Source organism: Clostridium chrysemydis, assembly GCF_015234215.1.
GTDB classification, from domain to species: domain Bacteria; phylum Bacillota; class Clostridia; order Clostridiales; family Clostridiaceae; genus Clostridium; species Clostridium chrysemydis.
In genome coordinates, this window is record NZ_JADEKP010000002.1 from 57,672 (window position 1) to 173,014 (window position 115,343).

Genomic DNA, 115,343 nt, shown 5'->3' on the forward strand with positions numbered 1-115,343 from the left:
TTAGCTGTAAACATAAGAATAAGTAGAGAAGTAAATAAGGAGGAATAATAATGAAAGGTATAATTTTAGCAGGAGGATCAGGAACTAGACTTTATCCTGTGACGAAAGCGATGTCAAAACAAATGGTTCCTATATATGATAAACCGATGATATATTATCCAATGTCTGTTTTAATGCTTGCGGGAATCAGAGATATTTTAATAATATCAACGCCTAGAGATATAGTTAACTTTAAAGAGTTATTTAAGGATGGATCAGAATTTGGTCTTAATATAGAATATAAAGTTCAAGAAAGTCCAAACGGACTTGCAGAAGCATTTATAATCGGAGAAGACTTTATAGGTGATGATAGCGTAGCTATGGTTTTAGGAGATAATATCTTCTACGGTCAAAGTTTCTCAAGCCATTTAGAAAAGGCAGCTAGTCTTAAAAAAGGAGCGGAAGTTTTCGGATACTATGTTCAAAATCCAAAAGCTTTTGGAGTAGTTGAGTTTAATGAAAACGGCAAGGTAATATCTTTAGAAGAAAAGCCAGAAAAACCAAAATCAAAGTATGCAGTGCCAGGACTTTATTTCTATGACAATAAAGTAGTAAATTACGCTAAAAATTTAAAACCTTCAGATAGAGGGGAGCTTGAAATAACAGATTTAAATAGAATTTATATGGAAAGTGGAGAATTAAGTGTAAATCTTTTAGGAAGAGGGATGGCTTGGCTTGATACTGGAACACACGCTTCAATGCTTCAAGCTTCAAATTTTGTAGAAGCAGTTCAAAACACTCAAGGTACATATATAGCTTGCCTTGAAGAAATTGCATACAGAAAAGGCTGGATTTCTAAAGAAAAAGTTTTAGAACTTGCAAAACCTTTAATGAAAACAGGGTACGGTAAATACCTAGTTGATATTATAGAAGAGGAATAGAGGAGAAAAACATGAATATATTGCACTATACATTAGGGCTACCACCATATAGAACAGGTGGTCTTACTAAATATAGTATTGATTTAATGAAAGAACAAACAAAATTAAATAAAGTATTCATGTGTTTTCCAGGAAAGAATACTTTAACTAAAAAATTCAAAATTAAAAAATATAAAGTATTTAATGGAATAGAAAGTTTTGAACTAATAAATACTTTACCAGTACCTTTGTTAGGAGGAGTTTCTGAAATAGGAGCTTTTATTAAGGATATTCCAGAATCAAACGAAGAAATTGAGCAATTTTTACGTGATATTAAACCAGATATTATTCATATACATACTCTAATGGGACTCCCTAAAGAGTTTATTATGACTTCAAAAAAACTTAACATAAAAACTGTATTTACAACTCACGATTATTATGGACTTTGTCCAAAAGTTAATTTTATTAATTGCGATGGGAATTTAGAAAAATGTGAGAGTTGTAATAAAGATGCTTATAGCTTGAAGATGATTAATATTATGCAGTCCTCACTATATAGAAATCTTAAAGAAACTAAAGTATTAAAAGTTTTAAGAAAAAATACTAAGAAAAAAGTAACTATTACAGAAAAAGAAATAATTAAAACTAAAGAGAGTTTTGAAAAGTATGCGGATTTTAGAAAATATTATACAGAAATTCTTGAAAATATTAGCAGTATACACTTTAATAGTAGTGTTTCAAAAAAAGTGTTTGAAAAATACTGCAAAATTGAAAGCGGAGATATACTAAGTATAACTCACGGAAGCGTACAAGATAATAGAATGAAAAAAACATTTGACTCTGAAAAACTTAAGATTGTTTTTCTTGGGCCTTTAGAGAGTTATAAAGGATTTGGATTACTTTTAGATGTTTTAAAGGAAGTAGATTTTAATCTTTGGGAGCTGCAAGTATATGGAAATAGTTACGAAGTAGATTGCGAAGAAGGAATGAATGTAACCTTTAATGGAAGATATGATTATTCAGAAGTTCCTAATATTATGAAAAAAAATGATGTTTTAATTGCACCTAGTGTTTGGAATGAAACCTTTGGTTTTATAATTTTAGAGGCAATTAGTTATGGAATGCCGATTATAACAAATCAAAATGTAGGTGCGTGTGACATAATAAAAGATAATGTTACAGGTTTAATTAGTGATGGGACTAAGGAAAATCTTAGAGATATAATAGGAAAAGTTATAAAAGACCGAGAAATGTTAGTAAATATAAATAAAAATATCATAGAGAGCGATTTTGATTTAGAAATTGAAAGTCACTATAAAGAGATGTTATTATTTTATGAAAAAGTTTTGAAAGAGAGTGTTTAAATGGGAAAATTTAATTTCGTAAAAACTAAAATAAGAGATTTATATATAATAGAGCCTGCAGTTTTCGGAGACGAAAGAGGATATTTTATGGAAACTTACAACAAAGAAGATTTCTTTAATGCAGGATTAACTATGGAATTCGTTCAAGATAACGAATCAAAATCAAAACGCGGAGTTTTAAGAGGATTACATTTTCAGACTCAAAAAACTCAAGGAAAATTAGTAAGAGTAACTAGTGGAGCGGTTTATGATGTTGCTGTAGATTTAAGAAAAGGATCACCTACTTACGGAGAGTGGGAAGGGGTTCTTTTAACTTCTGAAAATAAGAAGCAATTTTACGTTCCAGAAGGTTTTGCACACGGGTTCTTAGTAGTTTCAGATGAAGCAACTTTTAATTACAAATGTACTAACTTCTACGCTCCAGAGTTTGATGGCGGAGTTTTATGGAACGACCCTAAAATCGGAGTAGAATGGCCTTTAGAAGGAATCGAAGAGATTATTCTTTCAGAAAAAGATAAAAATCAAAAAACTTTAGATGAACTTGATTTACCATTCATCTATTAATAATGGAGGGTAAAGAAATGAAGATATTAATAACAGGTTCTAACGGACAGTTAGGAAATGAATTAAGTAAAATAATAAGCACAGGGACATCAGAGATTGGAAAAATTTCAGATAATCTAAGAGAATCAGAAGTTATAGCGTTAGATGTAGAGAGGTTAGATATCACTAATCTAAAAATGGTTAGAAAAGTTTTAAATAGAGAAAAACCAGATGTAGTTATAAACTGCGCTGCTGCAACTAACGTTGACGGATGCGAAACTCAAAAGGATTTTGCTTTTAAGGTAAATACTTTAGGTGCTAGAAATTTAGCTATAGTTTCAGAAGAAATAGGAGCTAAATTAGTACAAGTCTCTACAGACTATGTTTTTAGCGGAGCAACTAGAGAAACTCCATTTACAGAGTTTGACTTAACTGAGCCTTATAGTGTATACGGAAAAACTAAGCTAGAAGGTGAGAAGTATGTAAGAGAACTTTGCTCAAAATACTTTATAGTTAGAACAGCTTGGCTTTATGGATATGTTGGTAATAACTTTGTTTATACTATGAGAAGATTAGGGGAAGAAAGAGATAGATTAACTGTAGTTAACGATCAAACTGGAAACCCTACTAATGCTAATGATTTAGCTTACCATATTTTAAAACTTATAGAAACAGAAGAATACGGAGTTTACCATTGCACTGGTAAAGGGGAATGTACTTGGTATGATTTTGCTAAAAAGATAATGGAATTATCAAATATAAACTGTGAAGTAGTGCCTTGCACTTCAGAAGAGTTTAAAACTGCAGCTAAAAGACCAGAGTACTCATCTTTAGATAATATGATGCTAAGATGTAATGTTAGTGATGAGATGAGAAACTGGGAAGAAGCTATAGAGACATTTATAAAAAATATTTAAAGGTGGAATAGATTTATGAAAACTTACTTAGTAACTGGCGGAGCAGGATTTATAGGATCAAACTTCGTTTTATATATGTTAAACAAATACGAGGATATTAAAATAATAAACCTAGATAAATTAACTTATGCAGGAAATTTAGAAAACTTAAAATCAATTGAAAACGACGAAAGACATATCTTCGTTCAAGGGGATATTTGTGATACAGAATTAGTAAGAGATTTATTTGAAAAACATAACATAGATTACGTAGCTCACTTTGCAGCAGAATCACACGTTGATAGAAGTATAAAAGAGCCAGAAATATTTGCAAAAACAAATGTTATGGGAACAGTTAATTTATTAAACTGTGCAAAAGAAGCTTGGGAAACTGAAGAAGGATGGAAAGAAGGAGTTAAATTCTTACACGTTTCAACTGACGAAGTTTACGGTTCTTTAGGAGAAACAGGCTACTTTACAGAAACTACTCCATTAGACCCTCACAGCCCTTACTCAGCAAGTAAAACAGGTTCAGATTTAATGGTAAAAGCTTACCACGATACTTACAAAATGCCGATGAACATAACTAGATGTTCAAACAACTACGGACCATTCCAATTCCCAGAGAAGTTAATACCACTTCTAATAAATAACTGCTTAAAGCATGAAGACTTACCAGTTTACGGTGATGGAATGAATATAAGAGATTGGTTATTCGTTGAAGATCACGCTAAAGCTATTGATATGGTTATAAACGACGGAAGAAACGGAGAAGTTTATAACGTTGGAGGGCACAACGAAAGAACAAACATCCAAATAGTTAAAACTGTTATAGGATATATTAATGAAAACGTAGATAAAGAAGTAACAGAAAACTTAATTAAATACGTAGAAGATAGAAAAGGTCACGATAGAAGATACGGAATAGACCCAACTAAAATAAAAGAAGAATTAGGATGGTATCCTGAAACTACTTTTGAAGTAGGAATAAAGAAAACAATAAAATGGTACTTAGATAATATGGAGTGGATGAAAAATGTTACTTCAGGTGAATATCAAAAGTACTATAATAAGATGTATAAGTAGGTTAAATATGAGTGAAGAAAATATTTTAGTAAGTATAAGTTGTATAACTTATAATCATGAAAAATATATTAAACAAACAATTGATAGTTTTTTAAATCAAAAAACTAATTTCAAATATGAAATTTTAATACATGATGATGCATCAACTGATGGAACACAAAAAATACTTAAGGAATATCAAGAAAAATTTCCTGAAATAATTAAAACAATTTTAAGAGAAGAAAATCAATATTCAAAAGGTGTAAAAAGAATTTCATATTTAAATAATGATTTAAGAGCTAATGGTAAGTATATCGCAATGTGCGAGGGAGATGACTATTGGAACGATGAAAATAAGTTACAAGAGCAAGTTGATATTCTAGAAAAAGATAATAATATCAGTTTTTGTTTTACAGAAGCTAACTTGTTAGATACTATGAGCAATGAAATCAAAGATGTTCAGAGGGCTTATAGGGAAAGCTGTTATATAAAAATGTCAGATTTGATTAGACAAGGTGGTGCATTTTGTCCTACAGCATCAATTATATATAGAAGGAGTATGGTAGAAGAAATGCCGGAATTTTTCTTTAATTCACATGTTGGGGATTATCCACTGCAACTAATTCTAGGATTTAAAGGTGAAGGATATTATATTGATAAGCCTATGGTTACATATAGGGTAAATACACCGGGTTCATGGAGTAGTAAGCAAAACAATAAGAATAAAATAAAAACTATGGAAAATGATATTGAATTATTAGAAGAATTTAACAACTATACAGGGACAAAATTTAATGAAGATATCCAATATAAAATAAATGAGTGTGAATTTTGGATTGAATATATAGAAGCGGACATAAAAAAACTGAAATCAAAAAAGTATACTGAGTTTTATAGTAGAATTGGAATGCTAGGAAAAATTAAATTGTATGTAAGACATTATTTGCCGAATGTCTCTATAAAATTATTTAGATAGAGAGGCTTAATATATGAATAATATTGAAATTAAGCAAAAAGTAGTTAAGTCATTAATTTGGAAATTAATGGAAAGAGGTGGGAGTCAAGGGATACAGTTTATTGTACAAATATTTTTGGCTAGATTGTTGTCGCCTGATGATTATGGAATTATAGCTATAATAGCAATTTTTATTACTATTGCTAATGTATTTGTTCAGAATGGGTTTAACACCGCATTAATTCAAGATAAAGAAACTACTGAAGAGGATTTTTCATCAGTTTTTTATATTAGTATAATAGTAGCTACTATATTATACGCAGTATTATTTTTTACTGCACCAATAATCTCGAAATTTTATGGGATAGAGTTATTAACACCTGTAATAAGGGTATTAGCAATTACTCTATTTTTTGGAGCATATAACTCTATACAAAATGCAATAATAGCAAGAAATATGCAATTTAAATTATTATTTTTCAGTAGCTTAGGTTCAATTTTGATTTCAGGAGCTATTGGGATAGCCATGGCTTATGCTGGATTTGGTGTTTGGGCGTTGGTTGCACAACAATTAAGTAGTCAAATAATGATAAGTGTAATATTAACATTTATATTAAGATGGAAACCGAAGTTAGTATTCAACGTGAAGAGAATAATTAAGCTTTTTGATTACGGTTGGAAAATACTTGTGTCATCGCTTATAGACACGTTTTACATGAATTTAAGAAGTTTGATTATAGGTAAAATATATGATCCATCAATATTAGGTTACTATAATAGGGGAGATCAATTTCCACAAATAATAGTTTCAAACCTAAACGGTTCAATTCAATCAGTTATGCTTCCAGCATTATCGTCAGAGCAAGACAATAAAGAAAGAGTTAAAGTTATGGTTAGAAGAGCCATAGTAACCAGCTCATTTATTGTTTTTCCAATGATGATAGGACTTTCAGTAGTTGCTGAACCGGTAGTTCATATTTTATTGACAGATAAATGGTTACCATGTGTACCTTTTTTACAAATTTTTTGTTTATCTTATGCTTTGTGGCCTATACATACAGCAAACTTACAAGCTATTAATGCTTTAGGGCATAGTGAAATATATTTAAAGTTAGAAGTAATAAAAAAAATATTAGGCACAATAATATTAGTTATTACTATGTTTTTAGGGGTGTATGCTATAGCAATAGGAACTCTAATAAGTGGAATAATATCAACATTTGTTAATGCATACCCAAATAAAAAATTGTTGAATTATGGATATATAGAACAGATAAAAGATATACTACCATCATTAGCTTTATCAATAATAATGGGTGGAGCTGTATACGGAATTAAATTTTTAGGATTAGGACATACAATTACTTTAATAGTACAGGTTATTTTGGGAGCTATAATTTATATAGCATTAGCTAAAATATTTAAACTAGATTGCTTTGAATATTTAATAGAAATTTTTAAAGGTTTAATTTCAAGAAAGAAAAGAGGTAAATAAATGAAGTTAGGAATAATGCAACCATACTTTTTTCCTTATATAGGATACTGGCAGTTACTTAATGCAGTTGATAAGTATGTAATATATGATGACGTTAACTTTATCAAAGGGGGATGGATTAATAGAAATAAAATTTTAATGAATGGTGAAGCAAAAATGTTTAACGTTCAAATGCAAGGTGCAAGTCCTAATAAATTGATAAATGAAATAGAAGTTTCAACAAATGAACAAGGGCAAAAAAAATTATTAAGATCAATTGAAAATAATTATAGAAAGGCTCCTTACTTTAAAGATGTATATAACATCTTAGAAGAAATAATAATGAGTAAGGAAGCAAATTTAGCTAAATATTTAGAAAACTCTATAAAGAAAGTTTGTGAATACTTAGAAATTAAAACAGAAATTATAATCTCATCTTCTATTGAGAAAGATAATAATTTAAGAGCAGAAGAAAAAGTAATAGAAATTTGCAAAAAAATTGGGGCAACAGAGTATTACAATGCTGTTGGTGGTCAAGAATTATATTCTTATGATGATTTTAAAAATAATGGAATAACTCTTAAGTTTTTAAAAACAAACGATATAAAATATAATCAGTTTAATAATGAATTCATTTCTAACTTATCAATTGTTGACGTTTTAATGTTTAATTCAAAAGAAAAAATTATGACTATGTTAGATGACTATAACATTATCCAGGAGAATTAAAGATGAAAGAAATAGGCGGTTATTTTGAACTTGAACAATTAATAAGCAATGAATATTATAACAATATGATAAGATTAAATAGCGGAAGAAATTCACTCATCTATATATTAAAATCAAGAAATATAAAAAAAGTATATTTACCTTATTTTTTATGTGATTCAGTATCTAAAAAGGTAATAAAAGAAGGCTATAAAGTAGACTATTATAAAATAGATAAAGAATTTAATCCTGTATTTAGTAAAGAGCTTAAGGAAGATGAGTATCTGTATATAGTAAATTTCTATGGACAAATAAATAATAATAGATTAATAGAGTATGAAAAAAAATATAAAAATATAATTATAGATAATACACATGCTTTTTACCAAGATCCTATATTTGATATAGATACTTTATATTCTTGTAGAAAATTTTTTGGAGTACCAGATGGTGCTTATCTTCATACTAACTCAAAATTAAATCAATCTTTAGAAATTGATAATTCAAAAGATAGAATAAAGCATTTAGTAGGAAGATTAGGTGGTAGTGCATCAGAGTTTTACAATGATTTTCAAGAAAGTGATGAGAATTTTGAGGATGAAAAACTAAAAGAAATGTCTAATTTCACTAAGAATATTCTTGGGGCAATAGATTATAAAAAAGTAAAAGAAATTAGAAATGAAAATTACAAATTTTTATTTGAGAATTTGAACAAAATAAACGAACTAAAAGTTAATTTAGTAGAGGGACCATTTGCATATCCATTATTAATAAAAAATGGAGAGAAAATAAGAAAAAGATTAATAGATAATAAAATATATATTTCAATGCTATGGCCAAATGTCCCAGATCAGGTTGAAGAAGATAGTGTAGAGTATAGATATTCTAAAAATATTCTTCCAATACCATGTGATCAAAGATATAATTTAAATGATATGGAATATATCTTAAATATATTAAAAGGGTTAATAGATAATTAATTTTGGAGGTTGATTTCATGAAAAAGAAAATAATAATTTTTGGTGCTACAGGTAATGTCGGATCATACTTAACTAAATATTGTACTGAGTATTTTAACTCAGATGAATATGAGATTATTGCTAGTGGAAGAAGAAGTGCAAATGTATTTGAGGATTTAGGGATTAAATATGTTCAAGTCGATATAACTAAAGAAGAAGATTTTGAAAGATTGCCTAAGGAAAATGTACATGCTGTAATGTTATTAGCAGCTAAGATACCATCATATATGGATGACTACAATCCAAGAGATTACATAGAATCAAATGTAATAGGAGCTTTTAATGTATTAGAGTATTGTAGAAAGACTAAAGCAGATAGAATTTTGTATACTCAAACTGTATTTGATATTTCACTACACGCTAAAGAAGGTGTTGTGTTAAAGCCAGATTTAGACAGAAACTTTAGTTATACAGGTGATCATGCTGTATATGTAATATCAAAAAATACTGCTTTAGAGTTAATAGAGCATTATCACCAAGAGTTTGGTTTAAAGAAATTCATTTTTAGATTACCTACAATATATAACTATAGTCCATTCCAATACTATTATCCAAATGGTAAAAAGACAATGAGACCGCTTTATCAAATGATAAACAAAGCTAAAAATAGTGAGCCAATAGAGTTATGGGGAGATCCTAATTATTCAAAGGATATGGTTCACGTATATGATTTTAGCCAAATGTTATGTAAAGCTATTGAAGCAGATAGAGAAGAAGGTTTTTACAATATTGGAACAGGTATCCCAGTTACTCTTAAAGAGCAAATAGAGGCTATTATAGAAGTCTTTTCTCCAGAGGATAATAAGTCAGAAATAATTTATAGACCTGAAAAAATAAGTTCAGGTGGATTTTTAATGGATGTTACAAATGCTAAAGAAGAATTAGGATATGAGCCTAAATATACTGTTAAAGATTTATTTGAAGATTATAAAAAAGAGATGGAACTTAATAGATTCAAAGAGTTAAGAGGGGAATAAGATGAGTTCAGAAGAAAAAACAATTTTAGTTGCACGTTCTTCTATGCCAAATTTTGAAGAATATATAGAAGAGATAAGAGAAATATGGGACTCTCATTGGTTAACAAATATGGGAGTTAAACATAAGGAATTAGAAAAAGAACTAATGAAGTATATGGATGTTGATAATGTAAATTTATTTACTAATGGGCATTTAGCACTTGAGAGTGCAATAGCGGCATTAGATTTAAAAGGAGAAGTTATAACAACTCCATTTACTTTTGCATCAACTACTCATGCTATAGTTAGGAATGGATTAACTCCAGTTTTTTGTGATATAAATCCAGAGGATTATACTATTGATGTAAATAAAATTGAAGAGCTAATTACAGATAAAACTTGTGCTATAGTTCCAGTACATGTTTATGGTAATATATGCGATTTTAAAGAAATTGATAGAATAGCTAAAAAATATAATCTTAAAGTTATATATGATGCAGCACATGCGTTTGCAATTAAAATAAATGGTGAAAGTGTTTCTAAACTTGGAGATGCATCAATGTTCAGTTTTCACGCAACTAAAGTATTTAATACAATTGAGGGTGGAGCTGTAATTTTGAAGGATAAAAATCTAAAACAAAGATTAGATTATTTAAAGAATTTTGGAATTACTGGTCCGGATACTATTGAATATATAGGTGGGAATGCTAAAATGAATGAATTCCAAGCAGCTATGGGAATTTGTAACTTAAAACATTTAGATGAAGAAATACAGAAAAGAAAAGTAGTTGCAGAAGAGTACAACAGAAGATTAAAAGGTATAGAAGGAATTAAATTAAGTAATAGAAGAATTAATTCAACTGAAAACTATGCTTACTATCCAGTTTTTTTTGATGGTTTCAAATTAACTAGAGATGAAGTTTTTGAAAAGCTTAAAGAACATAATATAATAGCTAGAAAATACTTCTATCCACTTATAAATAGTCATGAATGCTATAAATCAAAATTTGATTGTGGGAGTACTCCTATAGCAGAAAAAATAGCTGATGGAGTTATTACACTTCCTCTATATGCTGGTTTAAGTTTAGAAGATGCAAATAGAATCTGTGATATAATTTTAGAAGATTAGTATAGTAAAGGCTGATTTCAATGTGGAATCAGCCTTTAAAAACTTAAAAATTATGAAGGGGTTAATTAAGAATGGATGTGGATATATAGGAAGTTATATAACAATAGAACATTTTATACAAGATGATGAAATTATATAATTTTCGAACTGGTAAAATGAGGTATAAAAGAAATTATTAATAAAAGGTAAAGATTTAATGAAAAAAACTCGATAATAAATTAAAAATAAAAAAGCTAAGAAAAAGACTTAGCTTTTTTTGTTTGCAAATTATGTATGATAAAAGGTAATTAAAGTCGAAAAAATCATTTTTTTATAAAAATTTAAAATTATAATAAAAATTAACAAAAATAAATTAGAAAATTAAATTTTTTAATAGAAAATACAAAAATTTCAAGAAAAACTTAAGTAATGGTGTTAAAATTATTATTGGCTTTAATTGGTTTTGATTTAGTCAGAGATGGAGGAATTTTAATGAACGAAGAAAATATCAATATTAGCGAAATAATTGATTCCCTGAAAAAAAGGTGGAAGATGATAGTTTTAATAACTCTTCTTTTCACTTTAGCTTCAGGATTAATCAGTTTATTTGTAATTAAGCCTGAATACAAGGCTACGACGAAATTATTTATAGGAAAACAAGAAAATAATAATCAAGATTATAATAGTAATGATGTAATGATGTATCAAAAGTTAATAAGTACTTATTCAGAGGTTATTAAAACTGATGATTTAATATCTAAATCCTTAACAAAATCTCATATAGATAGAGAGTCTAAGAAAGTTTTAGAAAAATTAGTAGTCACTCCTAGAGCTGACACTCAAATCTTAGAAATTTCATACGAAGATACAGACCCGTATACTGCAAAAAATGTAGTCACTTCAGTAACAGATGAATTTATAAAATATAGTAAAACTCTTATTAAAAATGGTAACGTTCAAATAATTCAAAAAGCTCAGGTGCCAGAAGAACCTGTAAGTCCTAATAAAAAGCTTAATATAGCTATAGCATTTATCTTAGGGTTAATGGTAAGTATAGGACTAGCTTTACTTTTAGAATTTATGGATAACACTTTTAAAACTAAAGAAGAGTTAGAAAAGATTATAGGGTTACCAGTTATAGGAGTAATTCCAGAAATGAGTGAAAAAGATATTAAAAGAAGTAGCAAGAAAAGAAGGTAGGGTAGAGTATGTTAATAGTTGAAGCACAACCAAAGTCAATCTCAGCAGAGAAATACAGAGTATTAAGAACTAACATTCAATACTCTTCTATAGATAAAGAAATAAGAAGGATAGTAGTAACTAGCGCAGAACCAGGTGAAGGTAAATCTACTACAGCTGGAAACTTAGCCTTAGCCTTCTCTCAGGATAATAAAAAAGTTTTATTAATAGATTGCGATTTAAGAAAACCTAGTGTACATAAGAAGTTTAAGCTATCTAACACTCTAGGGTTATCTGATGTAATCATAAATAAAGAAAAGATACAAGAAGCCATTCAAGAAAGAAATGAAAACTTAGACGTTCTTTCAGCTGGAAAGTTACCTCCAAACCCTTCAGAACTTTTAGGGTCAGTAACTATGGATAAGCTTTTAGAATATTTTGAGACTATTTATGACGTAATAATACTAGATAGTCCTCCGCTTCACGCTGTTACTGACGCTCAGATTCTTTCAAAGAAATCTGACGGTTTAGTTTTAGTAGTTAGAGCTGAAAGGACTAAAAAAGATTCAGTACTAGCTGCGAAGGCACTTTTAGAAAAGGTAAATGCACCGATTCTAGGAGTAGTATTAAATGGTGGAGAAAGCACTAAAGAGAAGTATTATTACTATTACGGACATTAAGGAGGAAGTTATGATAGATATTCATTCACACATCCTTCCGGGAATAGATGACGGAGCTAAGAAGCTATCAGACTCTTTAGAGATGATAAAGAGAAGCTTCAGTGAGGGAAGTACGCATTTAGTTGCGACCCCTCACTACAAAAAAGGACATTTTGAAGTTACATATGATGAAGTTAAAGAAATAGTAAAAGGGATAAATAAATTAATAGACGAAGAAAACCTAAAGGGTAAGGTATACGCAGGGCAAGAGATTTATTTTACTGAAGAGTTATTAGAACTTTATAAAAAAGGCATTATAGGGACTATTAATAACAGTCGTTATATGCTTATAGAGTTCTCTATGAGTAAGATAGATAAGCAAGAAGCATTGGATTGTATGTACGAACTTAACCTTTTAGGAATAACACCTATAGTAGCACATCCTGAAAGGTATAGAGACGTTATGAAAGACCCTAGTTTTCTTAATGACTTCATCGACGAAGGGTGTCTTTTTCAGCTTAACGTCGGAAGTCTTAGGGGAGATTTCGGAAAGGAAGTTAAAAAGACTGCTGAAAAACTCTCAAAGCACAGAATATATAGCTTTGTAGGATCGGATGCACATAATAATATTAATAGAGTTACAGGGATTAAAGACGGGATAGAAGAATTAAACTCTATCTATAAAAATTATTGGAAGATACTTCAAAAGAATTCAATAGATTTAATAGAGAATTCAGAGATAGAATTCGAAGGAGAAATTATAAAGACTAAGAAAAAATTTATATTTTTCTAATTTAAGGGGACGGTGTTAATGGATAAAATAAGAAAAGCGAGAGTGCCTATTTTAATAATAGCGGATATTATTTTTATAAACTTAGCTTTTATATTCGGGTTTATAGTAAGGTTTGATTTTGATATTCCTAAAGAATATATAGTTAGCTATTTCAAATTAGTACCAATTTTCATTATAATATATATAATTTTTTTATATATATTTAAAATGTATAGAACTCTTTGGAGTAACGCCAGTATAGATGAGTTTGTCAAAGGCTTATTTGCTTGCACTATAGCAGGTATTATAACAGTAGGTTTAAATAATATACTAACAGATAGGTTACCTAACAGTATAGTAATCTTAAGTAGCGCACTGATATATTTAATGGTAGTAGGCTTAAGATTATCTTATAGAATCTATAGAAGACTAGCTATATACGGAAGTGTAAAGGTTAAAAAGGCAAGTCAAAGGGTTTTAGTAATAGGGGCTGGAGCTTGCGGGCATATGGTTATAAACGAGATGTATAAAAACAAGCAGATTCATATGAGACCTGTTGCTATTATAGATGACGATAAAAATAAACTAGGGAAATACCTTCAAGGGGTAAAAGTTGTAGGAGACAGGAACGATATCGAAAAAGTAGTTGAAGATTTAAATATAGATACTATAATTATTGCTATTTCTAGTACTTCAGCTAAAAATAAAAAAGAAATAATAGAAGAGTGTCAAAAGACTTCAGCAAAGATAAAAATAATACCTGGAGTCTACGAGATAATGGGAGGAAAAATCTCACTATCAAAAATGAGAGACGTAGATTTAAAAGATCTTTTAGGGAGAGAAGAAGTAGAACTTGATAAAATCGGGGTTTCAAGCTATTTAGAAGGTAAGACTGTACTAGTAACTGGAGGAGGAGGGTCTATAGGGTCTGAGCTTTGCAGGCAAATAGCGAACTTTAAACCTAAGAAACTTTTAATCTTAGATATCTACGAAAATAGTGCTTACGATATTCAAAACGAACTAATAATGAACTATAAAGATTTAGATCTTTTTACAATAATAGCATCAGTTAGGGATAAAAAAAGAATAAGAAAAATATTTAAAGAATATAACCCTGATGTAGTTTTTCACGCAGCTGCGCATAAACACGTACCACTTATGGAAGATAACTCAGAGGAAGCTATTAAAAATAACGTTGTCGGAACGCTTAACGTTTGTGAGGCTTGTGATGAGTTTAATGTAGATAAATTCGTACTGATTTCGACAGATAAAGCAGTAAATCCTACAAATATTATGGGAGCGACTAAAAGGCTTTGTGAAATGATAGTACAAGCTATGAATAAAAAGAGTAAAACTGATTATGTTGCAGTAAGGTTTGGAAACGTACTAGGAAGTAACGGGTCGGTAATACCACTTTTTAAGAATCAAATCAAAAATGGAGGACCGGTAACTTTAACTCATAAAGAGATTATAAGGTATTTTATGCTTATTCCAGAAGCAGCGCAACTTGTACTTCAAGCAGGATCTTATGCAAAAGGTGGAGAGATATTTGTACTTGATATGGGAGAACCAGTTAAGATATACGATTTAGCAAAGAAACTTATAAGACTATCAGGATTTGAGCCTGAAAAGGATATAAAAATTAAAGTTACAGGTCTTCGCCCTGGTGAAAAGTTATATGAAGAATTGCTTATGGATGGTGAACTTACGGAAACAGAAAATAAAAAAATATTTATTGGAGCACCTTCAGACTTTGAAATTCAGCAGTTAAGGTGTGAGATTAAAGAGCTCCTATTTGTTGCAGTTAACGGAGATCGAGAATCGTTAAAGGATAGAATGAAGGAAGTTGTTCCAACATATAAAGAACCAGAAGAGTTAAATAAGAAAGAAGTATTCGAAAGTATTACGGGTTAGGAGTAGGTTATGAAAAGAATTTTTGATTTTATAATGAGCTTATTAGCGATTATAGTTTTTTTACCAATAATAATTATAATAAGTGTAATTATTAAATTAACATCTTCGGGACCTATATTTTTTAAACAAAGACGTATAGGTAAGGATAATATTGAATTTAATATATTAAAATTTAGAACTATGAGGATTGATACGCCAAATGTTGCAACGCATCTATTAGAAAATCCCGAACAATGGATAACTCCAATAGGTAAGTTCTTAAGGAAAACAAGTTTAGATGAGTTACCACAACTTATAAATATTATAGAAGGTGATATGAGTATAGTAGGGCCAAGACCAGCTCTTTATAATCAAGAAGATTTAAAAGAGATGAGAACAGAATATGGAATTGAGAAGTTAGTTCCAGGACTTACAGGATGGGCTCAAATAAACGGAAGAGATGAGATTCATTTAAAAGATAAAGTTGAACTAGATAAATTTTATTTAGATAATAAAACTTTCTTTTTTGATATAAAAATAATTTGGATGACGGTATTAAGCGTTATTAAAGGTAGTGGAGTTCAAGAGGGGAAGCATTAAAAGCAGGTGAAAGAATGAAAAATATACTTATTACAGGTGCGAATAGTTATGTAGGAACAAGTTTTGAGAGATGGATATATCAATATGGTGATGGATATAAAGTAGATACTATTGATGTGAAAAATGATAGTTGGAGGCAGCAATCATTTCTTGGATATGATGTTATATTAAATGTAGCAGGTATTGTGCACCTTAATTCCAAGAAAATCGATGAGAGTTTATACTATAAAGTTAATAAAGATTTAGCTATTGAAATAGCTGAAAAAGCTAAGTCCGAATGTGTAAACCAGTTTATACAAATGAGCACAATGGCAATATACGGACTAGAGGGCAGGATAGATGAAGAAGTTATTATTGATGAAAATACAGAATTTAATCCTACATCAACTTATGGGAAGAGCAAATTACTTGCAGAAGAAGAACTAAATCGGTTAAATTGTTTGAATTTTAAAGTAGTTATCTTAAGACCTCCTATGATTTATGGGCCCAATTGTCCAGGAAATTATGCTAGATTAAAAAAATTAGCTCTGAAAACACCAATATTTCCAATGATTGAGAATAAACGTAGCATGTTGGATATTGATAGATTATGCCAATATATAAAAGAATATGTAGATTGTGAAATTCATGGTGTTTTTCTGCCACAAGATGATGAGTATACAAACACAAGTATGTTAGTTAAGAGGTTAGCAGAAGAAAATGGGAGAAGAGTTTATTTATCAGAGGCTATTGGATTAATGATAAAGTTAATAGGTAAAAGATCCAATGTAATAAATAAAGTTTTTGGAAATTTAATATATAAAAGATAGAGATAGGGGTATGTAGTAATGAAGCATATAGATTTAAGTTTAGCAATTGTTACTTATAACAATTCTAGAATAATAGAGGATACTGTAAGGAGTATAGTAAGTAATATCCCAGAGGAATATAGTTATCAATTATATATAATTGATAATAACTCTACAGATAATACAGTCGAGTTAGTAAAGGATATTAAAGGAAATATTGAGGTTGTTGAGCTAGGGGTAAATAAAGGATTTGGACATGGACATAATGCTATAATCGATGTAGTTAATTCGAGGTATCACTTTGTAGTAAATCCAGATATAACAATTGAAAATAGTGATCAAATTAGAATTATGGTTGAGTATTTTGAGGAAAATAAAGATGTGGGAATGTTATCACCTCTAATTTTAAGTCAAGATTTATCTATTCAATACCTATGTAAAACAAATCCTACGGTTTTTGATATGTTAATTAGGAGAGTATCGCCTAATTTATTAAAGAAAAGACAAGATAAATATATAATGAAAGAAACAGGTTATGACAAAATTATGCAGTTAGAGTATGCATCAGGGTCATTCATGATTTTTAGAACTGACATTTATAAAAAAATAAAAGGATTTGATGAATCATTCTTTATGTATTTAGAAGATGCAGATATTACGAGAAGGGTTAATCAAATTTCTAAAGCAATATTTTTTCCAAATGCTAGAGTAATTCATGCATGGGAAAGGAGTAGCCATAAAAGTTTTAAATATGCGAAAATTACAATACAGTCAATGATAGTATATTTTAAAAAATGGGGATGGAAACTTATTTAATAGTATAAAGAAATTAAAAGGAGAATCACATGAAAAATAGTTATGGTATAAGTGAAATATTAAAAAATATTTTTTCTTTAATATACACTAAATTATGCTTTAAAGATGCTAGATTAATTAGAAGGCCGGTCTATGTTAGAGGAAAAAAATTTTTTTCTTATGGAAAAGGATTTACAACTGGATATAATTGTAGGATTGAGATATTTGATACCGGATTAGGAAATTCTAAAAAACTAATAATCGGTGAAAATTGCAAGATAGGAGATTATGTGCATATAGCAGCAGGTGAAAATGTTATTATAGGAGATAACTGTTTGATGGCTTCTAAAATATATATAAGCGATATTAACCATGGGGATTATTCAGGAGAATTTGAATATTCATCACCTACTATTCCTCCAGATTCAAGAAGTCTTTATACTAAACCTGTAAAAATAGGGAACAATGTGTGGATTGGTGAGAATGCATGTGTTTTACCAGGCGTTATGATAGGTGATGGATGTATAGTAGGTGCAAATTCTATTGTAAATAAAAATATCCCGAACAATTCTATTGTAGCAGGTTCTCCGGCCGAAATTATTAAGAAATATAATTTCGAACTTAAAAAATGGGAAAGAATAAATAAAAACTAAAAGCAAAGTAGGGTTGGTAAAATATGGTTGGATTATTTAGTTTTGATGGACCTATGTATAGAGATATAAATGGAGTATATTGTAATACTACAATAACATCAGAGATGTTTTCTAGATATTTTAGGGTAGTGGATAAATTAGTAGTAGTAATAAGAACATACCATTTAGATAAAACTTATGAAGAGGCAGCCTTAAAAAAGGTAGATTTAGAAGGTCTAGAGTTTGTTGAAATAGGGAACTTAAATTCATTAAAGGGATTTTTCTTTGAAAAGAAAAAATATAAGAAAATAATATTAGAACAAGTTGGGCAAGCTGATTTAATATTCGCAAGGATGCCAAGCACTGTTAGCGATATAACTATTAAAGCAGCAAGAAAAACAAATAAAAAGTATATGGTTGAAGTTGGAGGATGCGCTTGGGATGCATTTTGGAATCATAGTTTTTTAGGGAAAATTATTGCTCCATATATGTTTCTAAATGAGAAAAAAGGTGTGAGAAATGCTAGTTTTGCATCTTATGTTACAGAAAGATGGTTACAACGTAGATATCCTTGTGACTGTCAATCTATAGCGGCTTCGAATGTTTATTTGAATTTACTTAGAGATAGCGTTTTAGATAAAAGATTAGAAAAAATAAGAACAAAAGATAAAAAAGATGTTTTTATTATTGGAACAACTGCGGCTGTAAATGTAAAATATAAAGGGCAAGAATATGTCATTAAAGCAATATATGAATTAAACAAAAAGGGATATAATTTTGAATATGAATTAGTCGGAGGTGGAGATACAACTTATTTGAAGGAAATAGTAGATAAATTAGATCTTAATGATAAAGTACGGTTTAAAGGATTATTGTTACATGAAGATGTATTTGATTGGTTAGATTCAATTGATATATATGCTCAACCTAGTAAGCAAGAAGGATTACCTCGAGCATTAATTGAAGCATTAAGTAGGGCATGTCCAGCAATAGGATCAACAACTGCTGGAATTCCAGAGTTATTACAAGAAGAAGTTATATTTAATAATGGAAATGTTAAAGATATATGTAATATATTGGAGAGGTTAGCTTCAGCGAATATGATGGAATATGCAAAGAAGAATTTTAAAAAAGCTCATGAATTTGAATTATCACATTTGGATGAGAAAAGAAATACATTATATGATTCATATAAAAGATTCATTCAACATTAAATTTATAAATAAACTAGTGACAATCATAGTGGGAAGTATAATATAAAAATTGTATATAGTTACTTTCGAGTAATATCAATAACATAATCTAAATGATTAAGTTCGTTATGTGGACTTAAATTATTATAAGGGTATTGATGCAAAAATTATAATATGTAATTCATAAAGTAGAACTATAAGAGCTAGGGAACTACTTTCGTAACTAAAGATAACTCTATATTAGGATTTTGATATACTGGTTAAACTATACATAAATGTTCAACAAATCCTATGAGGGATGTTTAAGTAGAATTTGGTTAGAAATAAAATTAGTATAATGTATAAAATCTTAATTTAATATAAAGTCATGGGGGCGTTGTTTTATTGAGGGAAATTTATTAAATTTTAAAATATATAGAACTTTTAGAATAATGTAAAAACATTATTCTAACATTTAATAAGGAGGGGTGAAAATGAATAAAAACTCAAGTCTTATAAAGATAAAATATAAGCTTATAAATAGAAAAATAGGAAAAATAATACTTAAGATTTATCATTATACTGTTTCGGTTCCACTTGTGAAAATGAACTCATTAAGATTTTACTTTATAAAAGATAAAATTAAACCTATTGAGTTTTACTCAATGGAGGATACATTTAATATGTTAACATTTCAGAATAAATCATTATGTAGATTTGGAGATGGAGAAATATCATGGATGTATAGAGATTCAAAAGGATATTTTGGGCAAGAAAATTCTGAAGAACTAAGTAGGCGATTAAAAGAAGTATTTAATTCAAATTCTGAATGGGTTTTAATAGGAATTCCAGATTTTTTTGGTAATATGGATCAATATTCTAAAAAAAGAATAGAATCAAGAAATGCGCATTTAGCTAAGTACTACAAGCGATGGATGGATTTAGTGAACGAAGACAATAGATATGTAGATGCGCTGATTACTAGAGTATATAATGGACGTAAAAGTAATGATAGTGAACTTATATTTAGAAAGTGGAAGGAAGTTTGGAAGGGGAAAAATGTAGTTATTATAGAAGGAAACAAAACAAGGTTTGGTGTAGGCAACGATTTGTTAAGGAGTGCTAAAAGCATAAAAAGAATTATAGCACCAGCAGAAAATGCGTTTAAGAAATATGAGAAGATATATAAGGTTACAAAAAAATATTTTGATAACGAGGTAATATTTCTTATTGCACTAGGTCCAACGGCGACTATTTTGGCTTACGATTTGGGGAAAGAAGGATATCAAGCTATAGATATTGGGCATTTAGACATTGAATATGAATGGTATTTATCAGGTGCAAGTAAAAAAGAGGCTGTAGCAGGGAAATATGTTAATGAAGTTGGAGGTGCTCCACAGATTGAAATTGAGGAAGAAAAATTGATTAAATATAATTCGGAAATAGTCGACTACATATAATTTATATGTTTATAGTTAAATTTACTAGAATTATATAAGTAATAAAGTTAATTATGATGTAGATAATATTGCTAATTATAATTAAATATAGAAGGTGAAAGAGAGACATATGAAAATAAATAGTTTAGACATAAAGCTTAAAAACACATTAACTATGTATAGTGATGTTATAGTATCGGTTTTAGCTTTTTTGATCATATTTTTATTAGATAATTCGAGTCAATCATTAGGTTATTTAGGGATGTGTATAATTTTCATTTCACTATATCAACTTATAAAAGTTAGAGAGAGTACGGAACTCTTAGTCTTATTTGGTTTAATAACATATATAAATTTGTCAGTTTCAATTGGAGATTTACTACAAATAGGACAATCATTAGGTCAAGAAACTTTAAGTTGGCAGATGGCAGTTAGGTTATCAGAATATAATGCAATAGGTGCAAAATGTATACTGGCTATAATGGCTGTATTAAACATAATGATTAATAGTAAATACTTAAAAAAAATACGTTCAACGGTAAATGAACCAATAATTAAAAAAGAGAATGACTATATATTTTATATAGGATTAGTAGTTCTAATTATATTTTGGTACTTTGGATATGGATCGACAAGAGGAAGTACCTATAATAGTAATACACAAACAATATATGAATATTGCTTAGTTATTTTTATTGTTGTATGGTTTTATAGTGGGAATTCTAAGGTGAAAAAGAGTTATATGTATTTATATGCATTTATATATATATTACAAGCTCTTATAAGGGGAGATCGTTCATCTGCATTTCCGATGATAGTAATAATATTTTTAATACAAAATTATAGATTGAATTTAAAGAGATTAAGCTTTCTTGCTATAGGGGGGATATTTGCTTCTAATATTATATCGATATATAGATTATCATATTCATTCTCAGCTATGAAAGATTTATATTTATCTAAATATGGAATGACAGCGTTTTTATCAGATACAGTATCTCAATCCTATTATACAGGAATTAGTATAGCAAATGTACATGATTTAATACCAAATACTTCAACTTATTTTTTAGATTTCTTAGGTGGAATATTGATGGGTGGAGGTTTTAGAAATGCAGATGTTGGTGCGGTTGCATATAATTATTTGTTAAATAAAGGTGGAGGATTTTATTTTTCGTGGTTTTATTTTTGGTTTGGTTTTGTAGGTGTAATTTGTGCAGGTGTATTATTAGGATATATTATTAGAAAATTATTCGCAAGCTCCAATAATTATATAAGACTATATAAGTTAGTACTTGTTGCTATGTGTTTTAGATGGTATCTGTATACTCCGTTTGTTCTATTTAGGTCAATATTGTTTGTATTTAGTATGCTTTTATTTATAAGTTTTTTAGTAGAGAAGCTAACAGCAAAAAAGTAGACTTAAGATTATAGAAAATTTAAGTATAAAAAGTATTGAATACTATTACTAAGTCGGTCAATAAATTCAAATTGAAAGTTGTGGGTAGAATGTTTAATAAAAGAAATGAATATTTAATATCAGTAGCTACAAAAATTATTTTTGTTGGACTGTCATTCATAAATTCTATTTTAATAAATCGTTATTTAGGTCCAACATTAAAAGGAGAATATGCTTATATATTAAATATATCAAATATAGTAACAATAATAATTGGGTTTAACATTGCATCTTCATTGCCATATTTTATGAAGAAATATGGACAAGATGTTAAACAAAAAATTATAAATATAATATATTTCCAGGGGATTATATATTTCTTAGCTGGAATGGTAGCTATTTTCTGGTTAAATAATAAAACACCAATATATGTAATAATTATAAGCATAATATTACAATTCGGTAATCAAATAGATTTTGTAAGCCTAGTATCAAATATAAATAATAGAAACAAAATAGTTCTTATTACATCTGTAGTATACACGTTTATGCTATCAGTAAGTTTTTTTATGACTAATCATAATATAGAATTACTGATATGTATTTTAATGATTTATAATATTCTTAAAACGATATTACTTGTTTTAAGCTATAAATTGATACCTAGAAGAGAAGGCAATAAAATTATTTCTTTAAGAAATGTGGTTAAATTCAGCATTTTCCCTATGATTACGGCTCTACTTACTACGTTTAACTATAATATAGATATAATTTTATTAAAATCTTTTGTATCAGATAGTGAAATTGGAATTTATAGTGTAGGGGTAACATTAGCTTCAATGTTATGGGTAATCCCAGATGCATTTAAGGAAGTATTATTTAGCAAAACTTCAAAAAGCGATCCAATAAAACAAATAGTGATGAGTATTAAAATTAATGTATATATAAGTATTATTATTATTTTAGGGTTTGTTTGTTTAGGAAAGGGTTTTGTTTCATTATTTTATGGAGAAAGTTATGTGAGTTCATATGGAGTTTCTGCAATATTATTAGTTGGGACAATACCTATGATATTTTTCAAGATAATTAACACCCAATATTTAGCGATAGGTAAACAAAGATTTAGTTTCTATGTTCTTGCTAGCTCAGTAATAATGAATGTAATAATGAATTATATAACCATACCATTATATGGAATAAAAGGGGCGGCATTATCTTCAGTTGTTTCATATTTACTATGCGGAATAATAATGATTTTTTCATTTAAGAATAAGTATAATTTAAAATTAGGTGATTTTATTATAATAAAGAGAGAAGAAATAGGTAACATAAAAAAGATGATAAAGTAAAATCGTAAAACCATAAAATAAATAGATAGTATATCTATTTCAGGGATAATAATATAGAAAAAGGAAGGAAATATAGTATGACTAAAATAGCAGTAGCAGGAACTGGATACGTTGGTTTATCTAATGCAATTTTATTAGCACAAAATAATGAAGTTATAGCACTAGATATTATTCAAGAAAAGGTTGATATGATAAATGATAAAGTATCCCCGATAGTGGATAAGGAGATACAAGAGTATTTAAGCAAGAAAGAATTAAATTTAGTGGCAACAACAGATGCGTTTAAAGCTTTTAAAAATGCGGAGTTTGTTATAGTATCAACACCAACAAATTATGATCCAGACTTGAATTACTTTAATACAAGAACTGTTGAAGCAGTTATAGCAAATGTCTTATCTATAAATCCAGATGCGACTATGGTTATAAAATCAACAGTACCAGTTGGATACACTAAGAAAGTTAGAGAAATGTTTGATACAGATAATATAATTTTTTCACCTGAGTTTTTAAGAGAGGGAAGAGCTTTATATGATAACTTATATCCATCTAGAATAATAGTTGGTGAGCAGTCAGAAAGAGCAGAAAAATTTGCAAATGTTTTAAAAGAAGGGGCAATTAAAAAAGATATTCCAGTATTATTCACTAATAGTACTGAGGCTGAAGCAGTTAAACTTTTTTCTAACACTTACCTAGCATTAAGGGTAGCATATTTCAATGAATTAGACACATATGCTGAACTTAGAGGATTGGATACTAAGCAAATAATAGAAGGAGTAGGACTTGATCCAAGAATAGGAACTCATTACAATAATCCTTCTTTCGGATATGGAGGATACTGTTTACCAAAAGATACAAAGCAACTTAGAGCAAATTATGATGACGTACCAAACAATATAATAAGTGCAATAGTTGATGCTAATAGGACACGTAAAGATCATATAGCAGATCAAATTATAAAGAAGGAGCCTAAAACTGTTGGTATTTATAGGTTAACAATGAAAACAGATTCAGATAATTTTAGAGCATCATCAATTCAAGGGATAATGAAAAGAGTAAAGTCAAAGGGAATAGAAGTTGTTGTTTATGAACCAAGTTTAAAGGAAGATAATTTCTTTAACTCAAAGGTTATTAAAGAGTTAGAAGAATTTAAAGAAGTTTGTGATGTTATAGTATCAAATAGATTATCAAAAGATTTATTTGACGTAGAAGAAAAAGTTTATACTAGAGATTTATTTAATAGAGACTAGATATAAGGAGTGAAATTATGAGAAATATATTAATTACAGGCGGAGCAGGATTCATAGGTTCTCACTTAAGTGAGAGATTATTAAAAGAGGGAAATAAAGTTTTTATTATTGATAACTTTAACGATTATTATGACCCAAATATAAAAAGAAATAATGTAGAAGAAGTTAAAAAAACATGTTTAGAAAATAATATATCATCAGAAAACTATATAGTATTTGAAGGTGATATTAGAGATAATAATTTTCTAAAAGAGGTATTTACTAATAAAATAGATTCAATAATGCATTTAGCTGCAATGGCTGGAGTAAGACCTTCGATAGAAGACCCTACGTTATATTATGATGTTAATATAACAGGTACTGTTAACATTTTAGAGAGATGTAGAGAAAATAATGTAAAACAGTTTGTTTATGCATCAAGTTCATCAGTATACGGCAATAATGAGAAAGTCCCATTTGCTGAAGTTGATAGAGTAGACAATCCTATATCTCCATATGCAGCTACAAAAAAAAGTGGGGAGCTTTTGTGTCACACATATCATCATTTATTTGATATGAATATAGCTTGCTTAAGATTTTTTACAGTGTATGGGCCAAGACAAAGACCAGATTTGGCAATAAATAAATTTACAAGATTAATATTAGAAGATAAAGAAATACCATTTTATGGAGATGGTACTACTTCAAGAGATTATACTTATGTAGAAGATATAGTTGAAGGAATAGTTTCTAGTATTAATTATGTAAATAGAGATGAAAGCGTATTTGAAATATTTAATATAGGGGGAGATAAGACAGTTTCATTAACAGAAATGGTAGAAATAATTGAAGATGTGTTAGGAAAGAAAGCTAAGATAAACAGATTACCAATGCAACCAGGAGATGTAAATAGAACATGCGCTGATATTAGTTATTCAAAGAAAATGTTAGGATATAATCCTAAAACTACCTTTAAAGAAGGAATAAAAAAATTTATTGCCTGGAAACTTAAATAAAAGGTAATATTTTGGAGAGACGGTGGTAAACTTTGAGAAATAACAGTAAACTTAAGATTATAATACTGATTACAATTGCAATAATAGCCTTGACAATAGGCGGAGGATTTTTCTATATAAATTCTAAGCTTAATAAGGTTGAAAAGGTAGAAATAAACAAGGATAATCTATCCATAGATCAAAGTATAGAAAATGATAAAGAAAAGTCAAAAATAAAGAATATTGCGTTGTTTGGGATAGATGCACCTCAAGGTAAAGTCGGAAGATCCGATTCTGTTATGGTACTTACTATTGATGAAAAAAATAAGAAATTAAAATTAACTTCAATAATGAGGGATTCATATGTTAATATTCCAGGGCATGGAGATGATAAATTAACTCATGCGTACGCCTTTGGAGGCCCTGAGCTAGCTATTAAAACTCTTAATGAAAATTATAAACTTAATATTAAAGATTTTATGGCAGTTAACTTTACGTCTATGCCAGAAATAATTGATAAATTAGGTGGAGTAGAGATAGATATCACTAAAGAGGAAATATCTCATATTTCAGGAGTAACTCATCCGGGAAAACAAAACTTAAATGGCGAAGAGGCGCTTGCTTATTCTAGAATAAGGCATGCCACTGGGGGAGATTATCAAAGAACTAACAGGCAAAGAACAGTATTAGATGCTATATTTAATAAGGTTAAAAATATAAGCATCACAGAAATACCAGGGTTTATAGATAGCTTCTTACCTTACGTAAAGACTAATATGTCAAGTTCTGAATTAATAGGACTTGCTACTGATGTAATTCCTTTAATGAGTAATGGATTAGAATCAGCTAGATTCCCTTTAAACGGTTATTGTGAAGGAAAGATAATAAACAAGGTTTGGTATCTTGTCTTTGATAGAAAGACTACCTTAAAACAGATTCAAGATTATATTTATGAAAATAAAGCATTACCAGAACATAGTAATGATAATACTTAAATAAAAAATGCATCTCCTTCGAGATGCATTTTTTTAGTCTTCAAATATAAATTTGTGCATATTATTAGTTACAGCTTCTTTATTAATTACTTGATAGTAAACTCCTTTAATCATTTCGCCGTGCCCGTTTTCATCACTTGGGAACATCTTTTGTTCCATAGTGCTAACGTTCATTCCTAATATGTCTGTTCCTATTCCTAAAAGCTCTGTAGAAGACATATTAGTATCTACTAAAGGAAGTAGTTCACTTAAAAGTCCAGGAAGCTTAGTAGGCGATGTTTTTATAAGTTTTGAGAATAATGCTTCCAAAACGTTTCTTTGTCTTGAAGTTCTCATTTGATCTCCGCCGTCGTATCTAATTCTAGAATAAGCAGTAGCTTGAATTCCGTTTAGGTTTTGCATTCCAGTAGAAGTCACATGACTTGCACTAGTACCATTTATTTTATTTAACTCGTCTATATAGAAGTTTATATATTTTAAATCTCCGTTAGTTATACTAATATCTACTCCACCAAGTTCGTTTATAATCTTTGGCATTGAACTAAAGTTAACAGTAACGAACTTATCTATATTTAGATCAAAGTTAGTATTTAAAGTATTTATAGCAAGTTCTGGTCCGCCGTAAGCGTAAGCGTGAGTAAGTTTAGTTTTGCCGTGACCTTTAACGTCTACGTAACTATCTCTCATAAGAGAAGAAAGCTTAAGTTTATTATGCTTTTTATCTATAGTTAAAATCATTACAGCATCAGAACGACCAGGCTGCCCTTTAGGGGCATCTATTCCGAATAATGCTATGTTTGTAAAATCTTTAGTATCGTACTTTTGATCTAAATCAGAATTCATTCCTAAGTTTTCTTTATTTAAATCGACTTTATTAGTTTTACTTAAAAGGTAGAAAGCATATCCTCCACCTGCAACTATAATAGCTATAAGAGCTATTAAAACTCCTAATAAAACTTTTTTGGTAGTTGACATTTTTCTTTTAGGTTTCTTGTTTGCAGATCTTTTATTTGAAGTATCTACGTTAGAATCTCTCATAATTTGTCCTCCTTAAAATTATTCCAAACTATATTTTAACACTTGAAAAGGATTAATATATTTCTAAAAAATTAAATCCTTTAATATTTTAACAGTTTTTATAATAGAATTTGTTTCTAAAATGAAAACAATAGATTTCATTTTAGAAACAGAATTTATTCGTATATAAATTCGTGAATCTCTTTAGTTTCTTCTTTTATATTAAAAGTTTGATAAGAAACTCCTTTAATCATTTCACCTTTTCTATGAGTATCACAAGGGAACATTTTTTCATTTATCTTTTTAGGTTTCATACTTAATACATCTGTTCCAAAAGACATAAATTCAGTAGGTGAAATGTTTGTATCTACTAAAGGAAGCATAGTATCTAAAAGGCTAGGGATTTTAGTAGGTGAAGTTGATACAAGTTTACCAAAAACATCTTCTAAAACGTTACGTTGCCTTTGTGTTCTCATTTGATCTCCCCCGTCATAACGGATTCTAGAATAAGCTAAAGCTTCAGCACCGTTTAGAGTCTGAGTTCCTGAGTGAGTAACTCCAGGGATATATTTAATCTCAGCTTCAGTTATATTAACTGTTATACCTCCTAGTGCATCTATAATCTTTGGAAGAGTAGTAAAGTTAACTGTAATAAATCTACTTATATTTAAATCAAAGTTTTGATTTAAAGTATTCATAGCAAGTTCAGCTCCTCCGAAAGCATAAGCGTGAGTTATCTTGTCTTTTCCGTAACCTTCGATATTAACGTAAGAATCTCTCATAATAGAAGAAAGCTTAAGCTTTTTGTGAGTTTCATCTATTGAAAGAATCATTATAGCATCAGATCTTCCGCGAACCCCTTCAGGTGCATCTATTCCAAACAGTGCTATGTTTGTAACTTCTGCATTAGCATTTTTATCTAAAGAAGTGTTGATACTTAATTTACTTTCGTCTATTTCGATTTTGTTTGGCTTACTTAAAAGGTAATAAAGGTAAGAAAAGCCAGAAATTAATACTAGAAGTATAACACTTACTACTATGATAATAATTTTTTTCTTATTTAAATTTTTTATTTTATTCACCATAATTCCTCCATAAAAATCAATCACTTCTATTTTATAACATTATAACAATAAAAACTATAAGAACTTCTTATTATTAGGTGAATAATAAATTGGACTAGCTTTGCATAGAAATAGATGTAAATAATGAGAGGTGGGGAGATTATGAAAATTTTAGTCACAGGTGGACTTGGATATATAGGGAGTCATACTGTTGTAGAATTGATGAAAAACAAGAATAATGAGGTTATTATAATTGATAATTTAAGCAATAGCAATATTGCTATATTAGATAGGCTAGAAAGGATAACTTTTAAGAAAATTAAATTTTATAATATTGATATAAAGGATGAAATGAAATTAAATGAAGTATTTACAGAAAATAAAATAGAATTAGTTATTCACTTTGCTGCATATAAATCAGTAGGGGAATCGGTAAAAGAACCATTAAAATACTATGATAATAATATAGGAGGAACGGTAACATTATTAAATATAATGAAAAGAAATAATGTAAAAAATTTTATATTTAGTTCATCAGCTACGGTATATGGGGAACAGGAAATAATGCCTATAGAGGAGGGATTTAAATTAAAGGAACCTAAAAATCCTTATGGTAAAACAAAAGTTATTACAGAAAAAATATTAAGTGATTTAGCAAAATCTGATGATGCTTGGAAAATTGCAATTTTAAGGTATTTTAATCCAGTTGGAGCTCATGAAAGTGGATTAATTGGGGAATTACCAAATGGTATTCCAAATAATCTAATGCCATATCTCTCAAAAGTAGCAGCGGGAGAATTAAAAGAATTGAATGTTTTTGGAAATAATTATGAGACAAAGGATGGTACGGGAGTTAGGGATTATATACATGTTGTTGATCTAGCAAAGGGACATGCTATCATAATCGATAATATATATAAATTCAATAAACTAAAAGTTTATAATTTAGGGACTGGAAATGGATATAGTGTTATAGAGGTAATAAAAGAGTTCGAAAAAATTTCAGGAAAGAAAATAAACTATAAAATAGTAGAGAAACGAAAAGGTGATGTAGGTGTATCCTATGCTTCTCCTAAAAAAATTAATGAAGAATTAGGGTGGGTTGCAAAAAAAGGATTAAAGGATATGTGTAAAGATTTTTGGAATTGGCAAAATAATGGATTGAAAGAAATAATCAATGAATTTTAAAAGAACTAATTTTTAGTTCTTTTTTATTTTAGATTTACAGAAGTAAAGTTTAAGAACTTCACTAAAAAAATAATAAAAAAGATAAAAAAATTATAATAATTTGACTAAGAAGTAAATATACCTATAATTGTAACCAATTTTAAATAGGAAATAATAAAAAGGGGGTGGGTATTTTGAATAGTTTAAGAAAGTATAGAGTTCCTATTTTGATTTTTAGTGACTTTTTATTTATAAATTTATCTTTTTTATTTAGTTTTATAATACGGTTTGATTTGAATTTCCCAAAGGGATTATTTAAAGAGAGCATCTATATGATGATTTTTATAAACTTTATTTATATTAGTCTTTTTTACTTTTTTAAGATGTATAAAACACTTTGGACAAATGCGAGTATAGATGAAGTTATGCGAGGTTTATCCTCTTCCTTAGCTGCTTGTTTAATTTCAATAGGAACTAATTACTTATTTAAAGAACCTATTCCTATGATAATTGTTTTGGTAAGTGTTGTATTTATATGTTTTACGTGTATTGGGTTTAGGCTTTCATATAGGGTCTTTAGAAGAATTGCTATGAGGAATAGCTATAGAAAGTGTGAATCTAAAAAAAGAATATTGATAATAGGAGCAGGTTCTTGTGGAAGAATTGTTATTGATGAAATGATTAAAAACAACCAGATGGATATGAAGCCTATCTGTATTGTAGATGATGATAAAAATAAAATAGGAAAATTTTTTATGGGGATAAAAGTTGTAGGAAGTACAAAGGAAATAACAAAAGTAGTTGAGGAGTTCAACATAGAAACTGTAATTATTGCTATATCAAAAATATCTTCAAGCTCTAAAAAGAGAATTATTGAAGAATGTCAAAAAACTAAAGCAAAAATAAAGATAATTCCTGGGGTTTATGAAATTATGGATGGAAAGATTTCAATTAGTAAGATACGAGATGTAGATCTTAAGGATTTACTTGGAAGAGATGAAGTTAAATTAGATAAAGAATATATTTCAAGTTACTTAAAGGATAAGGTTGTATTAGTAACTGGAGGTGGAGGTTCTATAGGTTCTGAACTTTGCAGGCAAATAGCAGAGTTTAGTCCGAAAAAGTTACTTATATTAGATATATACGAGAATAATGCTTACGATATACAAAATGAGCTTTCTTATAAATTTAAGGACTTAGAACTTAAAACCATTATAGCTTCTGTAAGAGATAAAAGTAGAATTAGAGATGTTTTTAGAGAGCACAGACCAGATGTAATATTTCATGCGGCAGCTCATAAGCACGTTCCTTTAATGGAAGATAACTTTAGTGAAGCTATAAAAAATAATGTGGTAGGGACATTAAACGTAGCAGAGATAGCAGGTGAGTTTAATGCTAAAAAATTTGTACTTATTTCAACTGATAAAGCAGTGAACCCAACTAATATAATGGGAGCTTCTAAGAGGGTATGCGAAATGATAATTCAATCTATAAATAAAAAAAGCAGTACTGATTTTGTAGCGGTAAGGTTTGGAAATGTTCTTGGGAGTAATGGCTCCGTTATACCTTTATTTAAAAGACAAATAAAAAATGGAGGACCAGTAACTATTACTCACAAGGATATAATAAGGTATTTTATGTTAATACCTGAAGCTGCACAATTAGTATTACAGGCTGGTGCTTTTGCAAAGGGTGGTGAAATTTTCGTTTTAGATATGGGAGAGCCTGTCAAGATATACGATTTAGCTAAAAAACTTATTAAATTTTCAGGTTTTGAACCAGAAAAAGATATAAAAATAGAAATAACAGGGCTTAGACCAGGAGAAAAATTATATGAGGAACTATTAATGGATAGTTCTCTTAATAAAACTAAAAATGAAAAGATATTTATAGAAACTACAGAAAACTATGATTACAAAATATTAAAAAATCAAATTATAGAGTTGTTAAATATAGCTATTAGTAATGATAAAGAGTTATTAAAGAAAAAATTAAAAGAAATAGTAAAAACATTTAAGGATCCTAAAGACGTTAATGAAAAGGGGAAATTTAAAAAGATTTCATAAGGGGGAAATATGAATAACAATAGGATTTATCTATCATCACCTCATATGGGAGGCTTAGAAAAAGAATATATAAAAGAAGCATTTGATACTAACTGGATAGCTCCACTTGGAAAAAATGTTGATGAGTTTGAAAATGAAGTATTAGATTATGTTAAAAGCAAAGGGGCGCTAGCACTATCTTCTGGAACATCTGCTATACACCTTGCTTTAAAGCTACTTTCTATTTCAGAAGGAGATTATGTGTTTTGTTCTGATCTTACTTTTGCAGCAAGTTGTAACCCTATTTTGTATGAGAAAGGCATTCCAATTTTTATTGATTCTGAGAAAGACTCTTGGAATATGTCATATAAAGCTTTAGAGAAAGCTTTTAATTTTGCAAGAGAAAACAATAAATTACCTAAAGCTGTTATAGTAGTTCATTTATACGGACAATCTGCTGATATGGATAATATTAAAAAGATATGTGACGAATATAAAGTTCCAATCATAGAAGATGCAGCAGAAAGTTTAGGAGCTATGTATAAAGGAACAATGACTGGAACTATAGGTAAATATGGAATTTATTCTTTTAATGGAAATAAGATAATTACAACATCAGGTGGAGGAATGCTGATTTCAGAAGATATAGAAAGTATAAATAAAGCAAGATTTTTAGCAACACAAGCAAGGGAGAATAAACCGTATTATCAGCATAAAGAATTAGGATATAACTATAGGCTAAGCAATGTTTTAGCTGGGATTGGAAGAGGTCAGCTAAGAGTTCTAGAAGACAGAATAAAAAAGAAAAAGGAAATTTTCTGTAGGTATTTAGATGGGTTTAAGAAATTAAAAGAGATTTCTATGATGCCAATAAGAGAATATGGGAGCCCTAATTTTTGGCTTAGTTGTATAAGGATAAATGATAATTCTAAAGTGAATCCAAAAGATATAATAGATAAATTAAATGAGGAGAATATAGAAGCTAGACATATATGGAAACCTATGCATATGCAACCACTATATAAAAAGTATATGTTTTTTAAAGAGGGGGATGAAGCTATTTCAGAACAAATCTTTAAAGAGGGAGTTTGCTTACCTTCTGATACTAAGATGACAGAAGAAGAGCAAGAAAAGGTAATTTCGTTAGTACGAAGAGTAATTTATAAGGAGAAAGTATGAATAATTTAAAACGGATTTTAGATATAATATTTTCTCTTTGTGCATTAATCATATTATCCCCGATATTTTTAGGATTATATATTTTAATAAAATTTAAGCTTGGTAGCCCTGTTATATTTAAACAAGAAAGAGTTGGAATTAAAAACAGGGTATTTACTATGTATAAATTTAGAACTATGAATGATTTAAAAGATGATAAAAATAATCTTTTACCTGATTATTTAAGATTAACTAAATTCGGGAAAATTATTAGAAGTTTAAGTTTAGATGAACTTCCAGAACTTTTTAATATATTAAAAGGTGATATGAGCTTAATAGGGCCAAGACCACTATTAGTTGAATATTTAAAACTTTATGATGGTGAGCAGATAAGAAGACATGATGTATTACCAGGTCTTACTGGGTTTGCACAAATTAATGGTAGAAATAATTTAAAGTGGAGCGAAAAGTTTAAGTTGGATGTTTGGTATGTAGATAATTGGAGCTTAAAACTTGATATAAAGATATTCTTTTTAACTATTTACAAAGTTTTAAAAAGAGAGGGTATAAGCGGAGCTGGTGAAATAACAGTTTCTAAATTCACTGGGCTAAATTAAAGGAGAATTATGAAGGATTTAATTATTATTGGGGCAGGGGGAGTAGGAAGAGAAGTACTTTGGATAATAGAAGAGATAAACAAATCAGAAGAGACTTGGAATATAAAGGGGTTTTTAGATGATAACAAAGAGATTTGGGGTAAAAATATAAACAATTATAAGGTTCTAGGAGGTAGAGATATATTATTATCTTTTCCTAAAGAGGTCTATATAATTATTGCGATTTCTAATTATAAAATAAAAAAAGAATTAGTAGAATTTATAGATGATAAATATAGATATGCAAATATAATTCATCCGAGTGTTTTTATATCTAAAACAGTAGAAATAGGAGAAGGGATAATAATTTATCCAGGAGTAGTTATAACTACAAATATAAAAATTCAAAATCATGTAATCATAAGTCCAAAGTGTGGAATCGGGCATAATTCTGTTTTAAAAGATTACGTATCACTTCTTTGGAATGCAAATATATCAGGGTTTGTAAAAATAGAAGAAGGTGCAATGATAGGTACAGGTGCTACAATCATTCAATACAAAAAAATTGGAATGGGGTCGGTAGTAGGGGCTGGTGCAGTTGTCATTAATAATGTTAAGGATAATGATGTAGTTGTAGGGGTACCTGCAAAAAGTATATGAGGAAAAAGAGGTAGGGTATGGGAGAAAAAACATTTGATATAGATAGACTAATTTATTCCTTTAAGAAAAAAATATGGTTGATTGTATTAGCTATGCTTGTAGCGGGTGGATTTGGATACTTAAAAACTACTAAGATGCATGAGACATACACAGCAAAAGTAAAGATTTTTTCAGGAAAGACAGACAAAATTACAGATGAATATTCAAAAGGAGAATTATCAGAGTATTCTTCACTTATGAATACTTATATACAACTTATAAAAACAAATGAGTTTATGGGTAAAGTTTCTAAAAAGGCTGGACTTAAAATGCCTCCAGAACAATTGATAAATGGTGTGCAATTTGGAGTGACAGAAGGAGTACCTATTTTAGAAATTAGTTATACATCAACTGAAGCTGATGCTTCAAAAAAAATAGTAACAACTATTGCTAATGAATTTAGTGCTGGAGTTGGAGAAATTATATTAGGAGTTCATACAAAAGTAATAGATGAGGTTAACGTGATAACTAATTATCCAAACAAAAAAAATATAATTATTTTTTATTTAGCAGTTGGTATTTTAAGTTCACTTGGAATAATATTCATATTAGATTATTTAGATAGTACCATAAAAGATAAAAGTGATTTAGAAAAGAGCTTTAAGGCACCTGTAATTGGTGAATTGCCTTTTAATAATAAAAAGTCTAAGGATAATGAAATTATAATTAAAACTAATTTAAAAAATATTACAAGTGAGAGCTATAGAAAATTAAGAACCAGTTTTGAGTATTCGTCTATAGATAAAGATATAAAAACATTAGTTATCACAAGTTCAGAATCAGGAGAAGGTAAATCTACCGTTTGTTGCAATTTTGCTTATGTGATGTCTCAAAGTGAAAAGAAAGTTTTAATTATAGATTGTGATTTAAGAAGACCTAGCATTCATAGAAAATTAAAGCTATCTAACGAGGAAGGTCTAACAAATTATTTAATAGGGAAAAGCAACTTAGAAAATATAATAAATAATGTTTGTAATAATTTAGATGTAATAACAGCAGGGGAGATGCCACCTAGTCCTGCAGATGTTTTAGGCTCTAATAAAATGCAAGAATTTATTAGAGAGGTAGAAGAAGATTATGATCTTATAATCTTAGATACACCACCAGTTAGAGCTGTAACTGACGGACAGGTTCTAGCGGGGAAAGTAGATGGGACTTTGTTTTTAGTTAGGGCTGAAAAAACTAAATTAGATTCAATTAATAAAGGGTATAAAGAATTGGAAAAAGTTAATGCAAATGTTATAGGCATTGTAATTAATGGTGAGTCAGTAGATAGAAAAGATGCATATTATTACGGGTATTCAAAGGAGAAAAAATGAAAAAAATATTATACGTAACAACTATCAGTAATACTATAAATGCATTTTTAGTTCCGCATATAGAGCATCTTATAAAGCTTGGGTACACTGTTCATATAGGATGCAATATTTTAAATGAAATAGATAGTAGGCTAATAGAATTAGGGATTAAGGTTCATAATATAGAATTTAGCAGAAACCCTATAAATATAAATAATTTAAGGTGCATAAAAAAGATAAGAGACATTCAAGAAAAAGAAAAATATGATGTTGTTCACGTTCACACGCCAAATGCATCTTTCTTAACTAGGTTTGCATTAAGAAAAGAAAAAATAAAAATGATTTATACTTCTCACGGATTTCATTTTTATAAAGGTGCGCCAATAATAAATTGGTTACTATACTATCCTTTAGAATGTATAGCAGGGAGGTGGACAGATACTCTAATAACTATAAATAATGAAGATTTTGAGGTTAGCAAGAATTTAAAACTTAGAGCAGCTGGAAATAGATTTTTAATGAATGGTGTCGGGATAGATGAAGAAAAATATGAATCTAAATCTTTTGATAGAGATTTATTTCGCGAAAAAATAGGTGTTAAAAAAAATCAATTTATGATTTTGATTCTTGCAGAATTAAATAAAAACAAAAATCATAAGCAGATTATAAGCACTTTGAAATATATGAAAAATATAGAGAATATTAAAGTTATATGTGCAGGGGATGGGTCTCTTAAAGAAGATCTTTTAAAAAAAATAAAAATATTAGGGTTATCAGAAAATATAAAACTTATAGGATTTAGAGAAGACATAAAAGAACTATTAAGTGCGGCTGATTGTGTTGCTTTATTTTCTAAAAGAGAGGGACTTGGAAAATGCCTTTTAGAGGGGATTATAAATAATAAAATTCTTTTAGCGACAGATACTAGAGGACCAAGAACATTAATCAAAGATGGAAAAAATGGAGTATTAGTTAAAGTCAATGATATAAAAGGAACAGCTAATGCTATTTGTAAAATTTTAGAAGGCTTTGAAATTAAAAGTTATGACTATAGTAAGTATTTACTTAGTAATGTTTTGAAGGATTTAGAAATATATTACAAGGATTAGATAATTAATTATAGGGGGGAATATGAATCCTAAAATTTCAGTGATAATGGGTATATACAATTGTGAAAGCACATTAAAAGAGAGTATAGATTCTTTATTTAATCAAACATTTAAAGATTTTGAATTAATTATGTGTGATGACGGATCTAGTGATAGCACATACGAAATAGCTAAACATTATGAGAAGAAACATAAAGATAAGGTTATAGTTTTAAAAAACAAAGAAAATATGGGCTTAAACTATACTTTAAATAAATGTTTAAAGGAAGCTAGAGGAGAGTATATAGCGAGGATGGATGGTGATGATATATCACTTCCTACAAGGTTTGAAGAAGAAGTACAAGTTTTAGAAAATGAAGATGTTGAAATTGTTAGTACGCTTATGAGTTATTTTGATAAAGATGGAGAGTGGGGAAAATGTTGTATCTCTGAATATCCCAAAAAAGAAGAATTAATAAAGGGAACTATTTTTTGTCATGCACCTTGTATGGTGAAAAAATTCGCATATGACAAAGTTTTAGGTTATAGCGTAAGTGATAGACTTTTAAGAATGGAAGATTATCATTTGTGGATGAAAATGTACAAAGAAGGGTATAGTGGGAAAAATATTCAAAAAGTATTATATAAAATGAGAGACGATAGAGATGCTACTAATAGAAGAAAATTTATATTTAGACTAAATGAAAGTTATGTAAAAAGATTAATAATAAAGGAACTAAAACTAAAAAAAATAAATTATATATATACAGTAAAACCAATAATACTTGGAGTGATTCCAAAACCTATCTATGAATATCTTCACAAGAAGAAACTGAATACTTAGAAGCACGTGAGGGTGTAATAAATGACTATATATATGATTAACTTAGTTTTAGTAATAATATCTAGTATTTTATCAGAAAAAGCTCTTAAATCTGAACATAAAAATAAAAAAGTCTATTCATTTATTTTTATGTCGGTAGGATTATTATCATTAATATTAGTTTCAGGATTTAGATATAAAGTTGGAACAGATTACTCAAATTATTCAGAAATTTATACAGCATTTGGGCCTGATAAGGTTAATTGGTTTGAAAGTGAATTTGGTTTTGATTTTTTAATGAAAAGTTTATATAAGATAAGTGAAAATCCACAAATCTTTTTCTTTTTATCATCAATAATAATAAACACGGTAATAGTTATATTTTTAAGAAAGTATAGCAAAGATTTTTCGTTATCTATGTATTTTTATATAACTACGTTTGTATACTATGGAACAATGAATGGATTAAGACAATATCTAGCTTCTGTAATATTGATATCAGGCTTTAAACATTTACTTAATAGGAACTTTAAAAAATATTTTTTGTTTATTATAATAGCATCACTATTTCATCAATCAGCTCTAATATTTATCCTTATATATTTTACAGCAAACAAAAAAATAGAGTCTTTTACAAACATAATAATATTTGGAACATTCTCGTTAGCATTTATTTTTTATCAGCAATTTGTTGATGTCTTGTTTAATTTAATTGGAACATCACAGTATTCAAATTATGAATCAATTATGCACGACACAAGCAATGGGGCTAATATTTTAAGGATAGCAGTTTGGGTTATACCTATAGTAATAATATTACTTTATAAAAAGCGTGCAATGTTAGTTTTTGGGGAAAGATTGAATGTAATATTGAACTTATGTATTTTAGGAGCTCTGTTTATGTGCTTAGCTTATAGACATGTATTTTTCGCAAGATTTTGTATGTATTTTGATGTTTATTATTTACTATTATTACCTAAGATTTGCTCTATGTTTGATGAAAAGAATAATAAATTTTTTAGGATAGTTATGGTAAGCGGCTATTTCTTATATTCAACGATGTTACTTTTAAGTGGTGAAAGTTGGATATATCCATATAAATATAATTTCAATTTGTTTTAGGAGGTGAAAGGTAATAAATGATTCAAAGAAAGATACATTATTGTTGGTTTGGAAGAATTGAAAAACCGGAAATAGTTAATAAATGCATTAACAGTTGGAAGGAAAATGCTAAAGGGTATGAGTTAGTAGAGTGGAACGAAGATAATTTTGATATAAATTCAAATGATTTTGTAAGGGAAGCTTACGAAAAAAAGAAATATGCTTTTGTAAGTGATTACGTTAGAGCGTATGCGCTATTTAATTACGGAGGAATATATTTAGATACTGATGTTGAGCTTTTAAAGGATTTTGATGATTATTTAGAAAATGACAGCTTCTTTGGATTTGAAGCTGCAAACTATATAGCTACAAGTACAATAGGTGCTAGAAAAGGAAATAAAGTTATTAAAAAACTTTTAGATAAGTATCAAAACAAAAAATTTATAAACAAAGATGGTACTTTAGATACTGTAACTAATGTATTTATCTTAAGCGATATTTTTAAAGATTTAAAAATAGAGAGAAATGGTAAATATCAAAAAAAAGAAGGATTACTTACAGTATATCCAATGGAAGTTTTTTCACCGTATGATTATAGGTTTTATCAAGATTTAAGAACTGAGAATACTGTTTCTATTCATCATTTTCATAAAAGCTGGGTATCTAAAAAGGATAAAATAAAACAAAGTATTAAAAAGTTAGGGATTAGACTTTTAGGAGTAAATAATATAAAGAAACTTACAGGGGTTAAGTAGGAGTAAATTTATGAAAAATATAATAATAGTTGCAGATAGTTTGGGGATTGGTGGAATTGAAAAAAGCCTTCTTAATATGTTAAATATATTTGATTATAAAAAATATAATGTTGATCTTAGGCTATATGAGAGAGAGGGGGAACTTTTTAAAAAAGTAGATAGCAAAGTTAATATTTTAGAAAAAAAGAAAAGCTTAGAATGCTTTTCTAAACCAATATTTTCATTATTAAAAGAAAAGAAATATAGAATAATGATTGGAAGACTCAAGGCTAAATTTAAAGCGATAATACTAGCTAAGATAAAGGGGATAAATGAGATATCCTACTATCAAATTCAAAATGCTTATAAATTTACTCACAAATACCTAGAAAAAGAGGAGAAAAGTTACGATGTAGCAATAGGTTATGTTTGGCCACATGATTATATTATTTCAAATGTTGATGCAAAAATTAAAATAGGCTGGATCCACACTGATTATAAAAATATATATCTAGATAGAAAATTAGATTTTAAGATGTGGTCAAAATTAGATGTTATCGTAGCTGTTTCAAAAGACTGCAAGAGAGCTTTTCTTGAGATTTATCCTGAATTAAAAAAGAAGGTGGTTGTTATAGAAAATATAACTAGTACTAGGTGGATAAGAGAAGATTCTTTAAAGGAAGAAAACTTATATAACAAAGAATATTTTAATATATTATCGATAGGAAGACTTTGTAATGCAAAAGGATTTGATATAGCAATAGATATTTTAGAAGAAGTAAAAAAAAGAGGCTATAAAAAAATAAGGTGGAATATAATAGGCTTTGGTCCAGATAAAGAAAAAATTATTAAGTTAGTAAATAATAAAAATTTAAAAGAAAACTTTGTTTTGATAGGTAAAAAAATTAATCCATATCCTTACTTAAGGGAATGCGATTTATATATACAACCTTCAAGATATGAAGGGAAGGCTGTTACTGTTACAGAAGCAAAGGTTTTAGAAAAGCCAATTTTAATATCTAATTATGAAACTGCAAAAAGTCAAATTAATCATATGAAAGACGGAATAATAGAAGAGTTAGACATTAAAAAAATGGCTGATTCAATTATTAAATTATATAAAGATGAAAAACTAAGAGAAAAATTATCTAAAGGCTGCAGATTATTAAGTTATGAAAATAATTATGAAATAGATAAATTATATAAAATAATTAGGGGATAGGGATAATGGATTATTCTATATGTATAAGAACTCTTGGAACAGCAGGAGTGAAATTCGAAAAGCTTATTAAAAGCATAAAAAAATTAAATATAAAGCCAAAGGAAGTAATTATTGTAATACCTAAGGGATATAAATTCCCTAAAGTAGAAATAGATAATATAAAAGTAGTTTATTCAGATAAAGGAATGCTTCTTCAAAGGATTATAGGGATAGAAGAAGCTAAATCGAAATATGTTTTGCTTTTAGATGATGATGTAGAGTTTGAAAGTAATATTTTAGAAAAATTATACGAACCAATAAAATTAGGACTATGCAAAATTTCATTTCCTATATACGAAGATCTTTTACTTAAAAAAGGGATAAGGCGGTTAATATCTTCTTTAACTCTTTCATCAGTTCCTAAAAAATACAAGAGCGAATTTGTAAAAATAATAAGTTCAGGGGGATATAGTTACAATAAGGACTTAAAAAATTCTAAAAGGTTTTTATATAGTGAAAGTGCACCTGGAATGTGTGTATTTGGAGAGAGAAAAGCTTTAATTAATTCTAGTTTAAGAGAGGAACTTTGGATAGATGAAACAAAATATTCTTTACGTGATGATGCAGTTCTTATTTATAAAAATCACTTAATTGGAAATAAAGTAATTGGTGTTAAAGATATAAATATAAAACATTTAGATGGAGGAAGCCTTGAAAAAAATAGAAATTTAAAAGCCTCTTACGCAAATACCTACAACCAAATACTTTTTTGGAAGAGATTTATATACGATAGAAAAGAAAAAAGAATAGATAAAATAAAAGCTAAGATAGCAATATGCTATTGGAAAGTAGCAACTTATATATATCAATTTGTTTCATGTACTATAAAAAATGATAAAGAAATGTTTTTAAAATCAAAGCAGGGAATTAAAGATGGGTTTAAAAAAATAAGTGAGGGAAATATATGGTGATAGATAAAAAGAAGCTTTTAGCTAAAATCAGCAAGTATACAGGGTTTACTTCACTTTGTTATTTTTTAAATAGGTATAGAAAAAGAGTTTTAGCTTATCACAATATAATTATTGATGATTTGTTCGATGATTCTATGCATTTAGATCACTCAATTAAAGAGAGTAATTTTAAAATGCATTTAAAAATAATAGAATCTAAATTTGATATAGATTTGAATCTTTCAAACAAAGAGAGCGTAACTTTAACCTTTGATGACGGTTATTTAAATCAATATCTTATTGGAAGTAAGATATTAGATGAAATAAATGCTAAAGGTATATTTTTTTGTTCAGAGGATTTAATAATTAAAGATAAAGGACTAAAGATGGATATGATTCAGTTTTGGCTTAGTTACGTAAAAGAAGGTAGTTATGATTTAAAGAAAACTAACATAAGGATAGATATAAATAATGAAAATAGAAGAAAAGAGTGGAATCTGCTTTCAAATATATTATTAGAAGGAAGTATATCCTTAAATGATATATATAGTGATCTAAATGAAGTGTATAGTTTTAGCAAAATAATTGAGAAAAATAAAGAGATTTATGAACTTAGGTTAAAAAGGATTAGTCCGAAGTTTTTAAATAATATGAAATTAAAGGGCCATCTAATAGGGGCTCATTCTTCAAAGCATAATAGACTTTCAGATTTAAGCCCTAAAGAATTAAAAGAAGATATAGAATTATGTAAAAATGAACTAGGTAAAATATATAATACTGATATTTTTTGTTACCCTTACGGAAGTGAAGAGGATATTTCTAATAGAGTTATAGAAGAAATCAAAAGTTCTGGATTTAAGAAAGCCTTTCTATATGGAAACTTTCCTTTAAAAAAATTTTCTTATAATGAATACCTTATGCCTAGAATGATTTTACCAAACACTAGTGATAAAGATTTAATTAATTTTACTTTATCTGGTGCTAAAAATATGATTTTATTTAGAAAAAGATTGCCTAAGATATAGGAGTTTAGATATGGGAATGAAAGTTTCAATAATAGTACCAGTTTATAACGGGGAAAAGTATATAAAAAGAGCAATTTATTCTACGATAAATCAAGAATACAAGGATTTAGAAATAATAATAATAAATGATGGCTCAACAGATAATACATTAAAAATTATTAAAAATATAGAAGATAAAAGAATTAGGATTATAAATAAAAAAAACACTGGAGTTTCAAATAGTAGAAATATAGGATTAGATAATGCAACAGGTGATTTTGTTATGTTTTTAGATGCAGATGATTATTTAGATTCTAAAATAGTTTTGAAACTTATGCGGTATGCAATGCCTAAAACTATGGTATTTTGTGATAATTATGAGGTTTTTAAAAATAAAACTGATATAAGAAAAGTGTTTGGAAAAAATGAAAAGGAAATAGCTAAAAAGGATATTTTAAGAGAAATTACAAAAGGTAATTTGGGACTTGTTTGCTCGAAATTAATCCATATAGATATTATTAAAAATAACAAAATAAGATTTGATGAAAATTTAAAATTATCTGAAGATCAGTTATTCTTTTTAGAAATTGCTTCAAAGTGTGAAAAATTCAAATATATTAAAGAAAGCCTTTATTATTATGATAGAAGAAATGAATTAAGCGCAACAAATAGTTATAAAAAAAATTTACTTAAAAATTATTTACTGCTTCAAGATAAGACAGAAAATATATTGAAAAATGAATTCAAAATCGAAGATAAGGAAAAAAATATACTTAACGAAAAATTATTTAATAGTTTCAAAGAAGTTTTGAGAAATGAAGTAGCTGAATTAAAAATAAAAGATTACAAAAATAGATTTAAAAACATCGGAGAACTTATAAGTGAAGTAGGTAAAAGAATTGATTTTAACTATGTTACAGGAAGTAATATTTTATATAGAGAAATGTTAAAGTGCATTAGAAGAGATACAGTAATAAATAGATTTAGACTAATTGTATTTATGAAAATTTTAATTTTAAAAAATGGATAATTGGGGGTGGTTGATTTGCCTAAGGTGAGCGTTGTTGTACCGATTTATAATGTAGAAAACTATTTAGATAAATGTATTAATTCGATTATAAATCAAAGTTTAAAAGATATAGAGATAATACTAGTAGATGATGGGTCTACAGATAATAGTTTAAAAATTATAGAAGATTTTAAGAAAAGGGACAATAGGATAAAAGTAATACAGAAGAAAAATGGGGGGCAGGGCTCTGCAAGAAACGAAGGTATAAAAATAGCGAGTGGAGAGTATATTGGATTTGTTGATGCTGATGATTATATAGATTTAGATATGTATGAAAAATTATATAAAGAAGCTAATGGCAAATTAGATATTTGTGTCTGCAGCAGAAAAAGTATTAATGATGAAGGGAAAGAACTAATAAAAATTAAAGCTGAATCTATAAAAAATAAGGCTTTTAATATTTCAGAATATGTAGAAGGATATTTAATGCAAAGTCACACGTTAATTGTATGCAATAAAATATATGATAAAAATTTATTAATAGATAATAGAATAACATTTAAAGAGTTTAATGAAATTGGAAGCGAGGATACTCTATTTAATTTGGAGGTTTTGAGGAATTGTAAAAATATAGGGGTGGTTAGTGAGACATACTACAATCAAATATCTAGAACAGGATCAACTACTAGAAAATATAATGCAGGATATATGATTAGGTTAGGAAATCTCTTGAAAACATTAAAGTCAAAAGGGTTTGAAAACACAATATTATATATAATTTATATTCATTTTAATGATAGGTACATTTCTTTAATAAAAGGGTATGGCAACAATCCAAAGATTAATTTTATTGAAGAAATAAAAAATAATAAGTTAAGTAATATTTACTACTATATAAATAAAAAGCTTATTTTCGATAAGGAAACAAATAAAATATTAAAAAATAGGGGCTACAGTATAAAAGGAATTATATTTTATAAGGCTAAACTATTTCTTAAATGGGTAAGGGCATATAAATTATTATGTATATTAGAAGGGGTATAGGGTATGAAAATTGTTATAGCGGGTACAGGTTATGTTGGATTAGTTACAGGTGCTTGTCTTTCAGAAGTAGGACACAATGTAACTTGTATAGACGTAGATTATGAAAAAATAGAAAAATTAAAATTAGGTATATCTCCGATTTATGAGCCTAATTTAGAGGAATTAATAGTTAAAAATTATAAAGAAGGTAAACTTAACTTTTCTACTGATTATGAAACTGAATATAAAGATTGTGACATAGTATTTATAGGGGTTGGAACTCCAGAAAGATCTGACGGGTCAGCTAATTTAGATTATATTTTTAAGGTTTTAAATCAGATCGCAAGAAGTGTAGAAAAAGATTGCTTAGTTGTCATGAAGTCAACAGTTCCTGTAGGAACAAATGATAGAGCAGAATTATATTTAAAAGAGCATCTAAAGAATAATGTTAAGGTAGAGGTTGCATCAAATCCTGAGTTTTTAGCTCAAGGAACTGCAGTACTAGATACTTTAAATGCTAGTCGTATAGTTATTGGAGTTGAGAGCGAGGAAGCTAAAAATAAACTTTTAGAAGTATATGAAAGATTTAAGCAACCTTTAGTAATTACAAATAGGCGAAGTGCAGAAATGATAAAATATGCATCAAATGATTTTTTAGCTTTGAAAATTTCATTTATAAATGAGATAGCTAATCTTTGTGAAAAAGTTGGGGCGAACATTGAAGATGTAACTAAGGGAATGTCCTATGATACGCGTATAGGAAATAAATTTTTAAATGCAGGGATTGGGTATGGAGGTTCATGTTTTCCTAAAGATACCAAGGCTCTTCATTGGCTTTCAAATGATAATGAATATGAACTTAAAACAATAAAAGCAACTATAGAAGTAAATGAGAATCAAAAATATAAATTATTTAGAAAAGCAAAAGAATTATATGGTGAGTTGAAAGGGAAAAATGTTGCAATATTAGGATTAACGTTTAAGCCAGGAACAGATGATTTAAGGGAAGCACCATCAATTCCAAATGTAAGAAGATTACTTGAAGAGGGTGCAATAATTAAAGCATATGACTCTGTAGGAGAAGAAAATTTTAAAAAAATATATAAAGAAGAAATAACTTACTGTAATTCTATTGAGAATGCTATACACAAAGCAGAATTAGTATTTATTTTTACAGAGTGGAAAGAAGTTAAAGAATTCGAATTGGATAAGTATAAAGTTATGTGTAATGAAGATGTTGTTATATTAGATGGACGTAATTGTTATAGAATTGATGATATGAAAAATAGAAATTTAAACTATTATTCTATTGGTAGAGAATTTATAAAAAGGAATAAATAAAATATGAAATGCTTTAAATATATTTTTCAAGGAATTAAGATAAGTTTATCTAAACTAGTAAGTGTTTTTATAAAGATAAATACCAAATATAGAGATGTATGGCTAGTTGGTGAAAGAAAAAATGAAGCTAAAGATAACGGATATCATTTTTTTAAGTATGTACGGGAAAAGCATAAAGATAAAAATATATATTATGTAATAACAAAGAATTCGAATGAACTTAATAAAATAAGAGAATATGGAAATATAATATTTTATGATAGTTTCAAACATTATGTCTATTATTTTTTATCCACTAAATTAATAAGTGCACACGCAGGTAGTAATATGCCAGATAGCCCTATTATTTGGTGGCTTAAAGGTAAGGGGATTTTTAAGAGACAAGTAATATATTTAAAACACGGAATAATAAAAGAGACAATACAATCTCATAGATATGAAAATACAAAGTATGACATGATAATTTGTGGGGCAAAACCAGAATATGATTTTGTGAAAAAAGAACTTGGATATCCTAAAGAAAATGTTAAATATCTAGGTTTGTGTAGATTTGATAATTTACATGATTTTAAAACAAAAAATCAAATATTCATGATGCTCACATGGAGAAAGTGGTTTGATTTAGGAGACTCTATTAAAGACAAAGTATTTGATGAAAAAAGATTTTTAAAGTCAAAATATTTTAAAGAAATTAAAATGTTTTTAGAAAGTAAGGAATTAGATAAAGTGCTAAGCGAAAATAATATTGAACTTGTATTTCATCCACATCATGAAATACAAAGATTTATTAAATATTTTAAAAGTATTAGTAAAAATATAATAATTGCAAAAGAAGGAGAGTATGACGTTCAAGAATTATTAAAATCATCTAAAATTCTCATAACTGATTATTCTAGCGTAGCATTTGATTTTGCATATATGAAAAAGCCAATCATATACTATCAGTTTGATTCAGAAGAATATTACAAAAACCATTATCAAAAAGGTTATTTTGATTATGAAAAAGATGGGTTTGGAGATATAGCTTCAAGTGTTTTTGAAGTTGTTAATTGCTTAAAGAATACTATAGATAATGGAGCCTTTAATCAGAATAAATATAATACTAGAATTGATGAGTTTTTTACGCTAAATGACAAAGAAAATTGCAGGAGAACATACGAAGAGATAAAAAGGAATTAATAGTTAAGAGGGGATTATGAGAGTAAAAAATTCTTTGAAAAATATTTATATGAATATATTAACTCAAGTTGTGATTATCTTATTAGGATTTATTTCAAGAAAAGTTTTTTTGGATAATCTAGGTGAAGAATATCTAGGAGTAAATGGATTACTAATTAATTTAATTTCTATGATGAGCTTAGTTGAAGGTGGCATAGGGTTAAGTATAGTTTATAATTTATACAAGCCGTTAGCTGAGAAAGACGAAGAAAAGATAATATCATTAGTTCAGTTATATAAAAAAATATATAGAATATTAAGTTTTATAATATTTGGTATAAGTTTAATCATATATCCTTTTTTAGGATACTTAATGAAAGATGTTACAGAAGTTAAGTATATGGGGATAGTATATTTTCTATTTGTATTTAGAAATATAGTTTCGTATTTAAATGCACATAAATGGTCCTTAATAAATGCAGATCAAAAGGGATATGTATTAGCAAGATATAATTTGTTTTTCAATATAGTAACAACTATAGCTAAGATAATAATATTAGTAATCACTAAAAACTATATTTTATATTTAATGATAGAACTTATAATTTTTATAGTTCAAAATGTTTGGATAGGAAAGATAGTTAATTCAAGATACAAGTATATAGTTACAGATAAAAAGTATGAGGTCAGTAGTGATACTAAAAAGAATATTATAGAAAATGTTAAAGCATTATTTTTGCATAATATTGGAGGTTGGTGCGTTTTTGGAACTGACAATATACTAATATCTGCATTTATAAGCACAAAAATAGTAGGTTTGTATTCGAATTATACAATGATATTAGATCAGGTTTGTAGCTTAATAAATATGTTTCTAAATGGAGTTGGCGAAAGCGTTGGAAATCTAGTAGCAGTAGAAAGTGAAGAAAAAAAATATACCGTATTTAAAGTTATATTTTTGGTGAATTTTTGGTTTTATTCTTTAGCAGTTATCTTTTTATATAATCTTATTGAGCCGTTTATAAACTGGTGGCTTGGAGAGGGACTATTACTTGGAAAGTTAGCCTTTATATTTATTTTAATAAATTTTTATATGAAGGGGTTAAGGGCATCTATTTCAATGTTTAAGACAAAATCAGGAATATTTAAAAATGATAAATATGTACCACTTATAGAGTCTATTATTAATTTAGGGGCATCTATTATTTTATTAAAATATTTTGGTATTGCAGGTGTATTTATGGGAACTACGATCAGTACAGTTATGCTACCATTCTTGATACAGCCAAAGCTTGTATATAAATATGTATTTAACAAACCTGTAATGGGATATTTTAAGCGATATATATTCTTTGTTTTAATAACATTATTTTCAGGATTTATAGCAACTTTTTTATGCCAGTTAATAATAGGAAGTGGATTATTATTTTTAATTATTAGGGGGATAGTATGTTTGATAATTCCTAATTTAATATATATTTGTTTATTTCATAAATCAGACGAGTTTAAATATTTACTAGATATAGGCAAAACATTTCTAAAAAAGTAGTAAATTAAGATATAGTTTGGGGTGAGTGTTATAAAAGCATTAATTAGTATAGTTGTACCAGTATATATGGTAGAAAAATATTTAAAAGAATGCATAGAGTCAATAATAGGACAAACTTACGAAAATATAGAGGTAATATTAATTGACGATGGGTCTAAAGATAAGAGCGGTGAAATATGCGATTATTATAGTGAAAAAGATACTAGGATTAAGACTTTTCATAGAGAAAATAGGGGGTTGAGTGCAAGTAGGAATTTAGGGATTACAGCATCTAAAGGTGATTATATTTTATTTTTAGATAGTGATGATTTTTTATCTAATGATAATGTACTTTTTGAAATGTTAAATATTATAGAAAAGGAAAAGTCTGATTTACTCTTTGGTGGTGCTATTTCCTATTATTCAAAAGATAGGAAAAAGTCTATAAATAATTTAAATAAGCTTGTAAGTAATGAAGTAACATTAGCTTCAGAAGAGTATTTATTAAGGTGTTTAAAAAAATCTATTTTATATGCTCCAGCAACTTTTTATATGTATAATAGAAATTTTCTAATTAAAAATAAACTTTATTTTAAGGAAGGTATATATCACGAAGATGAAGAATTTACGCCTAGGGCTTTATTAAAAGCTAAAAATATCTCTATATATAAAAAGGATTTTTATAGCTATAGACAAAGAGAAAATTCAATTATAACTACCTATATAGAAAAAAAGGGTAGAGATATGTTAAGTACGGGAGTTAGCACATATAAGTTATCAACTAATATTAAAAATAATGAATTAAAAACTCTATTATGTGATCTTATAAGTAGCACTATGATAAACCAAATAAATAAGTATAAGTTTAAAGAAATAACTAAAGAAGAAAAAAATATTATATATAAGTCTGCTGTAAGTAAGAAGTTTAAAGTTAGAGCGGCACTAATAAATACAAATATGAAATTATACCATTTTTCAGAAAATATATATAGAAAATTAAGAAGAATAGAGTAAATAATTAATAGTTAAAAGGGAGATTGGTGTGGGGAAAGCTGTAAGTATTATAGTGCCTATTTATAACGGAGAAAAATATATAGGTAGGTGTATAGATTCGATTATAGGACAAAGCATAGAAGATATTGAAATTATATTAATAGATGATGGGTCAAGTGATAATACAAAAGACATTATTAGTAAGTATGCAAAATTAGATAACAGAATAAAGGTTGTATATAAAGAGAATACAGGACCTAGTAACTCAAGAAATATTGGTATTAATATGTCTAGAGGTGAATATATTGGTTTTGTTGATGCTGATGACTTTATAGATAAAAATATGTATTTAAGATTATATAATAGAGCAAAAAAAAGCGACAGCGATATTACTATTTGTAATTATAAAGAAGTTTTTTTAGAAGAAGATAGAGAATTTAAGATAGATCATAAGTTAGGAAATGATATAATTTTTGATAAAGAAGAAATAGAAAAAAACATAATAAGTACATTTTCAAATAATGAGAATAGAGGTTTTTATAGTTTATGTAATAAAATTTATAAAAGAGATTTCATATTAAAAAATAATCTTAAAATTGACGAAAGTAGAGAACATGGAGAGGATTGGATCTTTAATATGATAGCTTTTACAAAAGCTGAGAAATGTAGCGCTATAAGTGATTGTTTATATAATTATGTTCATCAAAATAAAGAAAGCTTAATGTTTAAATACAGAAAAGAGCAATTTGAATTGATTTTAAAGGGAAGAAGAGAAATAAAAGAAATAGTCCCTAATAAATTTTTAAATGAAAAAGAATTAGATAAAAGATTTATGTATGAGGTAACATCTTATATAGTAGGGAGTTTTAGTAACTTAAAAGCTGATAAAAAAGAAATTATTTTAAATGTTTTAAAAAATAAAGAAGTTATAGATAGTGCTAAAAATGCAAGTTTAATGCCTATTCATTTAAAAATAATAATGAAAAATATCAGAAAAGAGAGAGGTAAATTGTGTTATTATTTATTTTTAGCGTTATGGTCAATTAAATATAGAGGTAAGAGTATATGAATGATTTAGCACTTATTTATTATGTGTTGTTATGATAGCTTTTTTAGTGTATTTAAGGGGGCTTTGAGTCTTTTAAATTATAATTAAAATTATTAGAAGTTAGTTTAATAAATATGTTTAATTTTAAAATCTAATTAAATAAATTTGAATCAAGTTAAAGAGGTTATCAATTATTAAGATAACCTCTTTTTATAAGTTATATCATTAATTTTCCCATTTTCTAATTTTAATATTCTATCACATATTGAAAGAGCATAAGGCCTATGAGTTATGATTATACAAGTAGGTTTGTGTGAAAGCTCTTTTACTGAGTTTATTATCTTAAGTTCTGTCTCTTCATCTAAAGAAGAGGTAGCTTCATCAAGTATTAGTATAGGTTTCTTCTTAAGAAATGCTCTTGCTATACTTATTCTTTGTGCTTGTCCTTCTGATATTCCCTGGCCCTTTTCTCCTATTTTTGTATCAAAACCATCTTTTAAATTTGTGATAAAACTATAAGCTTCAGCTTGTTTTGTTGTAGAAATAATATCTTTAATTGAAGCATTAGGATTTCCAAGCAAGATATTACTTTTTATAGTTCCTGTAAATAATGTATTACCTTGAGGAACATATGATATCATCTCTCTATGATTTGGAGATAAATTTTCAGAAAAACTATCATTAATAAAGGAAATATCCCCAGATGTTTTATCAATTAATGATAGTAAGAGTTTTGTTATAGTAGTTTTACCTTCACCTGAAGGGCCTATTAGTGCAACTATCTCACCAGATTCAATTTTAATATTTATTTTGTCTAATATATTATTTTTATTATTATAAGAAAAACAAACATCTTTAAAACAGATTGAAGGTGATGTTGAAATAAAATGAGATGCTTTATTATCTATTAAGTTGAATGAATCTAAATCTTCTAATCTCATTTCCTCTATTTCCATTAACCTTTCAGAAGCAGCAATTGAAGCAATAAACCCAGGGAACATACTTGCAAGTGATTGAAATGGACTTTTTACGTTGTTATAAAGTTGAAGCATTGCAGTCATTGTACCATAGGTAGAAAGTCCTTGTGCTATATTTATAGCACTAAAGCAAAATATTGAAAAATATGCTATTGATGTTGAAAAACTCATTATTAATCCAGAAGATAATCTGATCTTAGTATTTTTCATTGATAAATTATATTTTTCATTTTGAATTTCATCTATCTTATTTAGAGAATAGTTTTCTAAACAAAATGATTTTATGATTGGTGAATTACATATTGTTTCTTGAAGGAAACTTTTATATTTAACATCATTTTCTTGAATATATTTATATAATTTCTTAAGCTTTAATCCAAATATTTTGCCTATGAAAATCAAAAGTGGACCAATAAATATAGCAATTAAAGCAATTGAGGGTGCTAAATATAATAGTGCACTAAGAGATGCTATAAAGGTAACAATTAATGATATTATGCTAGGAATTGTATCTAATAGCATAGAAGAAATAGTGTTTACATCATTTTGTATTCGAGTAACTAAATTCATACTATTTATTTTTGATTGATCTTTGAATTTGCTAAAAATTATATGCTTATATAATTTTTTTTGTATATTCTGATTGAACTTTATTGTTACATGAGTACGCATTAATGTAAGAATTGAGTTAATTATAATTTTTGAAAACATAATACTCCCCATAATAAAAAGCCATTTATATACAGAGTTTAAGTTAAAAGTTATTGCAGAGTCTATTAATGATTTTGAGACAAATGCATTATATACTCCAACTAATGAAAGTAGTGAACTTATTAATGTTGAAACTATTAAAAATAAAAATATAGGTTTACCATTTTTTATTATCCAAATCAATTTTTTTATAGATTCCATAAACACTCCTTATTAAAGACATTAATATTATATTTATAATAAATTTTAAGTAATATTACTTAAAATTAATAAATATTATTAATTTATGATTAAGTCTATATATTTTACTTTTAAGGGGGAAATATGAAAAGAGAAGAGTATGAGGTTTTAAATATTATAAAATGCTTTAAAATAAAAAAAAATTATAATATATCAGATGACTTACTAATAGATAAAGTAATAAGGGTTCTTGAAAATCAAAAACTTATGGATACAGTTTATAAAACTATTAAGTATAGTGAATCGTGGATTTTAGAAAATAGTGATAGGCATAAATTATTAAAATTGAAAGCTATGAATACTGCAATAACAAATTCAGAAAAGTTTAATGAATTATCTAGAATATTAAAAATATTTAATGATTTTAATATAGAAGTAATAGTTTTAAAAGGTATTGTTATAAGGAAACTATATAGAAATCCTGATCTTAGAACTATGAATGATTTTGATATATTAGTTAAAGAAAATGATATAGAAAAGAGTAAAGAAATATTAAAATCGTTTAATTATAAAGAGGATATAAAAGAAAATGATATACATTATGTTTTTAGAAAAAATAGTGAATGTGCAATAGAACTTCATTTTAAATTAGTTAATGAAAATTTCTTTAGGGGAAATACAGAATTTCAGGATGAGGTTTGGGATAAAAAAATTATAGAATATATAAATGGTGAAAAATGCTATGCATTATCAGTAGAACATAGTATTTTACATTTATTTATACATAAAGCAGTGCATATGGTTTATGGAGGAATTGGATTAAGGCAATTATTAGATTTGGTCTTAATTTTAGAGGAACATAGCGAAGTGATAAATTGGAGTGTTTTGGAATTTGAACTAAAAAGAGCTGGGTTAGATAAGTTTAGTAAAGTAACATTAGCTGTGTGTAATAAGTATTTAGATTATAAACTTCCATTAAAAATAGATGATAGATTTTTTGATACTGCCCTTTTAGAAAATTATATGGAAGAAATATTTAAAAAAGGAATGGAATTTAATTCACAAAAAAACAGAAAAATAGAAGTATATTTAGCTTATAGAAAAGGTGAGTCTTTAAATAGAAATATAATTAGTTTTATATTTCCTAAAGTTGAAGAAATGGGAGAAAAGTATAAGTACGCTTCAAAAAGCAAAATTTTAATTCCTTTAGCGTGGATTCATAGGTTGATTTTAGGATCAATTATTAATAAGAACTCATTAAAATATAAAAAAGAATTTTTAATAAAAACATTAAAAAATGCTAATAAAAAAAATAAGTTATTTACAAAATTAGAGTTATAAAATCAATCATTTTAAATATATATATTACAGTAATCAATTTATAGGAGTTAGAATTATATGAAAAAGAAATGGACAAAGCCAGAAATAAGTGAGTTAAGTGCTAAAGAAACTTTAGCACCAAGACATCATCCTACAGCTTGGGATTGTTATAATTGTGTCCCAAAAGAAACTACAGCATCAGAAGGTATAGATGGTAAATTTGTATGTGATAGGTGTGGCACGAAAGAGGGAGATGGATTAGTTTGGGTCGGAGATGGAAATCACGCATCTTAAATTAACTGAGTATAATTATTTATAAGTAAACAATTCATTAGAGGGCTTAAATAGTCCTCTAATATAATTTTATAAAGTTTGGAGAATAGGAATGGAATTTTTTTATAAATTATATGGGCTTAATATAAAATCAGAAATTAAAATTAAACAGTTAATAGAAATTAATAGATGTGATTATTATGATGTGGTTATCAAAAGGGGTCACGTTTTTGGTGATGATTTAGCTAAACCTGTTTGGATAATTATTAATAAAGAAGAAGCGAGATTTATTAATAATAACGCAGGAAGATTTAGAGTATCAAAGGGAGAAGAAATAGTAATTGATGAGTTTGACAATATAAATAAAGTTAATTTAAATGCGATAATACTTGGAACTTGTTTTGGTATATTGCTTAAACAAAGGGGAACTATTGCAATACATGGTGGTGGAATTAATTTAGATGGAAAGGGAGTTATAATTTCAGGAGAGTGTGGTGCTGGAAAATCAACATTACTTAATAGATTTAGAGAAATGGGATATAAATTTTTAAGTGATGATGTTTGCGTTGCAGAAAATGGATCTATAAAACCTTCATTTCCACAACAGAAATTATGTAAGGACGCTATGAAAAAATTTTCTTATGATATAGAAAATTATGAAAAAATTGATGAAGAAAGAGAAAAGTATGCATTACAGTTCAGGGAAGATTTTTATTTTAATGAGATAAAGTTCGATACTCTGATAGAATTAGAGTTATCAGATAAAAAAGAAGTTGCAATTTATGAAGTTAAGGGTCTAGAAAAATTACATGTTTTGATAAGGAATATATATAGGGTACGATTATTTACTGAGGAGATGTTTAATAGCAATTATTTTAAAGAATGTTTGAAGATAGCTGAGAAAATAAAAGTATATAGATTAAGAAGACCTAAGGGTATATTTACTGTAAATAAGCAAATAGAACTTATAAAAAGTAAAATTTTTTAGAATAGATTTTATATTTATTTAAGGAGGTATATAAAATGTTATATATTCAAAATAAAGATATAGACAGTTCAGATTTAAATGGAGAAAAGGTAATGATGAACCTTAATTTAGGAATGTATTTTGGGCTTAATGAGGTTGGAAGCAGGATTTGGGAGATAATTAAAGATAAAAAGACACAAGATGAAATAGTAGAACTGCTTGTAGAAGAGTATAATGTTGAGTTAGATATATGTAAATCTGAGGTTCAATATTTTTTAGATAGGTTAGAGGAAAATGAACTTATTACGGTTTGTTAGATTAGTTAAAAAGTTTACTTTACTTGGACCGAGTAAGTGGAAGCTATATATAAAAATAATTTTTATGACTTTTATTAATAGGAGAAAAGTTTTAAAGAAAGAATTTAAAACTGTAGTTACAGAATTAGGAAATTTAAATAAAGAGAGTACGAGAATTGTAGAAGAAGAAAAGTATATTGTAATAAATACAATATCAAAAGCTGTTTTGAGAGTGAGTAATAATACACCTTGGGTAACAAATTGTATGGTTCAAGCAATCACAGCAAAAAAGCTTTTAAATAATCAAAATATTGACTCTACAATTTATTTAGGTGTCACAAAGGAAGAAAATGAACTAAAAGCACATGCTTGGCTCAGGTGTGGAGAGGTATTTGTAACAGGTGGAAACGGTGCTGGGTTTGCTATTGTTAATTATTTTTCAGGGATAAGTAAAAAATAACCCCATTAAGTATTATTATAAATACTTAATGGGGTTTTATTTAATCTTTAAAAATTACGTTTCCTATTATTATAGCAATGACAGTTGGGATAAGCCAAGCGAATCCAACACTTGCTAAAGGAATAAAACTTAAATTTATGCTAGGGATAATTCCAAGTATTCCAAACACTAAAGAAGTATATACCCCAAGTCTTATAGCTTTTACGTTAGTTAATACTTTATCTAAAAGAGTAGTTAGTATTAAAGTTATAGCTACAGGGTAAAGTACGTTTAGTATAGGGCCTGAAATCCCTATTATGTTATCTACTCCAAGTCTTCCTATAAATACGCTTATGATTGCTATAACTACAGCGTTAATTTTGTATGGAAGTTTTCCTTTACTAACTTCTTCAAAGAATGCAGCTCCTGCTGTTAAAAGTCCAACAGAAGTAGTAAGACAAGCTAGTCCCATTGCTATTCCGATTAGCGTAGGGCCGAAAGTCCCTAAAAGGTTCTTTGATATAAGAAGTAATAATGCAGTTTTTGAGATGTCGTGTCCTATAGCACCTGCTGATTGTGCTCCTATATAAGTTAAACCACCGTATACAAAAGCTAGTCCTATAGCTGCAACTAAGCTTGCTTTTATAGTCATAGGGAACATCTTTTCTTTTCCGTAGCCTTTGTTTATAATATTTCCGCTAACTATAGCTGCAAAAAGTAATGCTGCAAGTGCGTCCATAGTTTGGTATCCTTCAAGGAATGATGTTGAGAAAACGCTAGTTGCATCAGTAGAAACTATAGCTGCAGTAGGGTTGATTATTCCTCTTATAATAAGGAAAGCTAGTATTACAAATAATGCTGGAGTAAGGTATTTACCTATAGCGTCTATAATTCCTGATTTACTAAATACAAAAACTAGATTTATAGCAAAATATATAATCATCCAAGTTAAAGGAGCTACGTTTGGGAAAAGTGGACTTATAGTAAGTTCGTAAGTTGTAGCTGCTGTTCTTGGAATCCCAAGCATAGGGCCTATAGCTATAAAAAGTAAAGTTGCAAAGATAATTGCAAACTTTGGTCCGATTTTTGAAGCCATAGTTTCAAAAGTTCCATCACCTTTAGTACAAGCGATTATTGCAAGTAGAGGTAAACCTACACCAGTTAGGATAAATCCTACCATAGCTATTAAATATTGATCTCCTACTAAATTACCAAGGTAGGGAGGGAATATTAAGTTACCAGCGCCGAAGAACATTGCAAAAAGTGCAAAGCCAACTACTAGAAAATCTTTAGTACTTTTTTTCATTTTTAAAACCTTCTTTCAAATTCTGTCGTATCGATTGTATTATAAATTTTTAAATAAATTTCAATCATTTTTAATATATCAGTAATAATACCATTCAATTTTACACAAATCAACAATTAATACCTTTTATTTATAAAAAATATTAAATTAATAATATAAAGGGGGTTTAAATTTCAAATAGATAAAATAAAAGTTATTGTTGAATCTAAGTAAACGTTATATAAAAAATATGGAGTTATGAGTAATTTTATATGAAATATGGTATAATACTTATTACCTAATTAAAATACACAGGGGGTATAGAAATGAAAGTTAAAAAGGCGATAATACCAGCAGCTGGACTTGGAACTAGATTCCTTCCTGCAACAAAAGCACAGCCTAAAGAAATGCTTCCTATAGTTGACAAACCAACTATCCAATACATTATTGAAGAAGCTATCGCATCAGGAATTGAAGAAATTCTTATAATTACAGGAAGAAACAAAAAATGTATAGAGGACCACTTCGATAAATCTATCGAATTAGAGATGGAACTTGAAAAGTCAGGTAAAACTGAACTTTTAGAAATAGTTAGAGATATATCAGATATGGTCGATATTCACTACATAAGACAAAAACAACCTAAAGGTTTAGGTCACGCTATCCATTGTGCAAAGACTTTCGTTGGAAACGAGCCATTTGCAGTTCTTTTAGGAGACGATATAGTAGATTCAGAAAAACCTTGTTTAAGACAACTTATGGACTGCTATGATGAATACAAAACTTCAGTTTTAGGAGTTCAAACTGTTCCTGAAGATCAAGTATCTAAATACGGAATAGTTGATGGAATTCACATAGAAGACAGAGTTTACAAAGTAAAAGGTTTAGTTGAAAAACCTGCTGTTGAAGAATCTCCAAGTAACGTAGCTATCTTAGGAAGATATATAATAACTCCAAAGATATTTGAAATATTAGAAAATACTGCACCTGGAAAAGGTGGAGAAATCCAACTTACAGACGCGCTTCAAACTTTAATATCTCAAGAAGCTATGTACGCTTATAACTTCGAAGGTAGAAGATACGATGTTGGAGATAAGATGGGATTTATGGAAGCTACTATAGAATTCGGTCTTAAAAAAGAAGGATTAAGAGATAAACTTTTAGAGTATATAGAAAACAAAGAATACGAAAAAGTTCTTAAATAATAAAAAGCTGCCACTTAAATTTAAGTGACAGCTTTAATTTTTATTTTTTAGAATCTACCTCAAACATAGCTAGAGATTCTAAAGGCAAAGGCTTTGAGTAATAATAACCTTGGATAAATATTTTTTTATAATCTATATTTTTAATAAAAGTTTTTTGCTTTAAGTCTTCAATACCTTCACAGACTATAGACTTCTTTGAAATCTCAGATACATCACAAATAAAGTTTAAAATCTTTTGCTTTAAAATAGATTCTGTTATATCATCCATAAAATATTTATCAAGTTTTACTATATTAGAATCTATTGAAGTTAAAAGATTAAGGTTTGAATAATCTACTCCAAAATCATCTAAAGCTATTATATAACCAGCTTCTTTTAATTTTAATATAGATTCTTGTATCTTTTCTATATCTGTAGTTTTGAATTTCTCTATAATCTCAAGACAGATAGTATTTTTAATAAATCTATGTTCCTTGCTTATTTCTATAAGTCTTTTTACAAATTCTTCGTTTTCTATTTCTATAAATGATATGTTTACTGATATATAAAATTTCTTTTCTTCAAAACTTTTAAAGGTTTTAATTATGTTATAGTTATGGATTGCATTATTAACTAGCCAAATAGAAAGTTCAAAAATCATATTATATTTTTCAAAATCCTTTATAAAAAGGTTTGGTGTTAATATTTTATCTTCTGATATCTTTCTAAGTAAAGATTCTATTCCTATTATTTTATTAGTTTTAGGATTTATTATTGGTTGATAAAAAGCAATATATTTTTTATTAAGTAAATCTTCAGATATTTGCTTTCTATTTTTTTTATATTTTCTCTTAGCTTTTAGTTTTTTAAGGAAAATATAGTTTATAAATATAAGAACTAATATAAAAAGTGTAATTATAACTATATTTTTTCTAACTGTTTTTATAAAATATTTATTAAAATATTTATTATATAAATTAACTTGGGATTCATTTTTTAAAAGCACAGTATCTATTTTTTCTATTAGAGCTTCATCCTTTTTAGGAGCTGCTATATAAACAGGGCCACAAGAGAATTTATAAAAACTATTAAATTTTTCTTTTTCTAAATCGCTAAATATAGTAGATACTATAAAATCTACTTTCTTATCTCTTAAAGCCGTATCAGTTTGTTTATAAGAATTACAATATACTAAATCCACTGGTATATTCTTTTCTTTTAGTATTTTTAGGAGATACTCATTATTAGCCTCCCCTGGAATATAACCAAACTTTAATCCCTTTAAACTTTGTAGAGTATTTGATTTTATATCTTTATTTGTATAAACCGCATAATCTTCGTTTGCAATATAATGATTAGTAAAGGCGTAGTATTTTTCACGCTCAGGGGTTTTATTTAATCCAAATAATAAATCAATATCACCGTTTTTTAAATCTTTTAAACCATCATCAATAGGCACATTTACATATTCATAATTCATATCTAATTCTTTTGCTATATGTTTAAGTAGTTCATCATAATATCCTGTTTGATTCTTATTTTTATCATAATAATAATAAGAACCATATTCATAAAAACCTACTTTTACGATTTTGTTATCATCCTCAGCGTTACAGATTACTGGAGTTAGTAAAAGTAAGATTATTGATAAGAATACTATCTTATAAAATCTGTATAAATTCTGCTTCATAAAATACCCCCTCATATAGATACAATTATACTAACAAAAAATACCTAATAATGAAAAAGTAATTAAAATTAACATTTATTAAACAAATTATTTTTAAATAAAATAGATAAAATACCTCTATGGGGTTCAAAATCTAAACAAAATTTGTTTACAATTAGTTCATCAAAAAGTAAAAAAAAGTAAAAACATGAGAATATGCCTTTGTGGAAAAAATGTAAAATATAGGTTTGAAGGAGAAGTGTTGCATATGCAACTAATTAAAAATATTCTTTCATAAATTATATTTAAAATAAAGGCTAAAGCTAGTTAAATACACAAAACTAGCTTTTTTTTATTTCCCGAAATTTTAGAAAAATGAATGAAAAAAATCACGAACGATGTCTAAGTTTTCATTTCATAAACATATGTATTTTTCTCAAAAACAAAGAAGGAGATTTGTACTGGAAAATTTGCAGAATGTAAATAATTTTTTTACCCAAAATTTGATAGAATTATAAAAAAGGGGGAGTTAAGAAATGAAACTTAAAAAAATAGCATCTTTCTTTTTGATTGGAACTATATCAGTTCTAACATTTACAGGATGCGGTGATTCAAAACAAGACTTATCAAAAAAAGACAGTTTAGTAATGACAACAGGAGCAGTTAGAACTTTAGATTCCGTTAAAGCTTCTGATAGTGAATCTTTTAATATGATTCAAAACACGCAAGAGACTCTACTTGTTTACAACCATGATAAGCCTTATCCAGGGGCAGCTAAGAGTTTTGATGTAAGTAAGGATGGGTTAACATATACTTTCCACTTAAGAGATGGTCTTAAATGGAGTGACGGAAAACCTCTAACTTCAGAGGATTTTAAGTATTCATGGATGAGATTATTAAATCCTGATGTTGGGGCAAGTTATGCATTCTTCTTATTCCCTGTAGTAAATGCGGAAAAATATTACACAGGAAAAGGAAATGCAAAGGATGTTGGTATAAGCACACCAGATAAAAACACTCTTGTTGTTAAATTAGAACACAGAGTTCCATATTTTGATCAGGTAGTAGCTTTCTCAGCGTTATCTCCTCAAAGAGAGGATATAGTTAAAAAGTTTGGAGAAGAGTACGGAACTAAACCTGAAAAATTAGTTTATAGTGGTCCTTATGTTGTTAAGGAATGGAAAAAGGGAGCTAAGGTTGAATTACAACAGAATCCAAACTATTGGAATGCTAATGAAATTAAAGTTCCAACTATAAGATTAATGGAAATAAAAGAATTTAATACTAAGTATCAAATGTTTGCAAATGATCAACTAGACGTAATAGAAGGCGGTACTGGTGATTACATAAATAAACTTAAAGAAGGAGAAAAAGAAGGAAAGTGGAAGATTGATTATTCTGCTATGCCTAGTATCTTCTTTACAAAATATAACGTAAAAAGTGAAAATAAAGCTTTAGCAAACTCTAAAGTAAGACTAGCACTTTCTTTAGCAGTAGATAGAAAAGGCTTTACAGATATGATTATAAAAACTTGTATACCAGCTTATGGATTCGTTCCACCTGGAATACTTGAAGGTGACTTAGATTACAGAAAAGAAGTAAAAGAGCCTTTAAAAGAAATCAAATTTAAAGACCCTAAAGATTTATTAATAGAAGGATTAAAAGAAGAAGGTTTAGATCAAGACCCTTCAAAATATACTTTTAAATACTTACTTCAAGGAAGTACAGCGGGAACTAAAACTCAAGCTGAATTTATGAAAGATGTTTGGGAAAAGAAATTAGGAATTCATGTAGAAATAGTTCCTACAGCAGATTTCTCAGATTATCTTCAAAAAGAAAATAACGGAGAATATGATTTAGCTTTTTCAGGCTGGTCAGGTGACTATAACTCTCCTTTAACTTTCTTAGATTTATTTATGAAAGGTAACGGAAGTAATACTGGAGGATACAACAACGAAAAAGTTAATGATCTTCTTAAAAAGTTAGATAACGAAGGAGATCCAAAGAAAAGAATTGAGATCTCTAAACAAATCGAACTAGAAGAGATAGTTAAAGACCCAGCAATGGCACCAATTTATTATCAAGATATGAATTCTTTCCAAAAGAATTACGTAGAAGGATTACAGTTTACAAAGTTTGGTGGAAGATACCAATTACGATGGGTAAGTATTAAAAAGTAAGGGGAGAAGAATATGGTTAAGTATCTTTTAAAAAGATTAGGATTAATGATAATAACTTTATTTGTAGTAGTAACTGCAACATTCTTCTTAATGAGTAGCATGCCAGGGAATCCTGTGCGTGCTCAAGCTAAGAAGCTTCCAGAGGAGGTTGCAAAACAAATGGAGATTAAATACGGACTTGATAAACCTATAAGTGAAAGATATGTTATATATCTTAAAAACTTAGTTAAAGGTGACTTTGGAGATTCTTTTGTAACTCCAGGAACTACAGTAGTTGATAAAGTTCACGATAACTTACCTGCATCAGCTACATTAGGTTTATTATCAGTAGGTTTTGGACTTTTAGTAGGTGTAACTTTAGGAATAATTGCAGCTTATAGGAGGGGAAGCAAGATAGACTTTGTGGTAATGTTTATAGCGATACTTGGAGTATCTATCCCAAGTTTCGTTTTAGCAACCCTTCTTCAAACGACTTTAGGAGGAGTAGGAGGCTTACCTATTGCAGGTTGGTATGACAGTTCCACTCCGTTTTTAGAAAGAATAAGGTTTGTTATACTTCCAAATCTAGCTTTAAGTTTTGGAGGAATAGCAACATACGCAAGATATATGAGGGCATCTGTTTTAGATGTAGTAGGACAAGATTATATTTTAACTGCACAAGCAAAGGGGCTATCATCTTTTAAAATATCAATCAGACATATTTTAAGAAATGCAATACTACCAATAATCACTATAGTAGGACCACAACTTGCTGTTATTATAACAGGAACTGTTGTAATTGAAAGGATATTTGCAATACCAGGGCTTGGTAACGCACTTATAGATGCGATATATACTAAAGACTACAACATAATTATGGGTCTTACAGTATTCTTCTCAGGGCTTTATATACTTTCAATATTAATAGTAGATATTTTATATAGTGTTATTGATCCACGTATTAAGCTTGAAGGTTAGGGGGAAAGGCTATGGAATTAAATAGAGATAAATTTAAGATAGTTGGAATAGATAAATCTAAGTCAGAATCAATCGAGAGGCCGAATCTAACTTATTGGCAAGATGCTTGGATGAGACTTAAGAAAAACAAGGTTGCTATGTTTTCACTTGTACTATTAGTATTAATAGTATTAATGTGTGCAATTCAGCCGCTTATAGCTGGAGATAGTTATAAGATTCAAAATATTTATAATATGAACCAAGGACCATCAAGTGAACATATCTTTGGTACAGATGCTTTAGGAAGAGATATTTTCGATAGACTTTGGGTTGGTGGTAGAGTTTCACTTATCATAGCATTTGTTGGTACTGTAGTAGAATGTGTTTTTGGAACTATTTACGGTGGTATTAGTGGATACTTCGGTGGAAAAGTTGATAATATCATGATGAGAATTGTGGAAATCTTAAATAGTATTCCATACTTAATAGTTGTTATATTAATTTCTGTAAGACTTGGAAATGGTATAGTTCCACTTTTAATAGCGCTAGTATTAACAGGGTGGACTGGTATAGCTAGGATGGTTCGTGGTCAAGTTATGCAGCTTAAAGAATCAGAATACGTTATGGCTGCTAAAACTTTAGGTGCAAGTCCTATGAGAATAATATTTAAACATATGCTTCCTAACACTTTAGGAATAATAATAGTTTATATTACTTTTGATATACCAAGTTATATATTTGCTGAAGCTTTCTTAAGCTTTATAGGATTAGGAATCCAACCACCTCAAACTAGTTGGGGTGCTATGGCGTCAGAAGGTCAACAGATGATGTTATTTTATCCATACCAAGTAATATTCCCAGCACTTGCGATTGCACTTACAATGCTTGCATTTAACCTTTTTGGTGACGGACTTAGGGATGCACTTGACCCTAAATTAAGAAAATAGTGAAATGGAGGAGTTTAAGATATGAAGAAATTGTTAGAAGTTAAAAATTTAAAAGTATCATTTCACACTTATGCAGGGGAAGTAAAAGCTGTGAGAGGTATAAGTTTTGATTTAGAAGAAGGAGAAACTTTGGCTATAGTTGGAGAGTCTGGTTCAGGGAAAAGTATTACAGCTAAATCAATAATGAAGTTATTACCTAAAGATATATCAGATATAAAAGAAGAATCAGAAATAGATTTTAATGGAACAAACGTATTAAAACTAAGTGATAAAGAACTTCAAAAAGTAAGGGGTAAGGAAATAGGGATGATATTTCAAGACCCTATGACTTCTCTAAACCCTACTATGAAAATCGGAAAACAAATAGAAGAGGTTTTAAAAATCCATAGAGGATTAAATAAACTAGAGAGCAAAGAAGAAATTATAAGATTACTTAAACTAGTTAATATACCAAACCCCGAGAAGAGATTAAACCAATATCCTTTCGAATTTTCAGGTGGTATGAGACAAAGAATGATGATTGCTATGGCACTTGCTTGTAGACCAAAGGTTTTAATAGCAGACGAACCTACAACAGCATTAGACGTTACTATACAAGCTCAAATTATGGACCTTATAGATAAACTAAAGGTTCAAATGGGAACAGCAGTAATTCTTATAACTCACGATTTAGGAGTTGTATTTGAACATGCAGATAAGATTCAAGTTATGTATGCTGGAGTTATAGTTGAAAGAGGTACAGTAAAAGATATCTTTAAAAATGCTAAACACCCTTATACTTGGGCACTTTTAAAATCAATGCCTACTTTAGACACAGAGCATAAGGGAGAACTTTATTCAATAAGTGGTACACCACCAGATCTTTTAAATCCTCCTACAGGATGCCCATTTGCAGCAAGATGCGAATACGCTATGGAGGTTTGTAAAGAACAAAGACCAGAGGAAACAGTAATATCTGATACTCACAAAGTAGACTGTTGGCTTATGCATGAATATGCGCCTAAAGTTAAGTCACCTTTAGAGGAGGTTTAGGTTATGGAAAATAAAGATGTTTTAAATAAAGAAGTTTTATTAGAAGTAAAGAATTTAAAAAAATATTTTAATGTTGGAAAAGGGAAAACATTAAAAGCTGTAGATGATGTAAGTTTTGTAATAAATAAAGGTGAAACTTTAGGATTAGTTGGAGAATCAGGTTGCGGAAAAACTACTTGTGGAAGAACTGTAATGGGATTATACGAAGCTACAGGCGGAGAAGTCCTTTTAGAAGGAAAAGATATTTCAAAACTATCAAATAAAGAAAAGCGTGAATACTCAAAAACAGTTCAAATGATATTCCAAGACCCGTATGCTTCTTTAGACCCTCGTATGACAGTTGGGGATATAATAGCAGAAGGAATGGATATACATAACATGTATAGTGGGGATAAGAGAGTTAAAAAGATATATGAGCTTTTAGAAACAGTTGGTTTAAATAAAGAGCATATCTCAAGATTCCCTCACGAGTTTTCAGGGGGACAAAGACAAAGAATAGGAATAGCTAGAGCACTTGCAGTTAAACCAAAGTTTATAGTGTGCGATGAGCCGATTTCAGCACTAGATGTATCAATCCAAGCTCAAGTTATTAACCTATTAATAGAACTCCAAAGAAAACACAATTTAACTTATCTTTTTATAGCCCACGATTTATCTATGGTAAGACACATATCAGATAAGATAGGTGTTATGTACTTAGGAAAGCTTATGGAAATTGGGGAAAGTAATGAGATTTATAAAAATCCAGCTCACCCTTATACTCAAGCTTTAATGTCTTCAATCCCAGTTATGGATGAAGATGAACTAGAACACAAAAATAGGATAGTTTTAGAAGGTGAAATAACAAGCCCAATAAATCCTAAAGAAGGTTGTATGTTTGCAAGTAGATGCAAATACGCTGAAGATGTGTGCCGAAAGGTTACTCCAAAATTAAGAGAATTAGATAAAGGTCATTTTATAGCATGCCACATAAAATAAATTAAATTTTAATATAAATCAATGTAAGAGAAACTCCTTTTAGGAGTTTCTTTTTTTGCATTTAGGCGAGGGTGGTACAAGCTCTGACGAAATCATGATTAAATTCTGATTGAATTTAGACTGAATTGAGATAGAACTATGATAAAACTGAGTGTAGAAGCCTTAGTGATATGAAAGTACAAGACTTAGTGATATGAAAGTACAAGCCTTTTAGGGCGTTAGTAGTAATACATAGTTTGAAATATTTTAAGTTAACTATAGGAATGTTATATTCTAGTGTTGGTAGATCTAATAGAGTAGATATTATAGCTTAAAAAGGTATTTAAAATATATAAAACTAGTTTGTAATTGCGTTTATTAATTTAGTACAAATTAGTGAGATTTAGTATAAAACTTAGATAAACATATATATGATGTAGAAATTTTGGGGGAATGTAGAAAAGGGGAGGACAAGCCTTTGGTAGAGTATAGTAAGAAAGATAAAAAAATTAACTATAGGAATGTTATATTCTAGTGTTGGTAATTGCCTTTGGTGGATTAAATAGAAGTATAGAATAGACTTGTTTGTATTAAATTTCAATATAGAAGATTTAATGTTTAAGGACAAGCTATATTTGAGATCAAAAACATTTATCAAAAGTTAACTATAAGAATGTTATGGAAAATTGTTGGTATTTCAAAATGCAGGTAAAATTTAATTTAAAGTACTTAAAATTTCAGAGTATAGTAGATGATATAACTTAAAAGATTTTTAATAGAATTAATAAAGCAGTTTAGTATATTTAGAAGTAATTTATAGATTTTATATATGTTTTTCAATCATTGGTATATATTTTAAGTGGGGAAGTGTACAAGCTTTTTGGTTAGAATAAAAAACCAACACAGTAGCATAACATTCAATTAGGTTTTTATAATTTTTTTATTTATAACATATATAACTAAAGGGTAAAATATTTTAAGAAATAAATTTCTAGGCTAAAAAGAATAAAATAAATAGTTAAAAGCCTCTGATTAAAGTTAAATCAGAGGCTTGTAGAATTTTGCTGCTTCTTTAAATTTTAAATGACAAATCTAAAAAAGCAGTTTTATATTAAAGGTAGATATAAAGGAAATTTATTAAAAATAATTTTAAATTATTTTTAAGCGTGTGCTTGTCCGTCTGATGATCCTTCAAGTGCTATATCAGAATTAGCCTCTTCGTTATCATCTTCTGGTAGTCTATTATATTTTTTCATGTAGATAACTAATAACATTACGCAAGCGATTGTATATATTATAGCTGTTATATAGTAAGCTTTTCCATAACCATTAGTTAAATTAAATATAAACCTTTCTCCAATTAGCCCAGCTACTACTTGGGCTAACCCTTGTGCAACATAGATTACTGCGTTGTATGCTGGACGCGCTTCTTTATTTACAAATTCCATAGGTAATGATTGTTGTACAGGTGAGGCTGCATTCATAAATCCAGAACGGAAGAATAAGCCTAAACCTACTGCCATTATCATATGTGTTCCAAAGGCAGCACCATTAGCTATTATAAGCATAAATGGTATTGATACTAGTGATAACCCTCCTAAAGCACCAACTCTACCAAGTTTTTTAACTATCCAAGGCGATGCCATCATAAAGATTACCATAGCAAAATATTGATATGATATAAGAGCTGATGTTGTAGCCCTATCAATACCCATCCTACTTAGGAAAACTGAAAAATATGGAGTTATAAGTGAAGCACCAAATCTTATTAAGAATGAAAATACTATAAAGAAAAGTATGTATTTAGTTAAAAATGGTTTCCAATTAATTTTTTCTTTCTTTTTACTAGCATTTACATTCCTATAATCAGCTGGAATTTCTTTTATAAAAATAAGTGGAATTAAACATAATACCGCAACTACTGTGTAAATTAAAAGTGCATCTCTATGTGCACCAACATAAGCATTTAACTGTAATGAATTAAACTTATCTACACTTTCTGTTAAAGTTTTTGCACTGTCATAGCTAACATGGAGCCTATCTGCAAATCTTAAAGCTATAAGTTTACCTCCAGACCATGTACCTATAACCATACCAACAACGTTTGTCCACATAGTAGTTGAAAATACCTTATCCCTATCTTTTTCTGTTGTATAACAAGTTAAATAGGGAGATAAAATAGCATCAAACATACAAACACCTATCATAACTATAGAAGCTGATATTGCAATTATTAAAGGTGATGTAAATTTTACTAAAATAATAGTTCCTATAATATAAAATACTGGTGAACATATCAATGTCTTTTTGTAGCCGAATTTAGGTATTACTAAAAGAAGTATAGCACCCCGTAAAAGCCTATTCCCATAATTACAGACATACCTGCTGCAATTGTTTTAGTTGCTGGGTCAGCATCTAAAAAGGTAACCATAGTATCTAAGGTAACACCTCCTAAAACACCCATAAAAACATAAGAGATAATGAAAATTATACTGTTTATCTTAGATCTCCTATCTATATCCAAAAAGTATCACTCCTTTTATTAATTAAAGTTAAAATTAAGTCTTAATATAAGGATACTCTTCTCATAAATTGAAGTAAATTCTAAAAATGTAAACAAAGTAAACATTTACAATAAAAAGGGTGAATATTAGATTAATATAAAAAGAAACCCTCCTAGAAAAGGAGAGTTTCTTTCAAAATTTCATAGTGCATATTTAAAATAAAATTATCTTGGGATAAATCCTATTTTCTTTTGCATTTTGCGTAGGGTTTTAGTTGATACATAAGATGCTTTTTCTGCACCTTGTTTATAGATAGTTTCTAAAGCTTTTTTGTCGCTCATTAAAGCTTTAACTTTTTCTTGGATTGGCGATAATTCACCTATAATAGCATTTGCAGCATCTTCTTTAAGGTCTGCATATCCTTTGCCTTCGTAGTCTTTTACAAGGTCTAAAGGAGAAACTCCTTTTATAGCTGATATTATATCAAGAAGGTTTTTAACTCCAGGTTGTTCGTCAGTGTAGTTAATAACACCTAAACTATCTGTTACGGCTCTTGAAATTTTCTTTCTTATAACTTCTGGTGGGTCCATTATAAGAATAAATGAATTTACGTTATCGTCTGATTTAGACATTTTTTTAGTTGGCTCTTGAAGACTCATAACTTTAGCACCTATTTTTGGAGTGTACCCTTCAGGGATAGCAAAAGTAGGGCTGTAAGTGTTATTAAATCTTGTTGCTATATCACGTGCTAATTCTAAATGTTGAAGTTGGTCTTTGCCAACTGGAACTAGATTAGTTTGGTATAGCAAGATGTCTGCTGCCATAAGTACAGGATAAGTGAATAATCCAGCCCCTATAGAATCACCAGCTTTTTGAGATTTATCTTTGTATTGAGTCATTCTTGATAGTTCACCTACGTATGAGTTACAAGTTAAAAGCCAAGCAGCTTCTGAATGTGCTGGTACGTGTGATTGAATGAAGAATGTGTTCTTTTCAGGGTCTATACCAGATGCTATATATATTGAAAGCAGTTCAAGAGTTCTTCTTCTTAAATCTGCAGGTTTTTGACGTACAGTTATTGCGTGTAAATCAACAACACAGAAGTAGCAGTCATATTCTTCTTGCAAGTTTACCCAGTTTTTAAGGGCCCCTAAATAGTTTCCTAGAGTAAGCTCACCAGAAGGTTGCATGCCACTAAAGATTACTTTTTTTGAATCTGTGTTTTCCATTAAATTCAACTCCTTTTTAGTTATATAATATAAATTATAAAATCGTTATCTTATTATGTCAATTTGATGTAAAGTTATCAAATTTTCAAGGGTATTTTAAATAAGGATAAACAAAAACCCTAGCAAAATTGCTAGGGCACTAATAGAAAAGCTAAAATTATCTGTTGTTTCTTTCAGCTTTTCTTTTTCTTCTACAATCAAGACATCTAACTGGCTCGTTATCGAATCCTTTTTCTTTAAAGAATTCTTGCTCACCTACAGTGAATACGAATTCAGCTCCGCAGTCTTTACATACTAATTTCTTATCTTCCATTTTGAAATACCTCCTTAAAAACTAATAGGAAAATTAACTTTGATAATTTCTAAACCTTAGCTTTAAGGGGATAGTTATTATCTTAGAGAAATGTCCTATTTGATACACATATATTATATCATATTTTTAAAAAAAATGGTAATAATTTTTAAGTTAAAATTCTAGTTAAAGAGGCTAAAATAGTTAATTTTTTTTAGAGGACTTGAAGTAGTATATACTATAGGTCAAAAGTGGGATGACAAGCAGTGTTAAGAGCGCAAAGAGCTGGTAAAAATTAAGGATATAAAAGAGTCTATACTGCTTAGTTCCAACTAAATATGATATAACAAATACTAAAATAGAGAACACTATTGAAAATGTTTTCTTGCTGTTAATTTTATCTTTGTATAAATATATAATTGCTGTTGCGCAAAGAAGGTATTTTATAAACCAATTACACACAGTTCTAAATAGAAACATCAAGTTTCCAAACTCAATAAATCCATAAAGTTGAACTCTTTGAGATTGTATAAACTCTGGGTAAAAAATGTTAGTAGCTCTATTTGGACCAAATGTTGAAATTACTGAAAGAACACTACTAGAGCTAATTAAAATTATAAGAATAGAAGTGACGATTGAATACTTTAAAATTTTTCTATCATCTTTTAAAAGTTTAAGGTATGGCAAAAATATAAAAACACAAGAAAGCCCACCTAAAGAAAACAATAAAGTAATTAAAAAGTCGCTTAAAACTGTTTGACCAAGGATTGGCATTATGTAATCTATTTTTATGTATTCATAAAGAAATATAAATAGAAGAATATTATTTATAAATACTGCAATAACTATTAAAACTGTAATAGATAAAATACTCCTAAAAGATTTAGTTATAGCGTATCCAGCCGGTACTATAAAAAATAGTAAGCAGTACCAGTAGGGAGTTTCTAAAAATATGTTTGTGTGGATAGAGCTACTCTCAACTGAAGCTGTCTCAATACAAGTTATAAATAAACCAACTGCAAACAAAAAGCAAAGAATTTTGCTTAAAAATTTAGGATAAGTTTTATCTAATACCTCTTTAAAATTAAAGGAGTCAGTCTTTTTTGAAACATAAAGTACGAAAAACAAACAAAGGGAAATGATGACTCCAGCTAAAAGCACAGCTATCCAAGTATCTCTGCCCCCTAAATTTATAAAAAGAGAAGAGTAAGTTCTAAGGCTTATAGTAGAGATTGCAAAAATTATTATCATAAGGTGTTTAGTTGTGATTTTGTTCAAATTTCTCACTCCTTTTTAGAAAAAATTAAATACACAAAATTAGTATTTACATAAATGTGAATATTAAACATAGATAAAGGAATAATATTTTTATAGCAAATTAGAAATTGGAGGGAGAGTTATGGGCAAGTCATTAGATTATATAAAAAGAAGATTTTCAGATTGCTTTGATGTAAAGTATAGGGAAATTGAAGGTGTACTTGGAAAGACAACTTTAGTATTTATTGATAATCTTTGTAGTACTGAATTTATAAGTGATTACATAGTAAGTCCTATCAAAAATAGAGAATATCCTTGTAAAGATTTAGATGAACTTATAACTAATGTTTTAGAGATTAATCTAGCAAGTTACGTTAAAAATAAGAGAGACTTAGACGATGCTATGCTTCATATATTATCTGGGGATGTAGTTATATTTGTAGAAGGGTATGAAGATATAATCTATTGCGAAGCTAAGGGGTTTGTAAGAAGAGGAATTGGGATTCCTGAAACAGAAGCTGTCGTTAAGGGACCTAGAGAAGGGTTTAATGAGCTGTTTGTTGATAATATCTCATTAATCAGAAGGAAAATCAAAAATCCAGATTTAAAGTTTGAACCTATATACGTTGGAAATAAGAGTCAAACTGTAGTTTGTCTAGGGTATATAAAAGGGGTTGCAAAAGATGATCTTGTAAAAGAAGTAAAAGATATCGTTAAAAATTTAGATGCAGAGTTTTTATTAGATACAAATTATGTAGAAGATAAATTAAAGGGTTCACAGTCTGTTTTTGATACAGTAGGATACTCTGAAAAACCAGATGAAGTTGCATCTAAAATAATGGAGGGAAGAATAGCTATTTTAGTTGATGGAACTCCATTTGTTATAACAGTTCCATATTTCTTTTTAGAGAATTTTCAAGCACCTGATGATTATTACTTAAATAGAAAGTTTGCAAATTTCACTAGAATTTTAAGATGGATAGCTTTCTTTTTAGCAACATTTCTTCCTGCATTTTATGTTGCAGTTGTTACATATCACTTTGGACTTATTCCATCTTTATTTTTGTTTAGGCTTGCAGTATCTAGAGCTGGAATACCTCTTCCAACAATAATAGAGGTTTTAATTATGATGATAACTTTTCAGATTATTAAAGAAGCAGGACTCAGACTTCCTCAGCCTATAGGAAGTGCTATGAGTATTGTATCTGGACTTATTTTAGGAGAAGCCGCAGTTGGGGCTGGGATTGCATCTAGGATAACAGTTATAGTGGTTTCTTTAAGCATGATAAGCTACTTCTTAATTCCTAAACTATACAGTTCAGTTACCTTATCAGCATTAACCTTTGTTATAGTTAGTTCTTTGTTTGGGCTTCCGGGATTGTTTGTATCTATTATCATATTTTTTATGAACTTAGCTGACTTAGATAGTATGGGATATTCGTATCTTTTCCCTATAGGAAGCAAAGAAAACTATTCATTTAGAGATACTATTTTAAGAGGAAAGTTAGATAGGATCTCTAGAACTATAGTTAGGGAGGATGGAAAAAATGAAAAGGAAAATAAGTAAAGTTTTATTAATCGTATTTATATTACCTTTAATTATTTCAGGATGTTATAACTATAGAGAAATAAACTTAGTAACATTTACAACAAGCATAATTTTTGATATAGATGACGTAGGGAATGTTATAACTTATATGGATTGCGTAAGGCCCTACAGAAACGAAAACGAATCGTCAGATAGTGGTAAAAGAATTATTTATAAAGGAAAAGGAAAAACAGCATTAGAGGCTATAAGAGACTTAAATATGGCTGCTAGTTATAAAATAAATTTCTCTCAAAATAGAGCTTTGATTTTTACAGAAACTGCAGCAAGGCAAGGGATAGATAAATTTTTAAGTTTAATTAACAACGATCAAGAGTTTCAAGCAAAGCCTTATGCATTTGTTTATTTTGGAGATGTAGATGAACTTTTAAACATAACTGCAAGTGATGAAGAGTATCTTGGAGTATTTTTAAATGATTTAGTTCAAAAAAACAAAGTTAATTCTAGAACTATAGCAACAAACATTAGTGATTATTTAGCAGAAAGCCAAATAGGATCTGACTACGCCCTTTTAGGTGCTTTAGAACTTCGTGAAGATTTAGGGCAAAAGAGAGTTGAATTAAAGGGTGGAGTTCTTATGAAAAATAGCATTATGCTAGAAAAAATAGATGTGACAGAAGGGCTTAGTTATAATTTCCTTATGAATAATTTAAGTGCTGGAACTCTTGAGATTCCAAACCCTCAAATGAAAGAAGGGTTTATAACTTTAGAAATTTTAAACAATAAAACTAAAACAGATATAGAATACGATGGAAGCCGGGTTTTATTAACTAAAAAGATTAAAACTAGGGTTGTTTTAGCAGAAGAACAAGGAAGGTTTATATACAATAGAGAAGCTATAAAAAAATTAGAAGAGGAAGAAGAAAAAAGGCTTGCACTATACCTTCACTCATTCTTTGATAAATTCAATAAAAAGAATATCGATATCTTAGGAATAGAACATACCTTAGAAAAAAAATATCCAAAACTTATAGTTAATAATATGCTTTCAAAAATTGATTTAAAGATAGATGTGGACGTAAATATAGAAGGAAGTAATAGGGTGAAAAATAGCACTATATAAATTAGTAAACATTTGATAAATATCAAAATTAAGGTTATTATATACTCATAAACATTTATATTTGGTGTGGGGGAAATAATGGATAAATATAAAGAACGGTATGAGGAATTAAAGAAAGAGTACGAGGGATATCAAAAAGTTGTAGAAGACAATATGCAACAAATCAATACAAGAAACATTAAACTAGAAAAAGATATTGATGCATTAGTAAATATAGTAGAAATAAGTAAATACGTTAACTCGTATTTAAGTAGTAAAAATTTAGTCTCTATGATAAATGATATGATAGTCGGACTTTTAGGGGTATCTCATTCTACAATTCTTCTAGAAGAAAATGGTGAATTAAAGGTAAAAGCAACTAACATTAGAGATGGTGATATAGTTTTAAATGAAGAAGAAATATTTTACATAAAAAATAAAAAAGAATTTTTATTTAATTCAGATAAACCTTTAAGATCTTACGAGAAGTATGGAGTAGCAGTAAGGTCTATAATGGGAGTTCCTATCAAAATTAGAAGTAAATTTATAGGATACATAATAGTTGATAGCGCAATTAAAAATTCTTTAAATGAAGACCAAAAAGTATTTTTAACATCTATATCAAACCAAATAGCTATTTCTATTGAAAATGCAATGCTTTATAAAGAATTAAAAGATTTAACTAAAAGAGATCCTCTAATTGGGATTTACAACAGAAAGTACTTTTTTCAAAAGATAAGCGAATACGTAGAATTTAATGACAATCCTTATGCGGTTGTTATGATAGATTTAGATAATTTTAAAAAGTTTAATGATACTTACGGTCACCAATTTGGTGACGAAGTTTTAATTCAAACTAGCAAACTAATTTTAAGTAAATTAGATAAAAGAGCTATTCTTGCAAGGTATGGAGGAGAAGAATTAGCAATTTTTATAAAAGATATAAAGAGCACAGAAGAGATTTACGAAAAGGTTGAAGATATAAGAAAATCTATAGAAGAAAATATAATAGAAATGGATGAAGATAAAGCTAGTATTACAGCAAGCTTTGGAATAGGATTTTATCCAATCGACGGTAAAAATTTAACTAAAGTAATTAAAAAGGCAGATATACTTCTTTATAGAGCTAAATCATCTGGAAAAAACAAAGTTATAATTAGTGACTTTATTATTTAGATATGCAAACATTTGCATATCTTTTTTTGTTATGAATATAAATTAACTATAACTATAAATAAGGAGTGGTCCTAAGTTGATTCAAGTGTTTTGTGATGAGAGAGGTTCGGGAAAAACTAAAAGACTAATTGAACTTGCAAATAACGGGGTGATGAATTCAAAGGGGGAAGCTGTTTATATTGACTACAGCAAAAAGAATAGATCAAATATAGATACTAAAATAAGGTTTGTGTCGGCGTGTGATTTTAAGGTATCTAATTGTGAAGATTTCTATGGGCTATTGTGTGGCATTGTCTCTCAAAATTACGATATTGATAAAATATATGTTGATGAATTATTAGACATAGTTTCTTGTGACATAAGTGAAACACATAATCTTTTTGAGAGAATGAAATCTTTAAGTAGTAAATTTAATGTTAATATGTATGTAAATATCAACGCAGATTCAAAAACAGATGTTCCAAAATTTTTAAAATCATCATAAAATAAAACTATATAGATTTAATTTAATATAAAAATATAAGAAATAGAAGAAAGATAGAAAGAAAAAAAAAAGAGTAGAAAGAAAAAAGGGTAGAAGAAAAAATAGTAGGATACTAAAAATATAGTATCCTACTATTTTATTTAAGTAATATATTCTTTTACTTTATCTACTACATCATTATTGCAAACATAAACTAAAATATCATTTTGGATAATTTGAAAATTAGGTCCAGGAGATAAGAAAAGTTCTTCTTTTCTTTTAACTCCAACAATAGTAGCACCTGTTTTATGCCAGAAGTTAAGTTCACCTAGGGTTTTACCAATCATTAAACTGTTAGGTTCTACTAAACTTTCATATGGTATAATTAAGCCTACATTTCTAAGGCTAGTTGCAAAATCTATTAAGTTAGAAATTTTGTTTTCTAATTCTTCTTCTATTGATTTTTTTTCTTCTAATATATCGTAAATATCCTTTTTTATCATTGCAAATTCATTTTTTCTCTTAAAAGCTTTTAAAAATTCATTCGCATTTTCTTTACTTTGAATTCTAATTCCTGACTTTTCAAAAACATCTACTACGTTCATATCTTTAAGTAGTGCTAGAGAACGTCTTATAGTTTCTGGAGAAACATTATATATACTAACAAGTGTTGAGCGGCCAGATATTTTTTCGCCTTCTATAAAATCTCCATTCACTATCCTAGAAGCTATATCCATAGCAATTTTTAGATAGGTTGGAGTTTGGATTTTTTTTGCCATTTTAAAATCACTCCTATCAATCATTTATTTTAACATAAATCATTTTTTTTATATATAATTTTAAGTAAGTGTTTTAAGGATATACATAATACTCTTAAATGGCTATAAAAAAAAGTTTAATAAATACGATAATTAAAGAACAAGAAGACGATTTTGGAGGAATAATTATGCCAAGCATTTGGGGTGTTAATAACGGATATAACGTAGAGAATAAGAAAATTTCAAGTAAGATAACTTTTAAACTTGGAGAAAAATTCAAAGGTAAGATAACAGCAAAAGGTGAAGGGAATGAAGTTACCATTAAAACTTCGGACGGTTGGCAATTTAAAGCTGAAATAGATGGTAATGTAGATTTAGAAAACGGGAAAAATCTAAAATTTGAAGTAAGTGATTTTAAAGATGGAAAAGTTAAGCTTAAAGTAGTAAGTGAAGAAGCTAAATCTTCAGGTGATACGATAAAAGATAATCTAGAGGAGATAATAAAAAAAGAAGGATTATCAAAAGATGATGAAAAGCTTTTAAGAGAAATGATAAAAAGGGATATTCCACTTACTAAAGAGAATATAAAAAAGTTTAAATCAATTATTCAGTTTAGTGAAAAGCTAAATATTAACCCTAAAGAAGGAGAAGATTTTATTTTAAAGTATCTTCAAAGTAAGGGTATTGATTTAAAGAGTCCTGAAGGTCAAAAGATAAATGAAATGCTTAAAAACTTTTTTGGTTCTTTTAAAACTATGTCAAAGGAAGACATAATGATATTTCTAGAAAATAATATAGATTTAACTAAAGAAAATATAGATAGTTTTAATAAATTATTTAAAGAAGAAAGTGGAGTTAGCAATTTATTTAAAGAACTAGGCAAAAAACTTATAGAAAATTCTGATATATTAAAAAATATTTCCTTAAAAGAAGAGGGTGAACCAGGGAAAGAGAATATAAAAGGTGATGTTAACCCTAAAAATATTCAAACCCTTAATGAGAATGAAACTAATATAAAAGAAAATATGAATTCTTCAAAAAATGCTGAAAATATTAATAGTGCTTTATCTAAGGCATACGAAGGTTCTAGCAAGGTTAGCGTTTTAGAGATATTAAAAAATATTGTTTCAGAAAGTGGAAGCAAGGATTTAACTAATATAACTAAAGATATACTAAGTAACGAAATAAAATCTAATAATGGTATAGGTAACGCGGAGTTAAATAAAATACAAAATATATTATCTAGTATTAATGATGATGAATTTATAGAAGTATTAAAAAATAACCTAGGTGAAGATAAATCAGTTTATGACTTTACTAAAAGTGATTTAGAAAAATCTTTAAGCAACATCTTCAAAAGTGATATAAAGCTTACGGAACCTGGTTTTAGTGCTATTAAATCTGTGATAAATGAAAAGGTTGACTTAAGCAGTTTAATTACTGAAGAAAATAAGAATATATTATTAGATGATGGAAATAATACAGAAGCAGTAGGTAAAGAAATAAAAGACTTAAATAACTCAAATATTTTAGAAAAAGATACTAATTCCTTATTAAATTCTAATTCTAAAGGGGAGTCTACTATTTCAAAAGATATAAATTTAAAGAATTTAGAAAATGAAATTAAATCATTAGAGGATTTAATTTCACCAAAAGCGAAAGAAGAAATAAAAGAAGCACTTTTAAAAGGGATGCAGAGCAAGGATATAGTAAGGCTTGAAGCTGAGGCTAAAATTGATGTTATGAAAGATATAATAAATAAAACATTAAAAGGCTTAGATACAAGTGCAAGTGAAAAAGTTATGCAATTAATAAAAGAAAACATAAACGATTTTAAGGTATTTAATTCAATAAGTAACGAATACTATTATTTAGACCTTCCGATTCAAAGGGAGGAAAGGGAGTATCCGTGTAAGCTTATAATTAAAGACGATAGAAAAGATGGTAAAAAGATAGACAAAACAAACGTTAAGCTTGTAGTTAGTGTTAAAACTATAAACTTAGGTATGATAGATAGTTATCTTACAGTAAATAATAAAAATCTTAAAGTAGATTTAAAGTGTGAAAATAATTATGTAACTCTTTTAAAAACTGGTAGAGAAGCTTTAATAGAAGGGCTTAAAACTCTAGGATTTAATCCAAGTATAGACGTAAGTATGAGAGGAAAAGAAGTATCTTTAAGTGATTGTAGGGAATTTTTCGCAGATGATAATAACAGAGCACTTGATATAATGGTATAAAACTATATATAATTAAAGAAGTATTTAAGGCGAAAAATGATTTGGAGGTGTGTAAAAGTGTCACAAAGAAGAAAAGCAGCAGCACTAAAATATGAAATGAATATAGAAGCGCCAGTAGTAACAGCAGCTGGGATGGGACATATTGCAGATAAGATACTAGAAAATGCAAAAGATAATGATGTTCCTGTAGTTTATAATAAAGAACTAACAGACCTTTTATGCAACGTAGATGTAGGAGATAACATCCCTCCAGAACTATACGAAGCAGTTGCTCACGTAATTGCCTATGTTACAGATTTAGATAAAAGAATGGAAAGGTGATAAGAATGGCATTATATGCTATAGCAGACCTACATTTATCTCTTAATACAGATAAGCCTATGGACATATTTGGTGAAAACTGGGCAAATCATGATGAAAAGATAAAAGAGAATTGGTTAGAAAATATTACAGAAGAAGATACTGTTTTAATAGCTGGTGATATTTCTTGGGCGATGAGGCCCACTGAAAGTGAAGAAGATTTAAAGTGGCTAGATAGTCTTCCAGGTAAAAAAATAATCTCTAAAGGTAATCATGATTATTGGTGGAGCAGTATAACTAAACTTAATAAAATGTTTGAAAAAACTAAATTTCTGCAAAATAATTTTTATTCATACGAAGATTATGCTATTTGCGGAACTCGTGGATGGCCTTGTAATTTAGGAGATAGACACACAGAACACGACAAAAAGATATTTGATCGTGAATGTATAAGACTTAAACTTTCTTTAGACGAAGCTAAAAAAGCTGGATATGAAAAGCTTATAGTAATGCTTCATTATCCACCAACAAACGAAAGATTTGATGATTCTGAATTTACAAGAATCGTAGAAGAATACAAAGTAGAAAAAGTTATTTATGGGCATCTACACGGCCCAGCTTTAAATAGAGTGCTAAACGGACGTAGAAACGATGTAGAATACGTTATGACTTCTTCGGATTATTTAAACTTTATGCCAAAAAAGATTTTAGATTAAAATAAAAAAACTCAAGGAATTCCTTGAGTTTTTATTTTTATAAAGATCTTTCAATTGAACTAATACTATGATTTAATGAGTTAATTGATGATACCTGTAAGTCCATAGTTGATGCTATTTCTTCAGTTAAAGCAGTATTTTCTTGAATTAGTGAATTTACTTTCTCAACAGAAGAAACAACTTCACGAGTAGAAACAGACGCTGAAACAACACTTTCGATACATTCATTTATATCTGTAGTTGAAGCATCTATTGATGATTTTATGTTTGTAAAACTATCTTTAGTTACTGTAATAGTCTTATGTTGAATTTCAACTGCGCTGTTACCATTTTTCATTGCAGAAGAAGCATTTAATATATCATGCTTAATTTCTTCTAAGATAGAAGTTATGCTTTGAACAGCTTGTTTTGAGTTTTCAGCAAGTTTTCTAACTTCACCAGCAACTACAGAAAAGCCTTTACCAGCTTCACCAGCTCTTGCAGCCTCGATTGCAGCATTAAGTGATAAAAGGTTAGTTTGACTAGCTATTTGGCTTATAGAGTCAGTAATTGAGTTTACAGATTCTAATTTGTCAACTAAAGCATCTACAGTATTACTTGAAACAGAAAATGCCTTTTCTAAGTCATTTAAAGATGTATCAAGTTCATCTATAGTTTTTAAACCTGTATTTGCAAGTTTATCTGTATCTAATACTTTAGTATGAACTTCGTTTATGCTTATAGCGATACTCTCAATTGAGCTATTAAAATCTTTTAAAAGATTAGAAGCAGAATTGATTTCGTGTCCTTGTGATACAGTAGCATTACTTAATGTTGATAATGAAGAATTTATATCTCTTGCATTATTTGAAATTTCATTACTTGCAGCACTAATACTTTGAATATCAGAAATTATCTTGTTTGATATTCCAGAATTTTTGTTTGTGTCCTTAGTTTCTCTTGTAGCCTCTACGGGATTTGTAGTTTGTGTTTCTGCTACAGAGGTTTTTTTAAATAATCCCATAAATAATCCTCCTTTTATAAATCGAAATTTTTTGATTGTAATTTATGATTTAATTAAATCTTTACCATTTCTAGCAAGTTCTTTAACTCTATGTGAAGCACCAACAGTCATTATAACTTTTGAATACCATATAAGAGCATTTTCATTATCACCTGTTCTTCTAAATAATTCTCCAATTAAATAATTAAAAGAATCTCTATCCATTCCAAAGATAGGAAAGTCTTCAACGGAATAAGCTTTCAAAAACCCATTTAAAGCCTTCTTTAAGAATGATAATTCGCTTTTAGTGTCGTTTTTTATACGATACATCCAGGCTATTTTAAGTGAAATCATAGATGGGGAACTCACATTTTTATTTAAAGCTAGTGCAGTTACAAGAGAAAGCTTGTACCTTTCTATAGCTAAATCAACATCTAAAAAATAAGGATAAGTTTTTTGTTTCCATCTATCAGTTATTTTATTTAATATAACTGTCTTTTCAGAGCTTCTTAAATTATTAAATTCACTTTTCATAGCTGCATAACCACACCTTGGGCATATCCATACATCATAAAAATAAGGGTTTATAGCTTTATATCGTATAAAAAAATCACTATCTTTAGAGGTAATTCGTGGGGAATTCGTTTTCACAGCAGTTTCTGTGAAATTATTTTGGCAAACTGGACAAGTAATGTTTTTTGTAAACGTGTCATTGATGTAATTTGGTTCTGTCATTTTTAGAGCACCTCGAGATAAAAATTTGTTCATAATAATAATACAACATTTGTAATAAAAATAGAATAGAAAACATAGTTACAGGAAAGACTTGTTTTTGATATAATAAAGTGTAGAATTGAAATAGGGTGGTTAAAATGGCTATAAATAACTGGAAAAGTTTCTTAGTTCCATACGAACAAGCGGTAGATGAACTAAAAGTTAAATTTAAAAGTATTAGAAAAGAATATAGAAAGAAAAATGAATATTCTCCAGTAGAATTTATAACTGGAAGAGTTAAGGAAATTTCTAGCATATTAGAAAAAGCTAATAAGTTTGGCATTCCTGTAGATAGAGTAGGATACGAAATGGAAGATATCGCAGGGCTTAGGGTAATGTGCCAATTTGTTGATGATATAGATAGGGTTGTTGAACTTATAAGAACTAGAAAAGATATGCAAGTCTTATATGAAAAAGACTATGTTAGAAATGTTAAATCTAGTGGTTACAGAAGTTATCATATGATTATAAAATATCAAGTTAATATGGCTGAAGGGCCAGTCGATATCCTTGCAGAATTTCAAATAAGAACTTTAGCTATGAACTTCTGGGCAACTATAGAGCATTCTTTAAATTATAAATATAAAAAGAGAATCCCGGAAGAACTTCAGTGCAAGCTAAAGACAGCTGCAGATGCTGCATTTACTTTAGATGAAGAGATGCTTATGATTAAAGATGAAGTAAAAGATGCACAAAAATTATTCGAAGTTAAATCTGCAATAATCTCAGATATAATGAATAAGATCTTAACTTTAATTTCTTTAGGTAAAATACCAGAAGCTAGTAGATATGAAAAATCATTAAATAAACTTATTGATGAAGGGGATGTATCAGAATTAAGTCATCTTTTAAATTCAATAAAAAAAGAAGTAGATAAGTATACAGATTAAGTTATATAAAATTTAAGAATTTTAATATAAACTCGTAAAGAGAGTTATTGATTTATAAAAGTGGTTAAGCTTAAAAGAAGTTTAGTCACTTTTTTTTAGTTATGAAATTATAAAATTATAGAGTGTGTTTAAAGCTAGTTTTTTTATTAAGAAAATATTAGATTGAAGCGGTAGCTGTAGCATCTTACTGTTTGGTAATAAATGGGTAGTAGGAGCTGATCAATAACAAATAATAAATAATGAAAAAAACTACAACATTGTTACGATATATTATTGGTACAAGGGATTTTCACTATATTAGGTTAAATTTTTGATATTTTGGACAAGTATAAATCATTAAGACAAGCTACTTGAAAAAAGGTAAAAGTAGACAAGTAAAATTAAGAAGGACAAGCTCTTATAATACAAATATATTAGGAGCTATTTTAAGGGAAATTAAATCACTTTTACACAAAAAATAGAACTTATTAAATTAGATAAAATAGTATGTTTTTCATAAGATCCTTCGTAAATATACAAGAACCAATTTAAATAAACCTGTAGATACTTTGTAGCAACGCTTCTAAATTTTCTAAGCCATCTTCTTAAATTCAATATAAAATCAGAGCAGTGACTAAGTAAAATTTCCCCTTCTTCTTTAGCAATTTCTAATTCTTTCTTTTTATGAAGAGCATAGTTTAACTTTTTCGATACAAGATAAGAAAACCTATCTTTTCCTGGCAAGAAATAAGTATTAAATACAGGATTAAATGAATCCATTAAAGCATCTATAGATTCTTTTGTAGGGCTCATAGAATCAAATGATATCTTAGCTAGGGAGTAATTGTTTTTATTAATAGTAGTAGCTACAAATATATTTTTTCTTCTAGAAATAGTGCAAACGGGGGGAGTCTTTTGACCCTTAAAGTTTTCTAAAAACTTAGTATGTCTCATAGCTGTAACTATATGAGTTCTTCTAGAATCTGTATAAGTTCCGATATGCTTAAGGATTTTATGTCTCCATCTAAACGATGTTTCTATGCAAATATTTAATCTATCTGCGCAATCTCTTATAGTAGCCCCAGATAACATAAGACGAGTATATCTATCCCAAAGGTCTACACTCTTTCTAGTGTTATGCCAAACAAGTCCTGTTCCTTCGTTAAAGGTTTTAAGACAATCTTTGCATTGATATCTCTGGATGCATCTATATTTACCGTATTTAATAAAGTGTTTTGAATTGCAATGGGGACAAGCCGATGTATGTACCATAATCTCACCTCGAAAAATTCTATAATTTTTAGTTATTTTGATTATGGACATAAAAAAGTGCCTTTATTCAGGTGATTTTATTAAAATACCAACAAAGAAGCAAAACATTGTTGTAGGGGAGTAGAGAGACTATATAAAGGTTCAAGGAAATTGCGTGGACAGGGTAGTTAGAAACAATATCACAAAAAAATTTTTAACTTCAAGGAATATATTTACAATAAGTGGTTTCCACTTAAATTATAAATTAGTATAATTATATTGTTATATAGAAATTTCTTATTAGAGCTATTAGTATTTCAAAGTTGAGTGAAAGGGTAAGAAATGATATAATAATGTAAATTAAAGAATAATTATTATTAAGAGTGGAGAGCGTAGAAATGATAGCTGATAAAAGATTATTAAACGAAATAAAAGAGAACCCTAAAAAAATTTCAGAAATTAAAAATCCAAGTTATGAACTAAAATTAGAGGCTGTTAAAGCTAATGGTATGACTATAAAATATATAGAAAATCCAGATAAAATGATACAAGAAGTAGCAGTTAAGAATAATCCACTATCTATAGAGTATATAGAAAATCTTAATGAAGAAGTAGGACTTCTTGCAGTTACAAGCCTTTGGAATTCACTAAAATATATTAAAAATCCAACTAAAAATATTATAAAAAGGGCTATTAAGGCTAAGGGCCTTGCAATTCAATATGTAGAAAATCCAAGTGAAGAATTACAATTACTAGCTGTAGGAAAAGATTATGATGCAATTAAATATATTGAAAATCCAAGTGAAGAAGTACAGCTAAAAGCTATAAGCAATCACTTTGGAGCTATAAAGTTTATAAAATCACCAACTCTTAAGGCAAAAAGATTAGCTATTACCCTAAATGAAGAAGCTATAAATTATTTAGGTAACTATACTTTTGATGAACTTAAGCTATTTATAAAAGATAATATAAATGTTGTTAAGTATATATATGACACTATTGACCCAGAATTAGTTGTTGATGTATTGATAGATAAACTAGATAAAAAAGAAATGACTAGAGAATATATGAAGGCATTTTTAGATTTAGAGATACTTGAAATGAATAAAATTGCATTTGTATGCGAATATGGTGATAAGAGCGCTAAAAAGTTATTAATTGACTGTAAGTTATAAGGAGTTAGAAAAATGAAATATTCAGACGTATTAGAAGCATGTATGTTAGTTATAGAATCAAACGATGTTCCATTAATAATAGGTGAAAGTGGTATAGGTAAAACAGCTTTAGCGAGAGAAATAGCAGAGAATACAAATCATAAGCTTATCACTCTTGATGCTAACCTTTTAAAAGAGGGAGAAATAGGAGGATTACCTGTAGTAGATAGAGGAAGAACTATTTATGCAACTCATAATAAATTATTACAAGTAGAAAATTATGTTCAAAGAGGGTATAAAGTTTTATTATTCATAGATGAATTAAATAGGTGTGAACACGCAGTTCAGCAAGAACTTATGAATTTAATATTAAATAGAGAAATAAATGGCTATGAGCTAGGTAAAGATGTAAAAATAATAGCTGCTATGAACCCTTCAAACAAGTATGATAACTTTTTAGATAGTTCTTATGAAGTAGTCGATATGGACCCAGCACAAGAGGATAGATTTGTTTGGCTAGAGATGGAATCTGACGTAAAAGAATGGATTAAATGGGCTATGCAAAGTAAAAGCATACACGAAGACATAATAGAATTTATATCAAGTTTCCCAGATTATTTACATAGACCTTATTCAAATGAAAGTGTAAAGCCTACGCCTAGAAGTTATGAAAGAGTTTCAAAAAGTTATACTATCTACAAAAATTCAAATGGTAAAATTTCTTTTGATACTTTATTAAGTGTTGTTAAGGGGAATATTGGAGTTAGTATTTCAACTGATTTTGCAAACTTCATAAAAGAAAATAGAAAGCCACTAATAAATCCAAAAGATGTATTTAAGTTAGATTCATTACCTGTGGATTTAAAAGAAAAAATTCTTAAAGAAAGCAATTCAAGATTATATATTTTAGGAAGAAGAGCTATTAATTATATTAATGATTTAGAAGAATATAAAAATGAATTTAATATATTTGGGGAGATTTTAAAGCTATATCCTAGAGATTTAAGACTTGGAATTATGAAAGAAATAAAAGAAGATTGTCCTAAAGAGATATATGAAAAATTATTAGATTCTGATGAATTTATAGATGCATTTTTTGATATATATGTGTAAAGCCTGGAGGTTATAAAAATGATAGGGTTAAATAGTTTTGAAGATGAAAAAAATCTTTTATTAAAAGAAGCATTAGAATTTAAGAGTATTAATGACGTATCAGATATGTTTAAAAGAAGATTTTTTGATTTAGTTACAAAGGTAATAATAGATAACGTAAGTAATGATGATAGTTTCTTTGGTAACTTTATGCTAAAAATAGAGAGAAAAATAAGACTTGATATAAGCTACCCTTTATCAACTATACCTGAAATATCAGGGTTTAAGATGAGTTTTAACCCTATATTATTTTTAAATGCAACTAAAAGAGAGATGGAAGCTTTATTTAAACACGAGATATATCATATTATGTTTAGCCACTACATAAGAGAAAAGGAACTTAGAGACTCTTATTCAAAGGAAGCTGTAAACATAGCTTTAGATATCTCTATAAATCAATTTATAAAGCATTTACCTATGGAGTGCAAAAGGCTTGATTCTATAAACTTAGAGTATAATTTAAATATGAAAGAAGATATGCCTATAGATTATTATGCTGAAAAAATAAACGAAGCTATAAAAATTAGGGAAAAGAAATCTAAAAAAGATAGCAAATCAAGTGATAAAGTTAAAAGAGAGTATGATATAGAATCTGCACACGATGCTTGGGAAGATATAGATATAGACTTAGATAGAGTAAAAGATTTAACTAAGAAGACAGCTCTAAGTTCTAATAAAGGAGATACACCTATAAACATACTTAAAATTATAGAGAGCTATAGTGAAAAATCACAAATAACTTGGCAAAAACTATTAAAAAGAATGATTCCAACAGTTAAATCAGGATATAAAAAAACTATAGTTAGAAGAGATAGAAGGCAAAGTGAAAGAGTTGATTTAAGAGGGAAGCTTAAAGACTCTGTTCCTGAAATAATAGTAGCAATAGACATAAGTGCAAGTATGACTCAAAAAGATATTGAAAAGATAATTATTGAGGTTCTTGGAATAATAAAAGGAAGAGTTGACAAAATAAAAATAATAGAATGTGATAACGAAATAAGAAGAGTTTATAACGTGAAAACTCCAAAAGATATTAAGCCAAGGTTTAACAATTCAGGAAGTACAAAATTTTCACCTGTATTTGAGTATATAAATAAAAATAATTTAAAAGATAAGCTTCTTGTTTATTTTACAGATGGAGTAGGGGAAAAGGAGCTTTTAGTTTCTCCTAAAAGTAAAAGGATAATCTGGGTTTTAACTGGAAAAGATGAACTTTCTTTAAAGAACAGTTTCGGTATAATTAAAAAATTAAATAAAGATTCAGTAGAAGGTGAAGGTGGCTCAGCTGCTTTAAATATGATAAGAGGAGTTATCCACGATTGGGCTAGATAAAAGGGTTTAAAAGCTAAATATGAATAAACTGTTAGGAAAATATTCATCTTTATGATAAAATACTATTAGATAGGGAGGATTTGTTTTGAAAAAATATAGATCGTTATTATTAATAGTTCTAATTATTAGTTTTGGAATGAATATATATTTATCATACAAAAGAAATAAAGATGAATATAGAATAGGTGAGAAATCCTACAAGAATTCAGAGCTTATAAACACTAGAAATTCTAAAAATTTAGAAATTCTTAAAAATGCTATAGATACTGGTAGTATACCAAATAGCAAGCTATTAAATCTTTATTCAAACTATAAAACTATAGACGAAGCTTTAATAGAATTAATAAATGATTACTCATTTTACAGACAAAACATCATATTTAATTTTAATAAAAAAGATGTAAATGGACTTAAAGTTTTAGAAAACGATATTTATGCGAGAATTTCTACATATTTAGAAAACATATTATTAAATATTATGAATACAAAAAAAGATAAGCTTGTTTTAGAAGGAAAATCTTTAGAAGATTTTAAAGTTTTATATGAATTAGCTTTAAATACTAATAAGAGATATATTGATTTTACAAATAGTTATTTAAAAGATTTAGAAGGTGAAGAAAAGCTTAAAAAATTCATAGATAAAAGGTATTATATAAATGTTATAGATAACTTAAATAGTATAAATTCAGAATATAATGATTATGATTTTGTAAGTGAAATAAAAGTACAAAAATTAAATTAAATTGTTTTTATTAACTCCTTTTTAGGAGTTTTTCTTTTTATAAAAAAGCTTCCCCTAAACCTTAGAGGAAGTCTTTCTTAAAATTAGTGGCATCCGCCACCACAAGAACCACAACCATCTGATTCAGGTGATTTGTTTGGTTTTAGAGTTAAACCTCTATTTCCATTTTCTTCTGATGATAATATAGTAAATCCACCATATTCATCAATTAGATCTTTTTTAGCTATAAAGTTAATATCAGCTATCTTTTCTAATAAGTCACTATCTGATTGTTCATCCAGAACAATATTAAATACTGGGCCTCCTCAGCCAACGCCTGCTAAATTAACTCTAATATTAAAATCTTTAACATCGTTTTGAACTAGAAAATCTTTAAATTCGTTGTAAGCTTCATCGCTTATAGTCATAAATTTCATAATTTTTTCCTCCTTTATTAATAATATAAAAAATAGTGTATCAGTAATATTTTTTACTGATACACTACATAATATTACTACAAAATATTTTTATAGTAAATTAGTGACATCCACCACCGCAAGAACCACATCCGCCTTCTGGTGCGATTACTGGTTTTAAGCTTAGACCTCTTCCTTCATTTTCTTCTGATGAAAGGATTATAAATCCACCGAAATCATCTATTAATCTTTTTTCTACTATAAAGTTTATATCGTTTATAGTTTCAACTATGTCGTCGTCAGTAGCTTCGCTTATTTCAATGTTGAAAACAGGACCGCTACAAGCCATTCCACCTAAATTAATTCTTATGTTGAAATCTTCTACTTTATTTTCTTCTAAGAAAGCTTTAAATTCGTTAAATGCTTCTTCACTTAAGTTTATGTTTTTCATAAAATAACCATCCTTTATTAATAAATTTTCTTAATAATATTGTATCACAATTCAAATCAAAGTCAAATGGTCGGAATTAAATAAAATAAAAACTATTTATTAAAAAGGTTTTATGGTTATAATATTATTAGATATAAAAGATTTGTGGTAGAGAAAGGATGGTTTTAGTGAAACCATATGAAAAAGAGTTTGTTTTAGAAAAAATAAATGAATATAATAAAAAAATAAAATTAGGTAAAAGTGGTAAGCATGAAATTATAAAAAAAGATGGAACAAAGGAAAATATGAGTGGTTATCTTCATAAAATAAATGAAGATATAGATATGCCAATTTTAGAACTTAGAAGTGATGATAAGTATTGGATGAGACTTGATATAAGAGAAGTTGAAAGTACTTATTTTATTATAAAAAATGCACACGGAAATGTGGGAGTCGTAGGGCTAGGACTTGGATACACCGTAAATGAAATTGCAAAAAATAAAAATGTTAAAAGCGTAACTGTATACGAATTTTCAGAAGATGTTATAAAACTTTACGAAAATAGTTTTAAAAAGAATCCTAAGATAAAAATAGTAAAAGGTGATGCTTATAAAGCTAAGTCTAAAACTTTTGATTATTTTTTCGTTGATATTTACGAATATAAATTAAGTGATAAAGTAGTTTCTGACTACGAATTCTTTAATAAACTTCACAAAATCGAAGATTACGTATTTTGGGGAGTAGAACACTTTTTATTAAGCTGTAGCTACGAAGAGATAGTTTGGGTGTATATCCCAGAGCTTTGGATGGAATTAAGTAAAAATATATTTTCAGGGGTACAAGAAGCAGGCTACTTAGAAACATACAAACAATTAGATACGAGTCTTGTACACGACATACTAAGTAAGTTTAAAAAGGTTTTAAATAGTGATATGGAATAAAGGTATTAGCACTAAAAATTTAGTGCTAATACCTTTTTAGCATACAGGAAAACATATAATTTGTAGTTATTATAAATCCAGATTAGAGATATTGAAATAAGACTTTTCAAATTTTATCTATATATTTATAAATGATTTAGGATATATTCTAATATAATTTTAAAACTATAATTTTAAATTAGGATGTATGTTAGTCTCATTTTTATAGTAGTAATTTATCTTATCATCTATTTTCTTTAGATTTAATTTAAGAGAGTCTAATTCTTTTAAGACCTCTTCTCTATGTTTAATTAGCATCTCTTTTCTAAGATTAAAAGTACTAGAACCTTCAACGTACCAATCTATATACTTTTTTATTTCTTTCAATTGCATCCCTGTATTTTTAAGGCAGTGAATTAAACTTAACCATTCTAAATCTTGATCGTTAAATATTCTATTTCCTTTTTCATTTCTCTTAACAAAAGGAAGTAAGCCTTCTTTATCATAATATCTTATAGTATATGAACTTAAACCTGTTTTATCAGACACTTGCTTTACTGAATAACTCATAATAAATCCCCCTTAAAAGACATAAACTTATATTTAGTATACTATATAATTTAAAAAATAAAAAAATGCTGTTGACTTAGAGTTAACTCTAAAGTGTAGGATTTATATAAAGAATAAATTATAGAAGAATTTAGGAGGAATTAAAAATGAATTTTAATTATCAAATGCCAACAAAATTACTTTTTGGAAAAGGACAATTAAATAATTTACACAAAGAGGATTTACCAGGTAAGAAAGCTTTAATAGTAGTTTCATCTGGTAAGTCAGTTAAAAAATATGGTTATTTAGAAAGATTAGAAAAAGAATTAGAAAAAGCAAATGTTCAATATGTTATTTTTGATAAAATTCTTCCAAACCCAATAAAAAGCCACGTTATGGAAGGTGCACTTTTAGCAAGAGAAGAAAAGTGTGACTTTGTTATAGGTCTTGGTGGTGGAAGCAGTATTGATAGTGCTAAAAGTATCTCAGTTATGGCTACAAATGAAGGTGATTACTGGGATTATATATCAGGGGGAACTGGAAAAGAAAAGCCTGTTAAAAATGATCCATTAAAAGTTATAGCAATAACTACTACAGCTGGAACTGGAACAGAAGTAGACCCTTGGACAGTAATAACAAACGAAGATACAAACGAAAAAATAGGATTTGGTTATGAAAAGACATTCCCAAGCATCGCAGTAGTTGATCCTGAACTTATGCTTTCAGTTCCTAAAAAGCTAACAGCTTATCAAGGATTTGATGCTTTATTCCATAGTACGGAAGGATATTTAAATAAAACTGCAAATACTATGAGTGATATCTATGCACTTAAAGCAATTGAACTTATAGGAAAGTCACTTAAAAAGGCTGTATTAAACGGAAATGATATAGAGGCAAGGAGTGATATAGCACTTGCAAACACTTTATCTGGATTTGTTGAGTCTACATCAGGATGTACGTCAGAGCACTCTATAGAGCATGCTTTAAGTGCTTATCATCAAGATTTAACTCACGGTGCAGGTCTTATAATGATAAGTGGAGCTTATTATACTTTTATAGCAAAGAGTGGAAAATGCGATGATAGAATGGTTGAGATGGCTAAAGCTTTAGGAAAAAAAGATGCAAAAGAATCTATGGATTTTGTTAAAGCTTTATTAGAACTTCAAAGAGATTGTGAAGTTAATGATTTAAAGATGAGTGATTTTAATATAGATAAAGATAATTTAGGAAAATACGTTAAAAATGCAAGAGAAACTATGGGAGGATTATTTTTAGTAGACCCTATAGAAATAAATGATGAAGCAGTACTAAATATATTAAAAGAGTCATATAGATAAATTAGATATACCTAATTAAAAATCTTTATAAATAAAATATAAAATAAGCTAGGAAAGCTAATAACTTCCTAGCTTCTTTTGTACCTATTTATATATTTATTTTTAGTATTTTTAAATTGATGAGTAAAGGAATTTAAATTTAAAATCTTAAATCCTTAGTATAAAAAACTAGAAGTAGTAATAAACTAATCCTAGATTTTATTTAAGGAGGAGATTAATTCATGAAGGTAACTAATTCACAGGAATTATCAAAAAGAATTGAAGATTTAAGAATCGCCCAAAGAGAATATTCAAAATATTCTCAAGAAGAGGTAGATGAAATCTTTAGAGCAGCTGCTATGGCTGCAAATAATGCGAGAATAGAACTTTCTAAAATGGCAGTAGAAGAGAGTGGGATGGGAATTGTAGAAGATAAAGTTATAAAAAATCATTTTGCAGCTGAATATATCTACAATCAATACAAAGATATGAAAACATGCGGAATAATAGATGAGGACGATAGTTTTGGAATAACAAAGGTTGCAGAGCCTATAGGAGTAGTAGCTGCTATAGTTCCTACTACAAACCCTACTTCAACAGCTATTTTTAAAACGTTAATAGCTTTAAAAACTCGTAACGCAATCATTATTTCTCCGCACCCTAGAGCAAAGAATGCAACTATAGCTGCTGCAAAAGTAGTTTTAGATGCAGCTGTTAAAGCTGGTGCACCAAAAGGAATAATAGGTTGGATAGACGAACCTTCAGTTGAGCTATCTCAAAAGGTTATGCACGAATCAGACATAATCCTAGCTACTGGGGGTCCTGCTATGGTTAAAGCAGCTTACTCTTCAGGAAAGCCAGCTATTGGGGTTGGTGCAGGAAACACTCCAGCTATTATTGATGAAACTGCACACATTAAAATGGCGGTTAACTCAATCCTTTTATCTAAAACTTTTGATAATGGAGTAGTTTGTGCCTCAGAGCAAAGTTTAATAATTATGGATGAAATATATCACGAAGTAAGAAAAGAACTTATGGATAGAGGGGCTTACATATTAAACGAAAAGGAAAGAGAAGCTGTAGGTAAAATTATTCTTAACGAAAAGGGTGGGCTAAACGCAAATATAGTTGGTCAATCAGCTTTTAAAATAGCAGGCCTTGCTGGAATTAAAGTTCCTGAAAACGCTAAAGTTTTAATAGGCGAAATTGAATCAGTAGAACTTGAAGAACCTTTCTCTCACGAAAAGCTTTCTCCTGTTTTAGGGATGTATAGAGCTAAAACTTTTGAAGAAGCACTTAAAAAGGCTAGTAGGCTTATAGAACTTGGAGGTTTTGGTCACACTTCAGTTCTTTACACTAATGGAATAAAAAGCAGAGATAGAATAAAACTATTTGGTGAAACTATGAAAACAGCTAGGACTTTAGTTAATATGCCAGCTTCTCAAGGAGCTATAGGTGATATCTACAACTTTAAACTAGCTCCTTCTTTAACTTTAGGTTGTGGTTCTTGGGGAGGAAACTCTGTTTCAGAAAACGTTGGGCCTAAGCATTTATTAAACATAAAGAGTGTAGCTGAAAGGAGAGAAAATATGCTTTGGTTTAGAGTTCCAGAAAAAACTTACTTTAAATATGGATGTTTACCTGTTGCCCTTAAAGAATTATATGATTTAGGTAAGAAAAAAGCATTTATAGTTACAGATAAAGTTTTATTTGAGTTAGGATATACAGATATAATAACTGAAGTTTTAGAGAGTTGTAACATTGACTTTAAGATTTTTACTGACGTAGAGCCAGACCCAACTTTAGCAACAGCTAAAAAGGGTGCAGAAGATATGTTAAAGTTTAAACCTGATGTAATAATCTCAGTAGGTGGCGGTTCACCTATGGATGCAGCTAAGATAATGTGGGTAATGTACGAACACCCAGACGTTAGATTTGAAGATTTAGCTATGAGATTTATGGATATAAGAAAGAGAGTATTTAAATTCCCAGAACTAGGGCAAAAAGCTATGATGGTATCTATCCCAACATCAGCTGGAACAGGCTCAGAAGTTACTCCGTTTGCAGTTATAACAGATGGAGATACAGGAGTTAAATATCCTTTAGCTGATTATGAATTAACTCCAAACATGGCTATAGTAGATGCAGAACTTATGATGAGTATGCCAAAGGGATTAACAGCAGCCTCAGGAGTGGATGCTTTAACTCATGCCCTAGAAGCCTACGCTTCAGTTCTAGCTTCTGAATACACTAATGGGTTAGCTTTAGAATCTATAAGATTAATATTTAAATATCTACCAGCAGCTTACGAAAATGGAAATGAAAACATCAAAGCTAGAGAGAAAATGGCACACGCAGCTTCTATGGCTGGTATGGCATTTGCAAACGCATTTTTAGGAGTTTGTCACTCTATGGCTCACAAACTAGGTGCATTCCATCACATACCTCACGGAGTTGCAAATGCACTTTTAATAAACGAAGTAATTAAATTTAATGCAGAGGATGCACCTAAAAAGCAAACTGCATTCCCTCAATACAAATACCCTAATGCAAAATGGAGATATGCAAGAATTGCTGATTATTTAAATTTAGGTGGAGAATCAGAAGATGAAAAAGTAGAATTACTTTTAAAAGAAATAGATAATTTAAAAGAAAAAGTGGGAATGCCAAAGAGCATAAAAGAAGCTGGAGTTTCTAGTGATTCTTTCTATGCTACTTTAGATCAAATGGTTGAGCAGGCTTTTGATGACCAATGTACAGGTGCAAACCCTAGATATCCTCTTATGAGTGAAATGAAAGAAATTTATATTAAAGTTTTTGAAAATAACGCTGGTTCTCTAGAAGAATCAGAGGAAGTAGAATCATTAACTCTAGAAGAAGAATCAGAAAGAGAATAATTATAAAGTTAAATATAAGAATAAAAAATTAAATATAAGAATAAAAAATTAAAGGTTATTGCAATTGACTTTGCAATAGCCTTTTACTTTTATATAATTAAACTAGAAAATATGTAAAAAATATACAACAAGAACATAAAATATTATATATAAAAAAATGGGGGTAAAAATAATGGAAAATTTCAAAGTTGGGATAGTTGGTTTTGGAAATCTTGGAAAAGGGGTTTTAAAAGCTCTAAAGCAAAATGATGATATCGACTTAGTTGCTATTTTTACAAGAAGAAAGCCAGAAGAATTTAATGAAGAGGGAGTAAATTTTAAACATATATCTGAAATAGCAGATTATAAAGAAGATATTGATGTAATGCTACTTTGTGGAGGATCGGCAACAGATTTACCAGAACAAGGTCCTATGATAGGTGAGATATTTAATACTGTAGATAGCTTTGATACACATGCCAATATACCTATGTATTTTAGTAAAATGGATAAGGTTTGTAAAAAGAATGACACATTAAGCCTTATATCTGTAGGGTGGGATCCAGGATTATTTTCTTTAAATAGACTTTTATCTTCTGTTATTTTACCAAAGGGTAAGGAATATACTTTTTGGGGAACAGGTGTAAGTCAAGGTCATTCTGATGCTATAAGACGAGTTATTGGAGTTAAAAAAGGAATTCAATATACAGTTCCTAAAGACGAGGCTTTAAAAAAAGTAAGGAGTGGAGTAAATCCAGACCTTACAACTAGAGAAAAACATGAAAGGGTATGTTATGTAGTACCTTTTGATGGGGCTGACTTAAAATCTATTGAAAAAGAGATAAAAGAGATGCCTAACTATTTTTCAGATTATGATACAACGGTACATTTTATTTCAGACTCTGAATTTGATAAAAATCATAATACTATGAAGCATGGAGGATTTGTGATAAGAACAGGTGAAACAGGAAGTGGAAATAAACAAAGAATAGAGTTTTCATTAGAACTTGAAAGTAACCCGGAATTTACATCAAATGTTTTAGTTTCTTATGCTAGAGCTATAAATAGACTACAAAAGGAAGGAAAAAGAGGAGCTTTAACTGTGTTTGATATTCCTTTCTCGTATTTAACAAATAAAACTAGTGAGGAATTAAGACGAGAAATGCTTTAAAAAGAGTGGCGATTGCCACTTTTTTTTATTATTTTTAGTTTAATTGTAAATAAATTCTTAATATAAAAATAACTTGATGAAATAAGTAAAAATATGATATAAAATATACATATGTAGTATAGAGTACCATATAAAAGGGGCTACTAAACAACAAACTAAGGAATAAGAAAGGTAAGGGGTTTATATGCAATTAGGATATTTAGATGAAAAAAAACTTTACAAGTGGGAAAAGACTAGAAGAATCGGGAAAACTGGATTCATTGCATCAAGAACAGGGATAGTTGCACTAGTTTATTTAATTGCAACATTTTTAGTTAATAAAGGTTTTTCTAATATAACATTAAATGAAATAGTGATATTTGTTTTATTTTTAGCAGTAGTTTGTTATATGAATATTTCTACTTGGGCAAAACAAGAAAATTTATTCTTTCAAACTATAGCATTAAAAAAATATCAAAAAAAGTTTAAAAAAGATGGCACTTTAAGATAAAAAGTGACAAAATGATTTCAAATATAGGGCTAAAAATTAGTTTTTTTGTAAAGAAATAATTAGATTATATAGTTATAATAATATTAATTTAAGGCAATAATTGTAGATAGTAAAATTTAAATAGATATAAAGGATGTGTTTTTAATGGGCCACGATTTTTTAGAAATTAAAGTTAGTTTAGTAGATTTATTAATGGAAAGTGCGGACGAAGAAAGAGTAAGAGCTTTAGAGAGAAAAGCTATTGAAAATGATATTTTTGATACAGATAACGGAAAGCCAATAGTTAGAAAAAATAAAGAAAGCTTAGGTGCTTATATCAATAGATATTCTTCAGAAATAATGAAGAACTTTTCAGAAGAAAAATATAGTATATTAAAATCTTTATACAGAGATTATAATAAATCTGGGGATACATCAATAATTAGCCCAGAGATAACTAAGAAAAAGGGCATTAAAGATTATAAAAAACATATTGCGGCAGGGGCTACAGCTACAGCAGTAGGGTTAGCTATTTTTAAAATGTTTAAAAGTAGAAAAAAATAATTTTTCTACAAAAATTGTGTGCCGTATTTTAGGGCTATATAAAGCTAGAGTACTAAAAGTATTCTAGCTTTTTTTATTTTTAAAAACTAAATAATGATTATAACTAGTTAAGTTTAATATGTTTAACTTAACGGTGAGATTTCAATTTTTATTTAAAATAATAGATTAAGAGAATGAAATTTAAGAAGTTTAATTAATAAATAATATGGGTAATTAATGTAAAAATGTAATATAATAGGTATAAGGAGGGTGGTATGAGAAAATTTATTGGTATTATTTTAGGGGTAATTGCTTTTGGTTTTATCGGTTTTACTGTAGCTGTTTTAGATGTAGGGAGTGTTAGTGGAGTTAAGATGGATGAAAATGTTTATGATAATAAAAATAATGATATAGAAAATACTAAGCCCTTAGAGGAAAAAGAACCTATTAGTGAAGAGTTTTTAACAGAAAAGGAAAAGCAAAAGGATACAAGTGATGAGGAATTTTTAAAAGCTGTTAATGAAATTATAGTAGAAGAATGTAGTAAATACGATTTTGATTATTCTGCAAGCTTTAGAGATATAAAAGATGATAAGTATATTTATATTAAAGAAAGAAGAAGTAAATCAGCTAGTATGATAAAACCTTTTATTATGGTTGAAGTTTATAATCAAGTATCATATGGAAATATAAAAATATTTGATAAAGTAAAATTAAAAGAAGAAGATAAGGCGCTAGGAGAAGGAGTATTAAAAGGCAAGGAAGTAGGTAGTGAGTATACAGTTCGTGAATTAGTAGAGTATATGATTTCAAAAAGTGATAATACAGCTACAAATATGCTTATAGATTTAGTCGGCATGGAAAACATAAATAGTACTATAGAGAGTTTAGGATTTAAAGATACGATTCTTAGAAGAAAGATGATGGACGAAGATAAAAAGGATGAAGGAATTGATAACTATACTTCTGTAAAAGATCTAGATAACCTTTTTTATAAATTATATAAGGGTGAATGTTTAGGAAATGAATATGATAAAGTTATGCTAGAGGTGCTTATTAAATGTGAAAATAACTCTAAAATTTTAAATAAATTACCTAAAAATACTGTAAGTGCACACAAAACAGGAGAACTTAGGGGTGTTCAAAACGATGGAGGAATAATTTTTTCTAAAAATGGAGATTACATTTTAAATATTCTTATAGAGAGATGTAAAGAAAAAGAAGCTATTGAAGCTATAAGTACAATATCCGAAAAAATATATTTTTTATTTCAAAGCAAAAAATAGCAGGTATTTAATTATGCCTGCTATTTCTTTATTGAAATTAAGGAGATGTTTTATGAAAAATCAAATCACTAAGTATAATTTAATATATCTATATGTAAAAAAAAGGAATGAGGTTACAGATAAACTTAAAAAAAATTATAATAGAAAATTAAACAAATGGTTAATAATAGAATTAAAGCCTTTTAAAAGCATTATAAGTAAGTATAATACTATTGTAGAAAAGTTTAGATATTTAGAGGATTTCAAATAATTTTTATAATTAGAAATATAAGTTTATAAAAACTGTAGGTTTGCATATTATACCTAAATTTAATGAAGAATTAAGATTAATATAAGGTAAAATACTCAAGTCTAAAGTTTGAGTTACGAAAATCTAATAGTGAGATAAGGTTAATTGACAAATAGTTTAATCTATACTCACTAAAATATATTTTTAGTAATAAGGGGGAATTTCTAGATATAAGGTTTAATGTTAATTCATAAATTCAGATTTGTTTTAATAAATATATTTCTTGGGGAAGATAATATATTTAAATTAAACAATTATACATTCATGCATTTAATACTTAAAACTTAAAATTTAAAATTATATAACGCTCTGGACAAGCAATATATTTTATTCTATATGTTAAGATTGGACACCTTAATTAAAGAAGTTATAAATTTTAAGACTAAAAGGAATTTAGCGAAGTAAAAGGAATTAACTATCATTTTAAGTTGTTAGTGCAGATATACAAACATTAAAATAAAAATTTAGAATTTATAATTAAAAATATATTTCTACATCAAATATAACGTAAATAAAAAGAAAAGCATTGATTTATAGAAACAGGAATTGAAAGATTAATCTTAACAAAAGTTGATATTAGTAATAAAATTATTTTATTAGCAGTAACAATATTTCTTTAGGCAAGTATACAACGGGTAATTATGAAACAATTTGTTTCAAGCTTAACTATGTACGATGTAGGTTATTAAAAGTACTAGTTGGATATGAGTTAGATAAGGAAAAAAGATTTGTATAAAAAGATAATATCTAAGGATATGATAACAAAGTCTGTTATCATTAGCTCCAAGCACATGAAAAACAACAGATAAGATATTAGTTATAAACTAATAACTAAGTTAACTAAAGAAGAAATGAAAAGATAATTTATAAACCTCTTTTTAATGAGCACAAAAGTATGAAATTTAATACTTTAATTTAAGATAATACTTTTAAAGAACCTTTCAAGTTAAAAGCTAGAAAGGTTATATAGCGTTTAAAAAATTATTTTAAAAAATTAAATAAAACTATTTACAACGGATAATAATTATTATATAATAAAAAATGTAGAAAGGGTTAACACCCAAATACATTAAATAGTAAATTAAAAAAATATTAAATATATATGTGTGGAAGAAGAGGAGAGATTATTATGAAAAAATTTGTATGTACAGTTTGTGGTTATATTCATGAAGGAGAAACTGCACCAGAAAAATGCCCAGTATGTGGGGTAGGTGCTGACAAATTCCAAGAGCAAGTAGGAGAAATGGATTGGGCTGACGAACATAGAATCGGAGTAGCTAAAGACGTAGATCCAAGAATCGTAGAAGGATTACAAGCTAACTTTATGGGAGAATGTACAGAAGTTGGAATGTATCTTGCAATGTCAAGACAAGCTGATAGAGAAGGATTCCCAGAAGTAGCAGAAGCTTATAAAAGAATAGCATTTGAAGAAGCAGAACATGCTGCAAAATTTGCTGAACTTTTAGGAGAAGTCGTAGATGCAGATACAAAAGTTAACTTACAAAAAAGAGTAGATGCAGAATACGGAGCTTGCCAAGGTAAAAAAGAATTAGCTACTTTAGCTAAACAATTAAACCTAGACGCAGTTCATGATACAGTTCATGAAATGTGTAAAGATGAAGCTAGACACGGAAAAGCTTTCAAAGGTTTATTAGAAAGATACTTCGCTTAATTTCAAGATATTAAAAGACCCTAGATTAAAATCTAGGGTCTTTTTTTATGTATAGAAAATATAAAAATATAGTTACAATAGGATTTAAGTTAAGCGCTTAAATAAGACCTATCAAATTAAAAAAAGAAAGATTATTAGATATCGTGGCTAAAGCCACTTTTTTTTATATATAGAAAATATAAAAATATAGTTACAATAGGCTTTATGTTAAGTATTTAAATAAGACCTTTCAGAGTAAAAAGTCAATATTTAAAGATGGTTTCTGAGTTTAAATAGTATAAAAAATAAATCATTAACAATACAGGGGATAAAAGAATATATTATAGGGATTATTTTAAGGTGGTGAAATTATTGGAATATAAAAAAATAAGAATAAAGGAGGCAACCTTTGTTTCTTCTATGTATCCCGATAAAAATTTTAGTGATAAAGATATTCTTATAGTTGGTAGGAATCAAAAAGATGAACTTATAAACAGTTTAGATACTTTCATCAAATTTGATATGCCAATTAAAAAAGGGAAGGTATCCTCTGCAAAACTATGCGTTTTTTTAAAGGATATAAGTGATGAGAGGTTTGAATGTATACCTCTAAGTTTATACTATAATACAGAAAATTTTGATACAAAGACTATTACTTATAGCACAGAGCCTAAATCAGTACTAATTAAAAATGATTTACTTGTATGTGATAAAGATAAAGAAAGATACATTCAAATTGATATAACAGAGGTTGTTAAGAACTGGGAAAATGGATCTAAAGAAAATTTCGGAATAAAAATTGTAACTAACGATTCAGAAAATATAAATAGAGTAGTATTTTCAAAACATGGGATAGAAGAGGAAGCGTATATTTTATTAGAATATGATTTTAAAGAAGAAATAGTTGAAATACCAAAAGAAGAAAAGAGAAATGAATTTGTAGAAAAAGAATATAATAGGAAACCTAGTCATAATTGTAAGCATGAAAGACATGACCACTGTAAAAAAGATCCTTGCAGACATGATTGTTGCTGTGAGGGACCAGTAGGACCAGAGGGGCCAGAAGGTCCAAAAGGACCGCAAGGGCCAAGAGGAGAGTGTGGACCAGAGGGACCACAAGGAAATCCAGGGGAACGTGGAAAAAGGGGTCCACAAGGTGAAGTAGGACCAATAGGACCATGTGGAAAAAGAGGACCACAAGGACAAGAAGGACCAGTAGGCCCAGTAGGACCACAAGGGCCACAAGGACCACAAGGGCCAGAGGGACCAAGAGGAATAAAAGGTTGCAAAGGTGAAAAAGGAGATAAAGGAGAAAGAGGCGAAGAGGGACCTAAGGGAGATCAAGGTGACATAGGGCCAAAAGGAGAACAAGGACCAAGGGGTATACAAGGACCACAAGGTGAGATTGGACCAAAAGGGGATAAGGGAGACCCAGGGGACATAGGACCTAAAGGAGATAAAGGAGATAAGGGTAATCCAGGATTAAAAGGAGACCCAGGTGAAAAAGGAGATATGGGACCTGTAGGACCAGAAGGTGAAATGGGGCATATAGGTCAAAAAGGTGATAAAGGTGATAGAGGAGAACGTGGAGAAAAGGGAGATAAAGGAGAGACTGGAGAAAGAGGAGAAAAAGGTGATATAGGTCCAACGGGACTAAAGGGAGACCCAGGAGAGAGGGGACCAGAAGGACCAACAGGACCGCAAGGAAACAAAGGTGAAAAGGGAGATAAAGGAGAAAAAGGGGAAAAAGGAGAGCGCGGAGAAAGAGGAGAGCGTGGACCAGAAGGAAGAAGAGGAGAAAAAGGACCAATAGGACCACAAGGACCAATAGGAAATCCAGGAAATCAAGGTGAGATTGGACCTAAAGGAGAAAGAGGTGATGAAGGACCAATAGGACCAAAAGGTGATCCAGGAGAAAGAGGAGAAGAAGGACCAATAGGGCCACAAGGAGATATTGGACCAGTTGGGCCAGAAGGACCACAAGGAATAAGAGGGCCTATGGGACCAGAAGGACCAAAGGGAGATAAAGGAGAACGTGGAGAAAAAGGAGAAAGAGGAGAAGAAGGACCAGAAGGTAAGATAGGACCACAAGGGGAAAGAGGAGAAAGAGGCCCAGAAGGTAAAATAGGACCTAGAGGTCAAAAAGGAGAAGCAGGACCTAGAGGACCAAAGGGTGATCCAGGTTGTATGGGTCAATCAGGATGTCCAGGACCAAAAGGTGAAAAAGGAGAGCCAGGTTGCATTGGACCGAAAGGAGAAAGAGGAGAAAGAGGAGAAAGAGGCGATCCAGGATGCAGTGGTCCAGAAGGTAAGAGAGGACCGAGAGGAGAAAAAGGCGATCAAGGCTGTCAAGGACCTCCAGGTTGTATTGAAACTAAAAATAACGCATATCTTCTATCAGAGGGGTGCATCGTAGTACCACCTAGGAGGTCAATACCTTTTGAAGTTAATGCAGAATTAAATGGTAGAGATATACTTCATACAGAAGGTGAAAGTGAAATAATTTTAAGAAAACATGGGGTATATTTATTTAACTTCAATACATCTGTAAGTAGTGAATCTAGGGGTGTATGTGAATTAAAATTAGTTAGTGAGCATAAACAGTATGCTGCATGCATAACGGATTTAATTAGAGAAGATGTTCTATTAAATATTAGCGGAACAGCTATAATTTCAGTAAGAGATGAACCTTTAAAAATAAAACTTATTAATGATAGTAAGTGTCCTGTTAATTTCTATTTGACTAGTATGACTATAGTTAAATTATCATAAAAATTTCTAAGATATAGGGATGTTTATTTAAATTTAAACATCCCTTTTAATTTTAAGCAGAAAAAATATTTTAAATATTTAAATTTATTTTAACAATGTTATGATTTAAAGAGCGATTAATTGATAAGAATGTATAAAGAAGTTATAATTTAGTAAAGAATTAGAAAAGGAGGTAAATGCTATGAATATTTGGGTTATTCTTGGAGCTATTTTAATAGTTTTAAATATAATATTTTCTTTTTCAGTAATTTTTATTGAAAGAAAAGACCCTACAACAACTTGGGCTTGGCTTTTGATATTTATCCTTTTACCAGGTTTTGGATTTATAATATATCTTATACTTGGGCAAAATTTTAGTAGAGCTAAATTATTCAAAGAAAAGACAGTAATAGATAAATATAAAAAAGAAAAACTTCAAGAATCTTTAGAGGACCTTGAAGAAGGAGAAAATAATGGGGAGCAGTATTTTGATCTTAGAAAAATGAATTTCAATAATTGCGGAGCTAGATATACTAAGCAAAATAGTGTTGAAATCTTTGTAAATGGTGAAGATAAATTTAAAAGACTTATAGAAGATATAAGAAATGCTAAAAAATACATCCATATACAATATTATATTTTTAGAAAAGACATATTAGGTAAAAAAATTATAGAAGAACTTGAAAAAAAATTAGAGGAAGGTGTGGAAGTCAAATTACTTGTAGATAGTATGGGGTCTCACGCTTTAACAAAACATAAACTTAAAAGGTATTTAGACCTTGGAGGAAAGTTTGCTATATTTTTTCCAGGTATTTTGCCACATATAAATACACGTATTAATTATAGAAATCATAGAAAGATAGTTGTTATTGACGGTAAGTATGGATATGTTGGAGGATACAACGTAGGTAAAGAATATGTAAATTTAGATAAAAATATAGGCTTTTGGAGAGATACTCATATAAGAATCAGAGGTAAAGCCGTAAATGATTTAAATGAAAGATTTTTATTAGATTGGTGTTATGCAGCTGATGAAGAGATAACATCTTTAGATAAATATCTATATAAGGATGAAGAAGATTTAGATATAGAAAAAACAGTAGGTATTCAGATAGTTACAAGTGGACCAGACCACAACGAAGAATATATTAAAAATGCATATATTAAAATGATTAATAATGCAAAGAAAAATGTGTATTTAACTAGCCCATATTTCGTTCCAGATGAACCTATGCTTGAAGCTATCAGGCTTTCTGCTTTATCTGGGGTAGATGTTAGAATTTTAATTCCAGGAAAACCAGATCACAAATTCATGCAGTGGGCGGCAAGTTCTTATGTTGAGAGTCTTTTAGTAGCAGGAGCTAGAGTTTATTATTATACTAATGGGTTTGTTCACGCTAAAACTTTAGTTGTAGATAGTGCTGTATCAAGTATCGGAACAGCTAATATGGATATAAGGAGCTTTAGCTTAAACTTTGAAGTAAATGCATTTATTTATGATGAAGAAATAGCAAAAACATGTGAAGAACAATTTATGAAAGATCTAAATTACTCAAAAGAAGTTACAGCAGAGGAATTTAAAAAGAGAAGTAATTGGTTAAAGATGAAAGAATCTGTTATTAGATTACTCGCACCAATTCTTTAATATGATATAATTATTTATATTAAATTTTGGAGGTTTCAGTAGATGTTTACTAAGGAAGAGCTATCAGTTATAAATGAAGCATTAAAAATAGCAGATGCTAAATATATGAAAGAAATAGAAGAGGGAAATAGAAATCTAGCTGTTTCTGCAAATAGAAAGCAAAAGAAACTTTGGCTTGTACAAAATAAGCTTAAAAAGATAATGAGCGATAATAAGTAGTAATCAAGGGGTGTTAAACTTTATTAGTTTAGCATTCTTTTTTTCTCTATAAGGTTTTATAGTATTAATTAATATTTTAAAAAAAACTACACCATTGTTACGAGATATTATTGGTATAAGGGATTTTCGCTATATAGGGTTAAATTTTTGATATTTTGGACAAGTAAAAATTATTAAGACATGTTTTATACAACTAATATAAATAGACAAGTAGATTAGCTAAGGACAAGCTATTAAAATAGAGTTATACTAGGACCAATTTATAATAAAAATTAAATTACTTTCACACAAAAAATTGAGCTTATTAAATTAGATAAAATAGTATGTTTCTCATGAGATCCCTCATAAATATAAACAAACCAATTTAAATAAACTTGCAGATATTTTGTAGCAACGCTTCTAAATTTTCTAAGCCATCTTCTTAAATTTAATATAAAATCAGAGCAGTGACTAAGTAAAATTTCACTTTCTTCTTTGGAGATTTCTAGTTCTTTCTTTTTATGAAGAGAATAGTTTAATCTTTTTGATACAAGGTAAGAGAATCTATCTTTTCCTGGTAAAAAGTAAGTGTTAAATACAGGTTTAAACTCATTTAATAAATTCTCTATAGATTCTTTTGTAGGGCTCATAGAATCAAAGGATATCTTAGCTAGAGAGTAATTATTTTTATTAATAGTTGTAGCTACAAAGATATTTTTTCTTCTAGAAATAGTGCAAACGGGGGGAGTCTTTTGCCCCTTAAAGTTTTCTAAAAACTTAGTATGTCTCATAGCTGTAACTATATGAGTTCTTCTTGAATCTGTATAAGTTCCTATATGCTTTAAGATTTTATGCCTCCATCTAAAAGACGTTTCTATGCAAATATCTAATTTATCTGCGCAATCTCTTATAGTTGCACCAGATAACATAAGACGAGTATATTTATCCCAAAGGTCAACACTTTTTCTAGTGTTATGCCAGATGAGTCCAGTTCCTTCGTTAAAGGTTTTAAGACAATCTTTGCATTGATATCTTTGGACATTCCTATATTTCCCGTATTTAATAAAGTGTTTTGAATTGCAATGGGGACAAGCTTGTGTATGTACCATAATCTCACCTCAAAAAAATTTTGATTTTTTTAGCTATTTTGATTATGGACATAAAAAAGTACCTTTATTCAGGTGATTTTAGTAAAATACCAACAAAGAAGCAAAACAATGTTGTAGTTGAAATTAAAATTAATATAGATGTAAGTGAACTAGAATACAATTTGCTTTTTAGAGATAGTTTAAGTTTTGTGTAGTTATTTATATTTACAAATCCCTATAAAAGTATTAAAATAATAAAAATTACAGAAAATTACTGACAAATAAATAAAAATATGATATCATTATAAAAAATTCATTTTAGGAGGAAGAAAATGGTAGAGTTAAATAGAAATTATATAGCAAAATTTTATAACTTTTTTTACTTTATATTCTGGGGCTTTTATTTTAGCGCTGGCTATTTATTCTGCACAAAAAAATATTTTTCTAAAATGAGCGAAAATTACAGTTAATGTATCATCATAACTTTTAAGGGAATAGTATTATAAAATTTTGATACTTAGAAGAGCTCAAATTATTTTGGGCTCTTTTTTTATAATATGGCTTAGGCCATTTATTCAATAAATATATTTCGAGAGGGGCTATAAAAATGATAGTTATTTTAAAACCAAAAACAAGTGAGGAAGAAATTAAAAGGCTAACAGATGAATTACAAGTAGAAGGGGTAGAAGTAAACCCAGTTATAGGAAAAGATATAATTATCTTAGGACTTGTAGGAGATACAAGTAAAATTGATAAAGATAGAATAGAAGCAAATAAAAACGTAGAAAAGGTTATGCACGTTCAAGAGCCTTTCAAAAAGGCAAATAGAATGTTTCATCCTGAAAAGACTATTGTAGATATAAATGGTCAAAAAATAGGTGGAAAAAAGATAGCTTTAATTGCAGGACCTTGTTCTGTTGAATCAAGAGATCAAATATTAGAAGTTGCAAACTCTGTTAAGAAATGTGGGGCAAATTTCTTAAGAGGAGGAGCATTTAAACCTAGAACATCCCCTTACAGTTTCCAAGGGTTAAAATATGATGGATTAGATTTATTAAAAGAAGCTAGGGAGGAAACAGGACTTCCTATAGTAACAGAAATAATGTCACCTTATGATATTGAGGTCTTTGCAAGAGATGTAGATGTAATCCAAGTTGGAGCAAGAAATATGCAAAACTTTGACCTTTTAAAAGAACTTGGCAGATTAAATAAACCGATACTTTTAAAGAGGGGATTATCATCAACTATAGAAGAATGGCTTATGTCAGCTGAGTATATTATGGCTGGAGGAAATGAAAATGTAATTCTTTGTGAAAGAGGGATAAGAACATTTGAAACTTACACTAGAAACACTTTAGATTTAAGTGCAATACCAGCTGTTAAAAAGTTAAGTCATCTTCCAGTTGTAGTAGACCCTAGTCACTCAGCGGGTAAAGCTTGGATGGTTGAAGATTTATCAAAAGCAGCTGTTGCTATAGGGGCTGATGGACTTATTATAGAAGTTCATAACAATCCAGCTAAAGCTTTATGTGATGGTCAGCAATCTATTAAACCTTCAGAATACAAAGAATTATTAAATAAATTAAGACCTATTGCAGAAGCAGTAGGAAGAGAAATATAGAGTTATTAAAGAGTTATTAAAATTTTAATGATACAATATAGTCATTAATAATTTCTTTTGCTCTTTTAAAATTTTAAAAGAGCAAAAAGATATACCTAAATTTAAGTTTGGAGGTATTTACTTTTGAGAACGCTTAAGGTGAATTTAAAAGAAAATTCTTATGATATAAAAATAGAAAAAGGAATATTAAAATCTTTAGGAAAAGAAGTTAAAGAAGTTTTTAATGGCGAAAAAATATTTATAATAACAGATGAAAATGTTAATAAGTATTATGGGGATTTAGCGATAGATTCTTTAGAAAACGAAGGTTTTAAGGTAGGAAAACTAGTTTTAAAACCAGGAGAAGAAACTAAATCTTTTGAAACAATGCCTAAAATTTATGATAAATTATTAGACTTTAAGTTAACTAGAAAAGACTTAATAATAACTTTAGGTGGCGGAGTTATAGGAGATATAGGAGGCTTTAGTGCATCATCATTTTTAAGAAGTGTGCCTTTTATACAAGTTCCAACTTCACTTTTAGCTCAAGTTGATAGTAGTGTTGGGGGAAAAGTTGGAGTGGATTTACCAAGGGGTAAAAACTTAGTCGGGGCATTTTATCAACCGAAGAAGGTTATAATAGACCCGTTAGTTTTAGAAACTTTAGAAGATAGATTTTTTAGAGATGGAATGGCGGAAGTTATTAAATATGGATTTATAAGATCAAAGGATCTTTATTTAAAACTTCTAAAACTAGATTCAAAAGAAAAACTTATGGAAAATATAGAAGATATTATATATGAGTGCTGTGATATAAAGAGAACTATAGTTGAAAGAGATGAAAAAGATTTAGGTGAAAGAATGGTATTAAACTTTGGTCACACTCTAGGTCACGCTATAGAAAAATACTATGGTTTTAATAAATACACTCACGGAGAAGGAGTAGCTATAGGGATGTATAATATAGCAAAGCTTTCAGAAGAAAAAGGTTTAGTATCTGAAAATTATAAGGACTTAATTAAAGAAATTTTAATTCAAAATGGTCTGCCTTTTAATGTTAGTATAGATGAAAAAGAAGAGATAATAGAAGCTATCTCTTTAGATAAAAAGAATATGGGAAGTACTCTTAAAGTGATCATAATGAAATCCCTTGGAAATGCTGAAGTTTATGATACTACTATAGATTTTTTTAGGTAGGTGAAATATTTTTGGGAAATTACAAAATTTATAACAAAAAGCTAGATGGATGTGTAAATATTCCACCTTCAAAAAGTATGGCACACAGAGCAGTTATCTGTGCAAGTTTAGCAGAAGGTGAAAGCATAATAGAAAATATAGATTTATCAGATGATATAATATCTACAATTAACGGTATGAAAGAGTTTGGAGCAGATATTAAAATAGATAAAGATAAACTTATAATAAAAGGAATAACAAACCTTAATAGAGAGTTTAAAGGGTGTAGAATAATAGATTGTAATGAATCAGGTTCTACTTTAAGATTTTTAATTCCAATAGGTTGCCTATTTTCTTCAGAAAATAATTTTTTAGGAAGAGGAAATTTAGGAAAAAGACCTTTAGATACTTTTTATGATATCTTCAATCTTCAAGGGATAAAATACTCTTTTGAAAGTGAAAAACTAGATCTAAAAGTATTAGGTAAATTAAAACCTTCTGAATTTAATGTACCTGGAAATATAAGTTCACAGTTTATAACAGGATTATTATTTGCACTTCCTCTTTTAGATGGAGATTCTAAAATAATAATAAAAACAGAAACGGAATCTAAAGGCTATATAGATTTAACTTTAAAAGCACTTAAAGATTTCGGTATAGAAATAATAAATAAAGATTATAAAGAGTTTATTATAAAGGGAAATCAAAAATATAAACCTAGAAATTACAGAGTTGAAGGAGATTATTCAAGCGGAACCTTCTTCCTTTGCGCTGATGCTATAGGGAATAATGTTTTATGTAAAGATTTATTACAGGATTCTCTTCAAGGAGATAAAGGTGTTATAGATGTCTTAAGTAAAATGGGTGTAGAATTTAATATAACAAATACTGAAGTAATAGGAAAAGCAGACAAAACCAAAGGAATAGTTATAGATGCATCTAGTATACCAGATGCAATACCTGCTTTGTCTGTAGTAGCCTGCCTTTCAGAAGGAAAGACAGAAATTATAAATGCAAAAAGGCTTAGAATAAAAGAATGTGATAGATTAAGTGCTATAGTAAAAGAACTTAAAAAACTTGGTGGAAATCTTGAAGAAAGAGAAGATAGTATAATTATTTATGGAATAGAAGAATTTCAGGGAGGTTCTATAGTTTGGAGCCACAAAGATCATAGGATTGCTATGATGCTTTCAATAGCAGGAACTAGATGCAAAAATCCTATTATTATAGAAGAGATAGAATGCGTTAGCAAATCATATCCTAAATTCTTTGAAGATTTTAAGGCGTTAGGAGGCAAGATAGATGAGTAGTTGTTTTGGAAAAGATTTAAAATTATCTCTTTTTGGAGAGTCTCACGGGGTAGGAATAGGAATTACAATAGATGGGCTTCCAGCTGGGTTTGAGATTGACTTAGAAGAGGTAGAATTTGAAATGGCAAGAAGGGCACCTGGAAAAAGTAAGCTTCAAACCTCTAGAAAAGAAGGGGATAAAGTTGAAATTTTAAGTGGTATATTTAACGGAAAGACTACAGGAACGCCTATTTGTGGAATTATAAGAAATAAAGATACAAGGTCTAAAGATTATGGTAAATTAAAAGATCTAATGAGACCTGGGCATGCTGATTATACTGGTACTATAAGATATTCTGGTTTTAATGATTTTAGAGGTGGAGGGCATTTTTCAGGTAGGATAACTGCACCTTTAGTTTTTGCAGGTGCTATATGCAAGCAGATTTTAAAAAGTAAAGGGATAGAAATAGTTTCTCATATAAAAAGCATAGGAGAAATAGAAGATGAAAGCTTCGACTATACTTCTATAGATACGAAGTCTTTAGAAAATTTAAAACATAAAGAATTACCTTTTTTAAATGAAGATTTAGAAAAACTAGCAGAAGAAGAGGTAATAAATGCAAAATCTTCTTTAGATTCTGTTGGAGGAGTAGTAGAGACAGCTATAGTAAATGCTTTCGCGGGTATTGGGGATCCATTTTTTGATTCAGTAGAATCTACATTAGCTCACCTTCTATTTTCAATTCCAGCTGTAAAGGGAGTAGAGTTTGGAGAAGGATTTAATATGACTAAGATGAAAGGTTCTAAGGCTAATGATGAAATTTATTATGATGAAAATAATGAAGTTTTAACTAGAACTAACAATAACGGTGGAGTCTTAGGAGGCATAACAAATGGGATGCCTATAGTTTTTAAAACAGCTATAAAACCTACAGCATCTATATCTAGAAAACAAAATACAATAAATATTGGTACTATGGAAAACGAAGAATTAGTTATAGAAGGAAGGCACGACCCTTGCATTGTAGGAAGAGTTATACCAGTTATAGAGAGCGCTTGTGCTATCTGTATGATAGAGCTTATGAAAGGAAGATTTGAATGGATGCTTTAGAAGGCTATAGAAAAAAAATAGATGAAATAGATAGTGAAATTACAAGACTATTTGAAGAAAGAATGGATGTAGTTTTAAAAGTAGCAGAATATAAAAAGAAAAATAATTTAGAGATTTTCCACAAAGGAAGAGAAGAGGTTGTTATAAAGAAAAATATAGATAGGCTAAAAAATAAAGACTACGAAAGAGAAATAGAAAAATTTTATAATAGCCTTATGGAAGTTAGTCGTGAACTTCAAGGAAGAAAGCTAAATCGAGAAAGTGAAATTTTAGATATAGAAGAATTTAATATAAATAAAGAGGATATTATAGGATTTCAAGGGGTATTAGGGTCTTTTAGTGAAGAGGCTTTAATAGATTATTTTGGAAAAAACACTAAATCAAAATCTTATGAAACCTTTGAAGATGTTTTTAAAGGGATAGATAAAGGCGAGATTAAATATGGAATTTTACCTGTAGAAAATTCTTGTACAGGAGGAATATCTGAGGTTCATGATTTACTAATAAAATATGATTTTCATATAGTTGGAGAAGAGAGCATTAAAATATCTCATAATCTTTTGGGGATTAAAGGAAGTAGTTTAAAAGATATAAAAGAAGTGTACTCTCACGCTCAAGGATTCAGCCAAAGTTCTGACTTTTTAAAAGAACATAAGGATTTACTTCTTATACAATTTAAAAACACAGCTATATCTGCAAAAAAAATTAGAGATTCAAAAGATAAAGCGCTTAGTGCGATAGCTTCTAAAAGGGCAGCAGATATTTATGGGTTAGATATATTAAAAGAAGGAATAAATAATACAGATACTAATAAAACTAGATTTATAATAGTAGCTAAAGAACTTTTAAAGTCTAAAGATAGCAACAAAGTAAGTATAGTCTTTTCTCTTGAAGATAAACCAGGTACCCTTTATAAGCTTCTTAAACATTTTTCTGAAAATAATATAAATATGAGTAGGATTGAATCAAGACCTACTAAAAATGAAGTTTGGAAGTACTATTTATATATAGACTTTGAAGGTGGACTTGATAATTTTGGAGTATTAAATGCTATAGATTTAATAAAGCTTAATAGTCAGTACTTTAAACTACTAGGTTGGTATAAGAAAGGAATATAAATTATGGAACTTTACGGTTTAGTTGGAGAAAAGTTATCCCACTCTCTTTCTCCAGAAATTCATAAAGAAATATTCAAAAAATTAAAAATTCAAGGTGATTATTGCCTTTTTGAAGTGCCAAAAGATATGATTAAAAACCTTGGAAATTCGATTAAAACCCTCTCTATTAAAGGGGTTAATGTAACTATACCTTACAAAGAAGAGGTTATTAAAAGTTTAGATAAAATTTCAGATGAAGCTAAGAAAATCGGTGCTGTAAATACTATTGTTAATAAAAAAGATATATTAATAGGATATAATACTGATTACTATGGTTTTAAATACATGTTAGATTGGAAAAATATAACCTTAAAAGATAAAAATGTAGTAGTTCTTGGAACTGGCGGTGCTAGTAAAGCTGTAGTTACATATGCTATAGACCAAAATGCGAAAAATATTTATTTAGTTAGTAGAAAAAATAAAGAGTATTCTATTTCAAGTGATAAAATAGAAGTTATTGATTATAAAAGGTTAAAAGATATAAAAGGAGATGTAATTATAAATACAACTCCTGTGGGAATGTATCCAAATGTAGAAGCTTCACCTGTTTCTAAAGAAGTAATTAGAAATTACGAAGCTTTAGTAGACCTTATTTATAATCCTACAGAAACTTTGTTTTTAAAATACGGAAAAGAGTTAAATAAAATTACAGTACACGGTCTTATGATGCTTGTAGGTCAAGCTGTTAAAGCAGAGGAAATTTGGCAAAACAAAAAAATTGACGAAGAAGTTATACTAGATATCTATAAAAATTTAGAAAAAAGATTTTCTTAAGAGGTGTTATTATGAGTGATAAAATCATCCTAATAGGAATGCCAGGGTGTGGCAAAACAACTATAGGTAAAGTATTAGCAAGAGAATTAAATTATAACTTTTACGATATGGATGAATATATTGAAGAAAAAAACAATAAGACGATAAAAGAGATCTTTAATAAATCTGAAGAAGAATTTAGAAACCTTGAGACAAAAGCCTGCGAAGAACTTATAAATAAAAAACGAGTTGTTATTTCAACTGGTGGCGGGGTAATAACTAGAGATAAAAACGTAGAGATTTTAAAAGATGGTATAATAGTTTTTATTAATAGACCTTTAAGTAAGATTTTAGAAGATGTAGATGTTTCGAATAGACCCCTTTTAAAAGGTGGAAAAGAAAGACTTTATAAGCTATACGATGAGAGATTTTTAAAGTATAGAAAAGCATCTAATATTGAGATAGTTAATGAAGGTTTTCTAAGGGATACTATAGATAAATTAGAGGAAGAACTTAAAGGGAAAATTAAGGAGTAGATATTTATGAAAGTGATGGTTATTAATGGACCAAATCTAAATATGCTAGGAATTAGGGAAAAGGGCGTTTATGGAGAGGAAACTTTCGATGATTTAATAAAATACATCAAAGAAGAAGGGGAAAAATCAGGACACCAAATTGAGTTTTTCCAAAGTAACATAGAAGGTGAAATAATTAATTCCATTCAAAGGGCATATTTTGAAAACTTTGATGGGATAGTAATAAATCCAGGTGCTTATACCCACTATAGCTATGCTATACATGATGCTATTAAAGGAAGCAACATAAAAACTGTAGAGGTTCATATTTCTAATATTCACACTAGAGAAGAATTTAGAAAAGTATCAGTTACAGCAAGTGCATGTATAGGACAGATATCGGGGTTTGGCTTTTACGGATATATAATGGGGCTAAATGCATTAGAAAATGCGTTAAAGTAGTGCTTAGATTTATAGTAGGTTAAGTAGGGCAGAAGGAGAATTGATTTTAATTTTAGTACTATATGTAGTTTAGGAGGAAGAAAAATGATTATAGTAATGGATCCAAATGCTAGTATGGAAGACATAAATAAAGTAAGTAGCTGCTTAGAATTAAATGGACTTAGAGTGAATCTATCAAAAGGTGATTCACATATGATAGTTGGAGTTATTGGGGATGCTTCAAAATTAGATTCTAATAAACTTTTAAGATTTGATGGAGTACAAAAAATAGTAAAAGTAGAAGAACCTTTTAAAAAAGCCAACAGATTATTTAAGCCAGATGATACTATAGTAGACGTAAATGGTATGAAAATAGGTGGAGGAAATCTTGGGATTATGGCAGGACCTTGTTCTGTTGAAAGCGAAGAGCAAATTATTGAGATAGCTAAAGACGTTAAAGCATCAGGTGCAAACTTCTTAAGAGGGGGAGCGTTTAAACCTAGAACTTCTCCGTATAGCTTCCAAGGGTTAGAACTTGATGGATTAAAACTTTTAAAGAAAGCTAAAGAAGTTACAGGACTACCTATAGTTACTGAACTTATGTCTACAGATTACATAGATGAGTTTGTAGAAAATGTTGACGTTATACAAATTGGGGCAAGAAATATGCAAAACTTTGATCTTTTAAAGCAACTTGGAAAAACAGATAAACCAGTTCTTTTAAAGAGAGGTTTATCATCAACAATAGAAGAGTGGCTTATGTCAGCTGAATATATTATGGCTGGAGGAAACGAAAATGTAATTCTTTGTGAAAGAGGAATTAGAACATTTGAAACTTATACTAGAAACACTTTAGATTTAAGTGCTATTCCAGTAGTTAAAAAGTTAAGTCATTTACCTGTTATAGTTGATCCAAGTCACGCGGCTGGATACTGGTATTTAGTAGAGCCTTTAGCAAAGGCTGCAATTATGGCTGGTGCAGATGGTCTTATGATAGAAGTTCATAATGATCCTAAAAATGCACTAAGTGATGGGCAACAATCAATAAAACCTGAAAACTTCCATGATCTTATGAAAAAGATAAAAAAAATAGCGGAGTTTGAAGGTAAAACTATCTAAAGGGTAAACTAAGTTTTGGGGGGCTATATATGAAAATTGTTATTGTTGGGCTTGGTGTAATCGGTGCTTCTTTTGGGATGGGACTAAAAGAAGCAGGTTACACAGAAGTGTATGGTATTGATAAAAATGTAAAAACATTAGAAAAAGCTAAAAAAATTGGTATAATAAAAGAAGGATATACTAATGGGGAAGAAATAATAAAAGTAGCAGACCTTATTATTGTTTCAATATATCCTAAATTGATAGAAAATTTTATAAAAAGTAACATCAAAAACTTTAAAGATGGAACTGTTATAACAGATGTAACTGGGATAAAAGAGATGTTCATAGATAATATAATTGATATATTACCAAAAAATATCGATTTTGTTTTCGGGCACCCTATGGCAGGAAGAGAAAAAAAGGGCATAAACTATGCATCTAGCGATGTATTTAAGGGGGCAAATTACATTATTACTCCAACTTTTAAAAATAAAGAGGAGAAT

At 28.6% G+C, this 115,343-nt stretch carries 111 protein-coding genes (2 of these 111 cut by a window edge); 93 read left to right on the forward strand and 18 right to left on the reverse strand.

Annotated features, from left to right (window positions below; translation table 11 throughout):
* The 27 genes from INR60_RS08195 to INR60_RS08325 form a co-directional block, all read left to right on the forward strand.
* Nucleotides 1–48 carry the 3' portion of a hypothetical protein gene (locus INR60_RS08195; protein WP_194191029.1) on the forward strand. Its footprint begins 1,161 nt before the window's first position, so only the last 48 of its 1,209 coding nucleotides appear in the window; the start codon falls outside the window, past its left edge; the stop codon is at nt 46–48.
* A gap of 2 nt (nt 49–50) precedes the next feature.
* The gene (gene rfbA / locus INR60_RS08200; protein WP_194191030.1) at nt 51–920 is read left to right on the forward strand and encodes a glucose-1-phosphate thymidylyltransferase RfbA; all 870 of its coding nucleotides are present in this window, start codon (nt 51–53) and stop codon (nt 918–920) included.
* 11 nt (nt 921–931) lie between these two features.
* On the forward strand, nt 932–2,266 hold the full coding sequence (locus INR60_RS08205) for a glycosyltransferase (protein ID WP_194191031.1): 1,335 nt from the start codon (nt 932–934) through the stop codon (nt 2,264–2,266).
* The gene (gene rfbC / locus INR60_RS08210) at nt 2,267–2,830 is read left to right on the forward strand and encodes a dTDP-4-dehydrorhamnose 3,5-epimerase (protein ID WP_194191032.1); all 564 of its coding nucleotides are present in this window, start codon (nt 2,267–2,269) and stop codon (nt 2,828–2,830) included. It begins immediately after the preceding gene.
* Between the two features lie 17 nt (nt 2,831–2,847).
* Nucleotides 2,848–3,726 carry a dTDP-4-dehydrorhamnose reductase gene (gene rfbD / locus INR60_RS08215; RefSeq protein ID WP_194191033.1) on the forward strand — a complete coding sequence of 293 codons (879 nt, stop codon included), beginning with the start codon at nt 2,848–2,850 and terminating at the stop codon, nt 3,724–3,726.
* Between the two features lie 15 nt (nt 3,727–3,741).
* Nucleotides 3,742–4,791, forward strand: coding sequence for a dTDP-glucose 4,6-dehydratase (gene rfbB, locus INR60_RS08220; RefSeq protein WP_194191034.1), 1,050 nt, complete (start codon nt 3,742–3,744; stop codon nt 4,789–4,791).
* Nucleotides 4,754–5,746 (forward strand): glycosyltransferase, encoded by a 993-nt coding sequence (locus tag INR60_RS08225; RefSeq protein ID WP_194191035.1) that lies wholly within the window; start codon nt 4,754–4,756, stop codon nt 5,744–5,746. The genes rfbB and INR60_RS08225 overlap by 38 nt, the downstream gene beginning before the upstream one ends.
* Nucleotides 5,747–5,759: 13 nt before the next feature.
* Nucleotides 5,760–7,220 (forward strand): lipopolysaccharide biosynthesis protein, encoded by a 1,461-nt coding sequence (locus INR60_RS08230; RefSeq protein ID WP_194191036.1) that lies wholly within the window; start codon nt 5,760–5,762, stop codon nt 7,218–7,220.
* Nucleotides 7,221–7,928, forward strand: coding sequence for a WbqC family protein (locus INR60_RS08235; protein ID WP_194191037.1), 708 nt, complete (start codon nt 7,221–7,223; stop codon nt 7,926–7,928).
* Nucleotides 7,929–7,930: 2 nt separating this feature from the next.
* Entirely contained in the window at nt 7,931–8,887 is a 957-nt protein-coding gene (locus INR60_RS08240; RefSeq protein WP_194191038.1) for a hypothetical protein, read from the forward strand.
* Between the two features lie 17 nt (nt 8,888–8,904).
* Nucleotides 8,905–9,903, forward strand: coding sequence for an NAD-dependent epimerase/dehydratase family protein (locus INR60_RS08245; protein WP_194191039.1), 999 nt, complete (start codon nt 8,905–8,907; stop codon nt 9,901–9,903).
* Between the two features lies 1 nt (nt 9,904).
* Complete coding sequence (locus tag INR60_RS08250; protein ID WP_194191040.1) at nt 9,905–11,011, forward strand: DegT/DnrJ/EryC1/StrS family aminotransferase; 1,107 nt, start codon at nt 9,905–9,907, stop codon at nt 11,009–11,011.
* Nucleotides 11,012–11,482: 471 nt separating this feature from the next.
* Nucleotides 11,483–12,190: a YveK family protein gene (locus INR60_RS08255; RefSeq protein WP_194191041.1), complete on the forward strand. Its 708-nt coding sequence runs from the start codon at nt 11,483–11,485 to the stop codon at nt 12,188–12,190.
* 8 nt (nt 12,191–12,198) lie between these two features.
* Complete coding sequence (locus tag INR60_RS08260) at nt 12,199–12,849, forward strand: CpsD/CapB family tyrosine-protein kinase (protein WP_194191042.1); 651 nt, start codon at nt 12,199–12,201, stop codon at nt 12,847–12,849.
* Nucleotides 12,850–12,859: 10 nt separating this feature from the next.
* Nucleotides 12,860–13,621, forward strand: coding sequence for a tyrosine-protein phosphatase (locus INR60_RS08265; RefSeq protein WP_194191043.1), 762 nt, complete (start codon nt 12,860–12,862; stop codon nt 13,619–13,621).
* An 18-nt stretch (nt 13,622–13,639) separates the two neighbouring features.
* Nucleotides 13,640–15,514, forward strand: coding sequence for a polysaccharide biosynthesis protein (locus INR60_RS08270; protein WP_194191044.1), 1,875 nt, complete (start codon nt 13,640–13,642; stop codon nt 15,512–15,514).
* 9 nt (nt 15,515–15,523) lie between these two features.
* Nucleotides 15,524–16,093: a sugar transferase gene (locus INR60_RS08275; protein ID WP_194191045.1), complete on the forward strand. Its 570-nt coding sequence runs from the start codon at nt 15,524–15,526 to the stop codon at nt 16,091–16,093.
* 14 nt (nt 16,094–16,107) lie between these two features.
* Nucleotides 16,108–16,902, forward strand: a complete 795-nt coding sequence (locus tag INR60_RS08280; RefSeq protein WP_194191046.1) for an NAD-dependent epimerase/dehydratase family protein — start codon at nt 16,108–16,110, stop codon at nt 16,900–16,902.
* An 18-nt stretch (nt 16,903–16,920) separates the two neighbouring features.
* The gene (locus INR60_RS08285) at nt 16,921–17,697 is read left to right on the forward strand and encodes a glycosyltransferase family 2 protein (protein WP_194191047.1); all 777 of its coding nucleotides are present in this window, start codon (nt 16,921–16,923) and stop codon (nt 17,695–17,697) included.
* A gap of 29 nt (nt 17,698–17,726) precedes the next feature.
* Complete coding sequence (locus INR60_RS08290) at nt 17,727–18,329, forward strand: DapH/DapD/GlmU-related protein (RefSeq protein WP_194191048.1); 603 nt, start codon at nt 17,727–17,729, stop codon at nt 18,327–18,329.
* 23 nt (nt 18,330–18,352) lie between these two features.
* Nucleotides 18,353–19,522: a glycosyltransferase gene (locus INR60_RS08295; protein WP_194191049.1), complete on the forward strand. Its 1,170-nt coding sequence runs from the start codon at nt 18,353–18,355 to the stop codon at nt 19,520–19,522.
* 452 nt (nt 19,523–19,974) lie between these two features.
* Complete coding sequence (locus INR60_RS08300) at nt 19,975–20,940, forward strand: GT-D fold domain-containing glycosyltransferase (RefSeq protein WP_194191050.1); 966 nt, start codon at nt 19,975–19,977, stop codon at nt 20,938–20,940.
* Between the two features lie 109 nt (nt 20,941–21,049).
* Nucleotides 21,050–22,339: a hypothetical protein gene (locus INR60_RS08305; protein ID WP_194191051.1), complete on the forward strand. Its 1,290-nt coding sequence runs from the start codon at nt 21,050–21,052 to the stop codon at nt 22,337–22,339.
* Nucleotides 22,340–22,428: 89 nt separating this feature from the next.
* On the forward strand, nt 22,429–23,667 hold the full coding sequence (locus INR60_RS08310) for an oligosaccharide flippase family protein (protein WP_194191052.1): 1,239 nt from the start codon (nt 22,429–22,431) through the stop codon (nt 23,665–23,667).
* A 77-nt stretch (nt 23,668–23,744) separates the two neighbouring features.
* Nucleotides 23,745–24,914, forward strand: coding sequence for a nucleotide sugar dehydrogenase (locus tag INR60_RS08315; RefSeq protein WP_194191053.1), 1,170 nt, complete (start codon nt 23,745–23,747; stop codon nt 24,912–24,914).
* Between the two features lie 17 nt (nt 24,915–24,931).
* Nucleotides 24,932–25,909 carry an SDR family NAD(P)-dependent oxidoreductase gene (locus tag INR60_RS08320; protein ID WP_194191054.1) on the forward strand — a complete coding sequence of 326 codons (978 nt, stop codon included), beginning with the start codon at nt 24,932–24,934 and terminating at the stop codon, nt 25,907–25,909.
* A gap of 32 nt (nt 25,910–25,941) precedes the next feature.
* Nucleotides 25,942–26,883 carry an LCP family protein gene (locus INR60_RS08325; RefSeq protein ID WP_194191055.1) on the forward strand — a complete coding sequence of 314 codons (942 nt, stop codon included), beginning with the start codon at nt 25,942–25,944 and terminating at the stop codon, nt 26,881–26,883.
* A gap of 33 nt (nt 26,884–26,916) precedes the next feature.
* Here the strand turns inward: INR60_RS08325 and INR60_RS08330 are convergent, their stop codons facing one another.
* Together INR60_RS08330 and INR60_RS08335 are read right to left on the reverse strand one after the other, a co-directional pair.
* Nucleotides 26,917–27,921, reverse strand: coding sequence for an LCP family protein (locus INR60_RS08330; protein ID WP_194191056.1), 1,005 nt, complete (start codon nt 27,919–27,921; stop codon nt 26,917–26,919).
* Nucleotides 27,922–28,076: 155 nt separating this feature from the next.
* On the reverse strand, nt 28,077–28,985 hold the full coding sequence (locus INR60_RS08335; RefSeq protein WP_207729548.1) for an LCP family protein: 909 nt from the start codon (nt 28,983–28,985) through the stop codon (nt 28,077–28,079).
* A gap of 141 nt (nt 28,986–29,126) precedes the next feature.
* Between INR60_RS08335 and galE the strand changes: the two genes are divergently transcribed.
* The 20 genes from galE (at nt 29,127) to INR60_RS08435 (ending at nt 50,949) form a co-directional block, all read left to right on the forward strand.
* A complete protein-coding gene (gene galE, locus INR60_RS08340; protein WP_194191058.1) occupies nt 29,127–30,152 on the forward strand; it encodes a UDP-glucose 4-epimerase GalE in 1,026 nt (341 codons plus the stop codon).
* 164 nt (nt 30,153–30,316) lie between these two features.
* Complete coding sequence (locus INR60_RS08345; RefSeq protein ID WP_338015010.1) at nt 30,317–32,197, forward strand: polysaccharide biosynthesis protein; 1,881 nt, start codon at nt 30,317–30,319, stop codon at nt 32,195–32,197.
* 9 nt (nt 32,198–32,206) lie between these two features.
* Entirely contained in the window at nt 32,207–33,355 is a 1,149-nt protein-coding gene (locus tag INR60_RS08350) for a DegT/DnrJ/EryC1/StrS family aminotransferase (protein WP_194191060.1), read from the forward strand.
* On the forward strand, nt 33,352–33,951 hold the full coding sequence (locus INR60_RS08355) for a sugar transferase (protein ID WP_194191061.1): 600 nt from the start codon (nt 33,352–33,354) through the stop codon (nt 33,949–33,951). The genes INR60_RS08350 and INR60_RS08355 overlap by 4 nt, the downstream gene beginning before the upstream one ends.
* A 9-nt stretch (nt 33,952–33,960) precedes the next feature.
* A complete protein-coding gene (locus INR60_RS08360) occupies nt 33,961–34,590 on the forward strand; it encodes an acetyltransferase (RefSeq protein ID WP_194191062.1) in 630 nt (209 codons plus the stop codon).
* A 17-nt stretch (nt 34,591–34,607) separates the two neighbouring features.
* Nucleotides 34,608–35,948: a tyrosine-protein kinase domain-containing protein gene (locus INR60_RS08365; RefSeq protein ID WP_194191063.1), complete on the forward strand. Its 1,341-nt coding sequence runs from the start codon at nt 34,608–34,610 to the stop codon at nt 35,946–35,948.
* Nucleotides 35,945–37,036: a glycosyltransferase family 4 protein gene (locus INR60_RS08370; RefSeq protein ID WP_194191064.1), complete on the forward strand. Its 1,092-nt coding sequence runs from the start codon at nt 35,945–35,947 to the stop codon at nt 37,034–37,036. The genes INR60_RS08365 and INR60_RS08370 overlap by 4 nt, the downstream gene beginning before the upstream one ends.
* Nucleotides 37,037–37,058: 22 nt before the next feature.
* A complete protein-coding gene (locus INR60_RS08375; protein WP_194191065.1) occupies nt 37,059–37,859 on the forward strand; it encodes a glycosyltransferase family 2 protein in 801 nt (266 codons plus the stop codon).
* A 21-nt stretch (nt 37,860–37,880) separates the two neighbouring features.
* On the forward strand, nt 37,881–38,960 hold the full coding sequence (locus INR60_RS08380; RefSeq protein WP_194191066.1) for an EpsG family protein: 1,080 nt from the start codon (nt 37,881–37,883) through the stop codon (nt 38,958–38,960).
* A gap of 17 nt (nt 38,961–38,977) precedes the next feature.
* Nucleotides 38,978–39,694 carry a glycosyltransferase family 32 protein gene (locus INR60_RS08385; protein WP_194191067.1) on the forward strand — a complete coding sequence of 239 codons (717 nt, stop codon included), beginning with the start codon at nt 38,978–38,980 and terminating at the stop codon, nt 39,692–39,694.
* 10 nt (nt 39,695–39,704) lie between these two features.
* Nucleotides 39,705–40,895 (forward strand): glycosyltransferase, encoded by a 1,191-nt coding sequence (locus tag INR60_RS08390; RefSeq protein ID WP_194191068.1) that lies wholly within the window; start codon nt 39,705–39,707, stop codon nt 40,893–40,895.
* A gap of 5 nt (nt 40,896–40,900) precedes the next feature.
* Nucleotides 40,901–41,845, forward strand: a complete 945-nt coding sequence (locus INR60_RS08395; RefSeq protein ID WP_194191069.1) for a glycosyltransferase — start codon at nt 40,901–40,903, stop codon at nt 41,843–41,845.
* Complete coding sequence (locus tag INR60_RS08400) at nt 41,839–42,849, forward strand: polysaccharide deacetylase family protein (RefSeq protein WP_194191070.1); 1,011 nt, start codon at nt 41,839–41,841, stop codon at nt 42,847–42,849. Before INR60_RS08395 ends, INR60_RS08400 begins: the two co-directional genes overlap by 7 nt.
* Before the next feature lie 10 nt (nt 42,850–42,859).
* Nucleotides 42,860–43,858 (forward strand): glycosyltransferase family 2 protein, encoded by a 999-nt coding sequence (locus INR60_RS08405; RefSeq protein WP_194191071.1) that lies wholly within the window; start codon nt 42,860–42,862, stop codon nt 43,856–43,858.
* Nucleotides 43,859–43,882: 24 nt separating this feature from the next.
* The gene (locus INR60_RS08410; protein ID WP_338015013.1) at nt 43,883–44,881 is read left to right on the forward strand and encodes a glycosyltransferase family 2 protein; all 999 of its coding nucleotides are present in this window, start codon (nt 43,883–43,885) and stop codon (nt 44,879–44,881) included.
* 3 nt (nt 44,882–44,884) lie between these two features.
* Complete coding sequence (locus INR60_RS08415) at nt 44,885–46,201, forward strand: UDP-glucose dehydrogenase family protein (protein ID WP_194191073.1); 1,317 nt, start codon at nt 44,885–44,887, stop codon at nt 46,199–46,201.
* Between the two features lie 3 nt (nt 46,202–46,204).
* Entirely contained in the window at nt 46,205–47,380 is a 1,176-nt protein-coding gene (locus INR60_RS08420; protein ID WP_194191074.1) for a CDP-glycerol glycerophosphotransferase family protein, read from the forward strand.
* 16 nt (nt 47,381–47,396) lie between these two features.
* Nucleotides 47,397–48,908: a lipopolysaccharide biosynthesis protein gene (locus INR60_RS08425; protein WP_194191075.1), complete on the forward strand. Its 1,512-nt coding sequence runs from the start codon at nt 47,397–47,399 to the stop codon at nt 48,906–48,908.
* A gap of 21 nt (nt 48,909–48,929) precedes the next feature.
* Nucleotides 48,930–49,901 (forward strand): glycosyltransferase, encoded by a 972-nt coding sequence (locus INR60_RS08430; RefSeq protein WP_194191076.1) that lies wholly within the window; start codon nt 48,930–48,932, stop codon nt 49,899–49,901.
* Between the two features lie 28 nt (nt 49,902–49,929).
* Nucleotides 49,930–50,949: a glycosyltransferase gene (locus INR60_RS08435; protein ID WP_194191077.1), complete on the forward strand. Its 1,020-nt coding sequence runs from the start codon at nt 49,930–49,932 to the stop codon at nt 50,947–50,949.
* Between the two features lie 173 nt (nt 50,950–51,122).
* On the opposite strand, the gene INR60_RS08440 is transcribed toward INR60_RS08435, so the two are convergent.
* Nucleotides 51,123–52,817, reverse strand: a complete 1,695-nt coding sequence (locus INR60_RS08440) for an ABC transporter ATP-binding protein (RefSeq protein WP_194191078.1) — start codon at nt 52,815–52,817, stop codon at nt 51,123–51,125.
* Nucleotides 52,818–52,940: 123 nt separating this feature from the next.
* Here INR60_RS08440 and INR60_RS08445 point away from each other — a divergent pair, with 123 nt between their 5' ends.
* The 5 genes from INR60_RS08445 to INR60_RS08465 all read left to right on the forward strand — a co-directional run bounded on the left by INR60_RS08445 (nt 52,941) and on the right by INR60_RS08465 (nt 56,112).
* Nucleotides 52,941–54,137, forward strand: coding sequence for a nucleotidyltransferase domain-containing protein (locus INR60_RS08445; RefSeq protein ID WP_194191079.1), 1,197 nt, complete (start codon nt 52,941–52,943; stop codon nt 54,135–54,137).
* 57 nt (nt 54,138–54,194) lie between these two features.
* Nucleotides 54,195–54,410: a hypothetical protein gene (locus INR60_RS08450; RefSeq protein ID WP_194191080.1), complete on the forward strand. Its 216-nt coding sequence runs from the start codon at nt 54,195–54,197 to the stop codon at nt 54,408–54,410.
* Nucleotides 54,411–54,501: 91 nt separating this feature from the next.
* Complete coding sequence (locus tag INR60_RS08455) at nt 54,502–55,377, forward strand: phosphoenolpyruvate carboxykinase (ATP) (RefSeq protein WP_194191081.1); 876 nt, start codon at nt 54,502–54,504, stop codon at nt 55,375–55,377.
* A gap of 35 nt (nt 55,378–55,412) precedes the next feature.
* Nucleotides 55,413–55,673, forward strand: coding sequence for a lasso peptide biosynthesis PqqD family chaperone (locus INR60_RS08460; RefSeq protein WP_194191082.1), 261 nt, complete (start codon nt 55,413–55,415; stop codon nt 55,671–55,673).
* Nucleotides 55,651–56,112 carry a lasso peptide biosynthesis B2 protein gene (locus tag INR60_RS08465; protein ID WP_238480423.1) on the forward strand — a complete coding sequence of 154 codons (462 nt, stop codon included), beginning with the start codon at nt 55,651–55,653 and terminating at the stop codon, nt 56,110–56,112. Before INR60_RS08460 ends, INR60_RS08465 begins: the two co-directional genes overlap by 23 nt.
* A 40-nt stretch (nt 56,113–56,152) precedes the next feature.
* On the opposite strand, the gene brnQ is transcribed toward INR60_RS08465, so the two are convergent.
* Nucleotides 56,153–57,397 carry a branched-chain amino acid transport system II carrier protein gene (brnQ, locus tag INR60_RS08470; RefSeq protein ID WP_194191083.1) on the reverse strand — a complete coding sequence of 415 codons (1,245 nt, stop codon included), beginning with the start codon at nt 57,395–57,397 and terminating at the stop codon, nt 56,153–56,155.
* Between the two features lie 305 nt (nt 57,398–57,702).
* Here brnQ and galU point away from each other — a divergent pair, with 305 nt between their 5' ends.
* On the forward strand, nt 57,703–58,581 hold the full coding sequence (galU, locus tag INR60_RS08475) for a UTP--glucose-1-phosphate uridylyltransferase GalU (RefSeq protein ID WP_194191084.1): 879 nt from the start codon (nt 57,703–57,705) through the stop codon (nt 58,579–58,581).
* A gap of 40 nt (nt 58,582–58,621) precedes the next feature.
* On the opposite strand, the gene INR60_RS08480 is transcribed toward galU, so the two are convergent.
* Complete coding sequence (locus INR60_RS08480) at nt 58,622–60,250, reverse strand: EAL domain-containing protein (protein WP_194191085.1); 1,629 nt, start codon at nt 60,248–60,250, stop codon at nt 58,622–58,624.
* A gap of 515 nt (nt 60,251–60,765) precedes the next feature.
* Between INR60_RS08480 and INR60_RS08485 the strand changes: the two genes are divergently transcribed.
* Genes INR60_RS08485 through INR60_RS08505 form a run of 5 tightly spaced genes read left to right on the forward strand, consistent with a single transcriptional unit; the run spans nt 60,766 to nt 66,302 of the window.
* Nucleotides 60,766–62,409, forward strand: a complete 1,644-nt coding sequence (locus INR60_RS08485; protein ID WP_194191086.1) for a peptide ABC transporter substrate-binding protein — start codon at nt 60,766–60,768, stop codon at nt 62,407–62,409.
* 12 nt (nt 62,410–62,421) lie between these two features.
* Nucleotides 62,422–63,366 carry an ABC transporter permease gene (locus INR60_RS08490; protein WP_194191087.1) on the forward strand — a complete coding sequence of 315 codons (945 nt, stop codon included), beginning with the start codon at nt 62,422–62,424 and terminating at the stop codon, nt 63,364–63,366.
* A gap of 11 nt (nt 63,367–63,377) precedes the next feature.
* Entirely contained in the window at nt 63,378–64,292 is a 915-nt protein-coding gene (locus INR60_RS08495) for an ABC transporter permease (protein ID WP_194191088.1), read from the forward strand.
* Between the two features lie 21 nt (nt 64,293–64,313).
* Entirely contained in the window at nt 64,314–65,324 is a 1,011-nt protein-coding gene (locus tag INR60_RS08500) for an ABC transporter ATP-binding protein (protein WP_194191089.1), read from the forward strand.
* A 3-nt stretch (nt 65,325–65,327) separates the two neighbouring features.
* Nucleotides 65,328–66,302 (forward strand): ABC transporter ATP-binding protein, encoded by a 975-nt coding sequence (locus INR60_RS08505; RefSeq protein WP_194191090.1) that lies wholly within the window; start codon nt 65,328–65,330, stop codon nt 66,300–66,302.
* A 1,139-nt stretch (nt 66,303–67,441) separates the two neighbouring features.
* Here INR60_RS08505 and INR60_RS08510 read toward each other — a convergent pair.
* From INR60_RS08510 to INR60_RS08530, 5 genes are all read right to left on the reverse strand, one after another.
* Complete coding sequence (locus INR60_RS08510) at nt 67,442–68,623, reverse strand: MFS transporter (protein WP_338015014.1); 1,182 nt, start codon at nt 68,621–68,623, stop codon at nt 67,442–67,444.
* A complete protein-coding gene (locus INR60_RS08515) occupies nt 68,611–68,805 on the reverse strand; it encodes a hypothetical protein (protein ID WP_194191092.1) in 195 nt (64 codons plus the stop codon). Before INR60_RS08515 ends, INR60_RS08510 begins: the two co-directional genes overlap by 13 nt.
* A 204-nt stretch (nt 68,806–69,009) precedes the next feature.
* A complete protein-coding gene (trpS, locus tag INR60_RS08520) occupies nt 69,010–70,014 on the reverse strand; it encodes a tryptophan--tRNA ligase (RefSeq protein ID WP_194191093.1) in 1,005 nt (334 codons plus the stop codon).
* A 157-nt stretch (nt 70,015–70,171) separates the two neighbouring features.
* On the reverse strand, nt 70,172–70,327 hold the full coding sequence (locus INR60_RS08525; RefSeq protein WP_194191094.1) for a zinc-ribbon domain-containing protein: 156 nt from the start codon (nt 70,325–70,327) through the stop codon (nt 70,172–70,174).
* Nucleotides 70,328–70,510: 183 nt separating this feature from the next.
* Nucleotides 70,511–71,584 (reverse strand): endospore germination permease, encoded by a 1,074-nt coding sequence (locus tag INR60_RS08530; protein ID WP_194191095.1) that lies wholly within the window; start codon nt 71,582–71,584, stop codon nt 70,511–70,513.
* Between the two features lie 121 nt (nt 71,585–71,705).
* On the opposite strand from INR60_RS08530, the gene INR60_RS08535 reads away from it, so the two are divergent.
* The 4 genes from INR60_RS08535 to INR60_RS08550 all read left to right on the forward strand — a co-directional run bounded on the left by INR60_RS08535 (nt 71,706) and on the right by INR60_RS08550 (nt 75,871).
* Nucleotides 71,706–73,130 carry a spore germination protein gene (locus tag INR60_RS08535; RefSeq protein WP_194191096.1) on the forward strand — a complete coding sequence of 475 codons (1,425 nt, stop codon included), beginning with the start codon at nt 71,706–71,708 and terminating at the stop codon, nt 73,128–73,130.
* Nucleotides 73,111–74,232 carry a Ger(x)C family spore germination protein gene (locus tag INR60_RS08540; protein ID WP_194191097.1) on the forward strand — a complete coding sequence of 374 codons (1,122 nt, stop codon included), beginning with the start codon at nt 73,111–73,113 and terminating at the stop codon, nt 74,230–74,232. The genes INR60_RS08535 and INR60_RS08540 overlap by 20 nt, the downstream gene beginning before the upstream one ends.
* A gap of 78 nt (nt 74,233–74,310) precedes the next feature.
* Nucleotides 74,311–75,387, forward strand: a complete 1,077-nt coding sequence (locus INR60_RS08545; RefSeq protein ID WP_194191098.1) for a sensor domain-containing diguanylate cyclase — start codon at nt 74,311–74,313, stop codon at nt 75,385–75,387.
* Nucleotides 75,388–75,463: 76 nt separating this feature from the next.
* Nucleotides 75,464–75,871, forward strand: a complete 408-nt coding sequence (locus tag INR60_RS08550; protein WP_194191099.1) for a hypothetical protein — start codon at nt 75,464–75,466, stop codon at nt 75,869–75,871.
* 140 nt (nt 75,872–76,011) lie between these two features.
* On the opposite strand, the gene INR60_RS08555 is transcribed toward INR60_RS08550, so the two are convergent.
* Nucleotides 76,012–76,629 (reverse strand): GntR family transcriptional regulator, encoded by a 618-nt coding sequence (locus INR60_RS08555; protein ID WP_194191100.1) that lies wholly within the window; start codon nt 76,627–76,629, stop codon nt 76,012–76,014.
* A gap of 98 nt (nt 76,630–76,727) precedes the next feature.
* Here INR60_RS08555 and INR60_RS08560 point away from each other — a divergent pair, with 98 nt between their 5' ends.
* From INR60_RS08560 to INR60_RS08570, 3 genes are read left to right on the forward strand one after another with little or no spacing between them, the layout of a single operon-like run.
* Nucleotides 76,728–78,848 (forward strand): flagellar hook-length control protein FliK, encoded by a 2,121-nt coding sequence (locus INR60_RS08560; protein ID WP_194191101.1) that lies wholly within the window; start codon nt 76,728–76,730, stop codon nt 78,846–78,848.
* A 57-nt stretch (nt 78,849–78,905) separates the two neighbouring features.
* Nucleotides 78,906–79,169 (forward strand): EscU/YscU/HrcU family type III secretion system export apparatus switch protein, encoded by a 264-nt coding sequence (locus tag INR60_RS08565; protein ID WP_194191102.1) that lies wholly within the window; start codon nt 78,906–78,908, stop codon nt 79,167–79,169.
* 5 nt (nt 79,170–79,174) lie between these two features.
* Nucleotides 79,175–79,864, forward strand: coding sequence for a metallophosphoesterase (locus tag INR60_RS08570; RefSeq protein ID WP_194191103.1), 690 nt, complete (start codon nt 79,175–79,177; stop codon nt 79,862–79,864).
* 37 nt (nt 79,865–79,901) lie between these two features.
* Here INR60_RS08570 and INR60_RS08575 read toward each other — a convergent pair whose 3' ends face one another.
* Together INR60_RS08575 and INR60_RS08580 are read right to left on the reverse strand one after the other, a co-directional pair.
* On the reverse strand, nt 79,902–80,867 hold the full coding sequence (locus INR60_RS08575) for a methyl-accepting chemotaxis protein (RefSeq protein WP_194191104.1): 966 nt from the start codon (nt 80,865–80,867) through the stop codon (nt 79,902–79,904).
* A 42-nt stretch (nt 80,868–80,909) separates the two neighbouring features.
* Nucleotides 80,910–81,581 carry a DUF2225 domain-containing protein gene (locus INR60_RS08580; RefSeq protein WP_194191105.1) on the reverse strand — a complete coding sequence of 224 codons (672 nt, stop codon included), beginning with the start codon at nt 81,579–81,581 and terminating at the stop codon, nt 80,910–80,912.
* 137 nt (nt 81,582–81,718) lie between these two features.
* On the opposite strand from INR60_RS08580, the gene yjbM reads away from it, so the two are divergent.
* Nucleotides 81,719–82,510 carry a GTP diphosphokinase gene (gene yjbM, locus INR60_RS08585; protein ID WP_194191106.1) on the forward strand — a complete coding sequence of 264 codons (792 nt, stop codon included), beginning with the start codon at nt 81,719–81,721 and terminating at the stop codon, nt 82,508–82,510.
* A 435-nt stretch (nt 82,511–82,945) separates the two neighbouring features.
* On the opposite strand, the gene INR60_RS08590 is transcribed toward yjbM, so the two are convergent.
* Nucleotides 82,946–83,761 (reverse strand): IS1/IS1595 family N-terminal zinc-binding domain-containing protein, encoded by an 816-nt coding sequence (locus tag INR60_RS08590; RefSeq protein WP_194191107.1) that lies wholly within the window; start codon nt 83,759–83,761, stop codon nt 82,946–82,948.
* A 377-nt stretch (nt 83,762–84,138) separates the two neighbouring features.
* On the opposite strand from INR60_RS08590, the gene INR60_RS08595 reads away from it, so the two are divergent.
* The 4 genes from INR60_RS08595 to INR60_RS08610 all read left to right on the forward strand — a co-directional run bounded on the left by INR60_RS08595 (nt 84,139) and on the right by INR60_RS08610 (nt 88,120).
* The gene (locus tag INR60_RS08595; protein WP_194191108.1) at nt 84,139–84,915 is read left to right on the forward strand and encodes a hypothetical protein; all 777 of its coding nucleotides are present in this window, start codon (nt 84,139–84,141) and stop codon (nt 84,913–84,915) included.
* 12 nt (nt 84,916–84,927) lie between these two features.
* Nucleotides 84,928–86,007: an AAA family ATPase gene (locus tag INR60_RS08600; protein ID WP_194191109.1), complete on the forward strand. Its 1,080-nt coding sequence runs from the start codon at nt 84,928–84,930 to the stop codon at nt 86,005–86,007.
* Between the two features lie 18 nt (nt 86,008–86,025).
* Nucleotides 86,026–87,378 carry a vWA domain-containing protein gene (locus INR60_RS08605; RefSeq protein ID WP_194191110.1) on the forward strand — a complete coding sequence of 451 codons (1,353 nt, stop codon included), beginning with the start codon at nt 86,026–86,028 and terminating at the stop codon, nt 87,376–87,378.
* 85 nt (nt 87,379–87,463) lie between these two features.
* Nucleotides 87,464–88,120, forward strand: coding sequence for a hypothetical protein (locus INR60_RS08610; RefSeq protein ID WP_194191111.1), 657 nt, complete (start codon nt 87,464–87,466; stop codon nt 88,118–88,120).
* 83 nt (nt 88,121–88,203) lie between these two features.
* On the opposite strand, the gene INR60_RS08615 is transcribed toward INR60_RS08610, so the two are convergent.
* Nucleotides 88,204–88,536 (reverse strand): HesB-like protein, encoded by a 333-nt coding sequence (locus INR60_RS08615; protein WP_194191112.1) that lies wholly within the window; start codon nt 88,534–88,536, stop codon nt 88,204–88,206.
* Between the two features lie 100 nt (nt 88,537–88,636).
* Complete coding sequence (locus INR60_RS08620; protein WP_194191113.1) at nt 88,637–88,966, reverse strand: HesB-like protein; 330 nt, start codon at nt 88,964–88,966, stop codon at nt 88,637–88,639.
* 158 nt (nt 88,967–89,124) lie between these two features.
* Between INR60_RS08620 and INR60_RS08625 the strand changes: the two genes are divergently transcribed.
* Entirely contained in the window at nt 89,125–89,886 is a 762-nt protein-coding gene (locus tag INR60_RS08625; protein WP_207729550.1) for an rRNA adenine N-6-methyltransferase family protein, read from the forward strand.
* A 165-nt stretch (nt 89,887–90,051) separates the two neighbouring features.
* Here the strand turns inward: INR60_RS08625 and INR60_RS08630 are convergent, their stop codons facing one another.
* Nucleotides 90,052–90,435, reverse strand: coding sequence for a MerR family transcriptional regulator (locus tag INR60_RS08630; protein ID WP_194191115.1), 384 nt, complete (start codon nt 90,433–90,435; stop codon nt 90,052–90,054).
* A gap of 146 nt (nt 90,436–90,581) precedes the next feature.
* Here INR60_RS08630 and INR60_RS08635 point away from each other — a divergent pair, with 146 nt between their 5' ends.
* The 11 genes from INR60_RS08635 to INR60_RS08685 all read left to right on the forward strand — a co-directional run bounded on the left by INR60_RS08635 (nt 90,582) and on the right by INR60_RS08685 (nt 104,630).
* Nucleotides 90,582–91,751, forward strand: a complete 1,170-nt coding sequence (locus INR60_RS08635) for an iron-containing alcohol dehydrogenase (protein ID WP_194191116.1) — start codon at nt 90,582–90,584, stop codon at nt 91,749–91,751.
* Between the two features lie 221 nt (nt 91,752–91,972).
* Complete coding sequence (adhE, locus tag INR60_RS08640; RefSeq protein WP_194191117.1) at nt 91,973–94,627, forward strand: bifunctional acetaldehyde-CoA/alcohol dehydrogenase; 2,655 nt, start codon at nt 91,973–91,975, stop codon at nt 94,625–94,627.
* A 172-nt stretch (nt 94,628–94,799) separates the two neighbouring features.
* Entirely contained in the window at nt 94,800–95,777 is a 978-nt protein-coding gene (locus INR60_RS08645) for a diaminopimelate dehydrogenase (protein ID WP_194191118.1), read from the forward strand.
* 184 nt (nt 95,778–95,961) lie between these two features.
* Nucleotides 95,962–96,267, forward strand: a complete 306-nt coding sequence (locus INR60_RS08650; RefSeq protein ID WP_194191119.1) for a hypothetical protein — start codon at nt 95,962–95,964, stop codon at nt 96,265–96,267.
* Between the two features lie 144 nt (nt 96,268–96,411).
* The gene (locus INR60_RS08655; RefSeq protein ID WP_194191120.1) at nt 96,412–96,810 is read left to right on the forward strand and encodes a hypothetical protein; all 399 of its coding nucleotides are present in this window, start codon (nt 96,412–96,414) and stop codon (nt 96,808–96,810) included.
* A 254-nt stretch (nt 96,811–97,064) separates the two neighbouring features.
* Nucleotides 97,065–98,075 carry a serine hydrolase gene (locus tag INR60_RS08660; RefSeq protein ID WP_194191121.1) on the forward strand — a complete coding sequence of 337 codons (1,011 nt, stop codon included), beginning with the start codon at nt 97,065–97,067 and terminating at the stop codon, nt 98,073–98,075.
* A 52-nt stretch (nt 98,076–98,127) separates the two neighbouring features.
* A complete protein-coding gene (locus INR60_RS08665) occupies nt 98,128–98,325 on the forward strand; it encodes a hypothetical protein (RefSeq protein ID WP_194191122.1) in 198 nt (65 codons plus the stop codon).
* A gap of 1,168 nt (nt 98,326–99,493) precedes the next feature.
* Complete coding sequence (locus INR60_RS08670) at nt 99,494–100,036, forward strand: NADH peroxidase (protein WP_194191123.1); 543 nt, start codon at nt 99,494–99,496, stop codon at nt 100,034–100,036.
* Between the two features lie 351 nt (nt 100,037–100,387).
* The gene (locus INR60_RS17540) at nt 100,388–102,787 is read left to right on the forward strand and encodes a DNRLRE domain-containing protein (RefSeq protein WP_194191124.1); all 2,400 of its coding nucleotides are present in this window, start codon (nt 100,388–100,390) and stop codon (nt 102,785–102,787) included.
* A gap of 181 nt (nt 102,788–102,968) precedes the next feature.
* Entirely contained in the window at nt 102,969–104,411 is a 1,443-nt protein-coding gene (gene cls / locus INR60_RS08680) for a cardiolipin synthase (protein WP_194191125.1), read from the forward strand.
* Nucleotides 104,412–104,453: 42 nt separating this feature from the next.
* Complete coding sequence (locus INR60_RS08685; RefSeq protein ID WP_194191126.1) at nt 104,454–104,630, forward strand: hypothetical protein; 177 nt, start codon at nt 104,454–104,456, stop codon at nt 104,628–104,630.
* A 272-nt stretch (nt 104,631–104,902) separates the two neighbouring features.
* On the opposite strand, the gene INR60_RS08690 is transcribed toward INR60_RS08685, so the two are convergent.
* Nucleotides 104,903–105,718, reverse strand: a complete 816-nt coding sequence (locus tag INR60_RS08690; protein WP_194191127.1) for an IS1/IS1595 family N-terminal zinc-binding domain-containing protein — start codon at nt 105,716–105,718, stop codon at nt 104,903–104,905.
* A gap of 44 nt (nt 105,719–105,762) precedes the next feature.
* On the opposite strand from INR60_RS08690, the gene INR60_RS08695 reads away from it, so the two are divergent.
* The 11 genes from INR60_RS08695 to INR60_RS08745 all read left to right on the forward strand — a co-directional run.
* Nucleotides 105,763–105,912 carry a hypothetical protein gene (locus INR60_RS08695; protein ID WP_194191128.1) on the forward strand — a complete coding sequence of 50 codons (150 nt, stop codon included), beginning with the start codon at nt 105,763–105,765 and terminating at the stop codon, nt 105,910–105,912.
* A 392-nt stretch (nt 105,913–106,304) separates the two neighbouring features.
* Nucleotides 106,305–107,318, forward strand: a complete 1,014-nt coding sequence (gene aroF, locus INR60_RS08700; protein ID WP_194191129.1) for a 3-deoxy-7-phosphoheptulonate synthase — start codon at nt 106,305–106,307, stop codon at nt 107,316–107,318.
* Between the two features lie 123 nt (nt 107,319–107,441).
* A complete protein-coding gene (aroB, locus tag INR60_RS08705; RefSeq protein ID WP_194191130.1) occupies nt 107,442–108,494 on the forward strand; it encodes a 3-dehydroquinate synthase in 1,053 nt (350 codons plus the stop codon).
* 11 nt (nt 108,495–108,505) lie between these two features.
* A complete protein-coding gene (gene aroA / locus INR60_RS08710) occupies nt 108,506–109,783 on the forward strand; it encodes a 3-phosphoshikimate 1-carboxyvinyltransferase (RefSeq protein ID WP_194191131.1) in 1,278 nt (425 codons plus the stop codon).
* The gene (gene aroC, locus INR60_RS08715; RefSeq protein WP_194191132.1) at nt 109,776–110,873 is read left to right on the forward strand and encodes a chorismate synthase; all 1,098 of its coding nucleotides are present in this window, start codon (nt 109,776–109,778) and stop codon (nt 110,871–110,873) included. The genes aroA and aroC overlap by 8 nt, the downstream gene beginning before the upstream one ends.
* Nucleotides 110,861–111,991 (forward strand): prephenate dehydratase, encoded by a 1,131-nt coding sequence (gene pheA, locus INR60_RS08720; protein ID WP_194191133.1) that lies wholly within the window; start codon nt 110,861–110,863, stop codon nt 111,989–111,991. Before aroC ends, pheA begins: the two co-directional genes overlap by 13 nt.
* A 3-nt stretch (nt 111,992–111,994) precedes the next feature.
* Nucleotides 111,995–112,804 (forward strand): shikimate dehydrogenase, encoded by an 810-nt coding sequence (aroE, locus tag INR60_RS08725; protein ID WP_194191134.1) that lies wholly within the window; start codon nt 111,995–111,997, stop codon nt 112,802–112,804.
* Nucleotides 112,805–112,815: 11 nt separating this feature from the next.
* Complete coding sequence (locus INR60_RS08730) at nt 112,816–113,319, forward strand: shikimate kinase (protein ID WP_194191135.1); 504 nt, start codon at nt 112,816–112,818, stop codon at nt 113,317–113,319.
* 6 nt (nt 113,320–113,325) lie between these two features.
* On the forward strand, nt 113,326–113,760 hold the full coding sequence (aroQ, locus tag INR60_RS08735) for a type II 3-dehydroquinate dehydratase (RefSeq protein WP_194191136.1): 435 nt from the start codon (nt 113,326–113,328) through the stop codon (nt 113,758–113,760).
* A gap of 84 nt (nt 113,761–113,844) precedes the next feature.
* Nucleotides 113,845–114,858, forward strand: coding sequence for a 3-deoxy-7-phosphoheptulonate synthase (gene aroF / locus INR60_RS08740; protein WP_194191137.1), 1,014 nt, complete (start codon nt 113,845–113,847; stop codon nt 114,856–114,858).
* A gap of 29 nt (nt 114,859–114,887) precedes the next feature.
* Nucleotides 114,888–115,343, forward strand: partial view of a prephenate dehydrogenase gene (locus tag INR60_RS08745; protein WP_194191138.1) — the 5' portion only. The gene runs 387 nt beyond the window's last position; the window shows 456 of its 843 coding nt (coding positions 1–456); it begins with the start codon at nt 114,888–114,890; the stop codon falls past the right edge of the window.

Bases quoted from the DNA above. Each gene is read 5' to 3' on its own strand.
- INR60_RS08485 (WP_194191086.1), top strand. From the start codon at position 60,766: ATGAAACTTAAAAAAATAGCATCTTTCTTTTTGATTGGAACTATATCA.
- INR60_RS08600 (WP_194191109.1), top strand. From the start codon at position 84,928: ATGAAATATTCAGACGTATTAGAAGCATGTATGTTAGTTATAGAATCA.
- INR60_RS08285 (WP_194191047.1), top strand. From the start codon at position 16,921: ATGAAGCATATAGATTTAAGTTTAGCAATTGTTACTTATAACAATTCT.
- aroC (WP_194191132.1), top strand. From the start codon at position 109,776: ATGAGTAGTTGTTTTGGAAAAGATTTAAAATTATCTCTTTTTGGAGAG.
- INR60_RS08320 (WP_194191054.1), top strand. From the start codon at position 24,932: ATGAGAAATATATTAATTACAGGCGGAGCAGGATTCATAGGTTCTCAC.
- INR60_RS08465 (WP_238480423.1), top strand. From the start codon at position 55,651: ATGAACTTATTACGGTTTGTTAGATTAGTTAAAAAGTTTACTTTACTT.
- aroE (WP_194191134.1), top strand. From the start codon at position 111,995: ATGGAACTTTACGGTTTAGTTGGAGAAAAGTTATCCCACTCTCTTTCT.
- INR60_RS08275 (WP_194191045.1), top strand. From the start codon at position 15,524: ATGAAAAGAATTTTTGATTTTATAATGAGCTTATTAGCGATTATAGTT.
- INR60_RS08500 (WP_194191089.1), top strand. From the start codon at position 64,314: ATGAAGAAATTGTTAGAAGTTAAAAATTTAAAAGTATCATTTCACACT.
- rfbC (WP_194191032.1), top strand. From the start codon at position 2,267: ATGGGAAAATTTAATTTCGTAAAAACTAAAATAAGAGATTTATATATA.
- INR60_RS08305 (WP_194191051.1), top strand. From the start codon at position 21,050: ATGAAAATAAATAGTTTAGACATAAAGCTTAAAAACACATTAACTATG.
- INR60_RS08590 (WP_194191107.1), bottom strand. From the start codon at position 83,761: ATGGTACATACATCGGCTTGTCCCCATTGCAATTCAAAACACTTTATT.
- INR60_RS08270 (WP_194191044.1), top strand. From the start codon at position 13,640: ATGGATAAAATAAGAAAAGCGAGAGTGCCTATTTTAATAATAGCGGAT.
- INR60_RS08645 (WP_194191118.1), top strand. From the start codon at position 94,800: ATGGAAAATTTCAAAGTTGGGATAGTTGGTTTTGGAAATCTTGGAAAA.
- INR60_RS08545 (WP_194191098.1), top strand. From the start codon at position 74,311: ATGGATAAATATAAAGAACGGTATGAGGAATTAAAGAAAGAGTACGAG.
- rfbD (WP_194191033.1), top strand. From the start codon at position 2,848: ATGAAGATATTAATAACAGGTTCTAACGGACAGTTAGGAAATGAATTA.
- INR60_RS08315 (WP_194191053.1), top strand. From the start codon at position 23,745: ATGACTAAAATAGCAGTAGCAGGAACTGGATACGTTGGTTTATCTAAT.
- INR60_RS08730 (WP_194191135.1), top strand. From the start codon at position 112,816: ATGAGTGATAAAATCATCCTAATAGGAATGCCAGGGTGTGGCAAAACA.
- INR60_RS08580 (WP_194191105.1), bottom strand. From the start codon at position 81,581: ATGACAGAACCAAATTACATCAATGACACGTTTACAAAAAACATTACT.
- yjbM (WP_194191106.1), top strand. From the start codon at position 81,719: ATGGCTATAAATAACTGGAAAAGTTTCTTAGTTCCATACGAACAAGCG.
- INR60_RS08235 (WP_194191037.1), top strand. From the start codon at position 7,221: ATGAAGTTAGGAATAATGCAACCATACTTTTTTCCTTATATAGGATAC.
- INR60_RS08635 (WP_194191116.1), top strand. From the start codon at position 90,582: ATGAATTTTAATTATCAAATGCCAACAAAATTACTTTTTGGAAAAGGA.
- INR60_RS08255 (WP_194191041.1), top strand. From the start codon at position 11,483: ATGAACGAAGAAAATATCAATATTAGCGAAATAATTGATTCCCTGAAA.
- trpS (WP_194191093.1), bottom strand. From the start codon at position 70,014: ATGGAAAACACAGATTCAAAAAAAGTAATCTTTAGTGGCATGCAACCT.
- INR60_RS08335 (WP_207729548.1), bottom strand. From the start codon at position 28,985: ATGGTGAATAAAATAAAAAATTTAAATAAGAAAAAAATTATTATCATA.
- INR60_RS08650 (WP_194191119.1), top strand. From the start codon at position 95,962: ATGCAATTAGGATATTTAGATGAAAAAAAACTTTACAAGTGGGAAAAG.
- aroF (WP_194191137.1), top strand. From the start codon at position 113,845: ATGATTATAGTAATGGATCCAAATGCTAGTATGGAAGACATAAATAAA.
- INR60_RS08380 (WP_194191066.1), top strand. From the start codon at position 37,881: ATGACTATATATATGATTAACTTAGTTTTAGTAATAATATCTAGTATT.
- INR60_RS08505 (WP_194191090.1), top strand. From the start codon at position 65,328: ATGGAAAATAAAGATGTTTTAAATAAAGAAGTTTTATTAGAAGTAAAG.
- INR60_RS08330 (WP_194191056.1), bottom strand. From the start codon at position 27,921: ATGAGAGATTCTAACGTAGATACTTCAAATAAAAGATCTGCAAACAAG.
- INR60_RS08300 (WP_194191050.1), top strand. From the start codon at position 19,975: ATGAATAAAAACTCAAGTCTTATAAAGATAAAATATAAGCTTATAAAT.
- INR60_RS08395 (WP_194191069.1), top strand. From the start codon at position 40,901: ATGGATTATTCTATATGTATAAGAACTCTTGGAACAGCAGGAGTGAAA.
- INR60_RS08670 (WP_194191123.1), top strand. From the start codon at position 99,494: ATGAAAAAATTTGTATGTACAGTTTGTGGTTATATTCATGAAGGAGAA.
- INR60_RS08535 (WP_194191096.1), top strand. From the start codon at position 71,706: ATGGGCAAGTCATTAGATTATATAAAAAGAAGATTTTCAGATTGCTTT.
- INR60_RS08695 (WP_194191128.1), top strand. From the start codon at position 105,763: ATGGACATAAAAAAGTACCTTTATTCAGGTGATTTTAGTAAAATACCA.
- aroF (WP_194191129.1), top strand. From the start codon at position 106,305: ATGATAGTTATTTTAAAACCAAAAACAAGTGAGGAAGAAATTAAAAGG.
- INR60_RS08295 (WP_194191049.1), top strand. From the start codon at position 18,353: ATGGTTGGATTATTTAGTTTTGATGGACCTATGTATAGAGATATAAAT.
- INR60_RS08620 (WP_194191113.1), bottom strand. From the start codon at position 88,966: ATGAAAAACATAAACTTAAGTGAAGAAGCATTTAACGAATTTAAAGCT.
- INR60_RS08425 (WP_194191075.1), top strand. From the start codon at position 47,397: ATGAGAGTAAAAAATTCTTTGAAAAATATTTATATGAATATATTAACT.
- INR60_RS08400 (WP_194191070.1), top strand. From the start codon at position 41,839: ATGGTGATAGATAAAAAGAAGCTTTTAGCTAAAATCAGCAAGTATACA.
- INR60_RS08605 (WP_194191110.1), top strand. From the start codon at position 86,026: ATGATAGGGTTAAATAGTTTTGAAGATGAAAAAAATCTTTTATTAAAA.
- INR60_RS08405 (WP_194191071.1), top strand. From the start codon at position 42,860: ATGGGAATGAAAGTTTCAATAATAGTACCAGTTTATAACGGGGAAAAG.
- INR60_RS08375 (WP_194191065.1), top strand. From the start codon at position 37,059: ATGAATCCTAAAATTTCAGTGATAATGGGTATATACAATTGTGAAAGC.
- rfbA (WP_194191030.1), top strand. From the start codon at position 51: ATGAAAGGTATAATTTTAGCAGGAGGATCAGGAACTAGACTTTATCCT.
- INR60_RS08525 (WP_194191094.1), bottom strand. From the start codon at position 70,327: ATGGAAGATAAGAAATTAGTATGTAAAGACTGCGGAGCTGAATTCGTA.
- INR60_RS08230 (WP_194191036.1), top strand. From the start codon at position 5,760: ATGAATAATATTGAAATTAAGCAAAAAGTAGTTAAGTCATTAATTTGG.
- INR60_RS08630 (WP_194191115.1), bottom strand. From the start codon at position 90,435: ATGAGTTATTCAGTAAAGCAAGTGTCTGATAAAACAGGTTTAAGTTCA.
- brnQ (WP_194191083.1), bottom strand. From the start codon at position 57,397: ATGAAAAAAAGTACTAAAGATTTTCTAGTAGTTGGCTTTGCACTTTTT.
- INR60_RS08420 (WP_194191074.1), top strand. From the start codon at position 46,205: ATGAAATGCTTTAAATATATTTTTCAAGGAATTAAGATAAGTTTATCT.
- INR60_RS08240 (WP_194191038.1), top strand. From the start codon at position 7,931: ATGAAAGAAATAGGCGGTTATTTTGAACTTGAACAATTAATAAGCAAT.
- INR60_RS08455 (WP_194191081.1), top strand. From the start codon at position 54,502: ATGGAATTTTTTTATAAATTATATGGGCTTAATATAAAATCAGAAATT.
- INR60_RS08445 (WP_194191079.1), top strand. From the start codon at position 52,941: ATGAAAAGAGAAGAGTATGAGGTTTTAAATATTATAAAATGCTTTAAA.
- INR60_RS08690 (WP_194191127.1), bottom strand. From the start codon at position 105,718: ATGGTACATACACAAGCTTGTCCCCATTGCAATTCAAAACACTTTATT.
- adhE (WP_194191117.1), top strand. From the start codon at position 91,973: ATGAAGGTAACTAATTCACAGGAATTATCAAAAAGAATTGAAGATTTA.
- INR60_RS08310 (WP_194191052.1), top strand. From the start codon at position 22,429: ATGTTTAATAAAAGAAATGAATATTTAATATCAGTAGCTACAAAAATT.
- INR60_RS08490 (WP_194191087.1), top strand. From the start codon at position 62,422: ATGGTTAAGTATCTTTTAAAAAGATTAGGATTAATGATAATAACTTTA.
- INR60_RS08665 (WP_194191122.1), top strand. From the start codon at position 98,128: ATGAAAAATCAAATCACTAAGTATAATTTAATATATCTATATGTAAAA.
- INR60_RS08390 (WP_194191068.1), top strand. From the start codon at position 39,705: ATGAAAAATATAATAATAGTTGCAGATAGTTTGGGGATTGGTGGAATT.
- rfbB (WP_194191034.1), top strand. From the start codon at position 3,742: ATGAAAACTTACTTAGTAACTGGCGGAGCAGGATTTATAGGATCAAAC.
- INR60_RS08480 (WP_194191085.1), bottom strand. From the start codon at position 60,250: ATGAAGCAGAATTTATACAGATTTTATAAGATAGTATTCTTATCAATA.
- INR60_RS08570 (WP_194191103.1), top strand. From the start codon at position 79,175: ATGGCATTATATGCTATAGCAGACCTACATTTATCTCTTAATACAGAT.
- INR60_RS08350 (WP_194191060.1), top strand. From the start codon at position 32,207: ATGAATAACAATAGGATTTATCTATCATCACCTCATATGGGAGGCTTA.
- INR60_RS08555 (WP_194191100.1), bottom strand. From the start codon at position 76,629: ATGGCAAAAAAAATCCAAACTCCAACCTATCTAAAAATTGCTATGGAT.
- INR60_RS08355 (WP_194191061.1), top strand. From the start codon at position 33,352: ATGAATAATTTAAAACGGATTTTAGATATAATATTTTCTCTTTGTGCA.
- INR60_RS08460 (WP_194191082.1), top strand. From the start codon at position 55,413: ATGTTATATATTCAAAATAAAGATATAGACAGTTCAGATTTAAATGGA.
- INR60_RS08560 (WP_194191101.1), top strand. From the start codon at position 76,728: ATGGCTATAAAAAAAAGTTTAATAAATACGATAATTAAAGAACAAGAA.
- INR60_RS08265 (WP_194191043.1), top strand. From the start codon at position 12,860: ATGATAGATATTCATTCACACATCCTTCCGGGAATAGATGACGGAGCT.
- INR60_RS08205 (WP_194191031.1), top strand. From the start codon at position 932: ATGAATATATTGCACTATACATTAGGGCTACCACCATATAGAACAGGT.
- INR60_RS08360 (WP_194191062.1), top strand. From the start codon at position 33,961: ATGAAGGATTTAATTATTATTGGGGCAGGGGGAGTAGGAAGAGAAGTA.
- galU (WP_194191084.1), top strand. From the start codon at position 57,703: ATGAAAGTTAAAAAGGCGATAATACCAGCAGCTGGACTTGGAACTAGA.
- INR60_RS08260 (WP_194191042.1), top strand. From the start codon at position 12,199: ATGTTAATAGTTGAAGCACAACCAAAGTCAATCTCAGCAGAGAAATAC.
- INR60_RS08385 (WP_194191067.1), top strand. From the start codon at position 38,978: ATGATTCAAAGAAAGATACATTATTGTTGGTTTGGAAGAATTGAAAAA.
- aroQ (WP_194191136.1), top strand. From the start codon at position 113,326: ATGAAAGTGATGGTTATTAATGGACCAAATCTAAATATGCTAGGAATT.
- INR60_RS08595 (WP_194191108.1), top strand. From the start codon at position 84,139: ATGATAGCTGATAAAAGATTATTAAACGAAATAAAAGAGAACCCTAAA.
- INR60_RS08625 (WP_207729550.1), top strand. From the start codon at position 89,125: ATGGTTTTAGTGAAACCATATGAAAAAGAGTTTGTTTTAGAAAAAATA.
- INR60_RS08365 (WP_194191063.1), top strand. From the start codon at position 34,608: ATGGGAGAAAAAACATTTGATATAGATAGACTAATTTATTCCTTTAAG.
- cls (WP_194191125.1), top strand. From the start codon at position 102,969: ATGAATATTTGGGTTATTCTTGGAGCTATTTTAATAGTTTTAAATATA.
- INR60_RS08280 (WP_194191046.1), top strand. From the start codon at position 16,108: ATGAAAAATATACTTATTACAGGTGCGAATAGTTATGTAGGAACAAGT.
- galE (WP_194191058.1), top strand. From the start codon at position 29,127: ATGAAAATTTTAGTCACAGGTGGACTTGGATATATAGGGAGTCATACT.
- INR60_RS08415 (WP_194191073.1), top strand. From the start codon at position 44,885: ATGAAAATTGTTATAGCGGGTACAGGTTATGTTGGATTAGTTACAGGT.
- INR60_RS08685 (WP_194191126.1), top strand. From the start codon at position 104,454: ATGTTTACTAAGGAAGAGCTATCAGTTATAAATGAAGCATTAAAAATA.
- INR60_RS08440 (WP_194191078.1), bottom strand. From the start codon at position 52,817: ATGGAATCTATAAAAAAATTGATTTGGATAATAAAAAATGGTAAACCT.
- INR60_RS08655 (WP_194191120.1), top strand. From the start codon at position 96,412: ATGGGCCACGATTTTTTAGAAATTAAAGTTAGTTTAGTAGATTTATTA.
- INR60_RS08495 (WP_194191088.1), top strand. From the start codon at position 63,378: ATGGAATTAAATAGAGATAAATTTAAGATAGTTGGAATAGATAAATCT.
- INR60_RS08540 (WP_194191097.1), top strand. From the start codon at position 73,111: ATGAAAAGGAAAATAAGTAAAGTTTTATTAATCGTATTTATATTACCT.
- INR60_RS08245 (WP_194191039.1), top strand. From the start codon at position 8,905: ATGAAAAAGAAAATAATAATTTTTGGTGCTACAGGTAATGTCGGATCA.
- INR60_RS08575 (WP_194191104.1), bottom strand. From the start codon at position 80,867: ATGGGATTATTTAAAAAAACCTCTGTAGCAGAAACACAAACTACAAAT.
- INR60_RS08370 (WP_194191064.1), top strand. From the start codon at position 35,945: ATGAAAAAAATATTATACGTAACAACTATCAGTAATACTATAAATGCA.
- INR60_RS08660 (WP_194191121.1), top strand. From the start codon at position 97,065: ATGAGAAAATTTATTGGTATTATTTTAGGGGTAATTGCTTTTGGTTTT.
- INR60_RS08290 (WP_194191048.1), top strand. From the start codon at position 17,727: ATGAAAAATAGTTATGGTATAAGTGAAATATTAAAAAATATTTTTTCT.
- INR60_RS08450 (WP_194191080.1), top strand. From the start codon at position 54,195: ATGAAAAAGAAATGGACAAAGCCAGAAATAAGTGAGTTAAGTGCTAAA.
- pheA (WP_194191133.1), top strand. From the start codon at position 110,861: ATGGATGCTTTAGAAGGCTATAGAAAAAAAATAGATGAAATAGATAGT.
- INR60_RS08250 (WP_194191040.1), top strand. From the start codon at position 9,905: ATGAGTTCAGAAGAAAAAACAATTTTAGTTGCACGTTCTTCTATGCCA.